Here is a 115,343-nt window from a genome sequence, read left to right as displayed (position 1 = left end):
AGGTGACCTGGTCCTGGCCGCGGAATACGCGACCCCGGAAACCATCGCGTTCGTGGTTCGCCACACCAGCGGCGTGCTGTGTGTGCCGATGCCCGGCCCGGATCTCGATCGGCTGGCGCTGCCGCCGATGACCGCGGTCAACGAGGATCCGAAGGGCACCGCCTACACCGTATCGGTGGACGCGGCGGCGGGCATCACCACGGGTATCTCGGCGGCCGATCGCGCCCGCACCATGCGGGTACTGGCCGATCCGCGCACCGTCGCGGCCGATCTGACCCGGCCCGGCCACGTCTTCCCGCTGCGTGCCCATCCGCGCGGAGTCCTGGGTCGCGCCGGCCACACCGAGGCCACCGTCGATCTGCTGCGCGCGGCCGGACTGCGGCCGGTGGGTGTGATCGCCGAGGTGGTCGACGACGACGGGTCGATGGCGCGGCTCCCGCGCCTGCTGGCCTTCGCCCGCGCCCACGAGCTGCCGATCGTGTCCATCGCCGATCTGATCGAGTACCGCAAGCTCGGCGAGAACACCGTCACCCGCCTCGCGGAGACCCGGCTGCCCACGCGCCACGGCGACTTCCGGGTGTTCGGTTATCGCGACGACTCCGGCGACCAGCCGCCGGTGGAACATCTCGCCCTGGTCTTCGGCGATCCCGCCGGGACCGATGTGCTGGCCCGGCTGCATTCGGAATGCCTCACCGGCGACGCCTTCGGGTCGCTGCGCTGCGACTGCGGCGAGCAACTCGACGCCGCGCTGCGCGCGGTGGCCGCCGAGGGCCGCGGTGTGGTCGTATATCTGCGCGGGCAGGAGGGGCGCGGTATCGGACTGCTGAACAAGCTGCGCGCCTACGAGCTCCAGGACGCCGGCGCCGACACCGTGGACGCCAATCTGCGCCTCGGACTGCCGATCGACGCCCGCCGCTACGGCGCGGGCGCCCAGATCCTCACCGACCTGGGTGTCGAATCGGTACGGCTGCTGAGCAACAACCCGGACAAGCAGGCCGGCCTGCAGGCACACGGCATCGCCGTCACCCGGCGGATCCCGCTGCAGACCGACCCGACCGAGCACAACGTCCGCTATCTGCGCACCAAGCGCGAACGCATGCGCCACCAGCTGCCCGGCCTCGACATCGCCTCCGTCGCGGCGAATTGAGTCACGGCGTATGGTCGGCCAGCCAGCGCCGGGCGCGGGCCGGTGAGGCACGGCAGAGCCACGCGTCCTGCACGACCTCCCGCAGTTCCTCGACATCGAGTTCGGCGACCCGCGTACCGCGCAACAGCACCGACAGATGCCCGTCGAAATGAGGTGTGGTGAAGAACGGGGAATCCGGATCCTGCACCAACGCAAGCTTGTCCGACTGCGACGGCACCCAGAAGATGATCACGTCCGGGTACCGCTCGCCGGTCACCGGATCGGCCGCGTCCCGGCTCGGGGTGCGGAAATACACGAAGGATCTGCGGCCGACCTGATAGATCGGATTGCCCAGCGATCCGTGTTCGACGGTGACGTGCGGCATGGCCAGCGACAGCCGCTCCACATCCTCGACCCGGGCCCGGCGCGCCATCGCCGGCGCTCAGTCCGCGAGCTGGGCCAGCAGCTTGCGGGTGCGCTCACCGGCCTGGCCACCGACGAAGGGCGCGGCCACGAATTCGGTCACGCCCGCGGCGAACACCTGCTCGACCCGCGCGGCGACCTGCTCCTCGGTGCCGATGATGGCCAGATCCGCCGGGCCCTCGGCGCCCTCACGATCCATCATCGCCCGATACGAGGGCAGCGAACCGTAGGCCGCGAAGACCGTGGCCGCCCGCTCCCGGCCGCGATCCACATCGTCGGTGACCAGCACCGGCAGCGCGCAGACCACACGCGGCGCGGGGCGGCCCGCCTCGGCCGCGGCGGCATTGATCGTGGGCGCGATGTGCTCGGCGACGGTCACCGGGCCGGTCATCCACAGCACGGTACCGTCGGTCCGGCGCGCGGCCAGCTTCAGCATCTGCGTCCCCATCGCGGCCACCAGCACCGGAATCCGCCCGGTCTCACCTGTGGTCAGGCCGAGATTTCCGGTCAGTGTCTCACCGTTGTAGGACACCGCCTCACCGTCGAGCAGCGGTTGCAGAATCGACAGATATTCCTTCATGTGCCGGGCCGGGCGGGCGAAGTCGTACCCGAACATGTTCTCGATCACGATCTGATGCGACAACCCGATACCCAGCGTCAACCGGCCGGCGCCCGCGGCCAGCGCGGTGGTGACGGCCTGCTGGGCCAGCGCTCCGGGATGACGCGGATAGGTCGGCACCACGGCGGTGCCCAGGCCGATGCCGGGCACCTGGCTGCCGGCCACGGCCAGCGCGGTGAGGGCGTCGACACCGAAGATGTGCGACAGCCACGCCGACTCGAACCCCTCGTCGGCGATCTGCCGCAATTCGTCGGTCATGCGCACCAGCGCATCCGGTCCGGTCTGTTCGCTGAGCATGATGCCGATCCGCACTTCGAGCCTCCTGGTTTCGACGGATACCTGGGTTCGCGGTCCCGGCGGACCGCCGAGCAGACAGCGTGTCGCTCCCTCAGACTATTCCCGCTCACGGCCCCGGCGAACGCTCGGTCCCGGCATCGCCGATGTGGTCCGCGACCGGGCCCGGCAGGATAGGGTTGGCGATCATGGCGCGGCGTGTCACCGGGAATCTTCCCGCCGAGGTCACCAGTTTCGTCGGCCGCCGCGACGAGCTGGCAACCGCCAGACGGTTGCTGCCCACGACCCGCGTGCTGACCCTGCTCGGCCCGGGCGGGGTCGGCAAGACGCGGTTGTCCCGGCAGGTCGGCGTGGCGATGGCGCGCGCCTTTCCCGACGGCGTATGGCTCGTCGAACTGGCCGATGTGCACGACCCTGATCTCGTCACCCTCGCGGTGGCCGAGGCGCTGAATCTGCGCGACGACACCACCGCCCCGCTGCGCGCGCTCGTCGAATTCCTCGCGGACAAGCGGCTGCTGCTGATCCTGGACAACTGCGAACATCTCATCGCGGCCTGCGCGGATCTGGTCGCCCACCTCGTGGCCGCCACCACCGAGGTACGAGTGCTGGCCACCAGTCGCGAAGTGCTGGGGGTTCCCGGTGAGCAGGTGATGCCGATTCCCCCGCTGTCGATCGGCGACGGCGACAGCGACGCCCTGCGGCTGCTGATCGAGCGGGCCACCGCGGCCAATCCCGAATTCGCCTCGACTCGCGCCAACCGTGAGGCCCTCGCCGCGATCTGCCGCCGCCTGGACGGTATTCCCCTGGCACTGGAACTGGCCGCGCTGCGGTTGCGCATGTTCACCCCCGAGCAGATCCGCGACCGGCTCGACGACACCATGGAACTGCTCAGCGCCGGACCACGCACCGCACCGCACCGGCAGCAGACCATCGAGGGTGCCATCCGGTGGAGCTACGAACTGTGCACACCCACCGAACAGCAACTGTGGCAACAACTGTCGGTCTTCACCGGCGGTTTCGACATCGAGGCCGCCGAGGCGGTCTGCGTACTCACCCCCGCCCCGCAGGGATTGCTCGACGCGCTCGCGGGGCTGGTCGACAAATCGGTGCTGTGGCTGCGCTACGACGCCGCCGCGCCGCGCTATTCGATGCTGGAACCGATCCGGCAGTTCGGTCACGACCGGCTCGTCGCAGGCGGCGAGGAACGCCGGGTCCGGGCTCGGCACCGCGATCACTATCGCGGACTCGCGCTGCGCGGGCAGAGCGCGTACTGGAGTTCCGACGATCTGGACTGGTTCCGCGAACTGGATCGCGAGCACGCCAATCTTCGCTCTTCACTGCAGTTCTCACTCACCGACGCACCCCAGCTCGCCCTCGAGACCGCGACCGTTCTACGCCCGTTCTGGGAGCACTACCGCTTCCTGTCGGAGGGACTGCGGTGGCTGACCGACGCACTGGCCCGCAATCCGGACCCCACCTGGGAGCGGGCCCGGGCGCTGTCGTCGGCGGCCTCACTGGCGGCCCTGCTCTCGGACCGGGGTTCGGCCGCGGCACTGACCGCCGAATGCGTCACGCTGGCCACCGATCTGGGTGCCGGGGACATCCTCGCCGAGGCAGAACTGGACGCCGCCCTGATCGCCTTCAACGACGCCGATACCGCCGAGGCGCTGCGGCGTGCCGAACAGGCCGCGCGGATGGCGCGCGAGCGGAACCATCACGCCACCGAAATGGACAGTCTCGCTTTCGGTTTCGTCTGCGCTACGCTGCTCGAAGAACCGCGTTCCAGCGGGATCGCCGCGGAATTCCATGCCCTGACCCAGCGCTACGGACCGCATATGCTCGGCGGGCTGGCGCTGTGGACACTCGGCATCGACAGCTGGCGGCTCGGTGATCAGGAGGCCGCCGACGAGCATCTCGGTCGCGCCATCGAGGAATTCGCGCAGTTCGACCGATGCGTATGGCTGGCATCGGCATTCGACGGCATGGCGTGGTCGGCGGCCGTGCGCGACGATATGGAACGAGCGGCGCGGCTGATGGGCGCGGCGGAATCCCTGCAGCGCAGCACGGTGCGGCTGGCCCACGTGATCACCAGCGCGGTCGGCGAGAAGGTGGGCGAAGGAGTGCGTGACGCACTGGGCGACAGCGGTTTCCGTACCGCCTACGAAGCCGGCGCCGCCATGACACTGGACGCGGCGATCGATTTCGCCCTGCGCCGGGCGCCCGCCACCGAGACACCGGCTGCCCCGGACCGGGACGCACCCACCGCACCGTCGCCGCTCACCCGCCGCGAAACCGATGTCGCCCGCCTGGTGGCAGCCGGTCACAGCAACAAAAGCATCGCGGCCGATCTGGTGATCTCGGTGCGCACCGCCGAAACCCATGTCGAGCACATCCTCACCAAACTGGGCTTCACCTCACGCACCCAGATCGCGGCCTGGGTGCACGATCAGCGGCTGTAGACGCGGTCCGGCCGCCACATCCGAATCGAATGTGACGGCCGGGCGACGACAGTCGAGAATATCTGCGCCGGTTTACAACCCGTTCTCGAGGAAGTCCACGACCGCCCGTTCGAAGGCGTCCTTGCGCTCCACCTGTACCCAGTGCCCGCAGCGGGAGAAGATGCGCAGATCGGCCCGCGGCAACTGCCGGGCGGGCAGCAGCGCCCCCTCCACCGGGGTGACCCGATCGTCACGGCCCCACAGCATCAGCACCTCGTGCCCGATACCGCGCAATCGGGCCCACAGCGGTACCGGATCGGCGAAGGCCGGATCGTAGAAGGTCGCGTACGCGTCGGCGAGCGCCTTGGTCTGGCGCGGATCCGAGGCCGCCGCTGTGCGCGCCGCGATCAACTCCTCGGTGAGTACCGCCTGATCGAAGACCATCGTCTTCAACCAGTCGACCGCGCGTTCGGCAGTGGGGTCGGCATTGAAGTCCAGCAGCCGCCGGATCCCCTCCGACGGTTCCGGACCCAGAACGTTCACACCCACACCACCCGGAGCCATCAGCACCAGACGGTCGGCACGGTCGCGATGTTCGGCGGCCAGCAGGGCCGCCACCGCACCACCCATCGAATTGCCCAGCAGATGCGCCTTGGCCACACCCAGCGCGTCCATCAGGCCGAGCACCGCGTCGACGGCGATCCGCAGATAGTTGCGGTCGTAGACCTCCGGCCGCGCACTCGCGCCGAAACCCGGCTGATCGAGGATCAGACAACGGAAATGCTGAGCGAGAGTGTCGAGATTACCGCCGAAATTGGCCCACCCCGACACGCCGGCGCCGGAGCCGTGCAACAGCACCAGCACCGGTCCCGAACCCGCCTCGTGGTAACGCAGCTCGAGCCCCTCGACCGTGACCGTCTTCGACGTGCCCTCGGCAGTGAAACCCATCAGACCATCCGTTCTGTGACCTCGACGCCCATTTCACCCTGACCGTACATGGCCAGCGCCCGCTCCACGTCGTTGATCACATGCGCGTTACCGGCGTGCGCATCACGCCAATTGCGTTCGATCACACCGGGTTTCCGGATGGAATGGCCACCGGAGTTCTCGACCAGCAGATCGATGGCGTAGATGGCGCGCTCGGTACCACGCACCTGATCGCGGCGGGTCCGCAGCCGCAGCTCGGACGGAATCTCCTCGCCCGCTTCGGCATGGCGAAGCTGCTCGGAGATGTTGTGCTCCTGCTGCAGGATCGCCGCGTCGATCTCGGAGGCCGCCCGCGCGATACGCACCTGCGCGAACGGGTCGTCGGCCACCTTCTGCCCGCCGTAGGACAACCGGACGCGTTCGCGCTGCCGCCGCAGATGGGCCTCGTACGCCCCCTGGGCGGCGCCGATGATGGGCGCGGTGATGGTGTTGGAGAACACGCTAGCGAACGAGATCCGGTACAGCGGTGCGGAATTGAGCTCCTGACCCGGACCGACCAGAGCCGACTGATCGGCGGCGCTGTACACGCGATGAGCCGGGACGAACGCCTTCTCGACGATGATGTCGTTACTGCCCGTCCCCGACAGACCCGACACCTGCCACACATCCTCGATGCGGTAATCGGTGCGCGGAACCAGCACGGTCAGATAGTCCGCTCCCCCCTGGTCGTTCGGCACCACGGCGCCCAGGAACGCCCAGCCGGCGTGATCGCATCCGGAGGAGAAGCTCCACCGCCCCGACATCTCGTAACCGCCCTCGACCGGGGTGAGCTTGCCGGTCGGCGCATACGACGACGACACCAGCGTATCGGGGTCGGTGCCCCACACATCGTCCTGGGCGCGCGGATCGAACAGGGCCAACTGCCAGGGATGCGCACCGAGCACCGACGACACCCAGGCGGTCGACGGGCACACCGACGCGATCGCGCGGATCACCTCGTAGAACGCGACCGGGGAATCCTCGGCACCACCGAACCGACTCGGCTGCAACATCCGGAACACCCCCGCGGCCGTCAAATCCCGGATCGACTCCTCCGGAACCCGCCGCGCCTGTTCGGCCGCCACCGCTCGCTCACCGATCGCCGGGAGCAGATCCCGCACCCGGTCGATCACCTTGTCCGTCATAGCCGGTGTTCCTCCTGCATCTGCGCTGCTCCGGGCCCTGATTGAGGGATACTTCGACGCTACGGCCGGGAGGTGGGAGCAGGCAGGGACCAGTCCCGATGATCGGAACTGTATCTTTGGCCTTCGCTTCGCTTCGGCGGGGTTTCGGCCCTCTGGGCCTCGATTCTTCCCTTCTCCGCTCCTCCGCTTCGCTCCCCCGCTCCGGCAGTCCAGAATCGAGGCGGGCCGAAACCCGCCCGGGTCTACTTCTCGGAAACGCTTACCTTGTGGGTGTACTTCCGATGGTCATCGAGGAGGACGGTGTTCGGCGCTCTGGGGCTCGGTTTTCACTGATCCGGTCAGTCCTGCGCTTCCTCCCCTGTCGCTCCACAATCCAGGCGGGCCGAAACCGCCCAGGTAGAACCCTCTCGGAAATGCCGGCCTCGGGGGTGAGTCCGGTGGAGCGTCTCGGGAGAACGCTTCGGATCGGTGGCGCGGCGCGGCCTTGTGTCCGAATCGCTTTCCTCGTGGATCGGTCGGCGTTCGGAAAACAGCTGTACAGCAGGCTTTCTCGCTTGTTTCGGCACCGCCTGCTGTTCGCGACGACCGTTGAGTGGGGTGGTCTTCCCGGTGACCGAGACTATTCCTGGGGGCTGCGAGCTCGACTCGTCATCGTGTGTGAACGGCGTCACGTCCAGGGTGGCGGCGGTCTAGGAGGAACGAGTCGATGCGGGTTCTGATCACCGGGGTCACCACACCCAGCGGACGGGCTGTTGCCCGCATGCTGTTGGCGGCGGGACACGAGGTTGCCGGGCTGGATCGGGTTCAGCATCGGTATGTGGATCCTCGGGTCGACATACGGATCGCCGAGCCCTCCGACGATGCGGCGTATCGCGCTGCGCTGCACGGATGTTCGGTAGTACTGGCACTGGGCGACGAGCCGATTGCGGCGCTCGCGACCACCGCTCGCGAGGCCGGGGTCCGGCTGGTGACGCCGGTTTCGGCCGCGAACGCGCCGGCGGCAGGACGGGCGCTGGACACCGCCGGGGGTTCATCGCTGCTCGTTCGCACCGCGCCGGCGACCGGACGTCGTACCGAGGCCGGCAGCGCGACCGTGCTGCGAACGTTGCTCGGAGCGGACGATTCTCAGCGGGTGGCGCTCGTGCACACCGATGACGTGGAGCGCTTCCTGGTACTCGCGACACTGTCGGATCGCACCGGATCGGTCGATCTCGTCGCGCCCGGGGAGATCACCGGGGCGCAGGTGCGGGCGCGGTTGCGCGCGGCCGGTGTGCGACTGCCGCGTACCCGGCGTTCCGGCGGTGCATACATCGAATTGCCTGCGACACCGCAGGATTGGGGCTTCGAGTACGGCTGGACCGCGGACGAGGTGGTCGACGACATCGCGCGCGGATTGACCGGGCGCGAACCGCACGGCGACGGCTTCCGCGCCCGGCGCGGCGCAATCCCGTTGACCGACCACGTGATCCCGTCGCGTGCCCGGACCTCCGACGGCCACCCCCTCGAGGTCGCCGCCCCGGACGGACTGGAAGGCGAATTCGACGATCGAGTCGATCCCCGCATTCCGGTGCACACCGCGACCAACACCTCCGAGGCGCTGCCCGGCCCGATGAGCCCGCTCACCATCGACCTGCAGGCGGGTGCGATCCGGCTGGCCAATGCGGCCATGGGCCGGATGATCGCGCTCGAGGGCATCGCGCTGGAGCACTGGACCAGCCGGGTCACCTCGGTGCTGGGCCATCACATCTTCATCAATGCCTCGATCGGCGTGCTGGCCGCCGACAACATGCCGGGCTGGGACGAGGGCAGTATCCGCCGCGATGTGTACGGCGCGATCCCGCCGGAGGTCGCGCTGCAGCCTCAGGGCCGCCCGCCGATGCCGACCGGGCTCGGCAGCACGCTCGGCACCGCGAAGGCGACCGGGCGGGTCCTCGCGACCGCGCTCCGCTTCCGCGACACCACCGAATCCATCAACGCCGCCTCGCATCGAGAGGCGTTGCACCGCGAGGAGATTCATACACTCTCCGATGCCCGACTGCATGCCCGCGCGCTGTTGTGGCGGGACCGGCTCAACCAGTCCTGGGCCGCGGCCTCGATCGGCGTCATGCTGGTCGGTGCCGCCACCGCGATGCACGCGCGCGGCGCCGGTGATGCCGAGGTGCCCATCGATGTGAACCGGCTCGAATCGGCACGGCCCATGCTCGCGGTGGAACGGCTGGCGGCGATCTGCCGCACCGACCCACGACTGCACGAGGCGGCCCGCGCCGCGGATGTGGCGGCCGCGCGCGAACTCTCACCGGACTTCGCCGCCGCGCTCGATCGCGAACTCGCGACGATCGGCCATCGTGGTCCGGGTGAATGCGAATTCCTCAATCCCACCTTCGGCGACCGTCCCGAACTGCTGGTCACCGCCGCCGCCCGCGCCGCGGAACTACCTGCGCCGCAGCGTGCCCCGGTCGCAGAACCGGATTCGCGGACCGGCCGGATGGCGGTGGGCGCGACGGTGTCGCGAGAACGCGTGCGCGATGCGGTGGTGCGGTATACGAACTGCCTGCGCATGGCGGCCCGGGAACTGGCCGCTCGGCTGGTGGAGCGGCATCGGCTCAACAATGTGGACGACGCCTGGTTCTGCACCCTCGACGAATTGCTGTGGGCACCCGATGATCTCATCGACAAGGTAGCTCGGCGCCGTGCCGAGCGGGTCCGCCTGCAGGACGTGCGGATGCCGGATCTGGTGGTGGGACGCTGGCAGCCGGAACCCGCCGTGGGCGCCCTGGAGGTCGGCGCGAGCCTGACCGGAACGGGCGTCAGCTCCGGCGTCGTCGAGGGAACGGTGAAACTGGTCCTGAACTCCGATGACGACCTCGAGCCGGGCGACATTCTGGTCGCCTCGGTCACCGATACCGGGCACACCGCGATGTTCGCCTATGCCGCGGCCGTGATCACCGATATCGGCGGTTCGGCCTCGCATGCGGCAATCGTGGCTCGCGAGTTCGGAATTCCGTGCGTGGTGGATACCAAGACCGCCAGCACCGGTCTGTCGGATGGCCAGCGGGTCCGGGTCGACGGCGCCGCCGGCACCGTCACCCTGCTCGCCGACGCCGATCACTGACGGCTCCCCGATCACACCCCGCGGCATCCGCCCGCGGTGTGTCGTGCGCCCGCCCGACCGGCGGGCACCGAGGAAAGGAACACCACCCGTGCCGATTTCGTCTCCCGTCCGCAGGCCGGTTTCGCGGGTCCTGCGGGGTTCGCTGGTAGGTCTGGCGGCCGCGTTCATCGCCGTCGTGCCCACCGCGACCATGCCCGCGTTCGCGGTACCGCCCGCGCACACCGCGCCCGCGAACCAGCAACAGTCCCTGAGTATTTCGGCACCGAACGCACGCGATATCGGCGGCTATCCGACCCAGCGCGGTGGCGGGAAGATCCGCTACGGCCTGGTCTATCGCTCCGACGCGCTGAACCGGCTCAGCCCCGCCGATCAGCAGAAGCTGGCGTCGCTGCGGATCGGCAAGATCATCGACTTCCGCAGTCCGAACGAGATGAAGGCCTCCCCGGATCAGCTGCCGCCGGCGATTCCCTACAGCGCCCAGTCGATCTGGGATCCGGCGAACGACTTCTATCTGATGGTGTCGAGCACCATCGCGGGCGGACCGCAGGTGCAGCAGGAGAAGCTGGGCAACGGCCAGGGCGCGCAGATCATGCGCGACTACTACCGCTGGCTGGTGACCGATGCGAACGCTCGGGCACAATTCGCCGCGGCACTGAGGGATATCGCGGCCTCCCCCGATGCCGTCCTCTATCACTGCACCTCCGGTAAGGACCGGACCGGCTGGATGACCGCGATCCTGATGTCGGCGCTGGGTGTGCCGAAGGGCCAGATCTACAAGGATTATCTGGCCTCCAACGACTATCTGGCAGCGAGCAACAAGGCCCAGATGGATGCGCTGGTGCAGCGCGGACTGGTGACCGATCCGTCGCTGTTCGACCCGATTCTCGGCGTGCGGGCCGACTACCTCGACGCCTCCTTCGATCAGGCGCGTCAGTCCTACGGCTCGGTCGACCGGTTCCTGTCCGACGGTCTGGGCATCGATTCCGCGACGGTCGATGCGCTGAAGGCCAAGTTGCTGGACAAGCCCGGCAACTGACGATCACCGGCGCGGCGCGAGGTCTCACCTCCGTTCGAATCGCCGGGCGATTGCCGGGCGGGAGCGTTCCGGGAACAGGGCATGTCCGGATCCGACAGTTATCCGTCGTTGCGGCCATGCCGGACAGCCCGCAGGATGTACCCATGACATCGAAGCATCGTGTGGTCATCGCGACCTTTCCGGACGTGGATCTGCTCGATGTCACCGGCCCGGCGGAAGTGTTCGCACTGGCCAACCGGGAGGGCGGGCCGAGCGCATCGTACGAGGTGTTGCTGGCCGGGCCGGATACGGGCGCGGTGCGGACCTCGGCGGGAGTGCGAGTGCTCACCGACCTGACCTTCGACCAGGTCGGCACCGCGATCGACACCCTGATCGTGCCGGGCGCGGTGGACATGTCGCCGTCGGGTCCCACCGCACGGATCGACGACGATGTCGTGCGGTGGCTGCGCGCGGCGGCACCGCACGCCGGGCGGATCGCATCGGTCTGTGTGGGTGCGCATCTGCTGGCCGCCGCCGGATTGCTGGATGGGAAAACTGCCACCACGCACTGGTCGACAGCCGGACAACTGGCCACCGAGCATCCGCGGGTCCGGGTGGATCCGGACCCGATCTTCCTGCGCTCGGGCCGGGTGTGGACCGGCGCGGGCATCAGCGCCTGCCTGGATCTCGCGATGGCCCTGGTCGCCGATGACCACGGCGAGGAGCTGGCGCTGGCGGTGGCCCGGCAATTGGTCGTCTACCTGCGCCGCCAGGGCGGTCAGAGCCAGTTCAGTGTTCCCTTGAGCCGTCCGGCCCCGGTCCGGCGCGATATCGATGAGCTGCGCGCGTACATCGCGGAGAATCTCGACGCCGATCTGTCGGCCGCCGCACTGGCGAGTCGAATGTGCCTGAGCGAAAGGCATTTCTCCCGCGTCTTCCGGCAGGAGATGGGTCTCACGGTGGCCGCCTATGTCGAGGCCGCACGAGTCGAGGTAGCCCGCAGGCTGCTCGAAACCAGCGATCTGCCGCTGCGGCAGGTCGCACACGGCGCCGGACTGGGTTCGGTGGAGACCCTGCACCGCGCATTCCTGCGCCGACTGGGCACCGGCCCGGGCGCCTATCGCCGTCGGTTCCGCACGACGGCCTGACCGCACAGCCGACAACCATCCCTACGCGTGCCCCGCACGCGCGGATCTGCCGTGCCCGAAAAGATTTCGACCCACGAGAAAGAAGGCAGCAATGACCGTCTCCATCCCCCTGCGCCAGGTCTCCGGCCTCGACGACCGGCGTCCGAGCCTCGCGGACGCCACCCTCGTCATGATCGATTTTCAGAACACCTACCGCGAAGGTGTCATGGCCCTGCCCCAGGCCGATGCGGCGCTCGCGGCCGGTGCTCGTCTCCTGTCGGCGGCCCGGGCGTTGCGACGTCCGATCGTGCACATCGTCAACGACGGTGGCCCGGGCACGCCCTACGACATCCGGTCCGACATCGGGGCGACGGTCGCCGAGCTCGCGCCCCTCGATGGAGAACCGTTGGTGGTCAAGCACTTTCCCGACGCGTTCCACGAGACCGAGCTGCACGAGACACTACTGCGCACGACGGCCGGACCCGATCTGGTACTCGCCGGATTCATGACCCACATGTGCGTCATGTTCACCGCACAGGGCGCGTTCAACCGGGGCTACCGTCCCACCGTCGTCGCCGAGGCCTGCGCCACCCGCGACCTGGCCGCTCCCGACGGTACGCCACTGTCGGCGGCCGCCTTGCACACCGCCGCCCTGACCACCGTCGGTGACCTGTTCGGAATCGTCGTTCCGACCGTGGCGGACCTCGCCTGACACAATGATTCGATGGCGACAGGCATCGTGAAATTCTTCCGCGCCGACAAGGGCTGGGGCGCCATCAGCTGCGCCGAACTGCCCGACGGCCGTGATGCCTGGGTGCACTACAGCGCGATCGAAGGGGAAGGGTTTCGCGCACTGGTCGAAGGCGAGCGGGTGGAGTTCGAATACGAGGCGGCACACCAGGACAGTTTCCGGTTCCGTGCCACTCGCGTCCGGCGGATCGACGCGACCTGATACCGGAAATTCACCGCCCGCCGAGTCCGGGCCAGCCGTAGTCGGCCCGGCCCGGGGCCAGTCCGGCGCGCGCCGGCTCGGGACCGGCGGGCGCGGGTTGTGCCGGTGCCCCGGACGGCCCCTGCCCGCCCAGCTCGCGGCGGACCTCGTCCATGTCCAGCCAGCGGATCTGCTGAACCACTTCCTCGAGCTGGGCGGCGGTCTGGAAACCGGGGTTGGAGTAGACCAGCACACCCTCCCGGAAACCGAGCAGCGTCGGCAGGCTGCTGACCTGCGCGGCGGCGGTGATCGCGGGCTCGGCCTCGGTGTCGACCGTGGCGTGCAGGATCTCGGGATGGGCAGCCGCGGAATCGGCGAAGATCGGCGCGAACCGGGTACACCATCCGCACCAGGATGCCCAGAAGTCGACGAGCACGATGGCGTGATTCGAGATCGCGGTGTCGAAGCTGTGCTGGGTCAGCGGCTGAGTCGGCATCTGGTCCTCCCGGCGTCGGCCATTGTCGCTGCCCGAATTCTGTCACGGATCCCCGGTAGCGGCGGCCCCGGACCGGCGCCGGGCACGGCCGGGCCCTGTCTCAACTCTCCGGAAACGGGTACCTTCGGCTGTATGGCCTTGGGAGAACACCCCCAGCGCACGCCGTTCTACGGAGTGGTGTTGTTGCTGGCCGTGCTGCTCGCGGGGCTGTGGGTACACAACCTGGACAGCGCCGCACTACAGGTCGTCGTCTACATCGCCCTGTTCGCCGTCGCCGCGGCGGCATTCATCATGACGTTCCGCGACTACTCCCGGTGAGACCCGCAGTTACCCGGTGACCAGCGCGCGGCGCAGCAACGTCAGCTGCGTCGCCGTCAGACCGCGTGCCAGCAGCCACGCGGCGGCCCCACCGTGTTCGCGATGCAGTTCGCCGAGGAAGCTCAGCATCACCGCCGGGTCCACCGCCAGGATTCCGGTGTCGGCGGGCGGCAGGCCGCGGTAGGAGCCGAGGGAATCGAGGCGGGCACGCACCCGCGCCATCCGTTCGTTGGTCAGCGCGTAGTCCGCGGCGATCGCCTCCGGGGCCACGCCCACCGCGTCCAGCAGCACCGCGGCCAGGACACCGGTCCGGTCCTTGCCCGCGGCGCAGTGGAAGACCACGGCCCGCCGGTCCGGGTCGGCGATCAGCCGCGCCGCGGCCACGATCTCCTCCGCACTGCCGGCCAGGAGCGCGCCGTACAGTTGCGCCAGATCCACCCGTGTCTTGTCGGGGACGAGATCCCTTGCGGCCAAGGATGATTGCGGCGACTTACGAATCGGGAGATTCACCGTATCGATCGGCAGAGCACCGATCAGCCCATATCCCTCCCGCACCACCTCGTCGGGTAGGCGCAGATCGATCAGGGTGCGCAGGCCCAGCGATCCGAGCAGCAGCGCCGCATCGGCCGCGCTGGCCTGCTGCAAGGTGCTCGAGCGCAGCGCGACCCCGAAACGGGTCGAGCCGCCGCCGATCACCGGAAGTCCGCCGAGATCGCGCACATTGTCGATCGCGTCGAACTCGACCCAGCGGCGGGCCGCGCCGGTGCTGGCAGGATCACTCCGCACGGCCGGCCGCCGCTTCCTCGGCGCGGCTGAGCCCGCACAGGCCGATCAGATCCTCGTGCAGTTCGAACCACACCGTGTGATAGCTGTCCATGATCGGGCGGGCCACCCAGGTGTGGTCACCGCCACCGATCCGCTCGACGGCACGATCGAGCCGGTCGCGATACCGAGCCAGGCGCGGCGCGAGCGCGCCCAGCCGTTCCGCCAGCGGGCGCACCCGACGGTGCAGGCCGGTGAGCCGATCCAGCACCGCCGCATCGTATTCCGGGTCGGCGTGATCGTTCGGGGTGGCGGCATCCTTCATCTGCCAGGCCGTCACGATCTCCTTGAGTTCGGCATTGACCACACAGAAGTCCGCGTACGCCGCCGTCATCGCCGTGGCGTCGACGGTGCCGCGTTCGATCTCGAGCAGTCCGGCCAGGCGCTGCCGGCCGTCCGGCGTCAGGCGCAGCCCCGCCGGTGTGTCGGCGCATGAGCCCGCCGACACCAGATCCGCGCATCGCGCGGTGACCTCGGCGATGTCACCACCGAGACCGGCGGCCACCACATCGGTGCGCACCCGCCCCTTGACGCCGATCAGCCGCAACAGTTCCAGATCGCTCACCGCGCGCGTAACCGATTGCGCACCGGCGTCTTCCGGCTCCGGATCGATGGCGCCGGACAATTCCTCCGGTGTCACTCCCGCCCAGCCGGCGAGCCTGCGCACATCATCCAGCGCGGCGGCGTCCACGGCGGCACCGGCGACCTCACCGTCCAGGACGACTCCGGACCCGCCGTCGACGGTGACCCGGCGACCGGCCAGTGCGGCCACCACACCGGGACCGCAGCCGACCACACAAGGCCGGCCCAGTTCGCGGCTCACCAGTGCGGCATGTGAGGTCGTACCGCCCGATTCGGTGACGACCGCGCGGGCGGCGATCATGCCCGGCAGGTCGTCGGGGCTGGTGGTGGGTCGCACCAGGATCACGTCCTCGCCCGCCTGCGCTCGCGCCTCGGCCTCGTCCGGGTCGGTGACCACGACTCCGAAAGCCACACCTGGACAAGCAGATTCACCGCGCGCGAGCGCTTCGGACGAATCGGCGACGGTACCGGCGGGCCGGAGCACGACACCGATCTGTTCGGCGCCGACCCGGCGCACGGCCTCCGCGGTGGTGATCAGCCCCTCGTCGGCCATGGCGACCGCGGCCCGCACCGCAGCTCGCGCGGATCGCTTGGCCGGCCGCGACTGCAGCAGCCACAACCTCCCCGATTCCACCGTGAACTCGATGTCCTGGATATCGCGGCCGTCACGTTCGAGCAGCTCGGCGGCCTCGATCAGCTGCCGATGCACCTTCGGCTGCGCGGCGGCGAGGTCGGCCAGCGGACGCGGTGTGGTCCGGCCGGACACCACGTCCTCGCCCTGTCCGCCGATCAGCCATTCACCGTAGGCGGGGCCGTCGCCGGTATTGGGGTTGCGGCTGAACAGCACGCCCGTGCCCGAGTCTCGGTCCAGGTTTCCGAAGACCATCGCCTGCACGGTGACGGCGGTGCCCAGATCGCCGGCGACGCCGCGATTGCGCCGATACGCCTTGGCGCGCTGTGAATCCCAGGATCCGAACACCGCCGTGACGGCACCGCGCAACTGCTCCCAGGGGTCGGCCGGCACGGTGGCGCCGGATGCGCCGACGACGGTGTCGCGATACTGCGCGCGAAAGCGCCGATGGGTGTCGGCCGCGTATCCGGCACTTCCGGTCGCGACGGCCAGCGACCGCTCCACCTCATCGTTGATACCGAGGTTGAGAACGGTGTCCATCATGCCCGGCATACTCACCGCGGCACCGGATCGGACCGAGACCAGCAGTGGCGCCGAGGTCGACCCGAAGCCGCGGCCGGTGTCGTGTTCGAGCGCCGCGATACCGTCGCGCACCGCCTGCCAGATGTCGTCGGCGATGGTTCCACGCTCGGTGAAATCGCGCCAGGCATCGGTGGTCAGTACAAACGCCGGTGGCACCGGCAGCCCGAGGCCGCGCATGTGATCGATACTCCAGGCCTTGCCACCGATCCGTTCCCGTGGCAACGAGCACTCACCGCTCAGCCCGACGACGGTTCCGGATCGCCACGCCGTCTCCGCACCCGCGATCATGTCACTCCTTCGGTCCATTCCCCGGGGCATCGAACCCCCTGCCGCCCCGGTCATCCTTCGACAGTGCCGCCCACCTCCCGCCCGCCAGTAGCGAACGTCCCGCTCACCGGATATTCCCGCGCTGGATCGCACCGCCCGTCCGGTCACCGGGACCGGTCGCGCACATCGGCCCGGGCCGCCGCCGCGCTGCGGCAGGATGGCGATATGAACGGCCCGCGAGCGGCGCTGTTCGCCGACGACGTGCTCGGGCGGCGCTGACGTACACGGAGGAGGAATCCGGGATGAGTCCCTCCACCATCCCGGAATTGCTGAACGAGCAGGCCCGCCGATACGGATCGGCCACGGCGATCGCGGGCCCCGGGAGCCGCCTGACCTACGCCGAACTGCACACGGCCGCACGGCAGGTCACCCGTGCCGCGATGACCGCCGGGGTGCGGCGCGGGGATCGGATCGCGATCTGGGCCCCGAACAGCGCGCACTGGATCATCGCCGCGCTCGGTCTGCTCGGTGCGGGCGCGACGCTGGTTCCGATCGGCACCCGATTGCGGGGCGCGGAAGCCGCACAGGTCCTGCGCCGGGCACGCTGCCGGGGTCTGTTCACCGTGCGGGGGTTTCTGGGCATCGACTATCCGGCGTTGCTGCGCGGGCACGACATTCCCGATCTGCGCTTCACCGTCCTGCTACCGGTGATCGCAGGTGACGAACGTTCGCACGCCCGCACGGACCGTCCGGACGACGCACTGGTCACCTGGGCGGACTTCCTCACCGAAGCGGAGTCGGTATCGCTGACCGATGCCGAATCACGCACAGCCGCGATAGCTTCCGGCGATATCTGCGACATCCTGTTCACCTCCGGCACCACGGGCGCGCCCAAAGGTGTGCTCAGTACCCACTCGAACACCCTCACGGTCCTGGACCGCTGGGCGAGTGCCGTCACGCTCCGGCACGACGACCGATATCTGCTGATCAATCCGTTCTCGCACACCTTCGGATACAAGGCGGGGCTGCTGGCATGCCTGCTGCGCGCGGCGACCATGGTGCCCGTCGAGATATTCGACGCACCCGCCGCGGCGGAGTTGACGGCGACCGAGTCGATCACCGTACTCGCCGGTCCCCCAACCATTTTCACGGACCTGCTGCGAGTCGGTCGCAGCTTTCCGGCGCTGCGACTGGCAGGTACCGGCGGCGCCGCGATTCCACCGGTCCTCGTCGATCGCATTCGCGACGAACTCGGCGCCGACGAGGTGTTCACGGCCTACGGGCTCACCGAATCCATCGGCGTGATCTCGGTGTGCGCACCGGGCGCGCCCGCCGAATCGACCGCGCGGACGGTGGGCAGGACACTGCCGGGCAGCGAGATTCGCATCATCGGCCCGGACGGCGGCGTGGCACCCGCCGGAACACCCGGGGAAATCGTGGTGCGCGGACCGAATGTGATGAGCGGATACCTCGATGACGCGGACGCCACCGCACGAGCGATCGATCCGGACGGATGGTTGCGCACCGGCGATGTCGGCGCCCTGGACAACGAGGGCTACCTGCGCGTCACCGACCGGCTGAAGAACATGTTCATCGTCGGCGGCTTCAATGTGTATCCGGCCGAGGTCGAACAGGCACTGCTCGAATATCCGGGTATCGCCGACGCGGCGGTGATCGGCGTCCCCGACGACCGGCTCGGCGAGGTCGGGGCCGCCTTCGTGGTCACCGGAGACGCCGGCGGATTCGACATCGATGCGCTGCTGACCTGGTGCCGCGATCGACTGGCCGGTTACAAGGTGCCGCGTGCCGTCCGTGTGGTGGATCGATTGCCCCGCAACGCAACCGGCAAGATCCGCAAACACGATCTGCACTGGTGATCCGGATTCTCGATCGCCGCGGACCCGGTCCGTACGCGGCCGATCCGGCCACCCGCGGGCGGGCACCACCTCCGGCCACCGCCGAGAGCCGATCCGCTCGCCGGTGACCGTGCGCGCTACTTCGCCACCTCGTTGCGCATCTGCGCGGTGAGGATCTTCTGATAACCGGATCCGAAGATCCGCGGCAGCAGATCGATCACCCGGGCATCGTTGCCGATCAGCACCTTCGCCTTGTCCTTGCGGATACCTTCCATGATGGCGCGGGCGGCCTTCTCCGGACTGGTCTTGGCCAGACTGTCGAAATTGGCGGCCAGCGCGTCACGGTCACGGCCCGCACCCGCGCGCGCCTTCCACGCGATCTCGGTCCGGATCATCCCGGGATGCACGCAACTGACCGTCACATCGTGCCCCGCGATCTTCATCTCCTGCCGCAGTGCGTCGGTGAAGCCGCGAATCGCGAATTTCGTCGCGTTGTAGGCCCCCTGAGTGGGACAGGCGGCGAGCCCGAACATACTCGAGACATTGACCACGGCACCGTCACCGGAGGCGATCACGTGGGGCAGAAAGGCTTTCGTCCCGTGCGCGACCCCCCAGAAATTGATGTTCACGATCCATTCGAAATCGTCCCAGCTGACCTCTTCGGTGCTGGCGGTCAACGACACCCCGGCATTGTTGACGATCGCGTTCACGCCGCCGAAGTCACCGGCGACCTGATCGGCGTGCGCGTACACCGCATCGCGGTCGGTGACATCGAGCTGGTAGGCGCGCGCGTGTGCGCCCCGCTTCTCACACAGTGCCGCCGTCTCGGCCACATTGTCGATATTGCGACCCGACAACGCCAGCCGGGCACCCGCCGCGGCCAGTTCCAGGGCCAGCGCCCGGCCGATTCCGGCGCCCGCGCCGGTGATGACGACGGTCTTACCTGCGAAATTCTTCACGGCGAACATCCTTCGATTCAGTGGGAGGTGAATCCGCCGTCGGCGACGAATTCCGAACCGGTGCTGTAACCGGATTCGTCGGAGATGAGGAACAGCACCAGATTCGCCAATTCCTCCGGAGTGCCGGCCCGGGCCAGCGGCTGATCATGGAACATCGAATTGGATCGCGCCGAATCGGCGGTCATCTCCGTCATCACCACGCCGGGATGTACCGAGTTGACCCGGATTCCCATCGGCCCGAATTCCTGGGCCGCCGTCTTGGTCATACCGCGCACCGCCCACTTCGACGCGGTGTACCCCAGGATGTTGGAAAAGCCGATGATGCCGCCGACCGAGGAGATGTTCACGATCGACCCGTTTCCGGCGCGCCGCATGGAACCCACGACCGACTTCATGCCGAGGAAGACCCCGACCTGGTTCACATCGATCACCTTGCGGTAGTCGGCCTCGGCCAGTTCCTCGATCGGATCCACGTGCACGATCCCGGCATTGTTCACCAGTCCCGCGACCGGTCCGAAGATCGATTCCGCCTGCGCCACCACCTCTTTCCAGGATGATTCGTCGGTGACGTCGTGTGCGAGGAACCGCGCGGAGGCTCCCAGCCCGGCCGCGGTCCGCGCACCTTCCTCGGCCAGCACATCGGTGATCACCACCGAGGCGCCCTCGGCGATCAGGCGCGCGGCGAAGCTCGCACCCATCCCCCGCGCACCACCGGTGACGATGACCGTCTTACCGTCGATCCTGCCCACATCTATTCCTTTCCCGCGGAGGATGTCTCGCGGCCACGAGCCGTACGCTTCGACGCGGCGGTCTCGAAGGAGTCGGCGTCGGCGAGATGGTTGGCGGCGATGAAGCCGAACACCATCGCCGGGCCGATGGTCGCACCCGCGCCGGCGTAGTCGTTGCCCATGACCGAGGCCGAATTGTTGCCCGCCGCATAGAGTCCCGCGATGGGACGGTCGCCGTCGTCGAGCACCCGCGCGAATTCGTCGGTGCTCAGACCGCCCTTGGTCCCCAGATCGCCCGGCACCATCTCCACCGCGTAGTAGGGCCCGTTGTCCAGCGGCGCCAGACACGGATTCGGCTGCACGGTCGGATCACCGTAGTAGCGGTCGTAGGCGGAGTCACCGCGGCCGAAGTCCTCGTCGCGACCGGCCTTCGCGAAGCCGTTGAACCGCGCGACGGTGGCACTCAGAGTCGCTGCGGGAACACCGATCTTGTCGGCCAGCTGTTCGAGGGTGTCGGCCTGGGTGATGATTCCGGCGTCCAGATACTTCTGCGGAATCGGCCGTTTCGGGAAGTTGCCGAGGAACAGATACCGATCGCGGAAGGTCTGATCCATGATGAAGTAGGCCGGAATGTGGTCCACCCCGGCGGAGTGCTGCTCGTACATGGTGTGCACGACATTCACATAGGGCGCGGACTCGTTGACGAAGCGCTGCCCCGCGTGGTTCACCATGATGCCGCCCGGCTGCGCACGTTCGGCCAGGCAGAAGAACGGCGGCCCGTCCGGATTGCGGACCGACGGACCCCACCACGCGTCATCCATGAGATCGACCGCGCCACCGGCCTTCTGGCCCGCCACGATGCCCTCGCCGACGTTTTCGGTGGCGCCGACGGTCCAGTCGGTGGACTGCGGTCCGGACAGGTACTGCCGGCGCATGTCGAGATTGTGCTCGAAGCCGCCGGCGGCCAGCACGACACCGCGCCGCGCCTTGATCAGCACCGGGGCGCCCTGATGTTCGGCGCGCACACCGACCACGGCGCCCGCCTCGGTCACGACCTCGATCAGCGGTGTGTTCAGCCAGACCGGCACACCCGCGTCGCGCAGCGACAGCCACAGCCGCGCCGCCAATGCCTTCCCCAGGCTCAGCGGCAGACGGCCGCGCAGTCTGTTCGCCACCGCCTGCGCACCGACCTTCATCGCGGTGCGCTTACCGGCCCACGTCCGGGCGATCATGTTCAGATCGTGGAAGTCGCTGACGGTGAATGCGATTCCCTTCGGCCCCGACATGGTCGGCTGGTTGATCTTGTGCAGATCGCCACCGAGCAGCCGCCCGTCGATGGGGGCGGGTTCGATACTGCGGCCCTGGGCGAGACCGCCGGGGAATTCCGGGTGGTAATCGGAGTAGCCGCGGTCGTAGACGAAATCCCAGTATCGGCTGCGCGCGCCGATCCAGCGCATCATCTCCGGCCCGCGTTCCAAGAAGGCACGCTGCTTGGCCTCCGGAACACGATCACCCACAACGGCTTTCAGATAGGTGCGCGCCAGTTCGGGGCTGTCGGGCACGCCTGCGGCCTGCAGCACCGGATTGTTGGGTATCCAGATACCGCCGCCGGAACGGGCGGTCGAGCCGCCGAAGGTCCGGCTCTTCTCGATCAGTGTCACCGACAGTCCCCGATAGGCGGCCGTCAGGGCGGCGGTCATACCGGCGGCGCCGGAGCCGACGACCACCACGTCGAATTCGAATTCCTGTGTCATGCGGCGTTCTTTCCGTCCTTCTTCCCCATCGTCGTATTCGACGCTATGGCCGCTGCGCCGAACCGACACCGAACGGTCCCGACCACCGGGACTTACGGCTGACCAGCGTGAGTGCGGGGCGGACTATTTCGATTAGGCATACGATATGACAGGGAGTGTCCGGATGAAGTTCTCGATGATCTTCGAGGCCCAGATGACCGACCCCACTGCCGAACACGAGGCACAGGTCCTGCGGGACTGCGTCGAACAGGCGGTCCTGGCCGACGAGATGGGCTTCGACACCGTATGGGCGGTCGAACACCACGGTCTCAAGTGGTACGCCCACATGAGCGCCCCGGAGATCTTCCTGACCTGGGTGGCGGCCAAGACGCAACGCATCCGCATCGGCCACGGCGTGGTCTGCATGCCGTTCAACTTCAACCATCCGGTGCGCGCGGCCGAGCGGGCCGCGATGCTCGACGTACTGTCGGGCGGCCGCTTGAATCTCGGCGCGGGACGCGGCGCCACCCCGGTGGAGACTTCGATGTGCGGCGTCGACCCGTCGCGGACCTACGCCGAGGTCGAGGAGTCGCTGCGGATGATCGGCACGGCCTGGCAGGACCCGGACGGCGAGTTCGAATATCACGGTGAACTGCTCGACATCGCCCCACATTCGCTGCTGCCGCGGCCCGTGCAGCGCCCGCATCCCCCGCTGTTCATGGCGTGCACCAGGAAGGACACCCTGAAGCTCGCCGCCGACTACGGAATCGGTGCTCTGGTACTGGGTTTCGCGGGCGTGGCGGAGATCGCGGAGCTGCGCCGCACCTACGACGAGGCGATCGCGGCCCGCACCGGTGAGCGATTCGTCTCGACGGTGATCAATGACCACTTCGCCGCGCTGTGCCCCACCATCGTTCTCGACGACCGCGAGCGGGCCCAGCAGATCGGCGCCCGCGGCCAGCGCTTCTTCGCGCAGTCCATCAAGCACTACTACGGTGCCGGGCCGGTGCCGGACGAGGCGGTCGACCCCACCGTGGACGAGGTGGCCCGGATCCGGGAGGCCGCCGACGAGCACGTCGCCTACCTGCACGAAGCAAAGATTCCGGTGAAATCCGGCGCGACCTCGGTGTTCAATGCCGATCACGCCTACGGCAGCCCGGAGGACGCGATCGCCTACGTCGAACGGCTGCGCGATGCCGGCGCCGACGAGATCCTGTGCCTGATCCAGATGGGCACCGTGCCGCAGGAAGCCTGCCTCGAGACCATCCGGCACTGGGGCGAGAAGGTCATCCCGCATTTCCGTAATCGGTAGCAGCACAGTGGAGTTCGCGGCCGGATCTCGCTCACCGAGACTGCCGCGAGCCGAGCGCGCCGATGCGGGCGCAGGATCTCGGCACAGGCACAGGGACGGAGAAGTCGAATGGTAGATCTGACGGACAAGGTCGCGCTCATCACCGGCGCGGCGCGCGGACAGGGTGCGGCCGAAGCCCGCCTGTTCGTCGCCGCGGGTGCACGCGTGGTACTCACCGATGTCCTCGAGACCGAGGGCGGACAGCTGGCCGCCGAGCTGGGCGCGGCCGCGCGGTTCGTTCGCCACGATGTCACCTCGGCCGACGACTGGAATGCGGCAATCGCGGTGGCGATATCGGAGTTCGGCGGGCTGAACGTGCTGGTGAACAATGCCGCGATCTATACCGCCAAGCCGCTGACCGATACCACCCCGGAGGAATTGGAGACGATTCTGCGGGTCAATCTCGTGGGTGCGTTCCGCGGTATCCGGGCGGTGGTGGCACCCATGTCGGCGGCCGGTGGTTCCATCGTCAACATCTCCTCACAGGCCGGACTGGAGGGTTTGATGGGCCACTCCGCCTACGGCGCCTCCAAATGGGGCCTACGCGGACTCAGCAAGACTGCCGCACTCGAGCTGGGCCCCAGCGGAATTCGGGTGAACTCGGTCCATCCCGGCCCGATCGCCACGCCGATGGTGCCCTACCTCACCACCGGCCCCGGTAGCTTCCCCACCCTGCCGTTGCAGCGGACCGGCACCCCCGAGGAGGTCGCCGAACTGGTCGGATTCCTCGCCTCGGACGCCGCGGCGTACATCTCCGGCGCGGAGGTCACCATCGACGGCGGGCTCGCGGCGGGCAAGTTCGTGCCCCCGGCATCTCAGGAGGCACCGTGAGCGAGGATCGCCCGGCCGTCTGCGGACCGACCAGCGTATACCGCGAACACACCACGGCCGCCGTGCCTCGCGGAACCGCTACGAGCGTGCCTGCCCCACGGGAGACCTCATGGCGATGACACCACGAACCCGTGCTGTGGTCGACGCGGCGACCGCGGCGTTTCCGAGACTCGGGACCGAGGTGGTCGACGCGGTCGAGGCCCGGCGGCAACTGGCCGCTCGCCCGCCCGCGCCCGTCGATCCGATTCCGGTTGCGGCCGTGAAGGATTCGATCGTGCGGGGTGATGACGGCACGGATGTCCCGGTGCGGATCTACACCCCGCATGCGGCCGGGCCGCTGCCGGTGGTCATGTTCTGCCACGGCGGCGGATTCGTGATCTGCGGTATCGACAGCCACGACCAATTCTGCCGGGAGATGGCCAATCATACTGCCGCCGTGGTGGTTTCGGTCGAGTACCGCCGCGCTCCGGAACACCGGTTCCCGGCCGCCGCCGAAGACGCCTACGCCGTGCTGCGCTGGATCGCGGCCACGGCCGCGGAATTCGGCGGTGATCCGGCACGGATCGCGGTCGCCGGCGACAGTGCGGGCGGCAATCTGGCGGCCGTCGCGGCTTTGATGGCCCGGGACAGGGGTGAGCCGGCGGTGGCGGCGCAGGTGCTGATGTACCCGATGCTCGATCCCACCCGCTCCAGCACGTCCTATCGCGACAACGCGCAGGGCTATTTCGTCACCGACGACCATTTGCGCTGGTACTGGGACCAGTATCTGGGCGGTTCGGAGCGCACCGACCCCTATGCCGCACCCCTGCTGGCCGATCCGGCCGGATTGCCACCGGCCCATGTGGCGACCGCGGAGTTCGATCCGCTGCGCGACGAGGGCGAGGCGTACGCGAACCGGCTCGCGGCGGCCGGAGTTCCCGTCGAGGTCCATCGCTACGACGGCATGTTCCACGGCTTCATGACCATGGGAGATGCGCTGCCCGAGACGGCGGTCGCGAACGGGCGGGCATTCGCGGCGCTGCGGCGGGCCTTCGGCGACACGGAAGAGACGACGTGACGACGGATCGGCCGGTCGGCAACTCCCGGCCGACCGACGCACCACACGGAAATCCAGATGCGTTCGACCTCCAGGATCCCTACCGTGAACGGTGAAAGTCGTTCACGAAAGGATCGCGAAAATGTTTCCCGTCGAGCTGCGCGGAGCCAAGGCGCAGACGCTCATGTGGGCCCACGAGCACGAGGTCGAGCAGGCCGCGCTGCAACAGTTGCGTACCATCGCCGAACTGGAATGGGTCCACGGCGTGCGCGTCATGCCGGACGTGCACCTGGGCAAGGGGGCCACGGTCGGATCCGTCATCGCCATGCGGGACGCGGTCGCCCCGGCCGCGGTCGGGGTCGACATCGGCTGCGGTATGGAGGCCGTCAAGACCTCGCTCACCGCGTCGGATCTGCCCGACGATCTGCATTCGCTGCGCTCCCGGATCGAGGCCGCGGTTCCGGTCGGGTTCTCCGCACACAACAAGGCGGTCGACGTCACCCGGTTGCAGACCGTGATCAACGGTCCGCGCGCCGCGGGCACCACCCGGCGGGCGGGCTGGACTCGATTCTGGAGTCTGTTCGCGGATCTCGATCCGGCGGTGCAGAAGCGAGAGTCCAAGGCGCACAAGCAGATGGGCACTCTGGGCGGCGGTAATCACTTCATCGAGGTCTGCCTCGACACCGAGCAGCACGTCTGGGTTCTGTTGCACTCCGGAAGCCGAAACATCGGCAAGGAACTGGCGGAACGGCATATCGCGGTGGCGCGCAAACTGCCGCAGAACCGGGATCTGCCGGATCGTGATCTGTCGGTATTCCTCTCCGGCACACCGGAAATGGATGCCTACCGGCGGGATCTGACCTGGGCCCAGGAGTACGCGGCCCGGAACCGGGCGGTCATGCTCGCACTGGTGTGCGCGGCGGTGCGCGACGAATTCGATTCGCTGCCGGTGCGTTTCGACGAGCCGATCTCCTGCCACCACAACTATGTGTCGGAGGAGATCATCGACGGTCTGCCGATGCTGGTGACCCGTAAGGGCGCGGTACGCGCCGGCGACGGCGATCTCGCATTGATCCCCGGATCGATGGGCACCCGCTCGTACGTGGTGCGCGGCAAGGGAAATCCGCTCTCGTTCCAGTCCGCCTCGCACGGGGCCGGGCGCCGGATGAGCCGTGGCGCCGCCAAGCGGCAGTTCACCGTCGCCGATCTGGTCGCGCAGACCGACGGCGTGGAATCCCGTAAGGACGCCGGGGTGATCGATGAGATCCCCGCGGCCTACAAGGACATCGATGCGGTGATCTCCGCGCAGCGAGATCTCGTCGATGTGGTCGCCACCCTCCGCCAGGTGCTGTGCGTGAAGGGCTGAGCGTCTCGTTCCGGCATGCCCGATCGGGTATGCCGGAACGACGGTCACTTACGTAGTACGCCCACCATTCCCGCGCCCAGCAACATCATCCCCGAGATGAGCGCGAACCCGTAGGTGACCCAGCTGTGCAGGGCCACCTGCATCGACGAATCGGTGAAAGGAATGTCACCGATCAACCGGAAGGTGTCGTCCGGGTACAGAATGTGCAGGATGCCGGGGAAGATTCCCCACACCAGACTGGCCACGATGGTGCCGATCGGCGAGAACGCGGCCAGCGCCGCGACGAGCAGGAGCAGGAACGATCCCCCGACGATCTCCGCGGCCGCCGTCCAGCGGTCGGTGACCGCACCGACGATCACCCAGTAGCGGATATCGGCTCCGCCCCTGGCGGCGAACGCAATTCCGATCGGCGTCACGATCAACCCGAAGAGGACTCCGGCCGTGGTGCGGCTGGTGACACCGCGACTCTGGAACTGCGCACCCGGCGGCGACCAGCCCGCCGGTGATTCGAACTTCTTCGCCATCGACCCGTTCCTCCCGCATTCGCGCACATGTCAGTGGACTGCTGCCCGATCGCATCCATTGTCGGTGCCGGAGCCCGAAAATTCCCGGTGCCGTGCGGAAGACGCTCGCTGCGTGACCTTCCCGGCAACCGCTGGTTACCATCGGGTATGACCTCACCCGGCACAGCATCCGCGCCGCCCGAGATTCCCGGCGTGCGCCGCGATTTCGTCGAGGCGCGCGGGGTACGTTTCCACGTCACCGAGGCCGGGCCCGCCGACGGACGGCCGGTCGTGCTGCTGCACGGCTGGCCGCAGCATCATTACGCCTACCGCCATCTGCTGGCCGACCCGCCGGCCGGACTGCGACTGATCGTCCCCGATCTGCCGGGCTACGGCTGGTCGGGCCCGGCGCCACACCGCTGGGCCAAGGAGGACGTCGCCTCCGATCTGCTGGCACTGCTCGACGAACTCGGACTCCACCGGGTCCTGCTGGGCGGGCACGACTGGGGCGGTTTCATCGGATTCCTCATGGTGCTGCGGGAGCCGGACCGGTTCGAGGGCTATCTGCCGCTCAATATCGCCCATCCGTGGATCACCGCGCGCATCATCGCCCCGCACATCTGGCGGTTCCTGATGTATCAGCCGCTGGTGGCGACCTTCGGTATCCCGCTGCAGCGGCACACCCCCTTCGTCGACCGGCTGCTGCGGATGGGCGTCGCCGACCCCGCGGCCTTCACACCCGAGGTCACTCGCGTCTACAGCGACCGGTTCCGCGAGCCGGTTGGAGCCCGCGCCGCCACCGACACCTATCGCACCTTCTGGCTGAGGGAACTGCCCGCGGCGGGCCGGCACCCGGAGAAACGGCGGGCGAGGGTCCCGATCCGCGCCCTGTTCGGCACCGGAGACGCCGCCATCCACCACTCCCTGGCCGCCGCCGACACCGCCCGCGCCGACGACTACACCATCGAATATGTCGACGGCTGTGGACATTTCATCCCCGAGGAACGCCCGGACCTGGTCCGCGACCACCTGCTGGCTCTGGTCGCGGAGACCGCGTAGTACAGCGTCGGCACCAACGTGTCGGTCGTCCCCGTACCCATGACGGGGTGCGGCTGTGGGTGGATGCTGGCCGGTTGTCGGGGGCCTCGGGCACGATGGAGCCCGTGACTACGACCGAGCTGCGCGAATCCGCCGAGGGCCTGCTGCGTGAACTGGCCGGTCCGCAGGCACGACTGCGCGAGGATCAGTGGACGGCCATCGAGGCGCTGGTGGTGGACCGGCGGCGGGCGCTGGTGGTGCAGCGCACCGGGTGGGGTAAATCGGCGGTGTACTTCATCGCCGCCCGGCTGCTGCGCACCCAGGGGCGCGGGCCGACGGTGATCGTGTCGCCGCTGCTGGCATTGATGCGCAACCAGGTGGCGTCCGCGCGCCGGGCCGGTGTGGTCGCCGAGACCATCAACTCCGGCAATGTCACCGACTGGGACGAGATCCACGCGCGGGTGGCCGCCGGCGAGGTCGATGTCCTGCTGGTGAGCCCGGAACGACTGAACAATCCCGACTTTCGCGATTCGGTACTGCCGAAGCTGGCCGCCGACGCCGGGCTCGTCGTGGTCGACGAGGCACACTGCATCTCCGACTGGGGCCACGACTTCCGGCCCGACTACCGCCGCATCCGTACCCTCATCGCCGACCTGGGCGAGGACATCCCGGTCCTGGCCACCACCGCCACCGCGAACAACCGGGTGGTCACCGATGTGGCCACCCAGATCGGCACCGACACCCTGGTCCTGCGCGGCACTCTGGACCGCGAATCACTGCATCTGTCGGTGGTCCGGATCCCCGATGCCGTCCAGCGCACCACCTGGCTGAGCCGCCAACTCGCCGAATTGCCCGGTTCCGGCATCATCTACAGCCTCACCGTCGCCGCCGCCCACGACCTGGCCGACGTACTCACCGACCACGGCTACCGGGTCGCCGCCTACACCGGCCGCACCGACCCCGGTGAACGCGAAACCCTCGAACAGGCCCTGCTCGACAACGAGGTGAAGGCACTGGTCGCGACCTCGGCCCTCGGCATGGGTTTCGACAAACCCGACCTGGGCTTCGTCGTCCACATCGGCGCCCCCTCCTCCCCCATCGCCTACTACCAGCAGGTCGGCCGCGCCGGACGCGGACTCGGGAAAGCCACCCCTGCGGTGGACACGCAAGCTACCGCCTCCGGCACCAACGTCCGCGCCCCATCCGACACCGCGCTACCGGGCACCTCCGTGGACACGCAAGCTACCGCCTCCGGCACCAACGTCTGCGCCCTATCCGACACCGCGCTACCGGGCACCTCCGTGGACACGCAAGCTACCGCCTCCGGCACCAACGTCCGCGCGGAGGTCATCCTGCTTCCTGGGCCGGAGGATCGGCAGATCTGGAATTACTTTGCGTCCGTGGCATTTCCGCGTGAGCACGTGGTGCGGTCGGTGCTCGCCGCGCTGGATCACGAGCGGCCGATGTCCACGGTGGCGCTCGAACCGCTGGTCGAGCTCAGCCGCTCACGGCTCGAGATGGTGCTCAAGGTGCTCGACGTGGACGGTGCCGTACATCGGGTCCGCGGCGGCTGGCTGGCCACCGGACAGGAATGGGCCTACGACACCGAACGCTACGAACGGCTCGACCGCGCCCGCGCGGACGAACAGCAGGCCATGCTCGACTATCAGAGCACCGGTGAATGCCGGATGAACTTTCTGCGCCACCAGCTCGACGATCCGGGCCTGGCCTCGGACGCACCCGGTTGCGGCCGCTGCGACAACTGCACCGGCCACCGGTTCGACGTATCGGTCGAGGCGCAGGATGTCGCCGCGATCCGTGCGCGCCTGGACCGCCCGGGTATCGATCTGGCCCCACGCAAACAATGGCCCACCGGCCTGTCGAAACTGGGAATCCCGCTGTCCGGCAAGATATCCGACGGGCCACAGGTGGGCCGGGTGCTGGGCCGGCTCAGCGATCTCGGCTGGGGTCAGCGGCTCCGCACCCTGCTCGACGCCCCGGACGGCCCCGCACCCGACCACATCGTCGACGCGTGCATCGCCGTACTCCGCGAATGGGATTGGACCCAGCGCCCCGGCGCGATCATGGCCGTCCAGTCGGCCACCCATCCGAAACTCGCCGCCGACCTGTCCGCCCGCCTCGCCCACATCGGCCGCCTCACCGACCTCGGCATTCTGCGCACCCGCCCCGACCGCCCACCGGTATCGGCCGCCAACTCCGCGCACCGCGTCGCCGCGCTGTTCGATTCCTGGGTAACCCCGGACCTCACCGGCCTCGACACCCCGATCCTCTTGGTCGACACCCACACCGACACCGGCTGGACCCTCACCCTGGCCGCCCGCACCCTCCGCTCGGCCGGAGCCCCCGCGGTCCTCCCCCTGGCCCTGGCCACGCCGACCTGAGTCCTGCCTGCCGCCGAGGGCGGGCTCAGGCCACGATCAGATGACGACCACTGTCGAGCCGACGCAGATCATCGATCGCCCAGGTTCCGGCGCAGTCCCGCCCCAACAGTCCCCGAGGCGTCGGTCACGAAACGGCCGAAACCCCGCCGCAGCGAAGCGGAGGCCGAAAATACAGCTATCGTCGATCCGGTGACCAGTAAGTCGGCGCCCGCGGTGGAATTGACCGTCGGCGAGCGCACGGTGCGCATATCGAATCCGGATCGGGTGTACTTCCCCGAGATCGGGGCGACCAAGCTCGACCTGGTCCAGTATTACCTCAGTGTCGGGGACGGCATCGTGAACGCGCTGCGGGACCGGCCGTGCATGCTGCACCGGTTTCCGAAGGGTCTGCCCGGTGGCAAGGTGCACCAGAAGCGGTTACCGGCCGGGGCGCCCGATTGGATTCCCACGGTGCGGGTGCATTTCCCGCGCTACAACCGCCACGCCGACGAACTGTGTGTCGCCGAACTCGCCGACGTCATGTGGGCCGTGCAGATGTCCACCGTGGAGTTCCACCCCTGGAACTCCCGTCGCTTCGATACCGAGCGCCCGGACGAGTGGCGCATCGACCTCGATCCGATGCCGGACTGCCCCTGGTCGCGGGTCCAGCGGGTCGCCGAGGTCGCCCACGAGGTGCTCGACGAACTCGGCGCGGTGGGCTGGCCGAAGACCTCCGGCGGCCACGGCCTGCACATCTACGTCCGAATCGCGCCCGAATACGGCTTCCAGCAGGTCCGCCGTGCCGCACTGGCCTTCGCGCACGAGGTGCAGCGCCGAGCTCCCGACGATGTGACCACCACCTGGTGGCGCCGCGACCGCGATCCCGGCATGTTGTTCGTCGATTACAACCAGAACGCTCGTGACCACACCATCGCCGCCGCCTATTCGGTCCGTGGCGTCCCGGCCGCGACCGTATCCACTCCGGTGCACTGGCACGAGATTCCCGATATCGAACCGAACGATTTCACCATCCACTCGGTCCCGGCCCGCTACCGCGAACTCGGTGATCTGCATGCCGGCATCGACGACGCCGTCTTCGACCTCGCCCCCCTGCTGGAATGGGCGGATCGCGGCCAGGTCGAGGTGGACCTGGACGAAATATCCGACAAGTCGTGATGTCCGGTGATCCGATCACGCCGAACACAATTCCTTCCCACCGGCCCGAATCCGCGGAAGATGGCCGGGTGAGCACAGACGACAGGCTTTCCGCGCCGCCGTGGGCCGCGCTCTCGGCCGATGCGGGGACGTCGGCTCGGATCGTCCTCGAACGCACGAACATCAAGGAGCACACCGCATGACCAGCCCAGATCCCGTCCGCATCGCTCTCGCGCCGGTGACCACCGATCTCCTGGTCCGGGCGATCACCGATGGCGGGGCACAGGTGACGGAGCTGAGCCAGGCACGCGCCCTGATCTGGGACGGCGGCCCGGCGGACTTCCCCGCGGAGCTGCCGGAGTCGGTGGAATGGGTACAGCTGTTCTCCGCCGGTGTGGAGGAGTTCTTCGCCGCCGGCATCTTCGAACGTCACCCGGATGTCGTATTCACTTCTGCGGCAGGAGCTTTCGCCAAGAGCGTGGCCGAGCACACGGTGGCTCTCCTGCTGGCCGGAGTCCGATATCTACCGGAGCAGCTGCGCGCTCGCCACTGGCGTCAGCAGGAGTTCTTCCCGCATATCGGCACCCTCCGGGGCGCCACGGTGGCCGTGGTGGGGGCGGGCGGTATCGGCCGTGAGGTCATCTCCCTGCTGGAACCGTTCGGCGCCGACATCATCGCCGTGAATCGTTCCGGCGCAACGGTATCCGGCGCCAATGTCTCCGAAACTGTGCCCGCGCGACGCCTGCCGGAGATCTGGTCCCGCACCGACCACGTCGTGGTGGCCGCGCCCGCGACTCCGGGCACCCGCCATCTGGTGGGCAAGAACGAACTGGCCCAACTGAAACCGCATTCCTGGGTGATCAATGTGGCGCGGGGTGCACTGGTCGACACCGACGCCCTGGTCGTCGCGCTGGAGGACGGCAGCATCGGCGGCGCCGGCCTGGACGTCACCGATCCCGAGCCCCTGCCCGACGGCCACCCCCTCTGGGAGTTGCCGAATGCGATCATCACCCCGCACGATTCGAACCCGCCCCGCCTACGTACCGCCGCGTTCGCCGACCACGTGCGCGGCAATGTCGCCCGCTTCGCCGAGGGCCGCGAGCTCATCGCCCGCATCGATCCGGCGGCCGGTTACTGACGGGCCGAATCACCACTACCACAACGGAATATCGACGCCGTGCTCTTCGCCGGAACGCGGGCCGAATATCCGGCGCTGCGCCTCGGTGATCGCCACATCGTTGATACTGGCCTCACGACGCGACATCAGTCCCGTCTCGCTGAACTCCCACAGTTCGTTGCCGTAGCTGCGCCACCAGCGACCGGTGTCGTCGTGCCATTCGTACTGGAAACGCACCGCCATCCGGTTACCGCGAAAACCCCAGAGGCTCTTGCGTAGTGCGTAATCCTGTTCGCGCTCCCATTTGGCGGTCAGGAACTCCACGATCTCCGCACGCCCCCGGACGAGGGTTTCCCGGTTGCGCCAGATCGAGTCCGGCGTGTAGGCCAGCGCTACCCGCTCCGGATCGCGGGTGTTCCAGGCATCCTCGGCGGCCTGCACCTTGACGACCGCCGACTCCGGGGTGAACGGCGGAAAGGGCGGGCGAGATTCGGACATCAGCACTCCTTCCTCCAGGGTCGAGAACGGACGTTCTCAACTATTGCGATACCGTAGGGAACGCACGTTCTCGATGTCAAGGGAGACGATCCGATGCCCGCCGCACTCACCCCCGAGCGCAAGGCCACCGACCGCGAGGCCCTGCTCGACGTGGTCGAAGACCTGGTCTACGCCCATGGCGTGCGGGCCGTGGGCATGGATCGGATTCGCGAGCTGTCCGGGTTGTCACTCAAGCAGATCTACGCGATGTTCCCGACCAAGGAAGATCTCGTCGTCGCCATGCTCCGCCGCCGCGACCGCCGCTGGCTGACGGACCTGACCACCCATGTCGAACAGGCCGAGGATCCGTCCGCGCGCGTCCTCGCCGTGTTCGACTGGCTGCGCGATTTCTTCGCCGCACCGGGCTTTCGAGGTTGCGCCTGGATCAATGTCCACGGCGAACTCGGCGCCGAATCCGATGCCATCCTGAACGAGGTGCGCGCGCACAAGAACGCTTTTCGTGCCGCGATCACCACCTGGGTGGACGCAACCGGAACCGATACCGCGGAGGCGGTCCACCTCCTCGCCGAGGGAGCGATCGTCACCGCCGGCATCAGCGGCGATCCCGAGGTCGCCGACCGCGCGAGAGCCGCCGCCGAACGCCTGCTCGGCATCGCCCCGATGTGACATGCCGCAGCAGCTCGCCGGGCGGCCCACCGCCGAGGTGTCCTCGCGCTCGGAGTCCACAGCTGAATGCCGAGCAACGCCGCCCACACCGATCACCTTGGTCCACCCGCGGACCAGTGATTCCTCGCCCTCGACCCCCGGGCGGCACGTAGGCTCGGCACTGTCCCCGCCCGCCCTGGACCGGAGGGAGTACCCGGTTGCTCGCCCTGCCGAAATTACCCCCGCTCCCCCTGGTTCGAGCCGTCGAAACGGTTCGATACGCGCTGAGCGAGGCCTATCGGAGGTTGGCGCCCGGTCCGCTGTCGCTCATGGAACTGCTGGCGGCGGGGTGGCTGACGCAGGCGATTCACGCGGCGGCCGCATTGGGTGTCGCCGACGAGTTGTCGCGGGGACCGCTCCACGGTCCGGAGCTGGCACGGCGGGTGGGTGCCGATCCGGACGCACTGCGGCGGCTGCTGCGGCTGCTGATCAGCCATGGAATCTTCACCCAGCGTCGCGACGGGCGGTATGCGCTCACCGCCCCGGCGCGGGCGCTGTGCCGCGACTCTCCCGCTTCCCTGCGCGACGCCGCGCTGTTCTTCGGGTCGGCGACCCATCGCGCGCATTGGACGCATGTGGTCGACGCGGTGCGCACCGGCGATCCGGTGTGGCCGCAGGTCGACGGCGCGCCCTTCTTCGAATACATCCGCACCGACCGGCAATTCGGTGATCTGTTCGATCGGGCGATGACGAGTATCGGATCGCTGACCACCGAATCATTGTTCGCGGCCTACGATTTCAGCCGGTTCGACGCGATCGTCGATGTGGGTGGCGGACAGGGGGCCATGCTCGTCGAGATTCTCACCCGGGTGCCGGCCACTCGTGGCGTGCTGTTCGATCTGCCCGATGTGGCGGCAACGGCGGCCGAGCGATTCGCCGCGGCCGGACTCGACGGCCGGGTCGAGGTGGCGACCGGATCGTTCTTCGATGCCGTGCCCGCCGGCGGCGATGCCTACCTGCTCAAACATATCGTCCACGACTGGCCCGACGAGCGGGCCGAGGCGATTCTGCGTACCGTGCGCGGCGCGATGGCCCCTTCCGCGCGTCTGATCATCGTGGAAATCGTCTTACCCCAAGGAAATCGGCCACATCCGGGCAAGTACATCGATCTGGAGATGCTGATCAACAGCGGCGGCCGGGAACGCACCGCCGCCGACTACCGGCATCTGCTGACGCGCAGTGGTTTCGCCGTCGAGCGCATCGTGGACACCGTCTCACCGGAATCGGTGATCGAGGCGCGCCCGGTGTGAGAATCAACGGCCGTGCAACCGGCGCCGGGCGCCGAATTTCTGTTCCACCAGGCCCACCCAGTCATCGGCCATGAAGCCGACCATCGACCACGCCACCCGAACCCGCTCGTCACCGATGTCGCCGATGGCCCGCAACAGCACGGTCGCGCGCACCTGCGCGGCGGCCAGACCGTCGACGGCCGCACCCAGTGACCGCGCACCGGCGGGCGCGACCGTACGCGCACCGGCCCACTGGTCGATGGCGACGACGATTTCCCGACGGCGGCAATCGATTTCCGCCGCTCGCACCGGCGTGGATCGCCGCAACAGATGAAGTTCGGCCAGCTCCCGCGCACAACGGGTGATCGGATGATCGTCGCGGTGATCGCCGATATGTCCGCAGCAGGCGGCGAGTAGTTCGTGTTCGTCGGGCATTCCGCGATGAATGTCGGTAGCCGTGTCCGGGGCGCCCGTCCCCACGGCGCCCCGGCCCACCTCGGCGGTACAACGACCGCGCAGCCCGCCCGGACCGGTCCACGCGGTGCGGCCGGATGGCTGCGGTGCGGCGGACATCGGATACACCTCCGGGAAGGTCGTGGATGCACCCGACGCCACGAACAAAACACCGGACCGCGAGCCCGATGCGGTAAGGGCGAACCGCACCGGATCCGGTGCCTCGCACGATGCGAAGGGGCAATCCTGCGGCGCCGGGTGCTACTTCTCAGCGTGCGCTCTCGCGGCGGTCCGGTCACTGCCCTTTCAGTGGCCTTCCGGTGCCATTCGGAAAGCCACCGCCCCCAACACCGGGACTATCGCCAGGTCAGCGCCTGTGCGATGAGAATCGCGTACAGCAGCAGTACGAATACCACAGCGGGTACGACCGGAAATTCCGGGGGAGACGAATTCCCTGACGCCTCCGGACCGCACGCCGGATTCGGTGTCCCGGACACGCCCGGACCAGCTACTTCGCCAGGACCTGCCGCCTCGTCCGGCCCAGCCGACGCGACCGCGGCAACCGTTGGGCCGGTATCGAATCGGCCGGCCGTGCGCAGGAAGGCCGCCGTCGCGACGATCGGGATCACCGACGACACCGCCGGCATCCACAGCAGCAGCGCCCACGGCATCGGACGGTCCCAGGGCCGCACCAGCAGCAGATCCGCCGCAACCGCGATCACCGCGAAAGCACCCGTGGCCACGGCACTTCCGGTGCTACCGAGGACGTTCGAGTAGTACCACTGTCCCGGTCGCGAATCCCGCACGGTCTTGCGTGCGAATTCGAAATGCAGGAAGGCGCCGGCGAAGATCACCGCGACCGCGGCCGTGCCCCAACCGGATTCGACCTGACCGGTGTCGACGGCGGAGCGCACGATGTAGCCGATGATCCACAACTGCACCGGGTAGGTCACCGCCAGATTCAGCAGCAGATTTCCGCGCACCGCCACCGAGACCGCCTCCAGCCCCCACAGTGCGAGCCCGTAGAGCATCGAGGCGACCACCAGCACCACCGACCACCACGACAGCAGTGCCGACACCACGGTCAGCGCGACGGCGACCACCCCGATCGCGACCCACAACTCGACGACGGTGATCGCGCCACAGACCAGCGGCCGGTCCGGATGGTGTATCCGGTCGTAATCGAGATCCTTGATCTCGTCGACCATCCGCAGATACAGCAGCAGCACCGCGACCACGACGATCCGCACGACCGTCGCCCAGCCGGGCCGCCACGGCGTGTCCGGATGGGACACGATCGCGGCGGTACCTTCCACGGCTGCCACGAACAGCACCGCGTACAGCAGATGGTGGGTCTCGTAGCGCACGACGACGAAGCGCGCGATACGCGACACCGACCCGAGCAGACGTCCGGGCGTCGCCGAATTCACCGTGGTGGCTTCGGCTCTCACCGCCGGTCGCCTCCCCGGTCCACCGGAACTCCGCGCGGCGCGCTCAGCATTCCGCCTCGTCGGTCTCGTACCGCAGTCCGATCCGCGCGGCCACCGCACCGAACTGCCGGATTTCGCAGTCGATCTGTCCGGGAATGGAATCGGAGGGGTGTGCCACGGCCGCGGTGGGGCTGTCCAACTCCACGAACCGATCGAACGAACTGCTGATCCCGAGCAGCCGGCGCGGCGGGGCAGGCGACATCGAGGCCACGATCTGCCGGGCCCCCTCCAGCAGCAACGTGCCGGGCACGTGATCGAGCGGATGATCGAACAGGATCGGATGCGCGGTGTCGACGACCACCTCCGCCGTCACCTCACCCGCATCGTGGCCGATCGATCCGATCACCACATTACGGGCGTCGGAGCGCCCGACCGCCGTCGGCTCCGCGCGCACACCCAGGGGCACCGGATCGCCGAGTTCGCCCATGCCGACGCTGTCGCGGAAGCCGCTGCGCAACGCCGCCCAGCGCGACGGCGGCATCCAGGTGAACGAGCCGTCCACGATCATCAACGGCGTTCCGTCACATTCGATATCGAGCACCATGTCGACACCGTGCACCATCTCACCGCGCCGATGCCGGCGCGAGATCTGCACCGACATCACCAGTTCCGCGGGTGAGCGGCCGATCCGCCAGCCCGCACCGGGCGCGACGGCGCCATTGAAGGTACGCACGACGAAGCCGAAATCCTCGGGCACACCGAGAAATTCGTGGGTGAGCGCGATCGCTGCCTGGCGCGCCGACTCCATCACCAGCATCGGATCGTATTCGGCGTCCCAGGGTGCACGGTGGTCGCCGTAGAAGGCGTGCATCCGCGGCAACTGGGCACCGACCACGAAATCGTCGGGCCCGGTTCGCTGCAACGAGGTCACGAAGACCTCCGCCACCGCGCAGCGGTGGGCGAGGTGCCGGGAAATGGTCTGTACGTGGCTCGCTGTCGCAACGGCCGTGGCTTCTGTGGTCATGGTCGTGCCTCCAACCAATCGTGGGCGGATACCGGCGGCAGGGTCTGTCGGTGCGCACCGTTTCGCATGGGCAGAACGAGGGAACCGAGCACGATCACCGACCACGGATCAACCGTGCGGCCGGTGGCCCAGGCGCGCCGGAGCAGCCGGGCACAGTCCTCGTCGCTCTCCGGATCGAAATCGGCGGGTGCGTCACCCATATCGGCCAGCAGCCGGGTCACGGCCGCCCCGCGACCGAAATCGCGTGCGGGTGTGTGGGAATACAGTTCGGCGGCCAGGGCGATGGCATCGTCACCGGCCTCGGTGCCGGCACCGATCTCCCGCAGGATCTCTTCGCGCGTGCCAGTGTCGAAGTAGATCGAGAACTCGCGCAGCACATCCGCCGGATCGTCGGGGGAATGCACGAGATTCAGCAGATAGCTGTGGCGCCCCAGCAGATATCGCAGTTGGCCCGGCTGCCGCTTGCGCGGATCGGTCGGGCCCTTGGCCGCCGTGAGCCGCACCGGCGTCGGCAGCGGTGCCGGATCGCCGGCGACGACGAGAACCAGCGCGCCGGACAATCCGACCAGCAGATCCGCCAGCCGCCGCCGCTCCGGCGACGCGATGTTCCACGCGAAATACCACAGCGCCCGCACCAGATGCCGGTCCACCGGGCAGCTGCGGGCGGAGACGATCCGGAAACCGTTGTCTCGCAGCCAGTCGACGGTGGGCTCGACGGCCCTGCCGACGATCGCGTCCGGCTTCAGCAGCAGCAGCGAGTGCCGCACGGCGAATTCGGCCGCGTCCAAGCCCGCCGCGTCGAGCTGGTCGACGGTCTCCTGGACATAGGTGTCCTCGGAATATCTGGCCGCCTTGTCGGGCAGCGGGGTCGCCGTGGACAGCAACTCCACCAGGTTCATCGGGTACCTCCCGCGGCCGGTGTGAACCGTGCCAGCACCTCGTCCATCGAGGGCAGCGGTTCACCGAGATATCCCGATTCCAGACAGTAATCGAGCAGTGTTCGCAGGTAGGGCTTCCCGGTGCCGGGACAGTCCCGGCCGAGCAGTGCGCGCGTTGCGGTGGTGTCGAACGCCGGACGGCGAGCGAAGTAGCTGGTGTAGAGGGATCCGATGCGCTGAAAATACTCGCGTTCCAGAGGCTCGAGGTCGGCGACCGCGAACGAGGATTCGGGAACGAAGGACGCGACCCGGAAGGACGGATACTCGGCGAACACGTCCGAGATGTCGCGCAGCGACAGCGCGTCGGCACCGACAGCATGGTGCGTCCGGCCCTCGGCGGCATCGAAATCGGCAACCGCCGCGGCGATCACGTCGGCGACGAAATCCACCGGTGCGGGTGCGATGGTGGCGTCGTAGCGGCCGGGCAACGACCGCAGCTTGCCCTCGACGATCAGTTTCACCACGGTGTAGAGGTTCTTGTACTCCCGGATGGTGCCGGTCGCTACGGTTCCGGTCACGACTCCCGGCCGCACGATCGCCCAGCGCAGACCCGGACTGCAGCGCACGAGCCGCTCGGCCCGGAACTTACTGTCCTCGTAGCCGTTTCCGAAGGCCTGCCCGGCATCCAGATCGTCCTCCGCGACCACGCCCGACCGGATACCGCAGACATAGGCGGTACTCACATGCACCAGCGGTACGTCCCAGCGCCGCGCCAACTCGATCACGTGGGCGGTGCCGCGCACGTTGAGCTGCTCGTATTCGCCCGGAGTGGCATCGAACGCGGTGGTCGCGGCCGAGTGCACGATCATGCCGACCCGGGCACCGAGATCCCGGACATCGGTGTCGGGCAGACCCAGCTGCGGCTGCCGAATGTCACCGCGCACGGTCGCCACCGGTGCGGCCTCGGATCCGTCGTTACGGATGATCCGGCCGTTGTCGTGCAACAGGCCGACCACCGGCCGGCCGGCCGCGCCGAGTCGCGCGACGACTTCGGCGCCGACCAGACCGCCGGCGCCGGTGACCAGCACCGCCTGCCGCGCGCTCACTGCCGCACCCCCTCGACCAGGGCCACCACATCCGCGACGCACCGCACACCCGTCAGCTGTTCGGGACGGTAGCGCGGCAGGTCGAAGGCGCGCTCGAGGGCCAGCGTGAGCTCCATGAGCCGCAGCGAATCGAAGCCCAGGTCCTCGACCAGGCGCAGCTCGCCGGTGAGTTCACCGGGTCTCGTCGGCGCCATGGCGCCGACGAGCTGTCGAACCTGCTCGGCCACCGTATTTTTCACATTGGTCATCGCGGGCCTCCGTGTTGCTGATGGGGTTGCCGTCCGCCCGAGCCGAGCAGGTCGCGGGCCTCGTCCAGCGGCAGCTCGGTATCGAGATAGGCGGCCGGCCGCAGCCAGTCGTAGCTGATGTCGAGTGTGCGCCGCCACTGCTCCCGCGAGTCGAACGACGCCGGAAATTGTGTGCCACCGGCCATCTCGCGCACCTCGGCGATCAGCTCGTCGAGAACCGCCAGTTCCGCCGGGCCGCCCGCGCCGGAATCCACAACCCCGGAGAAACGCACACTCGCCGCCCGGCCGACGAGTTCGGTCAGATCCTCGCCGCGGGGTAACAGCGCCGCCAGCGTACGCACCGGCGCCACATCGGCGGGCAACGGGTGAATACCGTAGGTGGACAGGGCCATTCGAACACACATCGCGATGGCGCGATGGGCCGCGATCTCGGCCACCTCACCCTGCCCGGATTTGACCGCGCCCATCAGATCCTCACGGGCGTTCTCCAGCACCACATTCGACCAGACCACCTCCATCGCACAGCCGACGAACCGTTGCGCCGGCAGCGGTGACAGGGTCGCGATCGGCCGGTCCGCTCCACCACCCCCGAGTCCGAGTGCGGGCACCCGGGCAGAGGGCACCGGCGTGAACGGTCGCACGGGTTTGCACATCGCCAGTGCCGGAGTCAGCGCCCGGCCACCACGCAGCGCCAGGCCGACGAATCCGAGCCGGACGAATTCGGCCAGCTCGGCACCGATCGGAGCCCGGCCCAGCAGATCGGCGACCGATTTGCGCGGCACGACCGACCGCCAGGCCGCGGCCCCCGCGTCCGACAGCGCGAACACATCCTGATCGTCGCGGATGACATGGATTCGATCACCGATCGGCCAGGTCGTCACCGCATCGCGTCGGGTCACCAGCACCCGGCCCGGATCGTCGGCCACGTCGTCGATCCCGAATTCCGTTGCGAGCGCGCAGGTCTCGGCCACCGTACGGACGGGCGCGCCGTCGCGGTATGCCCCGATGAGCCGTCCGGCCTCCGCATCACCGCCCGCCGCGATCCGGTCGAGTTGCCGCGGCAGCCATTTCGTCTCCAGATAGGTCTCCCCGCGGGACGCGGCCCACGACTTCACCGCCTGCAGCAGACCGTCGCGGGCCCAGCCCTCGGCTTCTTCGCCGGCGCCCATGGCCCGCAACGCGACCGCGTACCACAACGCGTCCCGGCTGCGCCGCGCCCACCAGTGCGCCATCGTCACCGCGAAGTCCGCGGCGGGCACCAGCGCCGCCAGCCCGGCCAGATCGACCTCGGAGCCCGAACGCACCACGGTCGCGTTGCCGAAACGCTGACAGCGGTTGAGCACATCCTCGTCGAGCTCACCGATGTCGGTGGCCCCGGCGACCCGTTCGAGCTGTGCCCGCAGTTGAGCCTCCGACCGGGTGCGGATCTCGATGCGGCGGCCGTCGGCGAAGACAACGGTCGGCAGCGTCGGCATATCCCCCGCACCCGGAGACACGATCAGGAAATCGATATCGGAGCCCTCGTTGCCGAATCCCTCCGCCAGCGACCCCTCGAACAAGGCGGCGGAATTCGGCGGCACCGTCACCGATGCCAAGGCGGCATCGAGCAGTTGCTCGATCCGTGCCGGCGGGAGTGCCGGTGCCGCAACGGAATGGGTGACGGCCGTATCGTCCACCGGGTGTTCGGTGGCGCCGTCGAGCCGGCCCTCGGCATACAGTTGCCACATGTGCCTGCGCCGCGGCTTACCGCTCGAGGTACGACGGATGAACCCACGCGGACCCGTCACCACCGCGACCGATCCCGCGGGTCCGAGCTCACCGCGAACCACGGTGCGCGCCTTGGTGATCCAGTCGCCCGGCGCGGTCTCGGCGAACAGGACGATGCCCGGAACACCGCTACCCGCCAACGCGACCGCGGCGAGTTTGCCCTTCGTGACACCGGTTTCGCGGGCGACCCGCGATTCCACGTCCTCCATGAACACCGAACGTCCGCGCACCTTCAGGCTGGTGCCCATCCGGCCGAGGACGAACACCTCCTCGCGATAACGGAATCCGGCGTCTCCGGAGTACAGGCGGCCGTCGACGATCCGAGTGGATCCGGCGTGCTCGCCGGCGTATCCCAGCGCGACGGAATCACCGGCCACCACGATCTCGCCGAGTACCCCGTCGGGGAGTTCCCGCCCCTGTTCATCGACCACCAGGACGGTGGACTGCGGTGTGGAAAATCCGAGGCCGGTGATCCAGCCCGGTCCGCTCACCCACTGTCGGTCGCCCACCGCGGCCTCGGCGATCACCCGCACCGGCCGGCCGGGCCGCAACGTCGCGGTGTCCAGGCGCAACGCGGTCAGCGGCCGATCCCGGGCCGAGGCGCTGACCATCAGCGTCGCCTCGGCGAGGCCATAGGCCAGCCGGTAGCTGTTCGCCGAGAATCCCTGCGCTCCGGTGAGTTCGGCGAAAGCGCGCAGATCGGCGACCTCCACCGGCTCCGAGCCCACGGCCAGCGTCCGCCAGCCGGACAGGTCCAGATCCGCGATCTCCTCCGGGGCGACCCGGTGGGCCACATAGCCGAGCGCGAAGGACGGCGAGGGCGAGTGCTGGGCGTGTGTCATGGCCCGCAGCCAGCGCGCCGGATCCCGGACGAACTGATCCGGGCGCATCAGATACAGGTCACCCTGTTGAGCGACCGTGGTCAGGAATGCCCCGACCAGTCCCATATCGTGATAGAGCGGCAGCCACGACACCATCGCGTCACCGGGCTGCCAGTCCGTCATGTCGCCGATCATCCGGATATTGCTCGCCAGGTTGTGCCACGACACCCGCACTCCGCGCGGGTCCCCGGTCGACCCGGAGGTGAACTGCAGCAGCGCGGTCTCGGATACGGGGGCCAGCGCCTTGTCGGTGGTACTCCCGGATTCGGTGAGCACCACCGGGTCATCGGTGCGGCCTGCCGCCGTCATCGCTTCCCGCACCGGTGTTTCCAATTCCACCGAGGTCACGACCAGCCGGGGCGCGGCCTGCACCAGGACCGCCGCGACGTGTGAGATGTATTGCGCCATATCGGCGAACAGCGGCGGTGCGATCGGCGTGAACACCCCACCGCAGGCCCACACCGCGTAGAAGGCCGCGACGCACGGGAATCCGGTGGGCATGACGACGCAGACACCGGCGTCGGTACCCATTCCGCGCTCGCGCAGCCGTCCGGCCATCGACCAGGTGAGGTCGGCCAGTTCCGCATAACTGCGGAACTGCCAGCCGTCCTCCTCGTCGGCGAGATGAATTCCGGTGTCGGCGGCCGGATTCACCAGCCAGCCGCGCACCAGACCCTCGTCGGCACTCGAGATGTGCGAATCAGCGGACATCGTTTTCCTCCCCTTCCTCCAGCACGGCCACGGTGCCGGCGGTGCCGTCCACCCGCAGCGGCATTCCGGTACGGACGGTCCGGGTCACACCCGGAATCTGCACCACGGTCGGCACGCCCAGTTCGCGGGCGACGATGGCGACATGGGTCAGCGGGCTGCCGCGCTCGATCACCAGCGCGGTAGCCGACGGCAGTACCGCCACCCAGCCCGGATCGGTCCGGTAGGTGACCAGCACCCCGCCGGCGACATCGCGCGGCTCGTCCACCACGACCGCGGCTCCGGTACCGACTCCGCCACCGGAGGGTGTTCCGGTGAACACCGCCCCCGCCGTGGCGGCCGGGGTGTCGGTGACGGGCACCCACCCGGCGGCGGCCAGCTCCGCGGGCCCGAACCCGTCACCGTGCGTGACGAACCGCGGCGGCGCCACCAGACGGGCGTCGGCGGCACGCTGTTGTTTGCGAGCGGCGACCACTGCCCGCAGATCGGCGGTCTCGCCCCCCTCGTAGCATCCGCGCAGTTGCGGCAGCGTCAGCTGGAACACATCGGAGAAGTCATCGATGATGTCGCGTCGCACCAGATCTCGTCCCATGATCCGGATCGTCCGCTTGACCATCCCGAAGGCCCGGGTGCGGCAGAAACGCAAGCTTTCCCGGTGGCCCGCGCAGCGAGCGACCTTGCGGCGCAATCGTTCGTAGATCGCGCGCCGCCAACCACCCAGATGCTCATCGAGGTACCGCTGCGCATGGTCGGCGGCACGGTTCTGTGATTCCGGCAGCGCGGCCAGCAGCATGACGAACAGGGCGGACGGATCCTCACGCAGATCCGGTGTCTCCAGTTTCAGCTCGTCCACGCTGCGATAGCCGTATCGATCGATGTAGTCGTCGACCCGGGCGCGGAACTCGTCGTACCCACCTCCCGCGAGCACATCGTAAACACGCTCCGGCGCAGTGGTTTCCACCACCTTGCGCAATTCCGGATCGGCCCGCACCAGCGCCGCCAGCTCAGACATCGCCCGTGCGGGCTCGGCGGATTCGACATCGGCCCCCGGGCCCGCGACCGCGTAGAGGAACCATTCCGGCGCCTTCGGCAGGAATATCCGGGTGAGCACGTACAGCAGTCCGGTGAGCGTGAGCAGCATCGCGTCCAGGACCATCATCGGACCCCAGCGATGCACGAGTTCGGAATCCAGTTCGCGGTAGCGCGCATAGGCCTGTGGGCCGGTGTCGGCGCTGTCGTCGTGCGCTTCGAAGTCGTCGTAGACCCGGTAGAAATCGTCGAGGAATTCGCGCATCATGGCATCGATGCCGCGGATGCGGCGAATATAGACGGCGGTGGTGCGAGCCCGGGCGATCAGGCGAGTGATCGGATTGCCGAATTCGTACGGGCGCAACGTCTTCGCGATCTCGTCCGGCAACGGCTCGGCGACGCCGAGTGCGGCCTCGAGGACCTTGCGGTTGAGCGGATAGCCGGGCGCGATACCCACCATCCGATACCAGTGCAGCAGATTGTAGTAGACCCGGCCGTGAAAATAGCCCAGCAGCACCGGCGTCCAGCTGTCGGTCTGGCGTACCTGTTCGGGCGCCACGCCCAGGGACCGCGCATAGTCGCGATAGACCCGGCCGTAGATATCGGCTGCGGTGGTGAAGGTCAGCGGCGAGGTGATGCCGTTGAAACTCTCGATGATGTTGGAGTTGTCCCAGATTCGCTGCGCACCCTCGGGCACGGATTCCCCCGCGCCGAGCACCCGCGTTCCGACCGCGGTCGTGACCGGACGCGCCTGCAGCACCCACAGCCGTCCGTCGGGGTCGAAGGCCCATTCCACATCTTGCGGCGAACCCGCCTTCTCCTCGATGCGGCGGCCGAGTTCGACGACCTGGCCCAGCTGCGTCGCATCCAGCGCGGTCCGCTCCCGCAGTGCCGGTCCGACTTCCTCGGCGACACAACCCTGTTCACCGTCGGCGCGATAGCGGGTCGACTTCTCACCCAGGACCGATTCCACGACCGTTCCCGAAACCTTGTCCACGACATGTGAATCGGCATCGACCGCACCGGAAACCAACCCTTCGCCCAGCCCGTATACCGCGCTGACCACCATCCGATCGGTGGTGCCGGTACTCGGGTCACAGGTGAACAGCACACCGCTGACCTCGGCCGCGACCATCCGCTGGACGATCACCGCCGGGATCCCCGGCAGCGCCAGGCCGTGCGCGAAGCAGTAGCCGATCAACCGGGGCGCCAGCGCCGAAGCCCAGCACGCGGCCACCGCACCGGCCACCGCTTCGGCACCGGTGACGTTCAGGAACGAATCGAACTGCCCGGCAAACGAATACGCTGTCCCATCCTCGACCGCCGCCGACGAGCGCACCGCCACCGCCACGCCACCGAGCCGCTGCCACAACTCGCCCACCATCTCGACCAGCACACTGGGCGGCGCGGCGGTCATGATGCTCGCCCGCAATGCCGCACCGCGCGACAATGCCTCGTCGAGGTCGTCCGATTCGACGAATTCCGCTACCGCCGAGACAATCTCGGGTGGCATCGACTCGAACACATCCGGTGTCACCACCGACCAATCCGGCACCGGCAGCGCGGCGTCGCGCAGCCGGCGCAGGCCGGCAGCCTTGCCCCCTCCTTCGGCCGCATCCTCTAGACCCGTATCGGATCCGTGCACCAGCTCTCCCGTCCTTCTGACCGCATGCCTGCCGAGCGGTCGGCCACAGCGTTCACATACAGTGAATCTGAAATATATTCGTTTCCCTACGACGGACGTCCGAAGTCGAAAAAGCCCCGTCGAGCAGGCCGTCACCGGGGCATTGTCTCGATATACCGGGCATGCTCATCGGTGTTAACCGAAATTCGAAACAAGATCGGCTGGCCGCCCGCCGGGCTCGCAGCTACGCTACGTTCAGGCTGGTGACAATCGGTGGAGGGTGTTTCGGCGTGAGTTGGTCATTCACTCCGGACGAGTTCGCGCATGTGTGGCGCGAGACCGATCTCGATCGCCATCCCTTCCCGCTGCGAATCCTCGAGACACCCCGCACCGAGGACGAGGCCGCGACATCGCGCCGGGACCTCGACAACCGACTGCCGCTGGGCGCGGATCCGGACCTGTCGGCATGTCTGCGCATCCTCGCCGCACCACACACCCGGATCATCGCGATCGGCGGTACACACGGCCCGGGAACCGAGATTCGCGCGATCGGGGCCGCGATCTACGACCACGCCGTCCTCGCGATCCAGGATCCCGGCCGCACCCCCGGTTTCGGCGGGACGATCCGGCTGTCCATCGGCCACACGGGCAAACTCGGCGCCCGTATCGCCGCGCTGCTGCCGGACTGCCCGGCCGGCGGTGAACCCGCCCGCTCGGCCCCCTCGGACGCGGTCCGGAGCGAGGACCGGCAGCGGCAGGTACCGCCGTCGGTGCCGCGCATCCGCCGCCTGCTGCTCACACCGCACACCGCCGAGGGACACATCCGGATCGAGGGCGGATTGGACCGGGAACGGCCGCCCGCGCCGCTCTACTACACCTGGATCGATGTCGCCGACGACGGGCGATATCTCATCAAGGCCGGCGACGAGGTGCATGTGGTGCCCGCGAACCGGCAACAGATCGCCACCCATCTGCAGAAACGTCTCCCGCGCTGACCGGTGAAGCCGGTGGCCGAGCCGCGCGGGCGGTGCCGGCTGGAACTCATCCGGGAAGCCTGCCGCCGTTACGCTCGCTGCCGCCTTCCGGCTCCGACCCATTAGGCTGGACCTGACCGACCGATCTCAGGGGTGCGCATGACGATCGAGACCAGCCAGGCCGATATCGCCGGGTTCCTGCAGGCCGCGCGCGGCGGAACCGTCACCTTCGATCCAGCGGCCGCTCGGGGCTGCGCCGAGATCTACCAACAGCAGGCCGACCGGCTGCGCGAACTCCAGCAGCGCCTGGATTCGGTATCGGATCTCACCGGATTCGGCGGATTCTTCTCCGCACAACAGCTGCAGGCCGGCTTCGGCCGCAAGGCCCGCGATGCGGCCGAACTGCTCGATCAGTACATCGCCGCGGCGTATCGCATGAAAGAGGCGTTTCTGATCAGCGGCGGGCTGTACGAGGAGGCCGACAGTGCCCATGCGGCGGCACTGCGGGCCGTCGCGGCCGGGATGTCGCGATGAGCGCCCCGGCACCGCACCTCCCGTGCGGTAGCGGCGCCGAGGGCGGTCGTGAGTGATGAGCGCCGAGTTCCGGTACGGCCCCGCCGCCCATCGCGATCCCGAATATGTCAGCGCGATGGAACATTTCGAGTCGATGACGCACGCGGGCATCCACGACGGCACCGAGAAGATCGATGCCGCTGAGATTCTGCACGCGTCACTGACCTGGCTGGAAGCCGCCGCCACCCTCACCGGTGCGATCCCGGCGACCAGATCCCACACCGAACAGACCATCGACGCCGCGGGCTGGCAGGGCCCGGCCGCCGAGGCCGCCGCCGTGAGCGCGCGCAGCTTCGCCGCGTCCGTCGATGAACTGGCCGCGGTCTTCGCCGAGGTCGGTGCGCGATTGGGCGCGGTCGCCGGGGCGGCCGAAGCCGTCAAACTCGCGGTCCCACCGCCGGGCGACACCGGCCCGGTCGGTGCCATCGCCCGCGCCCTCGAGGCGGCACACGTCCTCGATGCGGCGATCGCCGAGGAGGTCATGCGCCAGGAAGCCATCCTGACGATGAACATGATCTACAAGCCCGCGTACTCCGCCGCCGGCAGCGGTGTTCCCGCCCTGCCCACCGTCCCGGACGCACCGGCTCCGGGGCCGGCACCCGGCGCACCGCCATCCCCCGGAGATCGGCCGCAGGCGCTCGAAACTCCGTCGGCACCACCACAACCCGGACCGGCACCGAGCGCACCGGCGCCCGCAACTCCGGCCCCGGCTCCGCCCACGACGGGCACACCCACACCGGGTCCATCAGCACCCGCACCCGCACCCGCACCCGCACCCAACGGTGTCTCACCATCGACACCGGCGCCACCCCCGGAAGCACACATTCCGGCTCCGGCTCCGGCTCCGGCTCCGGCTCCGGCTCCGGCTCCGGCTCCGAGCCAATCTCACACTCCCCCACCGGCTCCCGCCACACCGCCACACCCAGCCACGCCGGACCCGGCTACCCCGCCGCTGGCGGACCAGGACGGTCAGCCCGGCATCACCGGCCCGATCCCGGATACCAACGCCCCCGCTCCGGACCAACCGGGAGTGTCCCCACCCCGCTGATTCGCCGAACCACCACCCGCACCGGCAGATTCGACGGCACCGGCACCCGCACCCGCCGATTCGACGACACCGGCACCCGCACCCGCCGATTCGACGACACCGGCACCCGCACCCGCCGATTCGACGACACCGGCGTCACACGTCGCCCGGCGACTCAGTGCCGATCCGCACCACCGCCAACGCGGCGGTGCGGGCGAAATCGTCCGTGCACCCCCGATCAACACCCGCGCCGTTCGAGTCCTCCGCCGTGTGGAGTCCTCCGCCCTCACGATCTGGCTGCGGGATCCGATTCTTCCCTTGCGCCTCAACCAATACCGGCGCGGACACCCCCGGTCACAACCGATCGCCCTCCGGCCGTCGAGCTCACCAGGACCGCATTCCGGAAGGCTGACACTCGCACCAGTTTCGTCAGCAGCGCGGTGTCCGCACCGGTCAACGCCGACCTCCGATGACGCCCATACTCGACCGCGCCCAGCAGGAGATGAACTCCGGACCGTCTACACCCGCACCAGGTCGTCGGCGTGAATCACGGGGCGCTGCATACCATCCGGCAGTTCCGAGGTGGATCGTCCCACCATCGACTCGAGTTCGCCGCTGTCGTATTCCACGACACCACGGGCCACCACCCGCCCCTCGGGGGACAGCAGATCTACCACATCACCACCGTGGAAACGGCCCTTCACACCCGTGACACCGGCGGCGAGCAACGAACGGCGGCATTTCGCAACAGCTTTCACCGCGCCGGCGTCGAGATGGATCGCACCACGACTGTCGGCGGCATGGCGGACCCAGAACTTGCGCGCCGACAATCGCGTCGGGCGAGCGGCGAAGGCAGTACCCACCGAGGCGTCGGCCAGGGCGGTGGCGGCATCCGAGGCCGCCGCCAGCAGGACCGGCACACCGGCGTCGGCGGCCAGCCGGGCCGCGGACAGTTTGGATGCCATTCCGCCGGTGCCCAGAGCGCCACCGCTACCGGCGATGACACCGTCGAGATCGGCGCTGCCGCGCACCTCTGGAATGAAGCTCGCACCACCCTTGCGGGGATCGCCGTCGTATAGACCGTCCACATCCGACAGCAGCAGCAGCGCGTCGGCACCGACAAGATGTGCGACCAGTGCGGCCAGCCGATCGTTGTCGCCGAACCGGATCTCCTCGGTGGCGATGGTGTCGTTCTCGTTGACCACGGCGACCGCGTGCAGTGCCCGCAGCCGGTCCAGGGTGCGCTGCGCATTGCGGTGATGTTCGCGGCGGGCGAAGTCACCAGCGGTCAGCAGCACCTGCCCGACCACCCGATCGAACCGGGCGAACGAGGTACCCCACGCATGTGCCAAGGCCAGCTGACCAACGCTGGCGGCGGCCTGCTTCGTCGCGAGATCTCTTGGCCGAGCGGATAATCCGAGCGGGGCGATACCGGCGCCGATCGCGCCGGAGGACACCACCACCACATCGGAACCCGCCCGCATCCGCGCCTCGATCGCCTCGGCGAGCCGGTCCAGCCGGGCGTTGTCGAGCCCACCCTCGAGACTGGTCAGCGCCGAGGAACCGATCTTGACGACCACACTGCGCGCGGTGCGAATGGCCTGCCGCGTCGAAATCTTCTCCTGATCAGAATCCACCTGTGCCACTACAACACTCACTCACTTGAGTCGCCACCTGGCCGTGGCGCACGATTACCGGGGCCGTGGTCGCCCGCGCGCACCGATCGAATCGGCGCCGCGGGCCGTCACGGCTGGTCCTCGTCGTCGGACACCAGTCCACGACGCACTCGAGAGGCGTGTTTACGCTCGGAAGCAGAGATGCGCTCGGTCTGATCCAGGCGCGGATCGGTGCCGCGGCCGGTCATCACCATGTCCACACCGGCCGAGATCTGCGGCTCCCACTCGAAGCTCACATCACCGATGGTGACCTCGGCGCCCGGTTGCGCGCCCAGGCGAACCAGCTGGTCTTCCACGCCCAGCCGCGCCAGGCGGTCGGCCAGGTAGCCCACGGCCTCGTCATTGTCGAATTGCGTTTGGCGCACCCAACGTTCGGGTCGCTCACCGCGCACGATGAAGCCGCCCTCGACCTCCGGATCGCGCGCCACCGAGAATCCGCTCTCGCCGGCCACCACCGGGCGGATGACGGGCCGCTTCGGCTCCGCCTTCGGATGCGCCTCGCGATATTCGCGCACCATATCGGCCAGCGCGAAAGTCAACGGCCGCAAGCCTTCCCGGCTCACCGCCGAGATGGTGAACACCGGCCAGCCGCGTTCGGCGAATTCGGCGGTGACCATCTCGGCCAGTTCCGCCGCATCGGGGACATCGGCCTTGTTGAGAATGACCACGCGCGGCCGGTCGGCCAGATCGCCGAGTCCGGCATCGGCCGCCAGCGCCGGCCGGTACGCGGCCAGCTCGGCCTCGAGCGCGTCGACATCGGAGATCGGATCGCGACCGGGTTCCAGTGTGGCGCAGTCGACCACGTGCGCGAGCACCGCACAACGCTCCAGATGACGCAGGAAATCCAGACCCAGGCCACGCCCGTCGCTGGCTCCCGGGATCAGGCCCGGCACATCGGCGACGGTGAAGGTGGTGTCACCACTGGACACCACGCCGAGGTTGGGCACCAGCGTGGTGAACGGATAGTCGGCGATCTTCGGCTTGGCGGCCGACAACACCGACACCAAGGAGGACTTACCCGCCGAGGGGAATCCGACCAGGCCCACATCGGCCACGGATTTCAACTCGAGGACGAGATCGCGCTCCTGGCCCTCCTCACCGAGGAGAGCGAAACCGGGGGCCTTGCGTGCCCGCGACACCAACGCCGCATTACCGAGACCGCCCCGGCCACCGCGAGCGGCCACGTAGCGGGTTCCGCTACCGACCAGATCGGCCAGCACTTCCCCGTCGCTCCCGATGACCACGGTGCCGTCCGGCACCTTCAGCAGGAGTTCGCCGCCCTGCTTGCCGTCGCGGTTACCGCCCTCTCCGGGTTTACCGCTACCGGCCTTGGCGTGCGGATGGAAATGAAAGTCCAGCAGGGTGTGCACATTGGGGTCGACCTCGAGGATCACATCCCCGCCGTTACCGCCGTTACCGCCGTCCGGTCCGCCGAGCGGCTTGTACTTCTCGCGATGCACCGAGGCGCAGCCGTGGCCGCCCTTCCCGGCGCGTACGTGCAGCACCACACGATCGATGAATTTGGACATGCCAGCTGGACCTCTGTGTTCGGTGGACGGTGGTGGTGAGCCTCCCGGAACGGCGAACGGGCCAGGGTTTATCTGCTAAACCCTGGCCCGCTTCGAAGAATGTGTGGAGAAGGCTCCGACGCCGATCAGGCCTGCGCCGGCTCCGGTACCACGATGTTGACGGTCTTGCGGCCACGCTTGCTGCCGAACTGGACCGCGCCCGCCTCGAGGGCGAACAGCGTGTCGTCGCCGCCACGACCGACGTTGACGCCGGGGTGGAAGTGGGTTCCGCGCTGACGGACCAGAATCTCACCGGCCTTGACGGCCTGGCCGCCGAAGCGCTTCACGCCGAGCCGCTGGGAATTGGAATCGCGACCGTTGCGAGAGCTGGACGCACCCTTCTTATGTGCCATGGCTGAAAACTCCTCGATTCGAAACCTGGTGGTTCCGCTAGGTCGAAATTACTTGATGCCGGTGACCTTCAGGACCGTCAGCTTCTGACGGTGTCCCTGACGCTTGTGGTAGCCGGTCTTGTTCTTGAACTTGTGGATCCGGATCTTCGGGCCCTTGGTCTGCTCCACCACTTCGGCGGAGACCGCGACCTTGGCCAGCTTGTCGGCATCGGTAGTCAGCTCGGCGCCGTCGACCACCAGCACCGGCGACAGCGCTACGGCCGTGCCCGGTTCACCCTCGATCTTCTCGACCTTCACCAGGTCACCGACCGCGACCTTGTACTGCTTTCCGCCGGTCTTGACGATCGCGTACGTTGCCATCGGTCGGCTGCCCTCTTTCCTCAACTGGTGCATAGGCACTCTGTTCACACGGACGCCTACCGGTGAAAACCGGAAACCGCCATATGACTGGTCTGATAGTCACCGCCGCCTCAGCGCTACGTTCCGCGCCGGAGAGCTCGTTTCGAGCCGGATCTCACGACAGCGCAGTGCTGTCACCGGGCAGCGACTGACCAAGATTACAGGACCCCCACCCCCCAGACCAAACCGGGCTCCACCGGTGGCCTCCGCCTCGGTCCGCGGGGGTGATCCGGCCCGCGAGGGCAGGTGCACCGCGTCCCACCAGGAGCGGTCGAATACTCACCAGCGGCTGGTGAACTGCGGGAACATCGGCTGATGAAACTCCAGCCGTTCGCCCCGCGTCATCCGGTCACCGGACCGAGACGGCTGTGGCGTGGGAATGCCCCGCCCCTGTTCGGGGCGGGGCATTCACCGCTAACTCGGTCGGCTCCGGATCAGTTCGGCGCCTCGGGAGCTCCTGCTGCCCGGCCCGCCGTCCGGCGGCGGGTGCGGGGGCGCGGAGTCACCTCGGGGGCGGCGATGTTGTCCAGGCTGAACTTCGGGGTGTCGCCTTGCTCACTCTCGGAGAGGACGAAGACCGAGGCCTGATTATCGCTGGACACGGCCGTGGTCGTGCGGGCCACCCGGCGGCGTCCACGCCGGGGGCTCGAGGTCTCCGGCTCCGGGGTGACCGTGGTGCCGGTCTCGGCGGCCGCGGGCGTGGAAGTTCCGGACTCCTCGACCGATACCGGCGCCTCGCTGGGCCGGTCGGCCCGGCGGCGGGATTCCCCGCCACGCCGGTCGCGCGTCCCGTTCCGCTCCGGCCTCTTCGACCGTGCCGTGCCCGGCTCCTCCGCCCCGGACACCGGCCGGTCGAACTCGGCGGTGGCGGATTCGGTGGCGTCGGACGACACCGCGGCCGTAGCGGGCGTCGGCTCACCGGCTGCCGCGGCGACACCCTCGGCATCGGCGACGGCCACCCCCTCGGCGGACGCGTCATCGGAGTGGTGCGACGCCATGGCCAGCGCCACCGGATGGGCACGCTTGGCAGCGGCCTCCTCCTCGTGGTGCGAATCTTCCTCGGCGACGGGTGCCGGTGCCGCCGCGGGCTGCTGCGGCTTGTCTTTGTCGCGGTCCTTGTCCTTGCGCCGACGGCGGCCCTCGCGACGACCCGAACCGCTCTCCTCGGCAGGCGCCGTCTCGACCGGGTAGTTGTGCACGATGATGCCGCGACCGTGGCAATGCTCACAGGTGGTGGAGAACGCCTCGACCAGGCCGGTGCCCAGCTTCTTGCGGGTCATCTGCACCAGGCCGAGTGAGGTCACCTCCGACACCTGATGGCGGGTGCGGTCGCGTCCCAGACTCTCGGTGAGCCGACGCAGGACCAGATCCCGATTGGACTCGAGCACCATGTCGATGAAGTCGACGACGATCATGCCGCCGATGTCGCGCAACCGCATCTGCCGCACGATCTCCTCGGCGGCCTCGAGGTTGTTGCGGGTGACCGTCTCCTCCAGGTTGCTACCACCGGAGCCGGTGAACTTGCCGGTGTTGACGTCGATCACCGTCATCGCCTCGGTGCGGTCGATGACCAGGGTGCCGCCCGAGGGCAACCACACCTTGCGGTCGAGCGCCTTGGCGAGCTGTTCGTCGATGCGCAGGCTGCCGAAAACGTCCACACCGGTGTTCTCGTAGCGCTCCACCCGCGACAGCATGTCCGGCGCGACCGTGCGAACGTAGTTCTCCACCGTCGTCCAGGCTCGATCACCCTCGATGACCAGCTTCGAGAAGTCCTCGTTGAACAGATCGCGAACGACCTTGACCAGCAGGTCGGGCTCCTCGTACAGGGTCTTGGGCGCACCGGACCCGTTCTCGGCCTGCTTCTCGATGGTCTTCCAGGTGGCCTGCAGCCGCTCCACGTCGCGGGCGAGTTCGTTCTCGCTCACCCCCTCGGACGCGGTGCGGATGATCACCCCGGCGTCCTGCGGGACGATATCGCGCAGGATCTCCTTGAGCCGCTTGCGTTCGGTATCGGGCAGTTTGCGGCTGATTCCGGTCGAGGTCCCGCCGGGGACGTAGACCAGGAAGCGGCCCGCGAGGCTGATCTGCGTGGTCAGCCGGGCACCCTTGTGCCCGACCGGGTCCTTACTGACCTGCACCAGCACGGTGTCGCCGGGTTTGAGCGCCTGTTCGATCTTGCGCTCGCGGCCGCCCAGCCCGGCGGCCTCCCAGTTCACCTCACCGGCGTAGAGCACACCGTTGCGGCCGCGGCCGATGTCGACGAACGCCGCTTCCATGCTGGGCAGCACATTCTGCACCTTGCCCAGATACACATTGCCGACCATGGACGCCGTACCGGTGTTGGTCACGAAATGCTCGACGAGGATGTTGTCCTCGAGCACCGCGACCTGAGTGGTGGCGCCGGCATGGGTGTGATCCGCGGTGACCGGGAACGACTTCTCCCGGACCACCATGACCCGGTCCACGGCCTCGCGACGGGCCAGGAATTCCGACTCGGTCAGGATCGGCGGGCGGCGACGGCCGGCCTCACGACCGTCACGCCGACGCTGCCGCTTGGCCTCGAGCCGGGTGGAGCCGCTGATGCCCTGCACCTCATCGACGGCGCGGCGCTTGTTGCGCGGTTCGCGCTCGTGCACGACGGTATTCGGCGGATCGTCGTCGGCGGTGGACTCGGACTCGTTGTCCTCACCGCTCTTGCGGCGACGCCGGCGACGGCGACGGCGGGTCGATCCGTCCGACGACGACGAATCGTCGTCGGTGTCCTCGGCCTCGGTGTGGCTCTCGTCGGCGGATTCGCCGGTGCCGTCCTGCGCGTCGGTGTCCTCGTCGTCGGACTCGTCATCGGAGTCCTGATCGGCGTGCTGCTCACCCCGGCCCCGGCCGCGACCACGACGGCCCCGGCGGCGTCGACGGGAGCGGCCGCCGTCCTCCTGCTCGTCGCGAGACTGATCCTCATCCCAATCGGAGCCGGATTCGGTGTCGGACTCGGTAGTGGCCTGCGACTGCTCGGCGCCGGTCTCCGCGGGCGCGGTCCCGGCCTTGTGCTCGGTGGCCTTGTGCTCGGCTGCCTTCTGCTCAGCGGCCTTGTGTTCAGATGCCTTGTGTTCAGCTGCCTTCTGCTCGGCAGCCTTCCGCTCGGCGGCTTCCTGCTCGGCGGCCTCGCGTTCGGCCCGCCGCTTGCGCCGCATCTCCTCGGCGGCGGCGGCATCCGGTGGCAGGAACAGCGGGGCGGCCGCGAGGGCGGGGGCCTCGAAGACCACCGGCTGCTCGGGCGGCGGCGTCGAGCGCTGGAACGGACTGGTGAACAGCGACGTGTGCGGTGCCGCGGGCTCGGGAGCCGACGGCTCGGCGGTCGCTGCGACGCCGTTGGATGCGCCGGTCGCGGGCGCGGTGGGCGCGGACGCCCCCGCGGACGTCGGCACCTCGGGCTCGGCGACCACGGGAGTCACCGGCTCCGCGGCGGGCTCGGGTGTCGATTCGACGGACTCCGCCGCGATATCGCCGGAAGTCGCCGGCTCGGCGCTCCCGGGGGATACCGCCGCGGAATCGGCTGCCGATGATTCGCTCGCGGCCGGCTCGGCCACGGTCTCGGCGGGTGGTGGGACCAGGGCGTCGCGCACCGATTCGGCGACGGTCCGGTCCAGGCTGGATTGGGCGCTACGTGCTTCGGCACCCAGTTCGGTCAGGTGAGCAAGGATACGTTTGCTGGTGGTACCCAGAAGTTTCGCCAGCGCGTGTACCCGGATTCGTTCCGGCAACTGCGCTGCCTCCCCTCCCCCGGCCACCCCGGCGGGGGTGGATTCACCATTGGTTTGCGACGTTCCCTGCGGCTCTTGATCGGCCACGAAATCTCCTCGGGCCCCCGGGCGCGTCCCACTCGTACGAGAGTGACGCGGCCGACGCGGGGGCGCTTTCCTCGCCTCGCACCCGGAGGGCGCAAGTCTGATGGTCTCGCCCCGCGTGCCCGGTTATCACCTGTCGTACGTCGTTTTCGGGCTAACTGGTCACGCGGCGCCTGGCTGCTGGCTTCACACCGGAACTCGAGCGCTCATCCAGCGTGCCGCCGAACAGCCGAGTCTTGTAACCGTCCGGGGCAGCGATGATCGGCGTCGAGCCGCGGTGCCATTCGGTTGCTCTCGCCACCTGCCGCGATGGGTAGGCGTCGATCACATCCGTTGTCAGTATCCCATACCCGGCGCCACAGGTTCGCCATCGGCGCTCCTACGCACCGATTCCGCGCCCTGCCGAACGCCGTATTTCTACATCTGAGTAGGTATTTCTCCGGGTAACCCGGCACGACATCTTCCCGCATCACGCCGCGTCCGTTGACATCCGAGCCGTCGGCGGTCTCGCGCCGCCAGCACGGCTCCGCGCCGGCCACGGCACTCGCGGGGTGAGCAATCCCTCACCTGGGACGGAAGACCCCACACCGCGACATCCGCTCTCGGCCGGAGCGAGTCTTACGAGCGACCGGTTCGCGGCCGGCTCGGCGATGAGGTGCCGTGGCACAGGCGACGACGAAGGAGCAAGCCGCGGCACCTCATCGCCGAGCCACAGGGGGCCGCGAACCCGCCGAGCGGAGCGAAGCAATCACACACTGAACCAGAGCGCGATTTCGCGCTTGGCGCTTTCCGGGGAGTCGGAGCCATGAACGAGGTTGAACTGGGTTTCCAGTGCGTAGTCACCGCGGATGCTGCCGGGGACGGCCTTCTCGACGGGGTCGGTGCCACCGGCGATCTGCCGGAACGCCGCGATGGCACGCGGGCCCTCGAGGATGGCCGCCACGACAGGGCCGGAGGTGATGAATTCGATCAGCGAGCCGTAGAACGGCTTGCCGTCGTGTTCGGCGTAGTGGGCGGCGGCGAGTTCTTCGGAGACCTGCTCGAGCTTGAGGGCCGCGATCTTGAGGCCTTTGCGTTCGATGCGGGTGATGATCTCACCGACCAGGCCACGGGCCACGCCGTCCGGCTTGATGAGAACCAACGTCTGCTCAGTCACGGCGACACTCTAACCGGCGGCCGGGCGGTATTCCGAACCGAGCGGTCAGGATGAGCCCTGGATCCGCTGACTGGGCAGTAATCCCTGGTCCATGCGGCGTTTGACATCGGAGCGCAGGAACAGGATGAAGATCCAGACGGCGAGGAAGACGACACCGATGATCAGGATCGACAGGTGAATGAATCCGCCCACCAGCACCAGGACCTGAAGGCCGAGATTGAACGGCACCGCCCACGATCGCCGCTGCATCCCGGATCCGACGAACATCAGTACCGCGAGACCGACCAGATAGGTCACCGACCACCAGCTCAGCCCGCCACCGACGGCACCCACCACCGGCAGCGCCAGCAGAACGGCGATGGCCTCCAAGATGAGGGATCCGGCCATCACGCCGCGGAACCCCTTCCACGGATCGGTCGCGGGCGCGGGTACGCCGGCCGGTGCGCTGTTCTCGCTGTCGCGAGTCTCGTCCTCGCTAGCCACGATGCCTCCTAGAACCCATGATGCTCGCCCCGCGCCCATGCAAGCCACCGCCTCCGGCCCCCGTGCTCACGCTGTACCCGATGCCGCGTTCGCCAGGGCCTGCGTGGTTACGCAAGCTACCGCCTCCGGCCCCCGTGCTCACGCTGTACCCGATACCGCGTTCGCCAGGGCCTGCGTGGTTACGCAAGCTACCGCCTCCGGCCCCCGTGCTCACGCGGGGCCCTTCCCGAACAGCGAGCGCGCCTGGCCCGCGGTGACGACCGAACCGGTGACCACGATGCCCGCGCCCGAGACGGGCTCGCCGGAGTCGCCGGCCTCCTCGGCGATCGCGGTGGCGGTTTCGAGCGCGTCGGTGAGACTGGCCGCGGTGACGACCCGCTCGTCGCCGAATCGCTGGACGGCCAGGTCGGCGAGTTCGTCCACGTCGAGGGCCCGGGGCGAGCCGTTGGTGGTCACAACGATCTCGTCGAGGACCGGCTCGAGTGCCGTCAGGATCCCGTCCGCGTCCTTGTCGGACAGGACGGCCACCACGCCTACCAATTTGCGGAAGTCGAACTCGCCGGTCAGGGTGTCGGCGAGCGCCCGGGCACCGGCAGGATTGTGCGCGGCGTCGATGAAGATGGTGGGCGCGTTGCGCATTCGCTCCATCCGCCCGGGGCTGACCGCGGCCGCGAATCCCGCTCGCACCGCCTCGATGTCGAGTTGCTTCTGCGCGCCCGCACCGAAGAACGCCTCGACCGCGGCCAGGGCCAGCGTCGCATTGTGCGCCTGATGTTCGCCGTGCAGCGGCAGGAAGATCTCGTCGTAGACCCCGCCGAGTCCTTGGATCTCGAGGACCTGCCCGCCGATGGCGATGCGACGCGACAGCAACCGGAATTCGGAGCCGGCGCGAGCGACCGCGGCATCGGCGTCGACCGTGCGGCGCAGCAGCACCTCCATCGCCTCGGGTTCCTGTTCGGCGAGGATGGCGACGGTGTCGCGCGGGATCAGCAGATCCTGCGGCGAGGACTTGATGATCCCGGCCTTCTCCCCCGCGATCGATGTCAGGTCCGGGCCGAGATAGTCGGTGTGGTCCAGCCCGATCGGCGTGATCACCGCGACCTGGCCGTCGATCACATTCGTCGCGTCCCAGGTGCCGCCCATGCCGGTTTCGACGACGGCCACGTCGACCGGCGCCTCGGCGAAGGCGGCATAGGCCATGGCGACCAGCACCTCGAATTTGCTCATCCGGGGTCCAGGGGTGCCGAGCGCGCCGTCGAGCGATTTCGCATCGACCATCTCGACGTACGGCAACAGCTCGCGGTAGAGCTCCACATAACGCCCGGGCGTGATGGGTGCGTTGTCGACCGCGATGCGTTCGGTTGCGAGCTGCAGATGCGGGCTGGTGAACCGCCCGGTCCGCCGATGCAGCGCGGTGAGCAGCGCATCGACCATGCGGGTCACCGAGGTCTTGCCGTTGGTCCCGGCGATGTGGATCGCCGGATAACTCTGCTGCGGCGAGCCGAGCAGATCCATCAGCGTCGCGATCCGGGTGAGCGACGGCTCGATCTTCGTCTCACCCCAGCGCTGGTCGAGTTCGGCCTCGACCAGCGCCATTTCGGCCAGATCCACCGGCGACGGGCCGGTGCCCAGCGCGTCGTCGCCGCTCACTTCGCCCCCGGTCCCGCGATCTGCGCCAGCCGCGCACCGATGCGCGCCACTTCGGATTCGGCGACCTCACGGCGGGTGCGGATCTTGGCGACCACGTTCTCGGGTGCCTTGGCCAGGAAGTCCTCGTTGCCGAGTTTGGCGGTGGTGGCAGCGAGATCCTTCTGCGCGACGGCCAGGTCCTTCTCCAGCCGGCGGCGTTCGGCCTCCAGATCGACCGTGCCGGAGGTGTCGAGTTCGACCGTGACGGTGGCGCCGGACAGCCGCACCTCCACCGCGGCGGTGGCCGCGAAATCGGCTCCGGCTTCGGTGAGCCGGGCCAGGCTGGCGATCTCACCGAGTTGCCCGGTGAGATCGGCGGCCTCGATACCGGACAGGGTGGCGGCGACCTTCTGCTTGTCGGTCAGCCCCTGATCGCTGCGGAAGCGGCGGATCTCGGTGACCAGCTTCTGCAGATCCGTGATGCGCTGTGCGGCAACGGTATCGGTCACGACTCCGGAGGCCTGCGGCCAGGGCGCGATCACCAGTGACGCACCCGCCTCACCGGCGGTGAGCACCTGCCACAGCGATTCGGTGACGAACGGGATGGCCGGATGCAGCAGGCGCAGAACCGAATCCAGCACGGTGCCGAGCACGATCCGAGTACTCGCGGCCCGCTGCTCGGACTCCGCGAACTGCACCTTGGCGAGTTCCAGGTACCAGTCACACAGTTCGTCCCAGGCGAAGTGGTACAGCGCCTCACATGCCTTGCCGAATTCGTAGCGATCGAACGAGGAGTCCACTTCGGCGCGGACCTCGTCGAGCCGGTCCAGAATCCACCGGTCGGTATCGGTGAGGGTGGCCCGCTCCGGCAGCTCGCCCGGCTCCGCCCCGTTCATCAGCGCGAACTTGGTGGCGTTGAACAGTTTGGTGACGAAATTGCGCGACGCCTGCACGTGCGGCGGCCCCACCGACAGGTCGCTACCGGGCTGCGCACCGCGAGCGAGGGTGAATCGTGTTGCGTCGGCGCCGTATTCGTCGATCCACAGCAGCGGGTCGACGCCGATGCCCTTGGACTTGGAGTATTTGCGGCCGAATTCGTCGCGAATGAGGCCGTGCAGGAACACATCTGCGAACGGAACCTGTCGCTGCTCGGGGTCCTTGCCCGCGGCGATGACCGGATCGTCGGAGACGAACATGCCGAACATCATCATCCGGGCGACCCAGAAGAACAGGATGTCGTAACCGGTGACCAGCACACTGGTCGGATAGAACTTGGCCAGCTCCGGGGTGGCGTCCGGCCAGCCCATGGTGGAGAACGGCCACAGGCCCGAGGAGAACCAGGTGTCGAGGACGTCGGGGTCCTGCACCCAGCCCTCGGGCGCCTGCTCGTCCGGGCCGACGCACACGGTCTCGCCGTCGGGTCCGTACCAGATCGGAATGCGATGTCCCCACCACAGCTGCCGGGAGATGCACCAGTCGTGCATGTTGTCGACCCAATCGAACCAGCGCGGTTCCTGGGAGGCCGGGTAGATCTGCACCGCGCCGCCACGCACCGCGTCACCGGCGGCCTTGGCCAGCGAATCGACCTTCACCCACCACTGCATGGACAGCCGCGGCTCGATCGGCTCGCCGGAGCGCTCCGAGTGACCGACGCTGTGCACGTACGGACGCTTCTCGGCGACGATGCGGCCCTCTGCGGCCAGGCGTTCGCGAATCTTGATCCGCGCCTCGAAGCGGTCCATCCCGTCGAATTCCGTTCCGGAATCGGCGATCTTGCCGGTCTTGTCCATGATCGTCGGCATCGGCAGGTTGTGCCGCAGGCCGAGTTCGAAGTCGTTGGGATCGTGCGCGGGCGTGATCTTGACTGCGCCGGAACCGAATTCGGGATCCACGTAGTCGTCGGCCACGATCGGGATCTGGCGACCGGTGATGGGGTGATGGACCGTGGTGCCGATCAGCGCGCGGTAGCGCTCGTCGTCGGGATGTACCGCGACCGCGGTGTCACCCAGCATGGTCTCGACCCGGGTGGTCGCCACGACCACATGCGGTTCGTCGTCGTTCAACGAGCCGTACCGCAGCGAGACGAGCTCGCCCTCCACATCCTCGTACTTCACCTCGACGTCGGAGATCGCGGTCTCGAGTGTGGGCGACCAGTTCACCAGCCGCTCGGCGCGGTAGATCAGCCCCGCGTCGTAGAGGCGCTTGAAGATGGTCTGCACGGCGCGGGACAGGCCCTCGTCCATGGTGAAGCGGTCGCGGCTCCAGTCCACGCCGTCACCGAGCCGGCGCATCTGCCCCTGGATGGCACCACCGGATTCGCGCTTCCAGTCCCAGACCTTGTCGACGAACAGTTCGCGGCCGAAGTCCTCTTTGGTCTTGCCGTCGGCGGCGAGCTGCTTCTCCACCACGTTCTGGGTCGCGATACCGGCGTGGTCCATGCCGGGCAGCCACAGCACCTCGTAGCCCTGCATGCGCTTGCGGCGGGTGAGCAGGTCCATCAGGGTGTGGTCGAAGGCGTGGCCCATGTGCAGATTGCCGGTGACGTTGGGCGGGGGCAGCACGATCGAGTAGGGCGGCTTTCCGCCGGTAGCGTCAGGCCCGGAGGAGGCAGCCTGCGTAACCACGGAGGGCCCGCGGACGGCGGCATCGGACACAGCGGCCGGGTCGGCGGTGAAGTAACCGGCCGCTACCCAGCGCTCGTACATGTCAGCCTCTACATCGCTGGGGTTCCAGCTCTTGGGGAGGGCGTCGGCACGATTTCGCGAGTTATCAGGGGCTGCGCTGGTCACCGTGCGATTCTACGGAGTTGGATGGCAGGCCTCGACGCGGCCCTGCTCACCCGGCGCGGACAAAGAAGTAGGGCCGGGCTTTCGGCGGATGAGGGACACCGAAAACCCTGCCCACGTCTTCGAGACTACCGCCGATCCCGGCGTGATACACGATTCCAAAGGCAATTCTCAGCTTTTGCCCGAATCCGTTGCGCAGGTGAGGGTTTGCCTCTCAGCAAGCTCGCAGATTCGAGCTTTGCGCACCGGAGCGTGCCCGCTCTGGCCCGCGGCGATCAGGGCACCAGCACCGCGAGCGCGCCCGGTTCGCTGCGGAAGGTGGCCGGCAGCCGCCCGGCCGGATCACCGTCCGCGGTCGCCGGGACCGCCGCGGTGAGTGTGATGGCGCTCGCCCGGTGATGGCCCACCGCCGGGTGGTCGATGCGCTTACCGGCCGCCAGTGCCGGCAGCATCCGGACCATCTCGATCCGCGACATGGCGCCGACCACGGTGAGATCGAGCAACCCGTCGTCGACGACGGCGTCGGGGCAGATCAGCATCCCGCCGCCATAGGTGCGGGTGTTGCCGACCGCCACCATCACCGCCTCGGTCTCGAACACCCGGCCGCCGGATCCGCCGGGATCATCGGACAATTCGATGCGATACGGCACGCCGAGCCGGCCCAGGAGCTCCGGCACGGCCGCGAAGGAATAGCGCAGCGATCCCTTGGGCCGGCGCATGCGATTGGCGCGCAGGGTGACCCGCGCATCGAATCCGGTCCCGGCGATGGTCGCGAAACGCATCGACCGGCCGGCGCCCCAGCCGTGCGGGTTCTCGGGGTCGGGCGTGGCCTCGACCGAGCCCAGATCGATCGTGCGGACCGTGCCGGCGAGCACGATATCGGCGGCCGCGACCGGATCGTCGTCGGGAATACCGAGTTCACGAGCCAGATCGTTGCCGGTACCACCGGGCAGCAGTCCCAGCGGCACCCCGGTTCCGGCGATCGCCTGCAGGGTGACGCAGACCAATCCGTCGCCGCCGGCGCAGACCACGGCATCGGGCCGATCGGAGCCGTGGACCGAATCCCGCACGAGGCGAACGGTTTCCGCCGCGCTCACGCCGCGGATCTCACGCACCCGCACCTCACCCTCGGCGAAGCGGGCGGCGGCGGCCGCGGCGGCCGCCAGACCGCGGCCGTGCCCGGAATGCGGATTGGTGACCAGCGCTACCGTGCGGATCGAGTGAACGCTCACGGAATCAGCTTGCCGGGATTGAGGATTCCCGCCGGGTCCACCGCATCCTTCACCGCGCGCAGAATTCGCGCGCCGAGGTCACCGATTTCGTCGGTCATCCACGGACGGTGGTCCGTGCCGACCGCGTGGTGATGGGTGATCGTGCCGCCGTTGGCGACGATCGCGGCACCGACGGCACGCTTGGCGTGGGCCCACTGCTGCGCCGGATCGTCGGCCTGTGTGGCGACGACGGTGAAATACAGCGACGCACCGGTGCTGTAGGTGTGCGAGATATGACACATGACCAGCGCCGGAGTGCCCTGAGCGCCGAGTGACTCGGTGAGCGCGGTCGTCACCGCGGCCTTCAGGTGCGCCACATTCGACCAGTTGGTCGCCGTTTCCAGGGTTTCGCACAGCACCCCGATATCGAGCAGCGCATCGCGCAGGTACGGCGCGGCGAAGCGGCCGTGCTCCCATTCCCGCGCGGGCTGTTCCCCCAGGGCGGTGCCGCCGGCCGCGGCCAGCAGTTCGAAGGCCTCCGCGCTGCGAGCGGCGACATGCACAGCGGTCCCCTCGAAGGTGGTGACGGCCAGGCAGCCGCCCACCGGGGCACCCCCGATATCCGCGGATCGCGCCAGGTTCAGCCCGGTCTCGGCCTCGTCGGACAGGCGCAGCACCGTCGGCGCGGCTCCGTTCTGGACCACCGTCCGCAGCGCGTCGGCGCCGGTGGCGAAATCCGGGAAAGTCCAGGCCTGATAGGCCGTCGCGGCCGGAACCGGATGCACCCGCAGTGTCACCTCGGTGATGACGCCGAGTGTGCCCTCCGAACCGGAGAACAGTTCGCGCAGATCGGGTCCGGCGGCCGAGGCGGGCGCGCGGCCGAGATCGACCGTGCCCGTGGGAGTCGCCACCTTCAGATGCATGATCATGTCGTCGAATCGGCCGTATCCCGCCGAGGCCTGCCCCGAGGAACGGGTGGCCGCGAATCCGCCGATACTGGCGAACTCGAAACTCTGCGGGAAGTGTCCGAGCGACAATCCGTGCGCCGCAAGGGCTTTCTCCGCTTGCGGACCGGTGAGCCCGGCGCCCAGGGTCGCGGTCCGGCTCACCGGGTCGACATCGGTGAGTGCGTCCAGCCGCTGCAGATCGAGTGCGATCACGGTGCCGAACCGGCCACGCGCGGGGTCGAGTCCGCCCACCACGCTGGTGCCACCGCCGAAGGGCACCACCGCTATCGACGCCTCGGAGCAATAGGCGAGTACCGCGGCGACCTGGTCGTGATCGGCGGGGAAAACCACGGCGTCGGGCGCGTCCTGCGGTCCGTCGGCACGGCGACGCAGCAGGTCGGGGGTACTCTTGCCCCCGGCGTGCAGGAGCCGGTCACGGTGGCCGACCGACACCCGGTCCGCACCGACCACCGCGGACAACCCCGCCCGATGCGCGGCCGTCAGTTCGGATTCCCGCAGTGGCACATCGCCCTCATCACGACGAGCCACCGGTTCACCCGACACCGAGAAAACCTGCGCCACCAAGGTCCGAATCCGGTCCGGGAGCGGCGCATGTGCCGAGGCGATGCCCCAGGCGTCCCACACCATACTCGGACGATCGGACGACTCGCCCGGCGTTTCTGCACCCGAGTTCTCTGCGGACATGTCCCGTCGCGTATCGACCATGAGTTACAGTCTGACATAGAGTGTCAAGCAGTAATGGCCAGATCCGATAGTGAGTCCACGATGAATCCAGTCGAATCCACCGCCCCCGATACCGAGCTACCCGCGATCGACCTCGCGATCCTGGCCGCCGGCCGTGACTGCGTCGAGGAGTTCGGCGTACGCCGCACCACGCTCAGCGAGGTGGCCCGCCGCGCCGGAGTCAGTCGGCCCACCGTGTATCGCCGCTGGCCCGACACCAGGGCACTGATCGCCGAGCTCTTGGTGCGCGAACTCCAGCGCATCGTGGAGACCAGCGTGCCGGCCGACGGCCCGGCGCGCGGGCGACTGGTCGAGGGAATCGTCACCGGCGCCGGCGAACTCCGATCGAATCCCCTGTTCGCCAAGATCTTCCGCATCGACACCGACCTCATGCTGACCTACGTGTTCGGCCGGCTCGGACGCAACCAGCGGCAGTTGATCGAGGTCTTCTCCGCGGTGATCCGCGAGGGACAGCGCGATGGATCGATTCGGGCGGGCGACCCCGACCAGCTGGCCACGATGCTGCTGCTGATCAGCCAGTCGACGGTGCAGTCGGCGAATACCGTCAGCCACCTGCTCGACGACATGGGACTCGATGTCGAGCTCGCCCGCGTCGTCGACCGTTATCTGCGGCCCGATTGCACGTAGGCCGAAAGAGGAAGCGAGGCATGCGAATGCTCGACGAGAGCAGTCCGGGGACCGGCCCGGCACCCGGAGATTCCGCGCTCAACGCCGCTCGTCGCGGCCGCGAACTCCAGGCGCTCGGCGATGGCGACCGGATCGATGTCCTGGTCATCGGCGGCGGCGTCACCGGAACGGGAGTGGCGCTGGATGCCGCCACGCGCGGGTTGCGCACGGTTCTGGTGGAGGCGAACGACTTGGCGTTCGGCACCAGCCGGTGGAGTTCGAAACTCGTACACGGCGGGCTGCGGTATCTGGCCTCGGGCGGGGTCGGTATCGCCCATGAGAGCGCTGTCGAACGTGACGCGCTGCTCACCACCATCGCTCCCCATCTCACCCGGGCGATCCCACAGCTCGTTCCCACCTTCGATGGCAGCGGCCTGCCACAGCGGCTACTGGTACGCGCCGGCTTCCTGGCCGGAGATGTGTTGCGGCGCACCGCCGGAACCTCGGCGCGGGTCCTGCCGCGTTCCCGCCGGGTGGCCACCGCCGAAGCGTTGCGCCTGGCGCCCACCCTGCGCCGCGCGGGGTTACGCGGCGGCATGGTCGCCTGGGACGGGCAGCTGGTCGACGACGCCCGCCTGGTGGTGACGATCGCCCGCACCGCCGCGGCACACGGCGCCACCGTGCTGACCCGGGTACGCGCCGAACAGGTGAGCGCCGATTCGGCCGTCCTGCACGACACGCTCACCGGCGAAACCCTCACCGTGCGAGCACGTTCGGTGATCAACGCCGCAGGCGTGTGGGCCGATCGCGTCGATCCCGGTATCGAACTACGGCCCAGCCGGGGTACTCACCTGGTGTTCGACGCCGCCGACTTCGATGGGCTCGACGCCTCGTTGACCGTGCCGATTCCTGGCAGCACCAGCCGTTTCGTCTTCGCGTTCCCGGCCGCGCACGGCCGCGTCTATGTGGGGCTGACCGATGAGGACGCACCCGGCCCGGTCCCCGACGAACCACAGCCCACCGAATCCGAGATCGAGTTCCTCCTCGACACGGTCAATTCGGTGCTGCGGGAACCGTTGCGGCGCAGCGATGTCCGCGGCGCTTTCGCCGGTCTTCGACCGTTGCTGCGCACCGCTGACGACGCCACCTCCGACATCTCACGCGAACATGCCGTGCTGCGCTCGCCCGGTGGGCCGATCACGATCGTCGGCGGCAAGCTCACGACCTATCGGCAGATGGCCGAGGACGCGGTCGACACCGCGGTCGACACCGCCGGATTGACCGCCGGCCCCTGCCGCACCCGGCGAATTCCATTGGTGGGAGCGGTATCCGGCCGAGCACGCGATGCGATCGCCGCCGCGCCGATCCTGGTCGAGCGATATGGCGACCAGGCCGCGCACGTGGCGGCCGCCGCCCGGCGCGACCCCGCCCTGGCCGAGCCGGTCGCCCCGGGCATCGACGTACTACGCGCCGAATTCGCCTATGCGCTCACCCACGAAGGCGCACTCGACGAGAGCGACCTGCTCGACCGCCGAACCCGGATCGGGCTGGTGGCAGGCGACCGGGAGGCCGCCGCACCGGCCGCCCGCGCGGCACTCGTGGCCGCCCGCGCCTGATCGCCCGCTAGTCCCACAGCCGGGCGACCTGCGCGGCCACCGACTTCCCCTGTGCCCGACCGGCATGCGCCGCGGGGACTCGGGTGGCGGTGTCGAGCGGGTTCGCGCCGAAGGCCGCGACCGCCGCCTCGTCGGGGACGATCAGTTCGACCCGCGCACCTCGCTCGGTCAATCCGGCGATATCGATCTCCAGCGCGGGATCGGCCAGCGGCGCGATGATCAGCACCCGCGCGTGCCCGGCCGCCAGATCGGCATTGACGCTGGTCCGGATGCCGCCGTCGGTGTAGCGCACACCGTCCACGGTATGCGGCGGCCAGACCAGGGGCACGGCCGAACTGGCGGTCACCGCGTCGACCAACGTGACTCCCGAGTCCCGATCGAAGATCCGCGGCTCACCCGTCCGGGCGTCGACGGCGGTGATCAGCAGTCGCTGCCGGGGCCACTCGTGCACCGGCAGACGCGATTCGATCACCGCCCGGCGGGCGGATTCGGGCACCGTTTCGGTGGTCAGGGCGAGATTGCCGACCCGCCGCCGGACCACGGCCATGTCACCGGCACTGTCCTCCATGATCCGGGTGACCGTCTCCCACACGCCGTCGAGCGGATTGCCGTCGGGCACGATCTCCGAACTCTGCAGCTCCGGTTCGACCTGGCGGGCGAACAGTTCCGCTGTGGTGAGCCCACTGGTGAGCTGCGCGATCACATTGGCGCCCGCCGAGGTTCCGATATAGGAGTCGGCACCGGTGAGATCGATTCCCGCGTCGGCCAAGCCGGCGATCACCCCGGTGGCCCAGGCGATACCCGCCACACCACCGCCACCGATCACCACTGCCCGCTCATTGCCCATCACACTCGTCCTTCAGTCGCGTCGGCCGATCCATCCGGACAACCACGACCGAGACGAGGTTCGTTCCCGCCCCCGCGCCTACCGCCCGCCCACCCCGATATGGGCTACGTTTCGCGAATACGGATTCGCTGCCATCGCCGGAGAGGTGATCGTCCTTGAGCGACAGTACAACCGAGGAAAGCGTCCTGTTCGGCGATGTCCGGGTGTTCGACGGCCGGTCCGATCGACTCTCCGAGAGCACCGATGTCCTGGTCACCGGAAAGACGATCACCTCGATCGGTGAGCAGCCGACCGGGGGAACACACCGCCGGATCGAAGGCGGCGGCCGGGTACTCATGCCCGGCTTGATCGATGCGCACGCGCACCTGGCATTCAGCACGGTGCCGCTGCAGATCGCCTTGACCGCAGACTTCGGCTACCTCGCGATCCGCAGCGCCGAGGCCGCCGGGCAGATGTTGTTGCGCGGCTTCACTTCCGCTCGTGATGCCGGGGGTCCGGTCTTCGGGCTCAAACGCGCCATCGATGAAGGCCATGTGCCCGGCCCGCGTATCTGGCCGTCAGGAGCGTTCATCTCGCAGACCTCCGGACACGGCGACTTCCGGCTGCCCTACGAGACCCCGCGCGGTGTGTGCGGGCACATCTCGCACGCCGAGCAGCTCGGTGCGGTGGTGATCGCCGACGGCGTCGACGAGGTGCTGCGCGGCACCCGGGAACAGCTCATGCACGGTGCCAGCCAGATCAAGATGATGGCCGGTGGCGGGGTGGCGTCGGTGTACGACCCGATCGATGCCACCCAGTACACCGAGGCCGAATTGCACGCCGGAGTCCAGGCCGCGGAGAACTGGGGCACCTATGTCATGGTGCACGCCTACACCGATCGCGCGGTCGGGCAGGCACTGCGCGCCGGCGTGCGCTGCATCGAGCACGGCCAGCTGCTCACCGAGGCGACGGTGGCCGCGATCGCCGAACATCAGGCGTGGTGGAGTCTGCAGCCGTTCCTCGACGACGAGGACTCACCGCGCATCACCGATCCGCGCGGCGTAGCGAAATTGCGACAGGTCGTCGACGGCACCGACCGCGCCTACACGCTCGCCCGCAAGTACGGCATCGATATCGCGTGGGGTACCGACACCCTGTTCGACCCGCACCTCGCCACCCGGCAGGGTGCCCAGCTGGCGAAGATGACACGCTGGTTCACCCCCGCCGAAGTCCTGCGGATGGCGACCTCGGGCAACGCACGGCTGCTGGCGATGAGCGGCGAACGCAATCCCTATCCCGGGCCGCTCGGTGTGATCGAGCCCGGTGCACTCGCCGATCTCCTACTGGTCGAGGGCAACCCGCTCGAGAATCTCGAGCTGGTCAGCACACCCGACACCTCTTTCCCGGTGATCATGAAAGACGGTGTCGTGCACAAGAACACCCTCGGCTGAGGGCGCTACTCCGCGGATTCGAGCTTGGGCACCAGCCGTTCGAGCAGTCCCGCCAGCAGCCGCTCGTCCTCGGGTGTCAACTCGGCCAGCGCCTTGTACGCGCGGACCTGAGCACCACGGATCTGCGCGGCGAGATCGCGCCCGGCGTCGGTGGAGACCAGATATTTGACCCGTCGATCGGCGGGATTGAGCGTGCGCCGCACCAACCCTCGCGATTCCATCCGATCGGCGACTCCGGTCAGATTCGACGGATCGCAGGCCAGCCGGTCCGCCAGCACCCGCATGGGTAGTTCCGCGGGCGGCTCGTTGAGTGCCAGCAGCAGTTTGGCCTGGGTCAGCGTCAGCCCGTGGCCCTCCGCCGCGCTCAGGAAATCCTGCAGATAGGCCGAGACGAATCGCCCGATCAGCAATGCCAGCGGGCTCTGCGTTGTGTCCGGTGACATAGCGACGATCCTACCGACGCGATTGACAACGACCATGGTGGCTACCTTAAATACTTGAGGTCTTCAAACATATACGACTTCAATCTTCTGGAGGTGCTGCGGTGGATCGCAGAAGTTCGCTACTGACCGGCGTCTTGGCCTTCGCCGCCATGATCGTCACGGTCATGCAGACCCAGGCCGTGCCGATTCTCGGGTTGATCGCGACGAAACTGCAGGTCTCCACCACCTCGGTGAGCTGGGTGACGACCGCGACCCTGCTCTCGGCCGCGGTCGCCACACCGCTGCTGGGACGCATCGGCGATCTCTACGGCAAGAAGCCGACGCTGCTCGCCGTCCTCGCGATCGCCGCGGCCGGTTCGGCGGTGTCGGCACTGGCCGACTCCCTCACCGTGCTGCTCGTGGGCCGCGTACTGCAGGGCGTGGCGACCGCGATCTTCCCGCTCGCCCTGGCGGTGCTGCGCGAGGAGATACCGGCCCAGCGGCTGCATCACGCGATGGCGATCGTCAGCGGCACCCTCGGCTTCGGTGGCGGCCTCGGCCTGGTGTCGACCGGTCTGCTGACCCAGGGCGCCCACCCCGACCACCACATCGTCTTCTGGTTCACCGCCGGCCTGTCGGTGCTGGCCCTGGCCGCGGTCGCGGCCGCGGTACCGGCGACCGGGCAGCGACATCCGGGCAGTGTGGATCTACCCGGCGCGTTCACCCTCGGCGCATTCCTCATCTTGCTGTTGCTGCCCATTTCCCAAGGGCACGAATGGGGTTGGACCTCGGGGCGGACCCTCGCCTGCTTCGCCGGCGCGATCGTGGCCGCTGTGCTGTGGGTGCTGACCGAGCGCCGGGTGCGCACGCCGCTGGTGGATCTGGCGATGTTCACCCATCGGCCGGTGCTGTTCACCAACCTGTCCGGCATGTTCATCGGATTCGCGATGTTCATGCAGTTCATGGGTGTGTCGTATTTGGCCCAGATCCCCACGCGCGCAGCCGGTTACGGATTCGGCGCCTCGATTCTACGAGCCTCGGTGGAGTATCTGCTGCCCGCGACCCTGTCGTCGATGCTGGCGGCGCCGATCGGCGGCATCCTGATCGGCCGCCTCGGTGGCCGCACCACACTGGCGCTGTCCGGCGCGATCGGCGCGGGCGGATTCGCCTGGCTCGCACTGGCACACGACGCGACCGCACCGGTGATCGCGGCGAGTGTGGTGATCGGTGTGGCGATCAGCTTCGCCTACGCGGCGATGCCCGCGCTCATCGCGCAGAGTGTGCCGCATCATCAGAGCGGCATCGCCAACGGCATCAATTCGATCTCGCGCACCGTCGGCAGCTCATTGGCCAGTGCCATCATCACGACCCTGCTCACCGCGAAGCTGCTCCCCCAGCTGCCGCTGCCGCAGGAGAGTCAGTTCACGATCGCCTTCTGGGTCGGCGCCACGGCATGCGCGGCCACCATCGCCGCGGCACTGTTCGGTCTGCGACCGGAAAGCCCGAGCACCGCAACGGAATCCGAGCGAATCCCCGAACCGGCGGCAGTGGGCTGACGGGCTAACCGCCGACGACCACGCAGCCGAAGCCGATCGGGACACCGGTGCCGACCGGCAGATCCAGGGAGGCCACCGGCATCTCCGCGGGCTGCCCGGCCTGAATCGCGGTGAGCGTGTGGTGCCCGGCGTAGGCCGGCACCCAGCCGATGAGCGCGTACGCGCCGCCCGGTCGCGCCACTCCAACCGGAGCACCGTTGTCGTAGAAACTGACCGGCGCCGACGGATCGGTGACATTCGCCTGCAGGGTGTAGTGGCAGGTGTCGCCGTAGTTGGTGCCCACTCCGAAGCTCAGATCCGGCATGGCGCCGACCTGGGTCGTCGCCGCGGCCGCGATCTGCGGGGTCGCCAGCGCGATCACCGCGGCCGCGCCCAGCGCAGCCCCCGCGACGGCCGTGCCGACGCGTGCGCCGACTCCCCGGCGAGCGGTTGCGATGGTGGTCGTCTCATGCATGTGTCGTCCTCGTCTGCGGCGCGCGGACCGTGGGTCATCTCGTCGGCACGATACCCGTCCTCTCGTGCACGCGGCCCGGATTCGGCCGGGTCCGGACAGGATCGGCGGCCCGGAAGCCGCGGTCCCGCGCGCAGGAGGACGATGGGGGCATGCATCGCAAACCGCCGACGCGCGATATCGACGAAGCCGATCTGGCGGTGACGCCACCCAAGCAGCAGGCCGCCGGGGTCACCGCGGTCGCGGTCGCACTGGAGCGTGCGGTCGAGGAGATGGGTGTCGTGCGAACCGCTCGCACGCTGGGCCGAGTGAATCAGCGGCACGGATTCGACTGCCCCGGCTGCGCCTGGCCGGAGCCCAGTGGACAGCGGCGCCCCGCGGAGTTCTGCGAGAACGGGGCCAAGGCGGTCGCCGAGGAAGCGACGCTGCGCACCGTCACACCGGAATTCCTCGCCACCCATTCGGTGGCCGAACTGGCCGGTAAGACCGGCTACTGGCTGGGGCAGCAGGGCCGCATCACCCATCCGATGGTGCTGCGTCCGGGCGATACCCACTATTCCCCCATCGAGTGGGCCGATGCGTATCGCCTGATCGCCACCACGCTGCGCGAGCTGGACAGTCCGGACGAAGCGCTGTTCTACACCTCCGGACGCACCGCCAACGAGACGGCCTTCCTCTATCAGCTGCTGGTGCGCAGCTTCGGCACCAACAACCTCCCCGACTGCTCCAACATGTGTCACGAGTCGTCGGGAACGGCACTGACGCAGTCCATCGGCATCGGCAAGGGGTCGGTGTCGATCGACGATTTCGCCGCCGCCGATCTGATCATCGTCGCCGGCCAGAATCCGGGCACCAATCATCCGCGCATGCTGTCGGCACTGGGTGAGGCGAAGGCGCACGGCGCCCAGGTGATCGCGGTCAATCCGCTGCCGGAGACCGGACTCATCGGATTCCGGGACCCGCAGACGGTCAAGGGCTTCACCTCCGGCATCACCATCGCCGACGATTTTCTGCAGATCCGGCTCGGCGGCGATATGGCACTGTTCCAGGGGCTGGCGAAATTGCTGTTCGAGGCCGAGGACCGCGCGCCCGGCACGGTGGTCGACCGATTGTTCGTCGACGCGCACACCGCGGGTTTCGCCGAATACGAGAAGCACATGCGCGCGGTGGACCTCGACGAGGTGGTCACCGCCACCGGCCTGTCCCGCGAACAACTGGACCGCACCGCCGCACTGCTGGCCCGCTCCAAGGCCACCATCATCTGCTGGGCGATGGGCCTGACCCAGCAGCGCCACGGTGTGGCCACCATCGAGGAGGCGACCAATCTGCTGCTGCTGCGCGGAATGATCGGCAAGCCGGGCGCCGGTGTCTGCCCGGTACGCGGCCACTCCAACGTGCAGGGTGACCGCACCATGGGGATCTGGGAGAAGATGCCCGAAACCTTCCTCGCCGCATTGGATTCCGAGTTCGGCATCACCGTTCCGCGCGCACACGGCTGGGACACCGTCGATTCCATCCGCGCCATGCGCGACGGCCGCGCGAAGGTGTTCATCGGCATGGGCGGCAATTTCGTCTCCGCCACCCCGGACACCGAAGTCACCGAGGCGGCGCTGCGCCGGTGCGAACTGACGGTGCAGGTCTCGACGAAACTCAATCGCAGTCACGTGGTCCACGGTCGCACCGCTCTCATCCTGCCCACCCTCGGCCGTACCGATCTGGATCTGCAGAACGGTACGAAACAGCAGGTTTCGGTGGAGGATTCGATGTCGATGGTGCATCTGTCCACCGGGCGGCTACGGCCGGTGGGCGACCAGCTGCGCAGTGAGGTGGCGATCGTCTGCGAACTGGCCCTGGAGCTGTTCGGCCCCGGCCATCCGGTGCCCTGGGCGCGCTTCCGCGGCGACTACGACCGCATCCGCGATGCCATCTCGCGGGTGGTACCGGGTTGTGCGGACTACAACCGTAAGGTCCGCGGCCACAACGGATTCCAGTTACCGCATCCACCCCGGGACAGCCGGGAGTTCCGCACCGGGACCGGAAAGGCCAACTTCGCGGTCAACGAGCTGGAATGGCCGCAGATCCCGCCGGGCCGGTTGCTGTTGCAGACCCTGCGCAGCCACGACCAGTACAACACCACCATCTACGGCCTCGACGATCGCTACCGCGGTATCCACAATGCGCGCCGGGTGGTGCTGGTGCATCCGGACGATATCGCCGAATTCGGTTTCGCGGACGGCGATTCGGTGGATCTGATCTCGGAGTTCGACGACGGCACCGAACGGCGCGTCAGCGGATTCCGCATCGTCGGCTATTCCACCCCGCGCGGTAACGCCGCGGCCTACTACCCCGAAACCAACCCCCTGGTGCCCCTCGACCATGTGGCGAAACGGTCCAATACCCCGGTATCCAAAGCGGTCGTGATCCGTCTCGAACCGCATCGCCACCACACCGCCTGACCAGACCCCTTACGCGAGGTAGTTGTGAGCAGAGTAACCGCGCGCAGGCCGACCCGGCGCATCACACCGGCGGGCATCATCTCCCGGCCCGACACCCTGGCGGTGGAGGAACCGCTGGAGATCCGTATCGCCGGCTCGGCGCTGACCGTCACCATGCGAACGCCGGGGCACGACATCGATCTCGTGCACGGATTCCTGTTGAGCGAGAACATCATCGAATCGGCCGACGACATCGTCTCCGCACGGTACTGCGCGGGTACCGACGACGACGGCAGAAATACCTACAACGTCCTGAATGTCGAACTCCGACGTCCCGTTCCGGTGCGTCCGCGCGGATTCGTCACCAACAGTTCCTGCGGCCTCTGCGGCACCACCGCACTCGACCAGGTCCGCACCCGGAGCCGATTCCCGTTGCCGGCGGGAGTACCGCAGGTCGATCCCGCGGTACTGGCCGCCTTGCCCGGCGAACTACGCAGCCGCCAAACGGTTTTCGATGCCACCGGCGGTCTGCACGCGGCCGGGTTGTTCACCCCGCAGGGAGAAGCGCTCGTCGTGCGCGAGGACATCGGACGTCACAACGCGGTCGACAAGGTCGTCGGCTGGGCACTGCGCGAACACCGTGTTCCGGCCCACGACACCGTACTGATCGTCAGTGGGCGCACCTCGTTCGAACTGGTTCAGAAGGCCGTCATGGCCGGTATCCCGATCCTCGCAGCGGTCTCCGCACCCAGTTCCCTGGCCGTCGATCTGGCCGCCGACAACGGTCTCACCCTGGCCGGATTCCTGCGCGGGGACACCATGAACATCTACAGCGGCGCCGAACGGCTGCTCCCCGAGGTCGCGGCGACGACTTCCTGAACCCGCGACCCGTCCCCGAGTCCTTTGCTACGCTGCCGACTAGAACACGTTTCAATTATTCTCGGGAGTTCATATGGCAACGCAGCAGATCCACGAAACGGTCGAACGCTATGTGCACTTGGTGCAAACCGGCCCGACCTCGGAGATCCTGGCGCTCTATGCCCCCGACGCCGTCGTCGAGGACCCGATCGGCAGCGATCCGCGAAACGGCCACGAGGCCATCGGTGAGCTCTACCGGGCGCTGGAATCCATGCAGCGCAAGACCGAGTTGCACGCGGCCCGGATCGTGGGCAACCACGCCGCGGTCTCGTTCACCATGGTCGGCGAGGCCGGCGGGCATCGGATGACGCTGTCCGCGATCGACGCGATGGAATTCGACGATCAGGGCAAGATCAAGAGCATGCGCGCGTACTGGGGTCCGGAGGACCTGGCCAGCGAAAAGATCTGAGCCGCGTACCCGGCTGCTCCGCGGCGACGATCGCCGCGGCGGATCCACCCTTGTCCCTCCGATTTGCCCGGCTTACCGTTGGTCCACAACCGGTCGACCGACCACCGGCCACAGGGAGGGTCCGCGATGCGAATCTCGGTACACGGCACGGGCGAAGGCGTCCAGGTACGCATGCGCCTGGAAATCGATCGGCGACGCTGGCTGATCACCTGGACCGCACTGGGTCTGCTGACCGCCACCGGTGTGATCATCGGACTCTGGGCCGTCCTGCTGCCGGAGGCGTGGTATCGTAGCTTTCCCGGCCTCGGCCTGAACTGGGTGGCGGCCGACGGACCCTTCAACCACCACCTCGCCGGTGATGTGGGCGCCTTCTTCCTCGGCTTCGGCGCGATGGGACTGGCCGCGATGTACTACCGCGACAGCCTGGTTGCCCGGGTCACCGGAATCGGGTGGCTGGTCTTCGGAATACCGCACCTGATTTATCACGCCGCACACAAACCCGCGGATATCGGCGCGGGCAACTTCGCACTCGAGGTCATCGCCGCGGCACTGCTGCCGATTCTGGCCGCCGTGGTCGTCATGGCCGCACCGCGACAGCGGACCCAGCCGCGCGAACCCGCACCGATGAATATCCGATTCCCGGGCCGTCGTAACAGCTGAAGCCGGCACCGTAACAAGGCCACCGCCGGCGGCGATGACCAAGCATCGGGGAAAAGGTTCAACGGCGAACCAGGAAGATCAACGAGGATCTTCGGACTCGGGCGCGACGGGCAACCGATCGTCACCGCCCCCGCAAGGCAGTTCGGCAGGGGGACCGTGCAACTCGGGACAATTTCACACCACGGGTGATTCACCCGCATCCACGATTTCGGCACGCGGAACCGCCGCCAGCGCCATGAGCGCATTGAGAAATCCGTTCCGGTCCGCCGCATCGAGGCGGCCGAGCACTTGCTCCTCCCTCGCCTGGATATCGGCCTGTGCCGCCTCGGCCAGGGCGCGCCCCGCAGCCGTCACCGCGAGCAGCCGCGCCCGCCGGTCGGCGGGATCGGGATAGCGATCGATCAGACCGCGGTCCTGCAGATCGTCCAGAATCGCGATGATCCGCGTCTTGTCCGCCCCGATCTCCTCCGCCAGCACTCCCTGACCACGCGCCGGTCCGCGCCCGAGCTGTAGCAGCACCGCGTACGCCCACATGGTCAGGCCGTGGGAATCGAGTACGGGCCGCTCGGCTGCCATGAGGGCACGGCCGAGCGGAACGATCATCGCCGCCAGATCTGGTCGCTGTGCATCCGCCATGCCGAACAAGATACGTCCTCGCCCGCCTCCGGCCGGAGGGCTTCCGACAACCAGCCGCAACCGCGACCGCGGCGTGTCGGGCCGCGATGCCGATTTCTCTGTCGCAGAGCCTATTTCACCGCATCGGGCCAGTACGGAGAGCGGCCGAGATGGGTGAGGATCCGGTACAGCGGATCGGCCTCGCCGGTCGCGGGCAACGCGAGCGCGAACGGCGCACCCGGCCGCAGGCGAATCTCGCCATCGGGTACCGCTTGCGTGATCCGCAGGGCCGGCTCCACCAGATCCGGGTCGAGTTCATACCGCAGTCCGAGTGCGCGGGCGACATCCCAGCCGTGCACGACATAGTCGATGAAGTGGAATCCGATCGCCTGAGCGCCGGGCGCACGGAAGCCGGGGCCGAATTCCGGAAGTTCGAAATCCCGTTCCCGCACACCGGTTTCGGCGAAGGCCGCGATCACGTCGGCCGATGCCGCCAGATACGCCGCCACCGGATCCGGCGCGGTATCGCCCATCCGCCACAGCCGCGGATCGCCGCCCGAACCGCGGGCAGCCGCCGCGAAGCCACGATGTTGCACGGTCATATGGGTGAGCAGGCGCGCGAGATCCCAGTCGGCGCAGGGGGTGGGGCGCGCCAGATCGGCGGGACCCGCCTGCGATACGAGAGCCACGCTGTGGTCGACGGCCTTGCGGTCCAGTTCCGAAATATCAGTCATTCTTCAATCGTAGGCAGATACATATCATGTGTCTATGCTTATTTATTGACTGGGCGAACTTCGACACCATGGAGACTCACATCACATCGGCCACCCCGTCACATCGTCGGCCGGCATCTCGTCCAAGGGGTGAACATCCGCCGAAGGGAGAATCATGAGCGCCACTCGAATACCCCCGATTCCGCCGCAGCAGGCCGGCCCGCTGACCCGGGTCATCTACCGCTTCTGCAAGCGCAAGTTCGGTGAGGTCCCCGAACCGATGGCGGTCATGGCCAATCATCCGAAGCTGCTGACCGCTGCCGCCGCGCACGAATCCTTGGTCGACCGCGCCACCACGGTGGTCGACAAGGGAGTCGTCGAAATCGCGGTCTACCGTGTCGCATGGACGATCGGATGCTCCTGGTGCGTGGACTTCGGCACCATGCTCATGCGCCTGAGCCACCTCGACATCGACAAGCTGAAGCAGATCGCCGACTACGACACCGCGGCGGCCTACGACGACGACGAACGCGCCGCCATCGCGTACGCCGATGCGATGACCGCCACCCCGACCACCGTCACCGATGAGCAGATCACCGACCTGCGAGCACGTTTCGGCACCGACGGCGTCGTGGAGCTGACGTACCAGATCGCGTTGGAGAATTCCCGCGCCCGCGCCTATTCGGCACTCGGCATCACCGCACAGGGCTTCGGCACCGATTCCTGCCGGGTTCCCTGGGCGAGCGACTGACGGCCACACACGACAGGGGCGGGGGGTCCGAAGACCTCCCGCCCCTGTGCGGTGGAACAGTTGCCGCTACGCCGACTTCTCGCGGCGCTCGGCGGCCTGACGCTTGCGCGGCACGATGGTCGGCAGCACATTGTCGTTGACGGTCTCGCCGTTGATGACCACCTTGGCGACGTCGTCGCGGCTGGGGATGTCGTACATCACCGGCAGCAGGACCTCTTCCATGATGGCGCGCAGACCGCGGGCACCGGTACCGCGCAGGATCGCCTGGTCGGCGACGGCCTCGAGCGCATCCGTGGTGAATTCCAGGTCCACGCCGTCCATTTCGAACAGGCGCACGTACTGCTTCACCAGTGCGTTCTTCGGCTCGGACAGGATGCGGACCAGCGATTCCTTGTCCAGGTTGGTCACCGAGGCGACCATCGGCAGGCGGCCGATGAACTCGGGAATCAGGCCGAACTTGATCAGATCCTCCGGCATGACCTCGGCGAAGTGGTCGGCGGTGTCGATCTCTGCCTTCGACCGCACCTCGGCGCCGAAGCCGATACCGCGCTTACCGACCCGGTCCTGCACGATCTTTTCCAGGCCCGCGAAGGCGCCGGCCACGATGAACAGCACGTTCGTGGTGTCGATCTGAATGAATTCCTGATGCGGATGCTTACGGCCGCCCTGCGGCGGCACACTCGCCTGCGTGCCCTCGAGAATCTTCAGCAGGGCCTGCTGCACACCCTCGCCCGAGACATCACGGGTGATCGAGGGGTTCTCGCTCTTGCGGGCGATCTTGTCGACCTCGTCGATGTAGATGATGCCCGTCTCGGCCCGCTTGACGTCGTAATCGGCGGCCTGAATCAGCTTGAGCAGAATGTTCTCGACATCCTCACCGACATAACCGGCCTCGGTGAGCGCGGTGGCGTCGGCGATGGCGAACGGGACATTCAGCATCTTGGCCAGCGTCTGCGCGAGGTAGGTCTTACCGCAGCCGGTGGGCCCGAGCATGAGAATGTTCGACTTCATCAACTCGACCGGTTCGCCGCGGCTGTCGCGGCCCTTGTCACCGGCCTGGATGCGCTTGTAGTGGTTGTAGACAGCCACCGCCAGCGTGCGCTTGGCCGAATCCTGGCCGATCACGTACTGCTCAAGGAATTCCCGGATCTCCGCCGGCTTGGGCAGCTCGTCGAGTTTGACCTCGCTCGACTCCGCCAGCTCCTCTTCGATGATCTCGTTGCAGAGGTCGATGCACTCGTCACAGATGTACACCCCCGGTCCCGCAATGAGCTTTTTGACCTGCTTCTGGCTCTTTCCGCAGAACGAGCATTTCAGCAGATCGCCGCCATCACCGATGCGCGCCATCTCGTGGGTCCCTACTTCCTTGTCCGCGTGCAACCGTCTGTCCCGGATGCCGACAAGCCGCTTCCGAACAACGCTACCCGCCGTGCTCCGATCAGTGTCGCGCGTCGATCGGATTCTCGCACTTCGGCGCCTGCGGTCCGGGTCGGACGATCATGCCGACAACCACTGAGCCAAGGTCCCTAGACCGACCGTACCCGGTCGACGCGACGGAGGTCGACAACTCGACGATGTTTCTCGTGGGGAGAGTGTCGCCGGTGCTCCCGTGACCCGCTCGTCACGGACCGCTCCGGGCGGCGTCGACCTCGACATCGCCGCCCGGATCGGCCGTCCGCGAAACGCGGAACTACTTCTTCTGCGCGCTCAGTTTGCGGTAGTCGAACACCGTGTCGATGATCCCGTATTCCTTGGCCTCGTCGGCGGTCAGGATCTTGTCACGATCGGTGTCCTTGCGGATCGTGTCGGCCTCTTTACCGGTGTGGCGGGCCAGAGTGGTCTCCATCAACCGGCGCATGCGCTCGATCTCGGCGGCCTGGATCTCCAGATCGGAGACCTGGCCCTGGATTCCGCCCTCGAGCGACGGCTGGTGGATCAGCACGCGGGCGTTGGGCAGGCAGGCCCGCTTACCCGGCGTACCGGCCGCCAACAGTACCGCCGCCGCCGAGGCCGCCTGGCCCAGGCAGACCGTCGCCACATCGGCACGCACGTACTGCATGGTGTCGTAAATGGCCATCAGCGAGGTGAACGAACCACCGGGCGAGTTGATGTACATGGTGATGTCGCGGTCGGGATCCAGCGACTCCAGCACCAGCAGCTGCGCCATGACGTCGTTGGCCGAGGCGTCGTCCACCTGCACGCCGAGGAAGATGATGCGCTCCTCGAACAGCTTGTTGTACGGGTTGGACTCCTTGACGCCGAAACTCGAGTGCTCGATGAACGACGGCAGGATGTAGCGGGCCTGCGGGCTCGCCGGTGCGATACCGGACAGGCCGGCACGAGGATCGATGAGAGTCATCTTGTCTCCAAAGTCAGTGTCGGTGAGCGAAGTTCGCGGGCGGGACTACTCGCCGCCGTTGGCTGCCTGGCGAGCGTGCGTGATCACCCGATCGATGAACCCGTACTCGAGCGCCGCGTCGGCGGTGAACCAGCGATCGCGATCGGCGTCGGCGGTGACCTCCTCGACCGACTTACCCGTGTGCAGTGCCTGCAGTTCGTTGAGCTCACGCTTGGTGTGCGCGAACTGCTCGGCCATGATGGCGATGTCGGCGGCCGAACCACCGATACCGGCCGAGGGCTGATGCATCATGATCCGGGTGTGCGGCAGCGCGAAGCGCTTGCCGCTGCTTCCCGCGGTCAGCAGGAACTGGCCCATGGAGGCAGCCAGGCCGAACGCGATGGTCGAGATATCGCACTCCGCGTACTGCATCGTGTCGTAGATGGCCATACCCGCGGTGACCGAACCACCGGGCGAGTTGATGTACAGCGAGATGTCGCGAGTCGGGTCCTCCGCAGCCAGCAGCAGGATCTGCGCGCACAGCTTGTTGGCGATGTCGTCGTCGACCTGGGTGCCGAGGAAGATGATGCGGTCTCGGAGCAGCCGCTCGTACACCGAATCACTGAGGTTGAGCCCAGCAGTCGCGGATGTCATGACCGGCCCCGACTTCAACGGTGCCACAGCCTGATTGATTGTCACGGATACCTGCCCTCTCTCGCCGGCACGATGCCTGCCGGCACAGCCTCTGTCCAATATGCGGTCTTCCGGGGCCCTGCGTGGTTACGCAAGCTACCGCCTCCGTCCCCGACGCTCGACCGCGGCCTTGATTCGGTTGACACAAACCCTAACGAAACAAGGCGGCACCGAACTCCCGGTACCGCCCTGCTTCGCTTACAGCTGACTCATCCGTCGCCGATGGCTACTCGGCGGAGGCTTCGGCCGGTTCGGCCGCCGCGTCGGAATCGGCCGGTTCGCCGAACATCTCGGCGGTGTCGACGACGTTGCCTTCGGTGTCGGTGACCTTGGCCTTGGTGACCACGCCGGCCAGCGCCTTACCGCGGCGCACGTCGGCGAAGATGGCGCCCAGCTGACCCGCCTGCTGGATCTGCTGGATGAACTGCTCCGGCGCCATGCCGTACCGCTGCGACTGGAACAGGATCCGCTCGGTGAGCTCCTGCTGACCGACCTCGGTGTTCTCGGACTCGGCGACCGCGTCCAGCAGCAGCTGGGTCTTCACCGACTTCTCGGCGGCCTCCTTGGAATCCTTGTCGAACTCTTCGCGGGTGGTGCCCTGGGCCTCGAGGGCCTCGGCGAACTTGGCCTCGTCGTGATCGAAGCCGTGCACCGCGTCGTGCAGCACCGCGTCGACCTCGGCCTGGACCGCGGCCTCGGGCAGCGGCACCTCGGTCTTGTCGAGCAGCGCGTCGAGAACCTTGTCACGGATATCGCCGGCCTGGGCGACCTTCTTGCTCTGCTCGACCCGCTTGCGCAGATCGTCCTTCAGCTCGTCGATGGTGTCGAATTCGCTTGCCATCTGGGCGAATTCGTCGTCGGCCTCGGGCAGCTCGCGCTCCTTCACCGACTTCACCTCGACGGTGATGACCGCTTCCTTACCGGCGTGCTCACCGGCCACCAGGGTGGAGGTGAAGTCCTTGGACTCCTCCGCCTTCAGGCCGATCAGCGCCTCGTCCAGGCCCTCGATCAGCTGGCCGGAACCGACCTCGTGCGACAGTCCGGAGGTGGCGGCCTCGGCCACCTCTTCGCCGTCCACGGTGGCCGACAGGTCGATCGAGACGAAATCGCCGTCGGCGACGGCGCGCTCGACGCTCTTCAGGGTGCCGAAGCGCTGGCGCAGCGACTGCAACTGCTGGTCGATGTCTTCGTCGTCGATGCTCAGCGGATCGACGGAGACCTCGATGCTCTCGTAGTCGGGCAGCGCGATTTCGGGACGGACGTCGACCTCGGCGGTGAACGCCAGCTCGTCGCCGTCCTCGATCTTGGTGATCTCGATTTCCGGCTGCCCGAGCACCTTCACCTCGGAGGTGGTGACGGCCTCGCTGTAGCGAGCGGGCAGCGCATCGTTGACGACCTGCTCGAGGATGGCGCCGCGGCCGAGGCGGGCCTCGATCAGCTTGGCCGGCGCCTTACCGGGCCGGAAGCCGGGGATCCGCACCTGCTGGGCCAGCGCCTTGTACGCCTTGTCGAAATCGGGCTTCAGCTCCTCGAAGGGCACCTCGACATTGATGCGGACCCGGGTCGGGCTCAGCTGCTCGACGGTGCTCTTCACGGACATGCTCCTTGTTCGTTGTTCACTGGTCTGTGGTGTCGCCAACCGGACGGGCTGTCCGATGACGACGGGTGTTCGGGTGCCGTAGTACAACGGCGCCGATTCCCCCCGAATCGCATCCGATCAGGGTATCAGCGCCGCTTCCCCGGGCCTCTGCGTGCCGTCCAGGCTCGAACAGCCTACGATGCCTACCCCACCTTGACCGCATCGGTCACGAAGACGAGGGTCTCGTTCGGCTTGATGCCGTTGCCGCCCTGGCCGTAACCGAGGTCCGGCGGAATGATCAGCAGCCTGCGGCCACCCTGTTTGATTCCGACCAGGCCCTGATCCCAGCCCGGGATGACCGAGCCGGCGCCCAGCGTGAGCGGGAAGGTCTGGCCGCGGTCGAAGGAGCTGTCCAGCTTGGTCTTGTCCGACCAGGTCACCAAGGAGTAATTCATCTCGACCGGTGTCCCGGGCTTGGCCTCCGGCCCGGTGCCCTCGACCAGATCCTTGGTGACGAGCTGTTTCGGCGGATCGCAGTCATCGGGAATGGTGATCGTCGGCGTCTCGCCGAAACCACCGGTGACGCCGATGTCCTCGGCGGTGCATTCACGACCCTTACTCGCGGTGGGCGCGGCCGCGGCCGGCGGTGCCGAGAGTTCCGCGGTGGTGGTCGACGGACCGGCCGACGAATCCTTGCCGTCGCTGCCACAGGCGGTGAGTGCGACGGCCGCCGCCGCGACCGCCACCGAGCCGATGATCCTGGCCAAAGTCTGCATGAGCCGCACAGTAATCGCTGCCGGGTATGCGGGCGTGACCGGCCCTGTCACGGTCCGGCGGACACGCTCGATCCCCGGTAGCCTGGCCGGGAGGCTCCATCCGAAGCGGTTACCCGAACACCCCACTGTGAGGAGCGCGATCGTGACCGATGCGGCGAGCACTGCGGGTCCGGATACGGCGGACGACAATCTCGGCGGTGGCGGCGGAGAAACGATCGCCCCGCGGCCCTACCGGCTGGCCGAGGTCCCCGGCCCACTGACACCGGACGAGCTGGCCGATATGGACGCGTGGTGGCGGGCGGCGAACTATCTGTCGGTGGGCCAGATCTATCTGATGGCCAATCCGATGTTGCGCACACCGCTGGCCGCCGAACACATCAAACCCCGGCTGCTGGGGCATTTCGGTACCGTCCCCGGTTTGAATTTGGTGTGGACCCATGCCAATCGGGCCATCCGGGCACGTGACCTGAACGCAGTCTTCGTGGCCGGGCCCGGCCACGGTGGCCCCGGGCCGAATGCCTGTGCCTGGCTGGAGGGCACGTATTCGGAGTTGTACAGCCACATCGCACCCGACGAGTCCGGGATGGCGGCCCTGTTCGCACAGTTCTCGTTTCCCGGCGGTGTCCCCAGCCACTGCGCACCCGAGACCCCCGGGTCGTTCCACGAGGGCGGCGAACTCGGCTATTCCCTGCTGCACGCCTACGGCGCCGCACTCGACAATCCGGATCTGACGGTGTTCTGCGTGATCGGCGACGGTGAGGCCGAGACCGGTCCGCTCGCGACGAGCTGGCATGCCGACAAATTCCTCAATACCGGGCGAGACGGCACCGTCCTGCCGATCCTGGCGCTCAACGAATACAAGATCGCCAATCCCACCCTGCTGGCCCGGATTCCGGAGGCCGAACTGCTGTCGCTGCTGCACGGGTACGGCTACGACCCCATCATCGTCGCCGGGCGAGACCCGGCCACCGTCCATCAGGCGATGGCGGCGGCGATCGACAGCTGTCTGGACCGCACCGCCGAGTTCCAGCGCGCGGCACGGGAGGACGCGGACGGGACGCGGCCGCACCGCCCCATGATCGTGCTGCGCACCCCCAAGGGCTGGACCTGTCCCCCGGTGGTCGACGGCGAGCGCGTGGAAGGCACCTTCCGCGCGCATCAGGTCCCACTGCCGGCCGCCCGCACCGACGACGAACATCGCCGGGTCCTGGAACAGTGGCTGCGGTCCTACCGGCCGGAGGAACTGTTCGACGAGGAGGGCCGGCCGTATCCGCAACTGCTGCGGCAGGTGCCGGCCGGACCACGCCGGATGAGCGCCAATCCGGTCGCGAGCGGTGGCGCGCAGGTCCGGGATCTGACGCTGCCGGACTGGCGCGACCACGGTGTCGAGGTCACCGCGCCGGGCGCATCGTCACACGAGGCCACTCGGGTACTCGGCGGCTGGCTGCGCGATGTCAGCGCCGCCAACCGGGACAATTTCCTGATCTTCGCCCCCGACGAATTGGTCAGTAATCGGCTGCAGGATGTCCTGACCGTCACCGGGCGCAACTGGCAGGCCGAGATCGGTGAGTACGACGTGGCACTCGACCGCACCGGCCGGGTGATCGAGGTGCTGTCGGAACATATGTGCCAGGGTCTGCTCGAGGGGTATCTGCTCACCGGCCGCCACGGCGTCTTCACCTGTTACGAGGCATTCGTCCATATCGTGGACGCGATGTTCAACCAGCACGCCAAATGGCTGGACGCGAGCGCGGCGGTGCCGTGGCGGCGGCCGATCCCGAGCCTGAACTATCTGCTGACCTCACACGTCTGGCGTCAGGATCACAACGGATTCACCCATCAGGACCCCGGCTTCCTGGATGTGGTGCTGAACAAGAAGCCCTCGATCGTGCGGGTCTACCTCCCGCCGGACACCAACACCCTGTTGTCCACCTACGATCACTGCCTGCGCTCGCGCCACTATGTGAACGTGGTGGTGGCCGGTAAGCAGCCGCAGCCCGATTGGCTGTCGGTACCCGAGGCCGCACTGCACTGCGCGCGCGGCGCCGGCGTCTGGGAGTGGGCCGGGCACCGCGACGATCCCGGCAGTGCCCCGGATGTCGTTCTCGGCTGCGCCGGTGACGTCCCGACCCTGGAAACCGTCGCCGCGGCGTCGATTCTGCGAGAGCGGCTGCCGAACCTGCGTATTCGAGTCGTCAACGTGGTCGATCTGATGCGCCTGCTGCCCGCCGACGAACATCCACACGGCCTGCCCGACCGCGAATTCGACACCCTTTTCACCCGCGACCGGCCGATCATCTTCGCTTTCCACGGCTACCCCTGGTTGATCCATCGGCTCACCTACCGCCGTGCGAACCATGCCGGGATGCACGTGCGCGGCTACAAGGAGATGGGCACCACGACAACACCGTTCGACATGGTGATGCTCAATGATCTGGACCGATTCCACCTGGTGATGGATGTGATCGACCGGGTACCGGGACTCGGGACGCGGGCCGCCGGACTACGTCAGGAGATGGTGGACGCGCGTGCCACCGCCCGGGCGTGGACCCGCGAGCACGGCATCGACATTCCGGAGGTCACCGAATGGCGCCTCCCCGATCGCCGCCGGAGAACACCAGCGGATTCCGAAATTCGGGGCTAGGCTCCGCTCGTGCTCGCCGGGACCGGAGCACCGATGAGGAACGGAATCCCCCCATGGATATGCGCACAACACCCACAGTGGGTAGGACGTCGTTCACACTGCATTTCACCGGATATCTGTATGCGGTCGGATTGCGTGACGCCTTCGCCGATCTGATCGTCCGGCACGAACAATTACGCACGGTCTATCCGATGTCCGGTTCCAGCGCCGCGCCGCGGGTGCTGTCGGCCGGTTCATCCATCGTTCCCCGGCTGGCTCCGGTTCCGGTGACCGCGATGGCCCTGCCGGACACGATCACCGAATTCCTGGACGAGGAGAACGCCGCCGCGCTGTCGCTTCCGGTCCGGGCGAGGCTGTTCCGGCAACTGGGCGAGCTCGAGGACATCCCGCAGCATCTGCTGGTGGTCACGCTCCGGCGCGCGGCGGCCGACCGGGTGTCACCGGCACTGCTCGCCCGCGATCTCATGACCGCGTATGCCGCGCGGCGCCGCAACCTCGCCCCCGCCTGGGATGTCGTGCGGGCGCCGCGCCCGTTGCGTGTGCACGAACTGCGCGGTGTGCGGTTGATCGAATAGGCGAGCCTCAGCGCCCGAGCGCTGCGGCCAGCCGGTCCAGGAAGGGGCGCTGCCCGGAGCCGAGCTTGGTGCGGGCGAGTTCGAGATCGATCCACTCGGCCCGGTCGAGTTCCGGAAACGACTGCGTGCGCCCCGATTTCGGTGGCCACTCCATCTCGAATGTGCCCGCGACCATCGTGGCCGGGTCCAGATCGCCGCCCAGTGCCCACACCGTCACCTGCTTGCGGGAACGCCCGCTGCCGTAGCGCACATCGCCGAGCGGAATCCACTCACCCGCCGGAACCGCCAGTCCCAATTCCTCGCTGAATTCCCGCGCCGCGGCCGATCGCGGGTCCTCGGCGTCCGGTTCGTACTCACCTTTCGGGATCGACCACGCGCCATCGTCCTTGCGGGCCCAATACGGACCTCCCATGTGCCCGAGCAACACCTGTAGCTCCGGGGCGGATCGATACAGCAGAACTCCCGCACTGAACTTCGACGCCGCCGCTCCGGTCATGGACGCAGTGTGCCTCATCGGCAACGGTCCACCGGCAGCGACGGCGCCGCGACCCGGCTGGGCCTACTCACCGATCCCGGGTGCGGTGAGGTCGTAGACCTTCGTACCGCCGAGATCGGTTGCGCGGTAGTGCTGCTCGACCCATTGCGTGATCCGCGTGGCCTCGGAGGTGTTCCGCGAACCCGGTCCACCGCGCTGCGATCCGATGAAGTAGTGGATTCGGCCCTGCGCCACGTCGTCGCGGAACTGTTCGAGGGTGGGCGCGGGATCTCCGCCGCCGAATCCGCCGATCGGCATCACGGCATATCCGGAATCGAGCTGCAGATCGGCCGCACCCATGGAACTGACCGCCGCGGCCGCCCAGGTGTAGCCGGCGCCATTGTGCTTCAACAGCTCGACCACCTGCTTGTTCGCCTGACCACCCATCCCCGGACCGCCCCGGTGCCCGGCATCGGCGGCCGGCCCCGCCGGGTCGCCGTGCCGGTCGGATCCGTCCCGAGGCGCAGTGGCGTCCGGACCGGTTCCCGCGGGTCCACCAGGACCCGTCGCTTCGCCACAGTCACCGGCTGGTCCGGCTCCGGGCGCGCCCGGCCCGGCGGGCCCGCCCGGAAGTTCGGGCGCACCCGGGAGTTGCCCGGAGGTCGATCCGCCCGGACCGCACATCGGACCGGGACCACCGGGGCCGAATCCGAACCCGCCGGCCGTCTTCGGACCGGCCAGCACGATTCCGCCATTGTGACCGGTGGCGATCGTGTCGATCGAATAGGCGATCGGCCCGGCCAGGGCGACCAGGACGGCGAACACCGCGGTCCCCGCCGCCACGCGCCTGGGCTGTGGAACGAGCAGCGCCAGGGTGCCGACCACACCACCGATGCCGATGACCCACCGCAACCAGGGCACGAAATCCGGCGTCCGGTTCAGCAGGACAACCGCGGTCCCGGCCGTCAGGGCCAGGGCGAATGCCAGGATGAGCCGAACCCACAGGCGCTCACGCCGACGCCACAGCAGCACGGCCCCGATGGCGGCCGTACCGGCGACTCCGGGAGCCAGCGCCACCGTGTAGTACTGGTGGAAGATCCCCTTCATGAAGCTGAAGACGAGCGCGGTGACCAGTGCCCAGCCGCCCCACAGCAATAGTGCCGACCGCTTCGTATCGGTGCGGGACGCCTTGCCGCACAACACCAGAGCGGCGACGAACAGCACGACCGCGGCGGGGATCAGCCAGGCGATCTGACCACCGACGGTTTCGCTGAACATGCGGGTGATACCCGCCTCGGATCCGAAAGACGGCCCGTGACCGTGACCACCGCCGGGTCCGGGGCCCGGCCCCGGAAAGCCACCACCCCCACCGGAATCCAGTCCCAGCCGTTGCAGCCCGTTGTAACCGAGCGTCAGCTCGACGATCGAATTATGTTGTGAGCCTCCGAAATACGGGCGTGAATCGGTAGGCCACAGCTGCGCGACCAGGACCCACCAACCGGCACCTGCCACCAGCGACACCCCGGCCGTCAGGAGCTGCAGCAGTCGCTTGCCCAGTTGGGGCGGCCCGGCGAACAGGTAGGTCAGCGCCAGGGCCGGCACCACCAGCAGCACCTGCAACTGCTTGGCCAGAAAACCCAGCCCGACGAAGCCGCCGCACAGCACCAGCCAGCGCCAGCGGCCGTCCTCGAGCGCCCGGGTCATCGCCCACACGGCCGCGACCATCAGCAGCACCAGCAGTGTGTCGGGGTTGTTGTAGCGGAACATGAGGGCGGCGACCGGTGTCACCGCGAGGGCGAGCCCGCCGAGCAGCCCGGCCGCGGGCCCGAAGGTGCGCCGCAGCGTCGCCCACAGCAGCGCCACGGCCGCGACGGCGATCAGCACCTGCGGAACCAGCATGCTCCAGCTGTTCATCCCGAAGACGCGCGCCGAGAGCTCCATCGGCCACAGCGAGGCCGGTGTCTTGTCGACGGTGATCGAGTTACCCCAATCGGAGGAACCGAAGAAGAACGCCTTCCACGATTTCGCACCGGACTGCACCGCCGCCGCGTAGAACGAGTTCGCCCAGCCGCTGGCACCGAGATTCCACAGATAGGCGACTGCGGTACCGACCAGCAGCGCTCCCAGACCCAGCCATTCCCAGGGCACAGGCCGGGTACCGGGAGGTCGGCCGGTCGTCGTCGCGCCGTCCGCCGGCCGATCCGGCGCGATAGCAGTTTCGGTCATGGCAGACATCATGGCCGGTGTCGCCGGTGCCAGGCTGGGACGACGCTGGGAGAAGTCTGTGAACAGGATGTGCCCGAGGTCACCGGCCGTGGTGAACGATCAGCGGAGTTCCCGGATCGTGCTCGGTCGGCAGCCCGTGTCCGGGCACGACGACCCGGGCGGGTTGTGCGGCGAGTTGCCGCGCGGTGCGCAAGGTCATGTCCTCGTCATGGTTGAACACCGCCGGTAGCACCTGCGGACCCACATACTCGGCCAGTGGATGTCCGGTGACCAGCGCGTCGCCGGTGAACAGCACCTGTTCCGACGGCATCAGGTACGCGGTGTGCCCACTGGTGTGCCCCGGCGACGGCACCAATGCGAATCCACCCGGCAAGGCGGCCAGCGCGGCCTCGTCCCCCACGGTCGCAGAGGGGACACTCATTCCGATGTGACCGATGATGGCGCGCACGGTGTGGGTGACCCAGCGACGGCCCCGAGCGTTGCTCAGCTGCCGGATCATCGCCGCCGGGGTGATCTGCTGCAGATATTCACGCTTGGCGTGGCGGACCTCCTCGGCGCCGGTGTAGACTGGCATACCGACCTGTTCGACCAGAGCGGGGATCGCGCCGATGTGATCGAGATGGGCGTGGGTCAGCAGGACCGCGGCGACGTCGGTGACCGAATGCCCGATCTGCCGTACCGAGTCCAGCAACGCGTCGCTGTCGGCCGGATACCCGGCATCGACGACTGTCACTCCGGAACCGTCACTGACCAGCGCCCAATTGACATTGGTGCCGGCCACGACGTAAACGGAGTCGGAGACCTGGTCGATCTTCACGAAGTGATCCTCACTGCCGGATGCGATATCACCAGCCAGTGTTCCAGTTCCACCCGTTCCTGCCGGGCACCCAGTTCCGTTTCGCGCCACAGCTTTCGGGTGACGCCGTTCGGATGAGATTCGTTTCGTGGTCGGGATGACAGGATTTGAACCTGCGACCCTCCGCTCCCAAAGCGGATGCGCTACCAAGCTGCGCTACATCCCGTTCTGTCCAGCTGCTCCGCTGGCGCCTCCCGATGACGGGATACGACGGCCGAGGATTGCGGACAATCCCCTCATCGGAGCGGGTGACGGGAATCGAACCCGCACCATCAGCTTGGAAGGCTGAGGTTCTACCATTGAACTACACCCGCAGGCATACGACATCGATGGGATCGCCACGATGTCGTCTGCGTGTAGGACTGTACCGAACTTCACTTCCGGAATGCCAATCGCATTCCCGGATTTCGCGCCGGCGTCGCGTGCGGCTCGCTCGATACCCCGCTCGAGCACCACAGCGGCCGCCCGTCGGCGACCGCGGAGCAAACGACCCCCACGACCGGCTACATTCCCCATTCCTGGCAAGCCCCCTGCCGAACAAATTCCACTGCCCGCCCGAATCCGCTTCGATCGCACCCGTCGAACCGCTGCATCTCGGGGCCGGACGCGCCCCATCATCACGCTGTGATACTCGTCACCGACGTGCACATTTCCGCGACCTGCAGATATCGACGCCGCGGGTGCTGACCTGGGACGAGAACACATAGCGACGCCTCAGCCACCCCGGAATGAACAGCTCCGTCAACACGCCGTGAGCGACACACCGACGTCGATGTAACGCCGCAGGCCCGATGGCGATCACACTGCCGATCGCCATTCGTGAGGTACCGGAACAGGTTGTAAAACAGCGTTTTTCGGTACCGGGTGGCTTGCTAGGATCCTTTTTGCCGGACGGGGGTATCTGGAAAGGGGGCGGTGAGCGTGCGCCGAAGGTGTACTCGACCGCGAAGCTGTGAGCGCGTTCCGGAGGGCGTAACCGGCCGGAGCGCCGACGCCGACAACGTCTGCGCGAGGTGATCGGCCATGTCTGGCGGGATCGACGCACAGACCGCCGCTCTCCTGGCGGCGACCACACGGGACTGGGTCCGTGCCGTCTACCCGGGTAGTGGGCTGACGGTCGCACCCGAACACCTCGAGCAGGTGTTCGGCGGAATCGTCGACGAATTGTTGAACCTTGCACAATCGGAACCGTTCCCGGTTCCGGCCGCGCGCGCGATCGGGCTCCGGCTCGCCGAGGCTCCGTTCGACGGCACCCGCATGCTGGCGCCCGCCACCAGAGCCCTGCTGGGCTTCGCGCCGGGCGACTACGGCTCGCTGGTGGCCACCCGGTGGCCGTTCGTGGCCAGCCACGCCATCGACAGTTACGCCGAAGCCCTCCAGCAGCGCGCTCTGGCACAGCAGGAACGCAATCTGACCGCGGCGGTATCGGTACGGGTCCAGGAGATAGCCGAGCTGCAGAACCGATTGCGGCACGAGGCGACCCACGACGCCCTCACCGATCTGGCCAATCGCTCCCTGCTGCAGGAGCGGGTGCGGCTGATGGCCACCGACCACACCCTCGGCGTCGGGCTACTGCTGATCGATCTGGACGATTTCAAGCAGATCAACGACGGTCACGGCCACTCGGTCGGCGACGAGGTCCTGGTGGAGATCTCCCGTCGGCTGCGCGCGGCCTGCCCGGACGACACGGTCGTATGCCGTTACGGCGGCGACGAATTCGTCCTGGCGCTGCCGGCCCGTCGCAACAGCCTGGCGGAGATCGCCATGCGGATCCTGACGGCACTGCACGATCCGGTTCCCACCTACGCCGGCCCGGTCCCGGTTTCGGCGAGCGTCGGCACCGCCTACGCACCGCCCGGGCGGCCATGCGATTTCCCGGACCTGCTGCGCAGTGCCGACCGGGCCATGTACTCGGCGAAAACCGCCGGTAAACGCCGGTTCGCCCTGTCCGAACCGGACGGTTCCGATGGCGATCCGGGCGGTTTCGAAACCACCCGGATCAGCTACGACGCCGCCGTCGCGGGCTGATTTAGCAATCATTCAGCAAACGACCGGCGGGTACTCTGGTCCCCGTGTGGCTGCTGCTGATACTTCTGATCGTCGTGCTCATCGCCGTCGTGGCGATGTCGGTCGCGGGGCGTTCGAGCCAACGCACTCGCCAGGACACCCAACTCGCCGACGCCAAGGCCGACGCGCGCCGGCTCACCGAACGTCTCGGCGGGCAGGTGTACAACCTGACCGGCACCGACCAAGCCTCCAAACAGGCCCTCGCCGACGCGGGTGAGCGGCTCAATGCCGCGGGCTCGCAGATCGATCAGGCCACCACCGTCACGCAGGCCCGGCTGGCGAAGGAAACCGCCGTCGAGGGGCTGTACTACGTGCGCGCGGCCCGGACCGCCATGAATCTCGATCCCGGACCGCCGGTCCCCGAATTGGATGGGCAGCGCTCGGCCGGACAGGTCACCGAGGATCGCACCGTGGACTTCGACGGCCGCACCATCGAAGCCTCACCCACGGCCACATCTCGGACGCCGAACTACTACCCCGGCGGCCGGGTCGCCGGACGCCCGGTTCCGGCGGGCTGGTACTCCGAGCCGTGGTGGAAGACGGCACTGGTCGCGGGCGCGTGGGGAGTCGGCTCGGTCCTGCTGTTCGACGCGCTGTTCAGCGGCATGCACGGTGTCGGCTACGACGCTGCCGGATTCGAAAACGGTTACGGCGCGGGCTATGACGCCGGATTCGACGCCGGTCAGGATTCGGGCCAGGGCTTCGACGGCGGCGATCCGGGCGGGAACGACACCGGCGGTTACGACGGCGGCGGATTCGACCAGGGTGGCTATGACGGCGGCGGATTCGACGGCGGCGACTTCGGTGGCGGCGACTTCGGTGGCGGCGACTTCGGTGGCGGCGACTTCGGTGGCGGCGACTTCGGTGGCGGCGACTTCGGTGGCGGCGGATTCGACGGCGGTTTCTGATCCCTCACACCGGCTGGCACGTGGGGCACCAGAACAGATTTCGCCCTTCCAGCACAGCATGTGCCACGGTGTTTCCGCAGATCCGGCAGGGTTCGCCCGCCCGACGGTAGACATAGGTGCGCGGCTTGCCGACCGTATACGAGGGCGCGCCGCGATCGTGTTCGGGTCGCACCACCACGATCGCTCCCTTGCGCACACCGACTTTCATCAGCGCGACCAGATCGGCCCACACCGCGGCCCAGTCCTCGGACGTCACGGCACGCCCCGGACGCTGTGGCGAAATACCGTGCCGGAACAGCACTTCCGCACGGTAGACATTGCCGACCCCGGCCACCACCGACTGATCCATCAACAATGCCGCGATCGAGCGGTTCGAACGGCGGATGCGCTCGATCGCGCGGCCGGGATCGGCGCCGCGGCGCAACGGATCCGGTCCGAGCCGAGCGGTCAGTGCGTCGACCTCCGGGTCGTGCAGCACCTCACAGGCCGTGGGCCCGCGCAGGTCGGTGCCGTACAGCGAGGTCTCCGCCCGGCCCGCACCGATCATTCGCATCCGGACCTGCCCGACCGGCTCGCCGAGCGGCGCCGGTGATTCGGTGAAGGTGCCGTACAGACCGAGGTGAATGTGCACGACCAGGCCCGAATCATAATGGTGCAGAAGGTGTTTCCCCCATGCCTCGGCCTTCGTCAGCGTGGCACCGTCGACCAGCGCCGCACCGTCGGCGAAACGCCCCTGCGGGCTCGATACCCGCACGAGGCCACCGGCGAAGCGGCGCTGATGCAGCTTCGCCAGGCGATGCAGCGTATGTCCCTCAGGCATCGGTAGAAATCCGTCCCACTGCGACCGGCAGACGACCGGCGGGCCGGGCACGGCCCCCGGCCACGTCGATACCTCTAGCTCTGCACCGCCGGCGGCTGACCGGACTTCTCGTATTCGGCGATGATGTCGATACGGCGCTGATGCCGGGGCTCGTCCGACCACGCGGTCGCGAGGAACGCATCGATGATCGCGAACGCCTCCTCGGTGCTGTGCATGCGGCCGCCGATGCCCATGAGCTGCGCATTGTTGTGCTGCCGGGCCAGTTTCGCCGTTTCCACGCTCCAGGCCAGCGCACAGCGAGCACCGGGAACCTTGTTCGCGGCGATCTGCTCGCCGTTACCGCTGCCACCGAAAACGATGCCGAGGCTGCCCGGATCGGCGACGACACGACGGGCGGCATCGATGCAGAACGCCGGGTAGTCGTCGACCGCGTCGTACTCGTGGGCCCCACAGTCGACCACGTCGTGGCCGGCCTGTGTGAGGTGGTCCTTGACTTGGTTCTTCAGTTCGAAGCCGGCGTGATCGGCACCCAGGTATACGCGCATGGCTGAGATTGTGTCAGGCGGTGTGTACGCCGCCGCATGGGGTTACCGCAATCGCACCACATCTGGTGGACGGCGAATTCTCTATAGAGTTCAGCTCATGCAGTCCGACGATCAGTGGGCCAATCAGTCACCACAACAGGCGCAGGGACAAGGCTGGAATCCGGTGACCGGAATGGCGGGGTGGGATCCGAGGCTCGGGCCACCGGGATGGGGTCCGCAACAACCGTTCTCGCCGCCGCGGATTCCGCCGTATCAGCAGACGCGGGGGCTGTCGCCCTGGGGGATGCCGGCGCGGCACATCTGGGAGATCCCGCTTCTCGTGGTGGTGATCCTGCTGACGACCGTCGGGTATCTGATCGCGCTGCTGTTCCTGCTCGTCGGCGCGGTCAACTATTACGTCCTCCTGTTGATCCTGGCTCCGGTTCTGCTGTGGTTCGGCCGCGGCCAGAACTATTCGGCGCAACGGCTCAACGCGGTGAAGATGTCGCCCAGCCAATTCCCCGAGGGATACCGGATGGTGGTGGAGGCCGCCGGGCGCTTCGGTATGGCGACCGTGCCGGATGCCTATGTGCTGCTGGGCAACGGGCAGATCAACGCCTTCGCCTCCGGGCACGGCTTTCGCCGCTACGTCGTGGTCTACAGCGATCTGTTCGAGGTCGGCGGGCAGGCTCGTGACCCCGATGCGCTGGCGTTCATCATCGGCCACGAGGTCGGTCACATCGCGGCCGGGCATGTGTCCTACTGGCGACAGCTGGGAATGTTCCTGGTGCCGTTCCTGCCGGTGATCGGCAGTGCGCTCATCCGCGCTCAGGAGTACACCGCCGACAATCACGGCTTCTGCAACCGCCATATCGGAGCTCCGGGAGCGATGAAGACCCTGGCGGGCGGCAAATACCTCAATTCTCTCGTCGATTTCGACGAGATGGCCGACCGAGCGCCCCGGGAGAAGGGCTTCTTCATCTGGGTGGTCAATGCCATGTCCTCGCATCCCGTGCTCACCTGGCGCATGTGGGCGTTGCGCGACCGCAGCCGGCACGGGCGGATGTTCCTGCGCCCCAGCGCAGGGCCACCGCCACGCGCGACCACCGCGCCACCGCCGTATCCGCCGGTCGCCGGTCCGCCACAGCAGCTGCCACCGGCCGGAGCGCCGACCGAGAGCGGCGGCTACACCGGATACGGCGAATATCCGGGACTGCCTCCGCAGCAGTGACCATGCCAAGGTGGTGCGGGGTGCGAACCATCGCGCCCCGCACCGTATGCGAGCTCAGTCGAACTGCGGATCCTCGGTGCGGGTGCGCTTGAGTTCGAAGAAGTGCGGATAGGACGCGAGCGCGACCGCACCGTCCCACACCTTGCCGGCTTCCTCACCGCGCGGAATTCGCGACAACACCGGACCGAAGAACGCGGTCTCGTTGATGTGGATGGTCGGTGTGCCGACGTCGGGCCCGACCTTGTCCATTCCGGCGTGATGGCTTTCGCGCAATGCCTCGTCGTACTGGGTGTCGGTGGCCGCGTCCGCCAGTTCGGCGGGCAACCCGACCTCGGCGAGCGCATCGGCGACGACCGCTGCCAGGAGATCGATGCGATCCTCGCGCTCGTACTCCTCCCGGCGATTGTGGATTCGGGTGCCCATCGCCGTGTACAGCGGCGACAGCACCTCGTCACCGTGCTTCGCGGCCGCCGCGATCGCCACCCGGACCGGGCCCCACGCCGACTGCATCATTTCGACATAACGCTCGGGCAGGTCTTCCCGGCCCTCGTTGAGCACGGCCAGGCTCATCACGTGGAAATGCGTCTCGATATCGCGCACCTTCTCGACCTCCAGGATCCACCGGGAGGTGATCCAGCACCACGGGCACAGCGGGTCGAACCAGAAATCGACACGATCGGTGGAACCGCCGCCGGTGGTCGTCTCATCACTCACGTCTCGTCCTCTCCACAATGTGGATCCGATCGGCGGCAGCCGCCTGCCACCGCCCTCGATATTGCTCAACGCCGCAATGTTGTCGATATTTCCCGATCGCGGCGCGTCGCACAGTAGGGTCGGGGGCGACCCTGGTTGCCGCTGCCCGGAGGTTCTCCCCCATGACCACAGATTCCAGGTTCGTCGTCGTCGGCGGTGGTCTGGCCGCCGCCAAGCTGGCGGAGTCGCTGCGCGACAACGACTTCGATGGCACCCTCACCGTGATCGGTGCGGAAACGCAGTTGCCCTACGAACGACCACCGCTGTCGAAGGAACATCTGCTCGGTAAGCAGTCGCTCGCCGACTTCACCGTCCAGCCGGAGCAGTGGTATCGCGACCACGAGGTCGAACTACTGCTCGGCACGACCGCCGGCACCATCGACCGATCATCGAAAACCGTTGCGCTGCCGGATGGTTCGACCCGGCCCTACGACAAGCTGGCGCTGGCGACGGGTTCACGCTCGCGCCGGCTGCCGATTCCCGGGTCCGATGCCCAGGGGGTCTACATGCTGCGCACCATCGAGCAGTCCGACGCCCTGCTGTCGATGTTCGCCTCGGCCCGGCGCCTGGTGGTGATCGGTGCGGGATGGATCGGCCTGGAGGTCACCGCCGCCGCCCGCGCGGCGGGCCTCGAGGTGACGCTGCTCGAGGTCGGCGCGGTGCCGCTGCAGGCCGCTCTCGGCGACGAGATGGGTGCGGTCTTCGGCGCGTTGCATCGCGCGCAGGGTGTCGATCTGCGCTGCGGTGTGAAGGCGGCCGAGATCGTCACCGCCGACGGCCGGGCCACCGGGGTCCGGTTGGCCGACGATTCGGTCGTCGATGCCGATGCCGTGCTGATCGCGGTGGGTGCTCGGCCGAATATCGAGATCGCCGCCGACGCCGGACTCGCCGTCGAGGGCGGAGTGCTGGTGGACGAGAGCCTGGCCACCAGCGATCCGGATATCGTCGCCGTCGGCGATATCGCCGATCAGCAGCATCCGGTGCTGGGGCAGCGCGTCCGGGTCGAGCACTGGGCCACCGCGCTGAATCAGCCGGCGGTGGCCGCGCAGACCATGCTCGACCGCGCCGCGACCTACGATCGGCTGCCGTATTTCTTCACCGATCAATACGACCTCGGAATGGAGTACACCGGTTTCGTCGCACCCGGTACCGAGACCTCGGTCGTGGTGCGCGGCGATACGGCGAAACGGGAATTCGTGGCATTCTGGCTCGATTCGGGAAACCGGGTCCTGGCGGGGATGAACGTCAACATCTGGGACGTCACCGATCGGATCAAGGAATTGGTCCTGAGCGCGGATGCGGTGGATCCGCGGGTCCTGGCCGACACCTCGACGCCATTGTGACCGCGGTGCCGGCTCGGATATGTCGAACCGCGGTCGCCGGTTCCGACCCGACTGTGCGCGTGCCATGGCGGCACGCCGTCGAGCCGAGGAGATCGCCATGAAGTACATCCTGCTCAAGACCCACAGCCCCGCCGCACACTGCGATATCCCGATCGGGGAATGGCCGCCGGAGGACATCGCGGCCCATATCGAGTTCCAGCGTGCCCTGGGCCGGGCGCTTCGCGATTCGGGTGAGCTCGTCGACGCGCAGGGGCTGGCCTTTCCGGATCAGGCGCGGATCGTCCACTCCGACGGCCGCTCCGCGCCGGTGGTGACCGACGGCCCGTTCCCCGAGACGAAGGAGTTCCTGGCGGGCTACCTGATCGTCGATGTCGATCGTCCGGAGCGAGCGCTGGAGATCGCCGCTGAGGCATCGGCGGCGCCCGGGCCCGGTGGCGCGCCGACCGGCGAGTACATCGAGGTGCGCGCGATCATGGCCGATCCTGGGAGTGATCTCTGAGCGGGAGCTCATCCGAACCGCCGGTCGCGCCCAGTTCGCAGGAAGTGACGGCACAACTGCGCGAAGCCGGTCCGGCGGTACTCGGAATCCTGGTGCGACGCTACGGCGATTTCGATGCTGCCGAGGACGCCGTGCAGGAGGCCATGGTCGCCGCGTCGACCCAGTGGCCCCGGCAGGGACTGCCCGGAAATCCCCGCGCCTGGCTGCTGCAGGTGGCGCAGCGCCGGCTGATCGACGCGGTGCGGTCGGAGATCTCCCGCCGCAACCGCGAAGAAAGCGCCGCACGACGGGAACCCCCACCAGCCGAGGACGATTCGGTGCGCTCGGCGGATCACTCCGCCGACGACACCTTGACGTTGCTGGCGCTGTGCTGCCACCCCGAGCTCTCTCCCGCTGTCGCCGTCGCACTCACCTTGCGGGCGGTCGGTGGATTGACCACGGCGGAGATCGCCCATGCCTTCCTCGTACCGGAAGCAACCATGGCGCAGCGTATTTCGCGCGCGAAGAAGCGGCTGGCGGCATTGCCGCGGCCGTTCGCGGAGACCGGGGAAGCCAACCGGTGGGAGCAGCGGCGGGGACCGGTCCTGCACGTGCTGTACGTGATGTTCACCGAGGCGCACACCTCCACGGGTGGCGACACGCTCTATCGCGCCGATCTCGCCGCCGAGGCAATTCGACTGGCGCGCAAGATACATCGACTCCTGCCCGATGATGCCGAGGCCACGGGACTGCTCGCGGTGATGCTGCTGACCGATGCCCGCCGCGCGGCCCGGCTGGGGCCACGGGGCGAACTGATTCCGCTCAGCGAACAGGATCGCTCGCACTGGGACCGTGATCACATCCGTGAAGGACTACGGCTGGCGACGGTGGCCGTGAATGCCGGCCTCGGTGGCCCCTACCGGATCCAGGCCGCGATTGCCGCGCTGCACGCGCAGGCGGCGCGTCCCGAGGACACCGATTGGCAACGGATCCTGCTGCTGTACAACATCTTCGAACAGTTGTCGGACAATCCGATGGTGCGTCTCAATCGCGCGGTGGCCGTCGCCATGGTTCATGGGCCCAGCGCCGGACTGACGGCGGCGAACGATCTCGCGGACCGGCTGCGCGGGAATCACCGGCTGGACGCGGTGCGCGGGCACCTGTACGAAATGGCGGGCGAGCAGGCCGCCGCGATCGAGTCGTACACCGCGGCCGCCCACCTGACCACGAGCACACCCGAACGTGATTACCTCATGTTGCGGGCGGCGCACCTGCGCGCGCCGTGAGGCCGAAGCCGCTCAGGCCCAGGTGTTTCCGGTGATGCGCTGATAGGCGTCCATGTACTTGTCCCGGGTGACCGCGACGACATCGGCCGGGATCTCCGGACCGGGGGGCTCCTTGTCCCAGCCGGTGGAGGTCGCCCAGTCGCGGACGAACTGCTTGTCGAAAGAGCGCTGGGCGCGGCCCGGTTCCCATTCGTCGGCGGGCCAGAACCGGGACGAGTCCGACGTCAGCACCTCGTCGCCGAGAGTGAGGACATCACCGTCCCAACCGAATTCGACCTTTGTGTCGGCGATGATCACACCGCGCCCGGCGGCATGCTCGGCGCCGCGGGTGTAGATCTCGAGGGTCAGCGCGCGCAGCCGCTCGGCGACTTCACGACCTTCCTGGTTCACCACATCGTCGAAGGTGATGGGCTCGTCGTGACCGGCCGAAGCCTTGGTGGTGGGCGTGAAGATCGGTTCGGGCAGTTTGTCGCCTTCGCGCAGCCCGTCGGGCAGTGCCACCCCGGACACCGCACCGGTACGGCGGTACTCCTGCAGGCCGGAACCCACGAGATAGCCGCGCGCGATGCACTCCACCTGCACCATCTTCAGTGGCCGCACCCGCACCGCGCGACCGGCGAATTCGGCCGGCACATCGGTGGTCGACAGCACATGGTCGGGCACATCGGCGAAGTACTCGAACCACCAGTTCGACAGCTGGGTGAGCAGGGCGCCTTTGTCCGGGATCGGCGTCGGCAGCACCACGTCGTAGACCGAGACCCGATCGGAGGCGACCAGAATCAGCGACTCGCCGTCGGCATAGAGATCGCGCACCTTACCGGCGTGGATGTGCTTCAACCGTCCTCCTCGTTGCGAGCGCTGGCAGCAATACCCTACCCAGCACGGTCATCGGGCCGGACACCACATCGGGCGGGCAATCGTCGTGCACGGGGTGCGGGCGAGCGGTCGCCCCACCCGAGTGGGCCCGAACGTGGCATTGTGGGCACTGTCGCGCTTGCGCCCTCGGCAGGCTCCCCGACCGGACCACCGGTGGGGCGCGCACGACGACCGACGCACCGAACCGGCGGCGGCGCCCACCGGCGTGCCTGTCCGGGTTTTTTCTCCGACGAGCGAAGGAGTCTCCTTGTCCGCACCGAACCTCACCCGCGAGCAGGCTGTCGCGAGAGCCGCGACGATCAGCGTGGACAATTATCGCGTCGAACTCGACCTCACCGGGCAGCCGGCGAATCCCGCCACTGCGGCCGGGGAGACCTTCTTCTCACGATCCACGGTCACGTTCACCGCTACCCCCGGCGCGGAGACCTTCGTCGACATCGTGGCCGCCGGTGTGCGCTCGGCCGTGCTCAACGGCACGGCACTCGATGTCTCCGGCTACGACGAAGCCCACGGGCTGACCCTGTCCGGCCTCGCCGAGAACAACGAACTCGTGGTCGAGGCGGACTGCGAGTATTCCCACACCGGTGAGGGCCTGCACCGGTTCGTCGATCCCACCGACGACAAGGTCTATCTGTACTCGCAATTCGAGACCGCCGATGCCAAGCGGATGTTCGCCTGCTTCGATCAGCCCGACCTCAAGGCCGCCTACGACATGATCGTGACCGCCCCCGCGGACTGGGAGGTCATCTCCAATGGCGCGGCGACCGCGACCCGCACGATCGGCGCCGAATCCTCGGATCGCTCCGCAGGTTCCGCTCCTGCCGTCGAGCACACCTTCGCCACCACACCGCGGATGAGCACCTATCTGGTCGCCCTGATCGCCGGTCCGTACGCCAAGTGGATCGACATGTACACCGACGATCAGTCCACCATCCCGCTGGGCATCTACTGCCGAGCCTCACTCGCCGAATTCATGGACGCCGAACGGCTTTTCACCGAGACCAAGCAGGGTTTCGCGTTCTATCACCGCAACTTCGGCATCCCCTACGTCTTCGGCAAGTACGACCAGCTGTTCGTTCCGGAGTTCAATGCCGGCGCCATGGAGAACGCCGGTGCGGTGACCTTCCTCGAGGATTACGTCTTCCGTTCCAAGGTCACCCGCGCCTCCTACGAGCGTCGCGCGGAAACCGTCCTGCACGAGATGGCGCACATGTGGTTCGGCGATCTGGTCACCATGAAGTGGTGGGACGACCTGTGGCTGAACGAGTCGTTCGCCACCTTCGCCTCGGTGCTGTGTCAGACCGAGGCCACCGAATACACCGGCGCCTGGACCACTTTCGCGAACGTGGAGAAGTCGTGGGCCTACCGGCAGGACCAGCTGCCCTCCACACACCCCATCGCCGCCGACATTCCCGACCTGGCGGCCGTGGAGGTCAATTTCGACGGCATCACCTACGCCAAGGGCGCATCGGTGCTCAAGCAGCTGGTGGCCTATGTCGGGCTGGAGCCGTTCCTGGCCGGTCTGCGGGACTACTTCGCCGCGCACGCTTTCGGCAATGCCACCTTCGACGATCTGGTCGGCGCGCTCGAGAAGTCCTCGGGGCGCGACCTTTCCAGCTGGGGTGCGCAGTGGCTCAAGACCACCGGCCTCAATACACTTCGCCCGGAGTTCGAGGTCGACGACGAGGGCAGGTTCACCCGGTTCACCGTCGTCCAGGGCGGTGCGGAGCCCGGTGCCGGTGAGTACCGCGTCCATCGGCTCGCGGTCGGCGTCTACGACGATCGCGACGGAAAACTGGTACGCACCAAGCGAATCGAGATCGATGTCGATGCGGCCGAACGCACCGATGTGCCCGACCTGGTGGGTGTCGAACGCGGGCAGCTGATTCTGGTCAACGACGACGACCTGACCTACTGCTCACTGCGCCTGGACCCGCGGTCGCTCGAGACGGTCGTGGCCCGCGTCGCCGATATCGCCGAATCGCTGCCGCGCACCCTGTGCTGGTCCGCGGCGTGGGAGATGGCGCGCCAGGCCGAGATGCGGGCACGGGACTTCGTGGCCCTGGTCCAGAGTGGCATCGGCGGCGAGACCGAAATCGGTGTCGTCCAACGGCTGCTGATGCAGACGCAGACCGCGCTCGGCAGCTACGCCGATCCGGAATGGGCCGATCAGACCGGCTGGCCGGCCTTCGCCGACCGGCTCCTGGAGCTGGCCCGGGCCGCCGCGCCCGGTTCGGATCACCAGCTGGCATTCGTCAATGCTCTCACCGCTGCCCGGCTGTCGCCCTGGCACTGCGAGGTGCTCGGCACCCTGCTGCTGGATTCGGATCCGGCCTCGGCCCAGTTGTCCGGACTCACGGTCGACACCGATCTGCGGTGGCGGATCGTGCAGGCGCTGGCAGCGTCCGGACAGCTCGACTCCGAGAGCACCGACACCCCGGTGATCGACGCCGAACTCGAACGCGACCCCACCGCCGCGGGCCGCAGGCAGGCTTCGGCGGCCGCGACCGCCCGCCCGCAGGCCGAGGTCAAGGAGAAGGCATGGCGGACCGTCATGGACGATGACTCGGTGCCGAACATCACCGCCCGCGCCATCGTCGGCGGATTCGCTCCGGCGGGGCAGGGCGAGCTGCTGGCACCGTACGTCCAGCGCTATTTCGACGAGATCGCCTCGGTCTGGGAGCGGCGTTCCAGTGAGGTCGCGCAGACCGTCGTGATCGGGCTCTACCCGCACTGGGCGATCACGCCCGAGGCGGTCGCGGCGGCCGACAAGTTCCTCACCGGGAATCACCCGCCGGCCCTGCGCCGCTTGGTGATCGAAGGAAAAGCCGGTATCGAGCGTTCCCTGCGGGCACGGGCCGCCGATATCGCCTGAGCCGTTCCGTTGCGGCGCCCACCGATCGGCGTGGGCGTCGCAATACCGGGCGGACGAGCGCGCTGCTGTGGGCAGATCTGCTCACAGCAGCATCGGCCGCGCGGTCGCCTCCTGCTCGGGCACGGTGGGGGCATGGCTCACGACGAAAAGACTCCCCTGTTCGGCTGGCGGATGCGCGAGCAGTTGCTCGGTCGCCGCGTTCTCGTTCTGGACGGCGGACTCGATGATGACAACGGAACCGTTCTCACCACCCAATTGCTGACACTGGCGGCCGAGGATCCCGAGGCCGACATCTCCTTGTGGATCCATTCCCCGGGCGGCTCGGTGCCGTCGATGCTGGCGATCCGCGACGTCATGCGACTGGTACCGTGCCGGGTCTCCACCCTGGCTCTCGGGTTGGCCTGCAGCGCAGGGCAATTCCTGCTGTCCGCCGGAACCAGGGGCACGCGTTTCGCTCTGCCGCACGCCCGCATCCTGATGCATCAGGGGTCGGCGGGTATCGGAGGCAGCGCGGGCGAGGTGGAGGTGCAGGCCGACGATCTGCGCCACACCGTGAACACCGTGCTCGGACTGATCGCCGAGGACACCGGCCAGCCCTTCGACCGGGTGTACGAGGATTCCCTGCACGATCGCTGGTTCACGGCCACTCAAGCCCAGGAGTACGGCTTCATCGACCACATCGTCGACTCCTTCGATCAGGTCATTCCGCAACGTCAGCGCCTCGGCATCTCGGCCTGAGAGCCGGGGAAGGAGTATCATGACCAGCTACACCATTCCCAATGTCATCGCCCAGCATTCGGGCGGCGAGCGGATCATGGACGTCTACTCGCACCTGCTCACCGAACGCATCGTCTATCTCGGCACACCCATCGATGCCGGGGTGGCGAATGCGCTGATCGCCCAGCTGCTGCATCTGGACGCCGACAGTGCCGGGCAGGAGATCAACCTCTACATCAACTGCGAGGGCGGTGATCTGTCCGCGATGCTCGCGGTCTACGACACCATGCAGCACCTCTCGTCACCGGTGGCGACGACCTGTGTCGGGCAGGCCATCGCGGTGGGTGCGGTATTGCTGGCCGGTGGTGCGGCACAGCGACGTTCGATCCTCCCGCACGCTCGGGTCGTCCTCCATCAACCGGCCACCCGGGGCCAGGGCGCGATTCCGGATCTCATCATCCAGGCCGACGAGCTGGTCCGGATGCGGGCCGAGATCGAGGAGATTCTGTCCCGCCACACCGGACAGGAGATCGCGACGCTGCGCCACGACACCGACCGCGATCGGGTTTTCACCGCGCAGTCGGCGGTGGATTACGGATTGGTCGATCGAATCCTCGGTGCCCGCGATTGATCCGCCGCGCGCGGTACTCCCGCGGCCCTCAGGCGGCGAGCAGCGTGGGTCCGGCCGGACGCCGGCCGACAAGGGGGGCGACCGGCCGTAGCCGACCGGCGATCTCGGTGGTCAACTCCCCGAGAGAAGTACCGAGGGCCCCCGCCAGCGCGGCGATCATCTCGCTCGAGGGCTCCTTGCGACCACGTTCGATCTCGGAGAGGTACTGCGGCGATATCCCGGCCCGACCGGCCGTTTCCGCCAGCGTCTCCGCCTGATCGCGGCGGAGTTCGCGCAGCCGCTCACCGAGCACCTCACGCCACAGTGGTTCCGTGGCCGGGCGCGACGGCGGTACGGGTACCAGCTCCGGGCGCGAGTGCACACCGGATTCGGCCGGTACGGTGCGCCACGGACGAGCGTCCGCGGGCGATGCCGAGGTGTCGTCCCGGCCGCCGGGGAGCGAGTGCAGTCTCGGATGCTCGGCCATGGTGTGAGCCTAGAGTCGGCCGAGCAGGCCGTGCCCGCACTTACGCTCACAGCGTATTCGGGCCCGGACACCACGAAGGTGGCGAAACGCACGGTGCCTCTCCCAGGTCGTCCCGGGAGAGGCACCGGCATGGCTTGTGTGAACCAGCGCGAGCGTGCTGATCAGCCTCGATACCTCGATGAAGCGGGACCGCCGAGCCGATCGGCGGAACCGTCGAGAAGTATCAGCTCGGGCGGCCGATCGATGCGGCCATCACGCGGACGGCCGATACCAGGCCGTCGACGAGCTTGCCCTGCCGCAGCGAGGACAGCGCGGCGGTCAGACCCAGCTGGAGAACCTGATCGCTGACACGGTCGGCCACATCGCGACCGGAGCGGACCTCGACCGCCTTGTCATTGGGCGAGACAGCGATGAGCACCGAACGTGCCGCCTCGGGGGTCGCCGGGAACACCGCGTCGGCGCCTGCGGCGGTGTCCGCGCCCAGATCGCCGATGTAGATGTTGAACCGGACCTTCGTGGTACGAGTCGCCTCGGTGAGGGTGTTGTCCATCAGCAGCCGTTCGGAATCGTTGAACGGCGCTTCCTTGAACACATCACCGGCCTCGTGCACACCGGACACCCGACCGCTGGTCGTCACGGCGTATCCGTGCGGCAGGGTGGACTCGTCCACCGCGGGCCAACTAGAACTTGCCACTTACCCGGCCTCCGATCAGATCTGCCCCGGATTCGATTGCCGCATGATGCCCATGCGACGCCTCAGCGACGTCGTGACCGAAGACGGTCACCTCATCCGTCGCGCTCCACAGCACCGGCGCGGCGGTCCACTTGTTACCGAGGTCGTAGTGGACCGGTTTCTCACCGGGCAGTGGTTTGCCGAGGAACGACAACCCGGCGATCACCGCGTAGATCACCAGCGGGATGCCGAGAAACACCAGCACTGTTTCGAGAATGCTCACGGATCAACGGTAGACGATCGCCGATTGCCGGTCAGCTTCGAGCCACTCGAGTCACACCAACCAGGCCGCGGCGTCGGGTGGTAACAGGCCCCCCTCGAGCTCGGTGCTCGTCAGCAGCACCGTTCCCGGCGGCAGCGCGATCGGCGCCGCGGAGGCGTTCAGTACGCAGATCAGCCCGCCGGGCCGGCGAAAGGCCAGGCAGTCCTGCGGGCCGCCGTACCAATCGATGGTGTCGCCGTCGAATTCGGCTCGCGTTCGGCGCAATTCGAGTGCGGTGCGATACAGCGACAGCGTCGAGTCGAGACGTTCGAGTTCCGCCTCCACGGTCCGGTCGGCCCAGGACGACGGAATCGGCAGCCAGGACGAGGGACCGGCGGTGAAACCGAACGGAGGTGCGTCACCCTCCCACGGAATCGGGACCCGGCAGCCATCGCGCCCGCGCCGGGTATGACCGGACCGTTCCCAGACGGGATCCTGGAGTGCTTCCTCGGGGAGATCGTCGACATCGGGTAACCCGAGTTCGGCGCCGTTGTAGACGAAGACGGCTCCCGGCAAGGCGAGCTCCAGCAATGCCATCGCCCGCGCCCGGGCCAGCCCGAGCGGGCCGCCGCCGTATCGGGTCACCTCCCGCTCGATGTCGTGATTGGACAGCGTCCATGTCGGCACCGCATCCACGCCCGCGACCGCGGCCAGCGAATTCTCCATTGCCGCACGGATGTTCACGGCATCGAAGCTCGTCTCGGCGAGGCGGAAATTGAAGGCCAGATGGAGCTCGTCGGGACGCACGTACTCACCGAATCGCACATTGTCGTCGACCCACACCTCGCCGATCGCGACCGCGGTGGGGTATTCGTCGAGTACCTTGCGCAACCGCCGATGGATGTCGTGCACACCGGGATCGTTGAACCGCGGATCGTCGTCGTCATGGACGAGCAGCTTCGAGTCCGCGGCCGCGGCGTCCATATCGGGCAGTCCCGGCGGTTTGGCCATACCGTGTGCGACATCGATGCGGAAACCGTCCACACCGCGGTCGAGCCAGAACCGCATGGTCTGCTCGAAATCCGCGATGACCTCCGGATTGTCCCAGTTCAGATCCGGCTGCTCGGGTGCGAAAAGATGCAGATACCACTGACCGGGCGATCCGTCGGGTTCAGCGATCCGGGTCCAGGCCGGTCCGCCGAAGACGCTGGGCCAATTGTTCGGCGGCAGTGCGCCATCCGCCCCACGGCCGTCGCGGAAGATGTAGCGGGCCCGCTCGGGACTGCCGACCGGCGCGGCCGATGCCGCGGCGAACCACGGGTGCCGGTCGCTGGTGTGATTGGGCACCAGATCCATCGTGACCCGGATGCCGCGTTCGTGCGCTTCGGCGATCACCTGGTCGAGTGTTTCCCGATCGCCGAACAGCGGGTCGATGTCGCGCGGGTCGCTGACGTCGTATCCGCCGTCGACCATCGGCGATCGCATCACCGGGCAGATCCACAGGGCGTCGACGCCCAGCAATTCCAGATAGCCGAGGCGGTCACGAATTCCGCCGAGATCGCCGACGCCGTCGCCGGAGGAGTCGGCGAACGACCGCGGATAGATCTGATAAAAGACCGCCGATCGCCACCACGGCACCGTCGATCCCGCGGTCCCCACCGCATCGGATTCAGCATGTCCCCCGGCCGATGACGCTGTCACAATCGTCCATGGTGCCAAAACCCCACCCCCCTGTCCGATCGGGAATACCACTTTGGCGCAAATGAGCAACTGCCCAGCAGTCGACCCATCGGACGTGAACCCTCACAGTCCGAGGGCCATCGTCCCCGTTCGACTCACATCGGGGAATTGATCAGCGAATTCGCGGCCATCTCCAGGTAATCGAGCAGTGCACGACGATGTTCGTCATCGAGAATCTCCGGCTCGATCTCGGCAACCCCGATGCGCATACAGCGCAACCACGCATCACGTTCGATCGGACCGATGGTGAAAGGCATGTGCCGCATCCGCAGCCGCGGATGCCCGCGCTCGTCGGAATAGGTACGCGGACCGCCCCAATACTGTTCGAGGAACATCCGCAGCCGGCGCTCGGCTGGGCCGAGATCCTCCTCCGGATACAGTGGCCGCAGGATCTCGTCGGCGGCCACCTCCCGGTAGAACGCCGCCACGATGCGGCGGAAGGTGTCCGCTCCGCCGACCGCCTCGTAGAACGATGTCGCCGTCTGTTCTCCGGAAGTCATCGACCCTCTCGATCTGTTCGCCTGCCCGGTACCGCCCACCATTGTGCCCGCCTCCGCCCGGCCGGGCCCACCGGTCGCGGGTACCGCACACCGGACACCGGCGGATCACCCGGCGTTCAACGCGGCGACCACGCACGGATGCGAACACCGCCGATAATCGCCCGGACACCGCACAGAACAACCCTGCACCCCGTCGACCACCGGCGATCGGCGCACACGACCCGATTTCCACACCGAAATCACTGTGCACACGGGCACGTTCCGTGGTCAACTGGGTGACAGTGTCTGCCGACAGCACACGAACCGAACTAGCAGAATTCGGGGTTCATCAATGAAGCAGCGGCACGGCGCCCGCCCACACGAGGCGAGAGCGCACCGACAACTCCAGCCCGCCGACGTCCACAATCGTGGGTCGGGGGCTACTCCGCTGCATATCCTCTCCGCATACTCCTCCCCGGGATCTACCCCGTCCCCTCAGCCCGAAACCGTGGCAGCCGCGTGGTCGAAACGCCGGGTGCTACTTCTCAACGCCACCTACGAGCCACTCACCGCACTGCCGGCGCGGCGCGCGATAGTGCTCCTGGTCTGCGACAAGGCCGATACCGTTCATCACAATCCCGAGGGTCCCGTCGTCCACTCCGCCGGCGAATCGGTCACCCTGCCCTCGGTGATCCGGCTCCGAAATTATGTCCGAGTGCCGTATCGGGCCCGGGTTCCCATGACGCGAGCAGCGCTCATGCACCGGGACCGATACCGCTGCGCCTACTGCGGCGGCAAGGCCGAGACGATCGATCACGTCATTCCACGCAGTCGCGGGGGCGCCCATTCCTGGGAGAACTGCGTGGCCTCCTGCGCTCCCTGCAACCATCGCAAGGCCGACAAGCTCCTCAGTGAGCTCGGGTGGACTCTCGGACACCCGCTGGTCTCCCCACAGGGCCCGCATTGGCGGTTGTTGTCGACCACCTCCGATCTCGATCCGGTGTGGCTGCAATATCTGGGCGAAGGCGCCGCCTGACCTCGAATTTCCGGTGCGTCAATCACAAATGTGAGCACCGCTCTTGCGGTCTCCGCGCTCATGCGGCAGACTTGCGTCAGCACGCAAGAGCGTTGCTCTCTAAAGTGATCGGAGCCCACAATGTCGGATCTGCATGTCGTCACCGGAGCCGGACCCGTCGGCACCACCATCGCCGAACAGCTCGCCGCGGCGGGAACTTCGGTCCGGGTTCTGACCCGCTCCGGGAGCGGTCCGGTCCACCCGCTCATCGAGCGACGCGCGGTCGATGTCAATGATCGCGATCGGCTGGCCGAGGCGGTCGATGGTGCCGTCGCGGTGTATCACTGCATCCACGGCTCGCAGTACTCCGCCCGGACCTGGCTGGCCGAACTGCCCCGCGCCGAGCAGACGATGCTCGAGGTCGCGGGCCGAGCGGGTGCCGTGGTGGTATTCCCGGAGAGCCTGTACTCCTACGGCCCGGTCGATCGGCCGATGACCGAAGATATGCCGCGCACAGCCGATTTCGGCAAACCGGCGGTCCGCGTCCAGCTGCTGCGCGCCCGCGATGCCTCACCGACTCCGACTGTGAGCGTGGCCGCCTCGGATTTCATCGGCCCGCATGTGCGTAACGCGCACGCCGGTGAGCGGATGGTGCCGAACATCTTGGCAGGTAAGACCGTTCAGGTCTTCGGGAAGGCCGATCTGCCGCACTCGTTCACCTACCTGCCGGATCTCGCGGCCGCCATGATCCGATCCGCCGCGGACCGCACGCTGTGGAACAGCTTCCTGCACGCCCCCACCGCACCCGCGGTGTCGATGCGGGAACTGGTCGGGGCACTCGGCGCGGCCGCACAGGTGCCGACGCCGAAGGTCTTCGCGGTGCCGGGCTGGACGCTGCGCACGGCCGGGGTCGTGAACACCTTGATGCGGGAACTGGCGGAGATGAATTACCAGTTCGAGCGACCCTTCGTCCTCGATTCCTCCCGCAGCGAGAAGCTCCTGGGCCGCACCCCAACCCCGTTGGCGGAGGTGGCGGCCGGAACCGTGGCGTGGTGGAAGTCGGTGTCAGCCGGCGAGCAGGGGACCGCTTCGGCGCCGGGCCACCGACCCGTACCGAGCGTCCAGGCGTAGCCAGCTCGGCGTGGCGCGCACCCGGACGGTCTCGCTGGGCGAGATCCGCCGGGAGTCGGCCGCCCCGCCGGAATGCGGGATGAAATCCATTGCGGTCAGGGCGAATACGACCCGCATCGGCACCTCGACCACCTGGTCGACGCCGGTCACGGTCAGTACCGTCTGCTCCAGCAGCGAGGCCGGCGGACCGTGCCCAGCACTGTGCTCGGCCGCCAATTGCGCACCGCGTTCGGCCAGTTCGACCAGGCTGCGTGCCGGCACATCGTCGATGTGCTCGAAGCCTGTTGCCGGTGGCAGCGCGGTACGCCAGGCGGAGTCCATCGAATAACCGATATCGATGCGCCCGTCCGCGGCGGGGCCGGTGAGTCCGGCCAGTGCGGTATCGCCCGCGACGGTGACGTCGGCGACTTCGAGTTCGCCGACCACCGTACGGGCGGCCAGTACCTCGAATCCCGTTGCCGCCCAGGCCGTCACATGGCGGTCACCACGCCGACGCAGACGAACGATCGCCGCCGGGTCCAGCCGGACGGCGTGGGTGAGGAAAGTTGCCAGATTTTCCCGCTCGGCTGGATCGACTATCCGCAGCATCGAACCGTGATGAATCGACGTCGTCGCGCTAGTCTGCCCGCCAGAGGCTCAGGTAGTCCCGCTCTTCGGCCGTCAACCGGCGCAACCGCTGGGTATCGATGTCGAATGCGGCGATCTGGGTGGTGGCGATGACCGCCGGCGGTGAGTCCAGCGCGCCGCCATTGGCCCTGACCTCGTAGCCGATCGTGAAATCGACCGCACGCAACTTCTCGATCCACATCGCCACGTCCAGGGGGGTGTCCTCGTGCCGAAGCTGACCGCGGTACCGCACATGCAGATCGGCCAGCACACAGCCGGTGCGCAGACCGGCCGTCGGGCGATCGTCCTCGAACAACCACGGAATGCGGGCCTCCTCCAGCAGGGTCACCATCCGGGCATGGTTGATGTGCTGGAAAACGTCCATGTCCGACCAGCGGACATCGACCTTCGCGTGAAAACGTTTGGGCAGGACGACGGCACTGGCCACCTGCGGGGCACCGTTCACCGAGCCGACATTGGTCACGCTGTACACCTCCGATCGGATGCCGTCCACGCGCCGCCGGGCGGCGGTCCTCGCGTGAACGGTCGAGCAAGCCCGAAGCGGTGTCGCGCGTAGCGACGGCACCGCTTCGGCTACCCAGTATGCAGTGTCCGCGCCGAAGCGCACCTCAGCGCGGTACCTCCGACTGCGCCCCGACACCGCTGACCATGCTGCGGACCTGGCGCGCGGCCACCGACAGAGTCGCCAGATCGTGAGCACCCGAAGCGAACAATTCCGACAGCGCCGCGCGGGCGCGGCCGAGCCGGGACTGATTCTTCGACTCCCAGTAGGCGATCTTCTCCTCGGCGGTCTCCTCCGGATCGCCGGCGGACAGGACGTCGAGAGTGAGTGAACGGAGCGAACCGTACATATCGTCGCGCAACGCCAACCTGGCCAGAGCGTGCCAGCGATCGCCGCGTTCGAGGTGACTGACCGCCTGCAACAGCCAGTCGATCTTCAGATGCTCGTTCAGCGCGTAGTACAGCGCACCGACCTCTTCTCCGCTGCGGTCGGTGATATCGGCGATATCGACAACATCCAGCAGCGGGAACAGGTTGAGCAGCCCGAACACCTCGGTGGCGAGCTCCTGTGGCACACCCCGCGAGACGATCTTCGCCGAAGACTCCGACAGTGTGTCGAGGTGGTGGCCACGCAACCAGCCCGGCACCTTGGGCGCGAGTTCACGCACCGGACCGCTGTAGCGATGGATCTCGGCACCGACCGCCACCGGCTGCGGACGATTACTCAGCAGCCATCGCGACGCGCGGTCGAGGGTCCGCTTGGTCTCCAGTTCGAGCTCGTCCTTCACCGCCGTCGACACGTCGGATGCCCGGATCCGCTTCCACAGCGACGGCATGTCGAAGATCTGACTGGTCGCGGCGAAGGCACGAACCACATCGGTGGTGCTCGCGCCGATCTCCTCGTTGAGCCGATGGGCATAGGTGATGCCGCCGAGATCGACCATTTCGTTGATCACCATGGTGGTGACGATCTCGCGCCGCAGCCGATGGCGCTTGATCGCGCCACCGAAGCGCGTGCGCAGCGCCTCCGGGAAGTATTCGGGCAGGCACGCGGCGAAGTAGGCACTGTCGGGCAGATCGGTGTCGAGCAGATCGGCCTTCAGCGACAACTTCACGTGGGCCAGCAGATTCGCCAGTTCCGGTGAGGTGAGTCCAGCACCTGCTTCGGCGCGGCGCGCCAGCTCCTTGGCCGACGGAAGCGCCTCCAACTCGCGGTCCAGGCCACGCCGTCGCTCGAGATCCGCGATCACGCGGGTGTGCACATTGAGCATGCGGGGCGACTCGGTCCGCGACATCCCCATCAGGAAGTTCTGGGAGACGTTGTCGCGCAACACCATTTCCGACACGTCGTCGGTCATCGAGGCGAGTAGCGGATTGCGGTCGTCGACCGGCAGCTCGCCGGCGGAGACCACACCGTCCAGCAGAACCTTGATGTTGACCTCATGGTCCGAGCAGTCGACGCCGGCGGAATTGTCCAGGGCGTCGGTATTGCACTTGCCACCGACTTTGCAGAATTCGATGCGTCCCAACGCCGTGACGCCGAGGTTGCCGCCCTCGCCGATCACCCGCACGCGCAGAGCGTCGGCATTCACCCGCACCGCGTCGTTGGATTTGTCACCGACGTCGGCATTCGATTCGCTGCTGGCCTTGATGTAGGTGCCGATACCGCCGTTCCACAACAGCTGGACGGGCGAGCACAGAATGGCGCGAATCATTTCCGGCGGCGACAGCGAGACCACACCGTCGTCGAGTCCGAGCGCACGCCGGATTTCGGGGCTGACCGGAATGGCCTTGACCGTACGATCCCAGACGCCGCCGCCGGTGCTGATCAACGACGCGTCGTAATCCGCCCACGACGACCGCGGCAACCCGAACAACCGCAACCGCTCCGCAAACGACGACGCCGCCACCGGATCCGGATCGATGAAAATATGCCGATGATCGAACGCCGCCACCAGCCGAATATGCTCCGACAACAACATCCCATTACCGAACACATCACCCGACATGTCCCCCACACCCACCACCGAAAACTCCTGGCACTGAGTATCGACATTCATCTCCGCAAAATGACGCTTGACACTCTCCCAAGCACCCTTCGCGGTAATCCCCATCGCCTTGTGGTCATACCCCGCCGAACCACCCGACGCGAAAGCATCACCCAACCAGAATCCGTAGTCTTTCGCGACACCATTGGCGATATCGGAGAAGGTCGCCGTGCCCTTGTCGGCGGCCACCACCAGGTACGTGTCGTCACCGTCGCGGCGCACCACCCGCTCCGGCGGCACGACCGCACCGCTCGCGTGATCCACGTTGTCGGTCAGATCCAATAGTCCAGAGATGAAGGTGCGGTAGCAGGCGATCCCCTCCGCCTGCATGGCCTGCCGATCAACCGACGCGTCACCGGTGGCGACCGGCGGACGCTTCACCAC

General features: G+C 67.9%; 100 protein-coding genes and 2 tRNA genes (1 of these 102 running past the window's edge). 44 read left to right on the top strand and 58 right to left on the bottom strand.

What is annotated here, in order from left to right:
- Positions 1-1,147, top strand: the 3' portion of a protein-coding gene (locus tag AB0L57_RS09745; protein WP_364959555.1) for a bifunctional 3,4-dihydroxy-2-butanone-4-phosphate synthase/GTP cyclohydrolase II. 95 nt of this gene lie to the left of the window's left edge; only the last 1,147 of its 1,242 coding nucleotides appear in the window; its start codon lies off the left edge, out of view; its stop codon occupies positions 1,145-1,147.
- Position 1,148: 1 nt separating this feature from the next.
- On the opposite strand, the gene AB0L57_RS09740 is transcribed toward AB0L57_RS09745, so the two are convergent.
- The gene (locus tag AB0L57_RS09740; RefSeq protein ID WP_364959553.1) at positions 1,149-1,559 is read right to left on the bottom strand and encodes a hypothetical protein; all 411 of its coding nucleotides are present in this window, start codon (positions 1,557-1,559) and stop codon (positions 1,149-1,151) included.
- 9 nt (positions 1,560-1,568) lie between these two features.
- A complete protein-coding gene (locus AB0L57_RS09735) occupies positions 1,569-2,480 on the bottom strand; it encodes an LLM class F420-dependent oxidoreductase (protein WP_364959551.1) in 912 nt (303 codons plus the stop codon).
- A gap of 170 nt (positions 2,481-2,650) precedes the next feature.
- Here AB0L57_RS09735 and AB0L57_RS09730 point away from each other — a divergent pair, with 170 nt between their 5' ends.
- Positions 2,651-4,921, top strand: a complete 2,271-nt coding sequence (locus tag AB0L57_RS09730) for a LuxR C-terminal-related transcriptional regulator (RefSeq protein ID WP_364959549.1) — start codon at positions 2,651-2,653, stop codon at positions 4,919-4,921.
- A 72-nt stretch (positions 4,922-4,993) separates the two neighbouring features.
- On the opposite strand, the gene AB0L57_RS09725 is transcribed toward AB0L57_RS09730, so the two are convergent.
- The gene (locus AB0L57_RS09725; RefSeq protein WP_364959547.1) at positions 4,994-5,848 is read right to left on the bottom strand and encodes an alpha/beta fold hydrolase; all 855 of its coding nucleotides are present in this window, start codon (positions 5,846-5,848) and stop codon (positions 4,994-4,996) included.
- Positions 5,848-7,011 carry a 3-hydroxy-9,10-secoandrosta-1,3,5(10)-triene-9,17-dione monooxygenase oxygenase subunit gene (gene hsaA, locus AB0L57_RS09720; RefSeq protein WP_364959545.1) on the bottom strand — a complete coding sequence of 388 codons (1,164 nt, stop codon included), beginning with the start codon at positions 7,009-7,011 and terminating at the stop codon, positions 5,848-5,850. Before hsaA ends, AB0L57_RS09725 begins: the two co-directional genes overlap by 1 nt.
- A gap of 706 nt (positions 7,012-7,717) precedes the next feature.
- On the opposite strand from hsaA, the gene AB0L57_RS09715 reads away from it, so the two are divergent.
- The 5 genes from AB0L57_RS09715 to AB0L57_RS09695 all read left to right on the top strand — a co-directional run bounded on the left by AB0L57_RS09715 (position 7,718) and on the right by AB0L57_RS09695 (position 13,217).
- Complete coding sequence (locus AB0L57_RS09715) at positions 7,718-10,123, top strand: PEP-utilizing enzyme (protein WP_364959543.1); 2,406 nt, start codon at positions 7,718-7,720, stop codon at positions 10,121-10,123.
- A gap of 88 nt (positions 10,124-10,211) precedes the next feature.
- Complete coding sequence (locus AB0L57_RS09710; RefSeq protein WP_364959541.1) at positions 10,212-11,159, top strand: tyrosine-protein phosphatase; 948 nt, start codon at positions 10,212-10,214, stop codon at positions 11,157-11,159.
- Between the two features lie 143 nt (positions 11,160-11,302).
- On the top strand, positions 11,303-12,286 hold the full coding sequence (locus AB0L57_RS09705) for a DJ-1/PfpI family protein (RefSeq protein ID WP_364959539.1): 984 nt from the start codon (positions 11,303-11,305) through the stop codon (positions 12,284-12,286).
- A 91-nt stretch (positions 12,287-12,377) separates the two neighbouring features.
- The gene (locus AB0L57_RS09700) at positions 12,378-12,977 is read left to right on the top strand and encodes an isochorismatase family protein (protein ID WP_364959537.1); all 600 of its coding nucleotides are present in this window, start codon (positions 12,378-12,380) and stop codon (positions 12,975-12,977) included.
- Positions 12,978-12,989: 12 nt separating this feature from the next.
- Positions 12,990-13,217, top strand: coding sequence for a cold shock domain-containing protein (locus AB0L57_RS09695; RefSeq protein WP_364959535.1), 228 nt, complete (start codon positions 12,990-12,992; stop codon positions 13,215-13,217).
- Positions 13,218-13,227: 10 nt separating this feature from the next.
- Here AB0L57_RS09695 and AB0L57_RS09690 read toward each other — a convergent pair whose 3' ends face one another.
- A complete protein-coding gene (locus AB0L57_RS09690) occupies positions 13,228-13,692 on the bottom strand; it encodes a thioredoxin domain-containing protein (RefSeq protein WP_364959533.1) in 465 nt (154 codons plus the stop codon).
- Between the two features lie 132 nt (positions 13,693-13,824).
- Between AB0L57_RS09690 and AB0L57_RS09685 the strand changes: the two genes are divergently transcribed.
- Positions 13,825-14,010: a hypothetical protein gene (locus AB0L57_RS09685; RefSeq protein ID WP_364959531.1), complete on the top strand. Its 186-nt coding sequence runs from the start codon at positions 13,825-13,827 to the stop codon at positions 14,008-14,010.
- Between the two features lie 9 nt (positions 14,011-14,019).
- On the opposite strand, the gene AB0L57_RS09680 is transcribed toward AB0L57_RS09685, so the two are convergent.
- Both AB0L57_RS09680 and AB0L57_RS09675 read right to left on the bottom strand, forming a co-directional pair.
- Positions 14,020-14,796 carry a tyrosine-protein phosphatase gene (locus tag AB0L57_RS09680; protein ID WP_364959529.1) on the bottom strand — a complete coding sequence of 259 codons (777 nt, stop codon included), beginning with the start codon at positions 14,794-14,796 and terminating at the stop codon, positions 14,020-14,022.
- Positions 14,786-16,915 carry a pyruvate, phosphate dikinase gene (locus tag AB0L57_RS09675; protein WP_364959527.1) on the bottom strand — a complete coding sequence of 710 codons (2,130 nt, stop codon included), beginning with the start codon at positions 16,913-16,915 and terminating at the stop codon, positions 14,786-14,788. The genes AB0L57_RS09680 and AB0L57_RS09675 overlap by 11 nt, the downstream gene beginning before the upstream one ends.
- 281 nt (positions 16,916-17,196) lie before the next feature.
- Between AB0L57_RS09675 and AB0L57_RS09670 the strand changes: the two genes are divergently transcribed.
- The gene (locus AB0L57_RS09670) at positions 17,197-18,771 is read left to right on the top strand and encodes an AMP-binding protein (RefSeq protein ID WP_364959525.1); all 1,575 of its coding nucleotides are present in this window, start codon (positions 17,197-17,199) and stop codon (positions 18,769-18,771) included.
- A gap of 116 nt (positions 18,772-18,887) precedes the next feature.
- Here the strand turns inward: AB0L57_RS09670 and AB0L57_RS09665 are convergent, their stop codons facing one another.
- The 3 genes from AB0L57_RS09665 to kstD are packed head-to-tail and all read right to left on the bottom strand — an operon-like array spanning position 18,888 to position 22,191.
- A complete protein-coding gene (locus AB0L57_RS09665; protein ID WP_364959523.1) occupies positions 18,888-19,709 on the bottom strand; it encodes an SDR family NAD(P)-dependent oxidoreductase in 822 nt (273 codons plus the stop codon).
- Between the two features lie 17 nt (positions 19,710-19,726).
- Complete coding sequence (locus AB0L57_RS09660; protein ID WP_364959521.1) at positions 19,727-20,458, bottom strand: glucose 1-dehydrogenase; 732 nt, start codon at positions 20,456-20,458, stop codon at positions 19,727-19,729.
- A gap of 2 nt (positions 20,459-20,460) precedes the next feature.
- Positions 20,461-22,191: a 3-oxosteroid 1-dehydrogenase gene (gene kstD / locus AB0L57_RS09655; RefSeq protein WP_364959519.1), complete on the bottom strand. Its 1,731-nt coding sequence runs from the start codon at positions 22,189-22,191 to the stop codon at positions 20,461-20,463.
- A gap of 163 nt (positions 22,192-22,354) precedes the next feature.
- Here kstD and AB0L57_RS09650 point away from each other — a divergent pair, with 163 nt between their 5' ends.
- The 4 genes from AB0L57_RS09650 to AB0L57_RS09635 all read left to right on the top strand — a co-directional run bounded on the left by AB0L57_RS09650 (position 22,355) and on the right by AB0L57_RS09635 (position 26,754).
- Entirely contained in the window at positions 22,355-23,482 is a 1,128-nt protein-coding gene (locus AB0L57_RS09650; RefSeq protein WP_364959517.1) for an LLM class flavin-dependent oxidoreductase, read from the top strand.
- Positions 23,483-23,590: 108 nt separating this feature from the next.
- Positions 23,591-24,352: a glucose 1-dehydrogenase gene (locus tag AB0L57_RS09645; protein WP_364959515.1), complete on the top strand. Its 762-nt coding sequence runs from the start codon at positions 23,591-23,593 to the stop codon at positions 24,350-24,352.
- Between the two features lie 115 nt (positions 24,353-24,467).
- Entirely contained in the window at positions 24,468-25,409 is a 942-nt protein-coding gene (locus AB0L57_RS09640) for an alpha/beta hydrolase (protein ID WP_364959513.1), read from the top strand.
- A 121-nt stretch (positions 25,410-25,530) separates the two neighbouring features.
- A complete protein-coding gene (locus tag AB0L57_RS09635) occupies positions 25,531-26,754 on the top strand; it encodes an RtcB family protein (protein ID WP_364959511.1) in 1,224 nt (407 codons plus the stop codon).
- Between the two features lie 44 nt (positions 26,755-26,798).
- On the opposite strand, the gene AB0L57_RS09630 is transcribed toward AB0L57_RS09635, so the two are convergent.
- Complete coding sequence (locus AB0L57_RS09630) at positions 26,799-27,278, bottom strand: hypothetical protein (protein ID WP_364959509.1); 480 nt, start codon at positions 27,276-27,278, stop codon at positions 26,799-26,801.
- Positions 27,279-27,425: 147 nt separating this feature from the next.
- On the opposite strand from AB0L57_RS09630, the gene AB0L57_RS09625 reads away from it, so the two are divergent.
- The 4 genes from AB0L57_RS09625 to AB0L57_RS09610 all read left to right on the top strand — a co-directional run bounded on the left by AB0L57_RS09625 (position 27,426) and on the right by AB0L57_RS09610 (position 32,969).
- On the top strand, positions 27,426-28,316 hold the full coding sequence (locus AB0L57_RS09625) for an alpha/beta hydrolase (RefSeq protein ID WP_364959507.1): 891 nt from the start codon (positions 27,426-27,428) through the stop codon (positions 28,314-28,316).
- A 95-nt stretch (positions 28,317-28,411) separates the two neighbouring features.
- The gene (locus AB0L57_RS09620; RefSeq protein WP_364959505.1) at positions 28,412-30,697 is read left to right on the top strand and encodes a DEAD/DEAH box helicase; all 2,286 of its coding nucleotides are present in this window, start codon (positions 28,412-28,414) and stop codon (positions 30,695-30,697) included.
- 189 nt (positions 30,698-30,886) lie between these two features.
- On the top strand, positions 30,887-31,852 hold the full coding sequence (ligD, locus tag AB0L57_RS09615) for a non-homologous end-joining DNA ligase (protein WP_364959503.1): 966 nt from the start codon (positions 30,887-30,889) through the stop codon (positions 31,850-31,852).
- A 178-nt stretch (positions 31,853-32,030) separates the two neighbouring features.
- The gene (locus tag AB0L57_RS09610; protein ID WP_364959501.1) at positions 32,031-32,969 is read left to right on the top strand and encodes a D-isomer specific 2-hydroxyacid dehydrogenase family protein; all 939 of its coding nucleotides are present in this window, start codon (positions 32,031-32,033) and stop codon (positions 32,967-32,969) included.
- A 15-nt stretch (positions 32,970-32,984) separates the two neighbouring features.
- Here the strand turns inward: AB0L57_RS09610 and AB0L57_RS09605 are convergent, their stop codons facing one another.
- The gene (locus AB0L57_RS09605) at positions 32,985-33,446 is read right to left on the bottom strand and encodes a nuclear transport factor 2 family protein (protein ID WP_364959499.1); all 462 of its coding nucleotides are present in this window, start codon (positions 33,444-33,446) and stop codon (positions 32,985-32,987) included.
- Between the two features lie 93 nt (positions 33,447-33,539).
- On the opposite strand from AB0L57_RS09605, the gene AB0L57_RS09600 reads away from it, so the two are divergent.
- The gene (locus AB0L57_RS09600) at positions 33,540-34,112 is read left to right on the top strand and encodes a TetR/AcrR family transcriptional regulator (protein WP_364959497.1); all 573 of its coding nucleotides are present in this window, start codon (positions 33,540-33,542) and stop codon (positions 34,110-34,112) included.
- 308 nt (positions 34,113-34,420) lie between these two features.
- Positions 34,421-35,401 carry a methyltransferase gene (locus AB0L57_RS09595; protein ID WP_364959496.1) on the top strand — a complete coding sequence of 327 codons (981 nt, stop codon included), beginning with the start codon at positions 34,421-34,423 and terminating at the stop codon, positions 35,399-35,401.
- A gap of 3 nt (positions 35,402-35,404) precedes the next feature.
- On the opposite strand, the gene AB0L57_RS09590 is transcribed toward AB0L57_RS09595, so the two are convergent.
- The 8 genes from AB0L57_RS09590 to AB0L57_RS09555 form a co-directional block, all read right to left on the bottom strand.
- Positions 35,405-35,953, bottom strand: coding sequence for a DUF4254 domain-containing protein (locus tag AB0L57_RS09590; RefSeq protein ID WP_364959494.1), 549 nt, complete (start codon positions 35,951-35,953; stop codon positions 35,405-35,407).
- Between the two features lie 236 nt (positions 35,954-36,189).
- Entirely contained in the window at positions 36,190-37,284 is a 1,095-nt protein-coding gene (locus AB0L57_RS09585) for a hypothetical protein (protein WP_364959493.1), read from the bottom strand.
- 43 nt (positions 37,285-37,327) lie between these two features.
- Positions 37,328-38,287, bottom strand: coding sequence for a ScbA/BarX family gamma-butyrolactone biosynthesis protein (locus AB0L57_RS09580; RefSeq protein WP_364959491.1), 960 nt, complete (start codon positions 38,285-38,287; stop codon positions 37,328-37,330).
- Complete coding sequence (locus AB0L57_RS09575; protein ID WP_364959489.1) at positions 38,284-39,186, bottom strand: nucleoside-diphosphate kinase; 903 nt, start codon at positions 39,184-39,186, stop codon at positions 38,284-38,286. The genes AB0L57_RS09580 and AB0L57_RS09575 overlap by 4 nt, the downstream gene beginning before the upstream one ends.
- Positions 39,183-40,271, bottom strand: coding sequence for an SDR family oxidoreductase (locus AB0L57_RS09570; protein WP_364959487.1), 1,089 nt, complete (start codon positions 40,269-40,271; stop codon positions 39,183-39,185). Before AB0L57_RS09570 ends, AB0L57_RS09575 begins: the two co-directional genes overlap by 4 nt.
- Positions 40,268-40,519 carry an acyl carrier protein gene (locus AB0L57_RS09565; protein WP_364959485.1) on the bottom strand — a complete coding sequence of 84 codons (252 nt, stop codon included), beginning with the start codon at positions 40,517-40,519 and terminating at the stop codon, positions 40,268-40,270. The genes AB0L57_RS09570 and AB0L57_RS09565 overlap by 4 nt, the downstream gene beginning before the upstream one ends.
- Positions 40,516-43,878 carry an AMP-binding protein gene (locus tag AB0L57_RS09560; RefSeq protein ID WP_364959483.1) on the bottom strand — a complete coding sequence of 1,121 codons (3,363 nt, stop codon included), beginning with the start codon at positions 43,876-43,878 and terminating at the stop codon, positions 40,516-40,518. Before AB0L57_RS09560 ends, AB0L57_RS09565 begins: the two co-directional genes overlap by 4 nt.
- The gene (locus AB0L57_RS09555; RefSeq protein WP_364959481.1) at positions 43,868-46,549 is read right to left on the bottom strand and encodes a phosphoenolpyruvate synthase; all 2,682 of its coding nucleotides are present in this window, start codon (positions 46,547-46,549) and stop codon (positions 43,868-43,870) included. The genes AB0L57_RS09560 and AB0L57_RS09555 overlap by 11 nt, the downstream gene beginning before the upstream one ends.
- 269 nt (positions 46,550-46,818) lie before the next feature.
- Here AB0L57_RS09555 and AB0L57_RS09550 point away from each other — a divergent pair, with 269 nt between their 5' ends.
- The 3 genes from AB0L57_RS09550 to AB0L57_RS09540 all read left to right on the top strand — a co-directional run bounded on the left by AB0L57_RS09550 (position 46,819) and on the right by AB0L57_RS09540 (position 49,123).
- Entirely contained in the window at positions 46,819-47,523 is a 705-nt protein-coding gene (locus AB0L57_RS09550; protein ID WP_364959480.1) for an ESX secretion-associated protein EspG, read from the top strand.
- Between the two features lie 138 nt (positions 47,524-47,661).
- Entirely contained in the window at positions 47,662-48,036 is a 375-nt protein-coding gene (locus AB0L57_RS09545; RefSeq protein ID WP_364959478.1) for a hypothetical protein, read from the top strand.
- 55 nt (positions 48,037-48,091) lie between these two features.
- Positions 48,092-49,123: a hypothetical protein gene (locus AB0L57_RS09540; RefSeq protein WP_364959476.1), complete on the top strand. Its 1,032-nt coding sequence runs from the start codon at positions 48,092-48,094 to the stop codon at positions 49,121-49,123.
- A 497-nt stretch (positions 49,124-49,620) separates the two neighbouring features.
- Here the strand turns inward: AB0L57_RS09540 and proB are convergent, their stop codons facing one another.
- From proB to AB0L57_RS09485, 11 genes are all read right to left on the bottom strand, one after another.
- Positions 49,621-50,739: a glutamate 5-kinase gene (gene proB / locus AB0L57_RS09535; protein WP_364959474.1), complete on the bottom strand. Its 1,119-nt coding sequence runs from the start codon at positions 50,737-50,739 to the stop codon at positions 49,621-49,623.
- A 107-nt stretch (positions 50,740-50,846) separates the two neighbouring features.
- Positions 50,847-52,307: a GTPase ObgE gene (obgE, locus tag AB0L57_RS09530; protein WP_364959472.1), complete on the bottom strand. Its 1,461-nt coding sequence runs from the start codon at positions 52,305-52,307 to the stop codon at positions 50,847-50,849.
- A 125-nt stretch (positions 52,308-52,432) separates the two neighbouring features.
- Entirely contained in the window at positions 52,433-52,699 is a 267-nt protein-coding gene (gene rpmA, locus AB0L57_RS09525; RefSeq protein WP_364959470.1) for a 50S ribosomal protein L27, read from the bottom strand.
- Positions 52,700-52,747: 48 nt separating this feature from the next.
- Positions 52,748-53,059 (bottom strand): 50S ribosomal protein L21, encoded by a 312-nt coding sequence (rplU, locus tag AB0L57_RS09520; RefSeq protein WP_364959468.1) that lies wholly within the window; start codon positions 53,057-53,059, stop codon positions 52,748-52,750.
- A 473-nt stretch (positions 53,060-53,532) separates the two neighbouring features.
- A complete protein-coding gene (locus AB0L57_RS09515; RefSeq protein ID WP_364960530.1) occupies positions 53,533-56,883 on the bottom strand; it encodes a translation initiation factor IF-2 N-terminal domain-containing protein in 3,351 nt (1,116 codons plus the stop codon).
- Between the two features lie 805 nt (positions 56,884-57,688).
- Positions 57,689-58,096, bottom strand: coding sequence for a nucleoside-diphosphate kinase (gene ndk / locus AB0L57_RS09510; protein WP_364959466.1), 408 nt, complete (start codon positions 58,094-58,096; stop codon positions 57,689-57,691).
- Between the two features lie 45 nt (positions 58,097-58,141).
- A complete protein-coding gene (locus AB0L57_RS09505) occupies positions 58,142-58,579 on the bottom strand; it encodes a DUF4233 domain-containing protein (RefSeq protein WP_364959464.1) in 438 nt (145 codons plus the stop codon).
- Between the two features lie 210 nt (positions 58,580-58,789).
- Positions 58,790-60,175 carry a folylpolyglutamate synthase/dihydrofolate synthase family protein gene (locus AB0L57_RS09500; RefSeq protein ID WP_364960528.1) on the bottom strand — a complete coding sequence of 462 codons (1,386 nt, stop codon included), beginning with the start codon at positions 60,173-60,175 and terminating at the stop codon, positions 58,790-58,792.
- A gap of 50 nt (positions 60,176-60,225) precedes the next feature.
- On the bottom strand, positions 60,226-62,997 hold the full coding sequence (locus AB0L57_RS09495) for a valine--tRNA ligase (RefSeq protein WP_364959462.1): 2,772 nt from the start codon (positions 62,995-62,997) through the stop codon (positions 60,226-60,228).
- A 272-nt stretch (positions 62,998-63,269) separates the two neighbouring features.
- A complete protein-coding gene (locus tag AB0L57_RS09490; protein ID WP_364959461.1) occupies positions 63,270-64,226 on the bottom strand; it encodes a YegS/Rv2252/BmrU family lipid kinase in 957 nt (318 codons plus the stop codon).
- Complete coding sequence (locus tag AB0L57_RS09485; RefSeq protein WP_364959459.1) at positions 64,223-65,800, bottom strand: FAD-binding oxidoreductase; 1,578 nt, start codon at positions 65,798-65,800, stop codon at positions 64,223-64,225. The genes AB0L57_RS09490 and AB0L57_RS09485 overlap by 4 nt, the downstream gene beginning before the upstream one ends.
- A 138-nt stretch (positions 65,801-65,938) precedes the next feature.
- Here AB0L57_RS09485 and AB0L57_RS09480 point away from each other — a divergent pair, with 138 nt between their 5' ends.
- The gene (locus tag AB0L57_RS09480) at positions 65,939-66,544 is read left to right on the top strand and encodes a TetR/AcrR family transcriptional regulator (RefSeq protein ID WP_364959457.1); all 606 of its coding nucleotides are present in this window, start codon (positions 65,939-65,941) and stop codon (positions 66,542-66,544) included.
- Between the two features lie 20 nt (positions 66,545-66,564).
- Positions 66,565-68,139, top strand: coding sequence for a glycerol-3-phosphate dehydrogenase/oxidase (locus AB0L57_RS09475; RefSeq protein ID WP_364959456.1), 1,575 nt, complete (start codon positions 66,565-66,567; stop codon positions 68,137-68,139).
- 7 nt (positions 68,140-68,146) lie between these two features.
- Here AB0L57_RS09475 and AB0L57_RS09470 read toward each other — a convergent pair whose 3' ends face one another.
- On the bottom strand, positions 68,147-68,986 hold the full coding sequence (locus tag AB0L57_RS09470) for a patatin-like phospholipase family protein (protein WP_364959454.1): 840 nt from the start codon (positions 68,984-68,986) through the stop codon (positions 68,147-68,149).
- Positions 68,987-69,141: 155 nt separating this feature from the next.
- Between AB0L57_RS09470 and AB0L57_RS09465 the strand changes: the two genes are divergently transcribed.
- Positions 69,142-70,416: an amidohydrolase family protein gene (locus AB0L57_RS09465; protein WP_364959452.1), complete on the top strand. Its 1,275-nt coding sequence runs from the start codon at positions 69,142-69,144 to the stop codon at positions 70,414-70,416.
- A gap of 5 nt (positions 70,417-70,421) precedes the next feature.
- Here the strand turns inward: AB0L57_RS09465 and AB0L57_RS09460 are convergent, their stop codons facing one another.
- Positions 70,422-70,859: a MarR family transcriptional regulator gene (locus tag AB0L57_RS09460; protein ID WP_364959450.1), complete on the bottom strand. Its 438-nt coding sequence runs from the start codon at positions 70,857-70,859 to the stop codon at positions 70,422-70,424.
- A gap of 101 nt (positions 70,860-70,960) precedes the next feature.
- Between AB0L57_RS09460 and AB0L57_RS09455 the strand changes: the two genes are divergently transcribed.
- Positions 70,961-72,394, top strand: coding sequence for an MFS transporter (locus AB0L57_RS09455; protein ID WP_364959448.1), 1,434 nt, complete (start codon positions 70,961-70,963; stop codon positions 72,392-72,394).
- 4 nt (positions 72,395-72,398) lie between these two features.
- Here AB0L57_RS09455 and AB0L57_RS09450 read toward each other — a convergent pair whose 3' ends face one another.
- Complete coding sequence (locus AB0L57_RS09450; protein ID WP_364959446.1) at positions 72,399-72,848, bottom strand: hypothetical protein; 450 nt, start codon at positions 72,846-72,848, stop codon at positions 72,399-72,401.
- 149 nt (positions 72,849-72,997) lie between these two features.
- Between AB0L57_RS09450 and AB0L57_RS09445 the strand changes: the two genes are divergently transcribed.
- From AB0L57_RS09445 to AB0L57_RS09430, 4 genes are all read left to right on the top strand, one after another.
- Positions 72,998-75,301, top strand: coding sequence for an FdhF/YdeP family oxidoreductase (locus AB0L57_RS09445; protein ID WP_364959444.1), 2,304 nt, complete (start codon positions 72,998-73,000; stop codon positions 75,299-75,301).
- A gap of 24 nt (positions 75,302-75,325) precedes the next feature.
- On the top strand, positions 75,326-76,159 hold the full coding sequence (gene fdhD, locus AB0L57_RS09440; RefSeq protein ID WP_364959443.1) for a formate dehydrogenase accessory sulfurtransferase FdhD: 834 nt from the start codon (positions 75,326-75,328) through the stop codon (positions 76,157-76,159).
- A 73-nt stretch (positions 76,160-76,232) separates the two neighbouring features.
- Positions 76,233-76,607, top strand: a complete 375-nt coding sequence (locus AB0L57_RS09435) for a nuclear transport factor 2 family protein (protein WP_364959441.1) — start codon at positions 76,233-76,235, stop codon at positions 76,605-76,607.
- A 126-nt stretch (positions 76,608-76,733) separates the two neighbouring features.
- Positions 76,734-77,267 (top strand): hypothetical protein, encoded by a 534-nt coding sequence (locus AB0L57_RS09430; protein ID WP_364959440.1) that lies wholly within the window; start codon positions 76,734-76,736, stop codon positions 77,265-77,267.
- Positions 77,268-77,441: 174 nt separating this feature from the next.
- On the opposite strand, the gene AB0L57_RS09425 is transcribed toward AB0L57_RS09430, so the two are convergent.
- Positions 77,442-77,903, bottom strand: a complete 462-nt coding sequence (locus AB0L57_RS09425; RefSeq protein ID WP_364959438.1) for a MarR family winged helix-turn-helix transcriptional regulator — start codon at positions 77,901-77,903, stop codon at positions 77,442-77,444.
- Between the two features lie 110 nt (positions 77,904-78,013).
- Positions 78,014-78,616: a TIGR03086 family metal-binding protein gene (locus tag AB0L57_RS09420; protein ID WP_364959436.1), complete on the bottom strand. Its 603-nt coding sequence runs from the start codon at positions 78,614-78,616 to the stop codon at positions 78,014-78,016.
- Between the two features lie 154 nt (positions 78,617-78,770).
- On the opposite strand from AB0L57_RS09420, the gene AB0L57_RS09415 reads away from it, so the two are divergent.
- Positions 78,771-79,346, top strand: a complete 576-nt coding sequence (locus AB0L57_RS09415; protein WP_364959434.1) for a carboxymuconolactone decarboxylase family protein — start codon at positions 78,771-78,773, stop codon at positions 79,344-79,346.
- A gap of 66 nt (positions 79,347-79,412) precedes the next feature.
- Here AB0L57_RS09415 and clpX read toward each other — a convergent pair whose 3' ends face one another.
- The 5 genes from clpX to AB0L57_RS09390 all read right to left on the bottom strand — a co-directional run bounded on the left by clpX (position 79,413) and on the right by AB0L57_RS09390 (position 84,732).
- A complete protein-coding gene (gene clpX, locus AB0L57_RS09410) occupies positions 79,413-80,693 on the bottom strand; it encodes an ATP-dependent Clp protease ATP-binding subunit ClpX (RefSeq protein ID WP_364959432.1) in 1,281 nt (426 codons plus the stop codon).
- A gap of 343 nt (positions 80,694-81,036) precedes the next feature.
- Positions 81,037-81,705, bottom strand: a complete 669-nt coding sequence (locus AB0L57_RS09405; protein WP_364959430.1) for an ATP-dependent Clp protease proteolytic subunit — start codon at positions 81,703-81,705, stop codon at positions 81,037-81,039.
- 45 nt (positions 81,706-81,750) lie between these two features.
- On the bottom strand, positions 81,751-82,338 hold the full coding sequence (locus AB0L57_RS09400; RefSeq protein WP_364959428.1) for an ATP-dependent Clp protease proteolytic subunit: 588 nt from the start codon (positions 82,336-82,338) through the stop codon (positions 81,751-81,753).
- A gap of 265 nt (positions 82,339-82,603) precedes the next feature.
- Positions 82,604-83,971 (bottom strand): trigger factor, encoded by a 1,368-nt coding sequence (gene tig / locus AB0L57_RS09395; RefSeq protein ID WP_364959426.1) that lies wholly within the window; start codon positions 83,969-83,971, stop codon positions 82,604-82,606.
- A 188-nt stretch (positions 83,972-84,159) separates the two neighbouring features.
- Positions 84,160-84,732, bottom strand: a complete 573-nt coding sequence (locus AB0L57_RS09390; RefSeq protein WP_364959425.1) for an FKBP-type peptidyl-prolyl cis-trans isomerase — start codon at positions 84,730-84,732, stop codon at positions 84,160-84,162.
- A 142-nt stretch (positions 84,733-84,874) separates the two neighbouring features.
- Here AB0L57_RS09390 and AB0L57_RS09385 point away from each other — a divergent pair, with 142 nt between their 5' ends.
- Both AB0L57_RS09385 and AB0L57_RS09380 read left to right on the top strand, forming a co-directional pair.
- Positions 84,875-87,376 (top strand): phosphoketolase family protein, encoded by a 2,502-nt coding sequence (locus tag AB0L57_RS09385; protein WP_364959423.1) that lies wholly within the window; start codon positions 84,875-84,877, stop codon positions 87,374-87,376.
- A gap of 53 nt (positions 87,377-87,429) precedes the next feature.
- Entirely contained in the window at positions 87,430-87,951 is a 522-nt protein-coding gene (locus AB0L57_RS09380) for a hypothetical protein (protein WP_364959421.1), read from the top strand.
- A gap of 7 nt (positions 87,952-87,958) precedes the next feature.
- Here AB0L57_RS09380 and AB0L57_RS09375 read toward each other — a convergent pair whose 3' ends face one another.
- From AB0L57_RS09375 to AB0L57_RS09355, 5 genes are all read right to left on the bottom strand, one after another.
- A complete protein-coding gene (locus tag AB0L57_RS09375; protein WP_364959419.1) occupies positions 87,959-88,447 on the bottom strand; it encodes an NUDIX domain-containing protein in 489 nt (162 codons plus the stop codon).
- A 63-nt stretch (positions 88,448-88,510) separates the two neighbouring features.
- Positions 88,511-90,652: a glycosyltransferase family 39 protein gene (locus AB0L57_RS09370; protein ID WP_364959417.1), complete on the bottom strand. Its 2,142-nt coding sequence runs from the start codon at positions 90,650-90,652 to the stop codon at positions 88,511-88,513.
- Positions 90,653-90,731: 79 nt separating this feature from the next.
- Positions 90,732-91,469 carry an MBL fold metallo-hydrolase gene (locus tag AB0L57_RS09365; protein WP_364959415.1) on the bottom strand — a complete coding sequence of 246 codons (738 nt, stop codon included), beginning with the start codon at positions 91,467-91,469 and terminating at the stop codon, positions 90,732-90,734.
- 128 nt (positions 91,470-91,597) lie between these two features.
- A tRNA-Pro gene (locus AB0L57_RS09360) sits at positions 91,598-91,674 on the bottom strand.
- A 77-nt stretch (positions 91,675-91,751) separates the two neighbouring features.
- Positions 91,752-91,822: transfer RNA gene (locus AB0L57_RS09355), tRNA-Gly, on the bottom strand.
- A 709-nt stretch (positions 91,823-92,531) separates the two neighbouring features.
- On the opposite strand from AB0L57_RS09355, the gene AB0L57_RS09350 reads away from it, so the two are divergent.
- Complete coding sequence (locus AB0L57_RS09350) at positions 92,532-93,536, top strand: GGDEF domain-containing protein (protein WP_364959413.1); 1,005 nt, start codon at positions 92,532-92,534, stop codon at positions 93,534-93,536.
- A gap of 95 nt (positions 93,537-93,631) precedes the next feature.
- Entirely contained in the window at positions 93,632-94,483 is an 852-nt protein-coding gene (locus AB0L57_RS09345) for a GA module-containing protein (protein WP_364960526.1), read from the top strand.
- Between the two features lie 4 nt (positions 94,484-94,487).
- Here AB0L57_RS09345 and AB0L57_RS09340 read toward each other — a convergent pair whose 3' ends face one another.
- Entirely contained in the window at positions 94,488-95,303 is an 816-nt protein-coding gene (locus AB0L57_RS09340; RefSeq protein ID WP_364959412.1) for a DNA-formamidopyrimidine glycosylase family protein, read from the bottom strand.
- A 74-nt stretch (positions 95,304-95,377) separates the two neighbouring features.
- Positions 95,378-95,848: a ribose-5-phosphate isomerase gene (locus AB0L57_RS09335; protein ID WP_364959410.1), complete on the bottom strand. Its 471-nt coding sequence runs from the start codon at positions 95,846-95,848 to the stop codon at positions 95,378-95,380.
- A 283-nt stretch (positions 95,849-96,131) separates the two neighbouring features.
- On the opposite strand from AB0L57_RS09335, the gene AB0L57_RS09330 reads away from it, so the two are divergent.
- Positions 96,132-97,058 carry a M48 family metallopeptidase gene (locus AB0L57_RS09330; protein ID WP_364960525.1) on the top strand — a complete coding sequence of 309 codons (927 nt, stop codon included), beginning with the start codon at positions 96,132-96,134 and terminating at the stop codon, positions 97,056-97,058.
- A gap of 54 nt (positions 97,059-97,112) precedes the next feature.
- On the opposite strand, the gene AB0L57_RS09325 is transcribed toward AB0L57_RS09330, so the two are convergent.
- Positions 97,113-97,772 (bottom strand): DsbA family protein, encoded by a 660-nt coding sequence (locus AB0L57_RS09325; protein ID WP_364959409.1) that lies wholly within the window; start codon positions 97,770-97,772, stop codon positions 97,113-97,115.
- Positions 97,773-97,933: 161 nt separating this feature from the next.
- On the opposite strand from AB0L57_RS09325, the gene AB0L57_RS09320 reads away from it, so the two are divergent.
- From AB0L57_RS09320 to AB0L57_RS09310, 3 genes are all read left to right on the top strand, one after another.
- Positions 97,934-99,154 (top strand): FAD-dependent oxidoreductase, encoded by a 1,221-nt coding sequence (locus AB0L57_RS09320; protein ID WP_364959407.1) that lies wholly within the window; start codon positions 97,934-97,936, stop codon positions 99,152-99,154.
- Positions 99,155-99,251: 97 nt separating this feature from the next.
- Complete coding sequence (locus AB0L57_RS09315; protein WP_364959405.1) at positions 99,252-99,653, top strand: YciI family protein; 402 nt, start codon at positions 99,252-99,254, stop codon at positions 99,651-99,653.
- Between the two features lie 44 nt (positions 99,654-99,697).
- On the top strand, positions 99,698-100,918 hold the full coding sequence (locus AB0L57_RS09310; RefSeq protein WP_364959403.1) for a sigma-70 family RNA polymerase sigma factor: 1,221 nt from the start codon (positions 99,698-99,700) through the stop codon (positions 100,916-100,918).
- A 12-nt stretch (positions 100,919-100,930) separates the two neighbouring features.
- Here the strand turns inward: AB0L57_RS09310 and AB0L57_RS09305 are convergent, their stop codons facing one another.
- Positions 100,931-101,755, bottom strand: coding sequence for a phosphoribosylaminoimidazolesuccinocarboxamide synthase (locus AB0L57_RS09305; RefSeq protein ID WP_364959401.1), 825 nt, complete (start codon positions 101,753-101,755; stop codon positions 100,931-100,933).
- A 286-nt stretch (positions 101,756-102,041) separates the two neighbouring features.
- Here AB0L57_RS09305 and pepN point away from each other — a divergent pair, with 286 nt between their 5' ends.
- From pepN to AB0L57_RS09290, 3 genes are all read left to right on the top strand, one after another.
- Complete coding sequence (pepN, locus tag AB0L57_RS09300; protein WP_364959400.1) at positions 102,042-104,669, top strand: aminopeptidase N; 2,628 nt, start codon at positions 102,042-102,044, stop codon at positions 104,667-104,669.
- A 132-nt stretch (positions 104,670-104,801) separates the two neighbouring features.
- Positions 104,802-105,407, top strand: coding sequence for an ATP-dependent Clp protease proteolytic subunit (locus AB0L57_RS09295; protein ID WP_364959398.1), 606 nt, complete (start codon positions 104,802-104,804; stop codon positions 105,405-105,407).
- A gap of 19 nt (positions 105,408-105,426) precedes the next feature.
- Positions 105,427-106,017 (top strand): ATP-dependent Clp protease proteolytic subunit, encoded by a 591-nt coding sequence (locus AB0L57_RS09290; RefSeq protein WP_364959396.1) that lies wholly within the window; start codon positions 105,427-105,429, stop codon positions 106,015-106,017.
- A gap of 28 nt (positions 106,018-106,045) precedes the next feature.
- Here AB0L57_RS09290 and AB0L57_RS09285 read toward each other — a convergent pair whose 3' ends face one another.
- The 5 genes from AB0L57_RS09285 to AB0L57_RS09265 form a co-directional block, all read right to left on the bottom strand.
- Positions 106,046-106,378, bottom strand: coding sequence for a helix-turn-helix transcriptional regulator (locus AB0L57_RS09285; protein ID WP_364960524.1), 333 nt, complete (start codon positions 106,376-106,378; stop codon positions 106,046-106,048).
- A 328-nt stretch (positions 106,379-106,706) separates the two neighbouring features.
- Positions 106,707-107,153 carry a DUF5130 family protein gene (locus AB0L57_RS09280; RefSeq protein WP_364959395.1) on the bottom strand — a complete coding sequence of 149 codons (447 nt, stop codon included), beginning with the start codon at positions 107,151-107,153 and terminating at the stop codon, positions 106,707-106,709.
- A 10-nt stretch (positions 107,154-107,163) separates the two neighbouring features.
- Positions 107,164-107,439: a hypothetical protein gene (locus tag AB0L57_RS09275; RefSeq protein ID WP_364959393.1), complete on the bottom strand. Its 276-nt coding sequence runs from the start codon at positions 107,437-107,439 to the stop codon at positions 107,164-107,166.
- Positions 107,440-107,490: 51 nt separating this feature from the next.
- Complete coding sequence (locus tag AB0L57_RS09270; RefSeq protein WP_364960522.1) at positions 107,491-109,077, bottom strand: glycoside hydrolase family 13 protein; 1,587 nt, start codon at positions 109,075-109,077, stop codon at positions 107,491-107,493.
- Between the two features lie 176 nt (positions 109,078-109,253).
- On the bottom strand, positions 109,254-109,658 hold the full coding sequence (locus tag AB0L57_RS09265) for a globin (RefSeq protein WP_364959391.1): 405 nt from the start codon (positions 109,656-109,658) through the stop codon (positions 109,254-109,256).
- Positions 109,659-109,989: 331 nt separating this feature from the next.
- Between AB0L57_RS09265 and AB0L57_RS09260 the strand changes: the two genes are divergently transcribed.
- Together AB0L57_RS09260 and AB0L57_RS09255 are read left to right on the top strand one after the other, a co-directional pair.
- Complete coding sequence (locus AB0L57_RS09260; RefSeq protein ID WP_364959390.1) at positions 109,990-110,673, top strand: HNH endonuclease; 684 nt, start codon at positions 109,990-109,992, stop codon at positions 110,671-110,673.
- Positions 110,674-110,793: 120 nt separating this feature from the next.
- Positions 110,794-111,783 (top strand): NAD-dependent epimerase/dehydratase family protein, encoded by a 990-nt coding sequence (locus AB0L57_RS09255; protein WP_364959388.1) that lies wholly within the window; start codon positions 110,794-110,796, stop codon positions 111,781-111,783.
- Here the strand turns inward: AB0L57_RS09255 and AB0L57_RS09250 are convergent.
- The 3 genes from AB0L57_RS09250 to AB0L57_RS09240 all read right to left on the bottom strand — a co-directional run.
- Positions 111,718-112,371 (bottom strand): hypothetical protein, encoded by a 654-nt coding sequence (locus AB0L57_RS09250; protein WP_364959386.1) that lies wholly within the window; start codon positions 112,369-112,371, stop codon positions 111,718-111,720. The genes AB0L57_RS09255 and AB0L57_RS09250 overlap by 66 nt on opposite strands.
- Positions 112,372-112,399: 28 nt before the next feature.
- Positions 112,400-112,855, bottom strand: a complete 456-nt coding sequence (locus AB0L57_RS09245; RefSeq protein ID WP_364960520.1) for a thioesterase family protein — start codon at positions 112,853-112,855, stop codon at positions 112,400-112,402.
- A 163-nt stretch (positions 112,856-113,018) separates the two neighbouring features.
- Positions 113,019-115,343: NAD-glutamate dehydrogenase domain-containing protein (locus AB0L57_RS09240; protein ID WP_364959384.1), on the bottom strand; the 2,325-nt coding region annotated here is incomplete at its 5' end.

It is taken from the genome of Nocardia sp. NPDC052254, from assembly GCF_040679495.1.
Lineage (GTDB): Bacteria > Actinomycetota > Actinomycetes > Mycobacteriales > Mycobacteriaceae > Nocardia.
Note: the sequence above shows the minus strand (reverse complement) of the source record. Positions and strands in the feature narration are given on the sequence as shown.

Coding starts and splice junctions, on each gene's coding strand:
- AB0L57_RS09740 (WP_364959553.1), bottom strand. CDS start 1,559: ATGGCGCGCCGGGCCCGGGTCGAGGATGTGGAGCGGCTGTCGCTGGCC.
- AB0L57_RS09730 (WP_364959549.1), top strand. CDS start 2,651: ATGGCGCGGCGTGTCACCGGGAATCTTCCCGCCGAGGTCACCAGTTTC.
- AB0L57_RS09725 (WP_364959547.1), bottom strand. CDS start 5,848: ATGGGTTTCACTGCCGAGGGCACGTCGAAGACGGTCACGGTCGAGGGG.
- hsaA (WP_364959545.1), bottom strand. CDS start 7,011: ATGACGGACAAGGTGATCGACCGGGTGCGGGATCTGCTCCCGGCGATC.
- AB0L57_RS09715 (WP_364959543.1), top strand. CDS start 7,718: ATGCGGGTTCTGATCACCGGGGTCACCACACCCAGCGGACGGGCTGTT.
- AB0L57_RS09705 (WP_364959539.1), top strand. CDS start 11,303: ATGACATCGAAGCATCGTGTGGTCATCGCGACCTTTCCGGACGTGGAT.
- AB0L57_RS09700 (WP_364959537.1), top strand. CDS start 12,378: ATGACCGTCTCCATCCCCCTGCGCCAGGTCTCCGGCCTCGACGACCGG.
- AB0L57_RS09695 (WP_364959535.1), top strand. CDS start 12,990: ATGGCGACAGGCATCGTGAAATTCTTCCGCGCCGACAAGGGCTGGGGC.
- AB0L57_RS09690 (WP_364959533.1), bottom strand. CDS start 13,692: ATGCCGACTCAGCCGCTGACCCAGCACAGCTTCGACACCGCGATCTCG.
- AB0L57_RS09685 (WP_364959531.1), top strand. CDS start 13,825: ATGGCCTTGGGAGAACACCCCCAGCGCACGCCGTTCTACGGAGTGGTG.
- AB0L57_RS09675 (WP_364959527.1), bottom strand. CDS start 16,915: ATGATCGCGGGTGCGGAGACGGCGTGGCGATCCGGAACCGTCGTCGGG.
- AB0L57_RS09670 (WP_364959525.1), top strand. CDS start 17,197: ATGAGTCCCTCCACCATCCCGGAATTGCTGAACGAGCAGGCCCGCCGA.
- kstD (WP_364959519.1), bottom strand. CDS start 22,191: ATGACACAGGAATTCGAATTCGACGTGGTGGTCGTCGGCTCCGGCGCC.
- AB0L57_RS09650 (WP_364959517.1), top strand. CDS start 22,355: ATGAAGTTCTCGATGATCTTCGAGGCCCAGATGACCGACCCCACTGCC.
- AB0L57_RS09645 (WP_364959515.1), top strand. CDS start 23,591: ATGGTAGATCTGACGGACAAGGTCGCGCTCATCACCGGCGCGGCGCGC.
- AB0L57_RS09640 (WP_364959513.1), top strand. CDS start 24,468: ATGACACCACGAACCCGTGCTGTGGTCGACGCGGCGACCGCGGCGTTT.
- AB0L57_RS09635 (WP_364959511.1), top strand. CDS start 25,531: ATGTTTCCCGTCGAGCTGCGCGGAGCCAAGGCGCAGACGCTCATGTGG.
- AB0L57_RS09630 (WP_364959509.1), bottom strand. CDS start 27,278: ATGGCGAAGAAGTTCGAATCACCGGCGGGCTGGTCGCCGCCGGGTGCG.
- AB0L57_RS09625 (WP_364959507.1), top strand. CDS start 27,426: ATGACCTCACCCGGCACAGCATCCGCGCCGCCCGAGATTCCCGGCGTG.
- AB0L57_RS09620 (WP_364959505.1), top strand. CDS start 28,412: ATGGAGCCCGTGACTACGACCGAGCTGCGCGAATCCGCCGAGGGCCTG.
- AB0L57_RS09610 (WP_364959501.1), top strand. CDS start 32,031: ATGACCAGCCCAGATCCCGTCCGCATCGCTCTCGCGCCGGTGACCACC.
- AB0L57_RS09605 (WP_364959499.1), bottom strand. CDS start 33,446: ATGTCCGAATCTCGCCCGCCCTTTCCGCCGTTCACCCCGGAGTCGGCG.
- AB0L57_RS09600 (WP_364959497.1), top strand. CDS start 33,540: ATGCCCGCCGCACTCACCCCCGAGCGCAAGGCCACCGACCGCGAGGCC.
- AB0L57_RS09595 (WP_364959496.1), top strand. CDS start 34,421: ATGGAACTGCTGGCGGCGGGGTGGCTGACGCAGGCGATTCACGCGGCG.
- AB0L57_RS09590 (WP_364959494.1), bottom strand. CDS start 35,953: ATGTCCGCCGCACCGCAGCCATCCGGCCGCACCGCGTGGACCGGTCCG.
- AB0L57_RS09580 (WP_364959491.1), bottom strand. CDS start 38,287: ATGACCACAGAAGCCACGGCCGTTGCGACAGCGAGCCACGTACAGACC.
- AB0L57_RS09575 (WP_364959489.1), bottom strand. CDS start 39,186: ATGAACCTGGTGGAGTTGCTGTCCACGGCGACCCCGCTGCCCGACAAG.
- AB0L57_RS09565 (WP_364959485.1), bottom strand. CDS start 40,519: ATGACCAATGTGAAAAATACGGTGGCCGAGCAGGTTCGACAGCTCGTC.
- AB0L57_RS09560 (WP_364959483.1), bottom strand. CDS start 43,878: ATGTCCGCTGATTCGCACATCTCGAGTGCCGACGAGGGTCTGGTGCGC.
- AB0L57_RS09545 (WP_364959478.1), top strand. CDS start 47,662: ATGACGATCGAGACCAGCCAGGCCGATATCGCCGGGTTCCTGCAGGCC.
- AB0L57_RS09540 (WP_364959476.1), top strand. CDS start 48,092: ATGAGCGCCGAGTTCCGGTACGGCCCCGCCGCCCATCGCGATCCCGAA.
- obgE (WP_364959472.1), bottom strand. CDS start 52,307: ATGTCCAAATTCATCGATCGTGTGGTGCTGCACGTACGCGCCGGGAAG.
- rpmA (WP_364959470.1), bottom strand. CDS start 52,699: ATGGCACATAAGAAGGGTGCGTCCAGCTCTCGCAACGGTCGCGATTCC.
- rplU (WP_364959468.1), bottom strand. CDS start 53,059: ATGGCAACGTACGCGATCGTCAAGACCGGCGGAAAGCAGTACAAGGTC.
- AB0L57_RS09500 (WP_364960528.1), bottom strand. CDS start 60,175: ATGGCGCTGGTCGAGGCCGAACTCGACCAGCGCTGGGGTGAGACGAAG.
- AB0L57_RS09485 (WP_364959459.1), bottom strand. CDS start 65,800: ATGGTGTGGGACGCCTGGGGCATCGCCTCGGCACATGCGCCGCTCCCG.
- AB0L57_RS09480 (WP_364959457.1), top strand. CDS start 65,939: ATGAATCCAGTCGAATCCACCGCCCCCGATACCGAGCTACCCGCGATC.
- AB0L57_RS09475 (WP_364959456.1), top strand. CDS start 66,565: ATGCGAATGCTCGACGAGAGCAGTCCGGGGACCGGCCCGGCACCCGGA.
- AB0L57_RS09470 (WP_364959454.1), bottom strand. CDS start 68,986: ATGGGCAATGAGCGGGCAGTGGTGATCGGTGGCGGTGGTGTGGCGGGT.
- AB0L57_RS09460 (WP_364959450.1), bottom strand. CDS start 70,859: ATGTCACCGGACACAACGCAGAGCCCGCTGGCATTGCTGATCGGGCGA.
- AB0L57_RS09450 (WP_364959446.1), bottom strand. CDS start 72,848: ATGCATGAGACGACCACCATCGCAACCGCTCGCCGGGGAGTCGGCGCA.
- AB0L57_RS09445 (WP_364959444.1), top strand. CDS start 72,998: ATGCATCGCAAACCGCCGACGCGCGATATCGACGAAGCCGATCTGGCG.
- AB0L57_RS09435 (WP_364959441.1), top strand. CDS start 76,233: ATGGCAACGCAGCAGATCCACGAAACGGTCGAACGCTATGTGCACTTG.
- AB0L57_RS09430 (WP_364959440.1), top strand. CDS start 76,734: ATGCGAATCTCGGTACACGGCACGGGCGAAGGCGTCCAGGTACGCATG.
- AB0L57_RS09425 (WP_364959438.1), bottom strand. CDS start 77,903: ATGGCGGATGCACAGCGACCAGATCTGGCGGCGATGATCGTTCCGCTC.
- AB0L57_RS09420 (WP_364959436.1), bottom strand. CDS start 78,616: ATGACTGATATTTCGGAACTGGACCGCAAGGCCGTCGACCACAGCGTG.
- AB0L57_RS09415 (WP_364959434.1), top strand. CDS start 78,771: ATGAGCGCCACTCGAATACCCCCGATTCCGCCGCAGCAGGCCGGCCCG.
- clpX (WP_364959432.1), bottom strand. CDS start 80,693: ATGGCGCGCATCGGTGATGGCGGCGATCTGCTGAAATGCTCGTTCTGC.
- AB0L57_RS09405 (WP_364959430.1), bottom strand. CDS start 81,705: ATGACTCTCATCGATCCTCGTGCCGGCCTGTCCGGTATCGCACCGGCG.
- AB0L57_RS09400 (WP_364959428.1), bottom strand. CDS start 82,338: ATGACATCCGCGACTGCTGGGCTCAACCTCAGTGATTCGGTGTACGAG.
- AB0L57_RS09390 (WP_364959425.1), bottom strand. CDS start 84,732: ATGCAGACTTTGGCCAGGATCATCGGCTCGGTGGCGGTCGCGGCGGCG.
- AB0L57_RS09380 (WP_364959421.1), top strand. CDS start 87,430: ATGGATATGCGCACAACACCCACAGTGGGTAGGACGTCGTTCACACTG.
- AB0L57_RS09375 (WP_364959419.1), bottom strand. CDS start 88,447: ATGACCGGAGCGGCGGCGTCGAAGTTCAGTGCGGGAGTTCTGCTGTAT.
- AB0L57_RS09370 (WP_364959417.1), bottom strand. CDS start 90,652: ATGACCGAAACTGCTATCGCGCCGGATCGGCCGGCGGACGGCGCGACG.
- AB0L57_RS09350 (WP_364959413.1), top strand. CDS start 92,532: ATGTCTGGCGGGATCGACGCACAGACCGCCGCTCTCCTGGCGGCGACC.
- AB0L57_RS09345 (WP_364960526.1), top strand. CDS start 93,632: ATGTCGGTCGCGGGGCGTTCGAGCCAACGCACTCGCCAGGACACCCAA.
- AB0L57_RS09340 (WP_364959412.1), bottom strand. CDS start 95,303: ATGCCTGAGGGACATACGCTGCATCGCCTGGCGAAGCTGCATCAGCGC.
- AB0L57_RS09335 (WP_364959410.1), bottom strand. CDS start 95,848: ATGCGCGTATACCTGGGTGCCGATCACGCCGGCTTCGAACTGAAGAAC.
- AB0L57_RS09330 (WP_364960525.1), top strand. CDS start 96,132: ATGCCGGCGCGGCACATCTGGGAGATCCCGCTTCTCGTGGTGGTGATC.
- AB0L57_RS09320 (WP_364959407.1), top strand. CDS start 97,934: ATGACCACAGATTCCAGGTTCGTCGTCGTCGGCGGTGGTCTGGCCGCC.
- AB0L57_RS09315 (WP_364959405.1), top strand. CDS start 99,252: ATGAAGTACATCCTGCTCAAGACCCACAGCCCCGCCGCACACTGCGAT.
- AB0L57_RS09295 (WP_364959398.1), top strand. CDS start 104,802: ATGGCTCACGACGAAAAGACTCCCCTGTTCGGCTGGCGGATGCGCGAG.
- AB0L57_RS09290 (WP_364959396.1), top strand. CDS start 105,427: ATGACCAGCTACACCATTCCCAATGTCATCGCCCAGCATTCGGGCGGC.
- AB0L57_RS09265 (WP_364959391.1), bottom strand. CDS start 109,658: ATGACTTCCGGAGAACAGACGGCGACATCGTTCTACGAGGCGGTCGGC.
- AB0L57_RS09260 (WP_364959390.1), top strand. CDS start 109,990: ATGAAGCAGCGGCACGGCGCCCGCCCACACGAGGCGAGAGCGCACCGA.
- AB0L57_RS09255 (WP_364959388.1), top strand. CDS start 110,794: ATGTCGGATCTGCATGTCGTCACCGGAGCCGGACCCGTCGGCACCACC.
- AB0L57_RS09250 (WP_364959386.1), bottom strand. CDS start 112,371: ATGCTGCGGATAGTCGATCCAGCCGAGCGGGAAAATCTGGCAACTTTC.